General features: G+C 62.5%; 98 protein-coding genes, 6 tRNA genes, 1 pseudogene and 1 riboswitch (2 of these 106 cut by a window edge). Of the genes and pseudogenes, 33 read left to right on the top strand and 72 right to left on the bottom strand.

What is annotated here, in order from left to right:
- The 3 genes from E0E00_RS09360 to E0E00_RS09370 form a co-directional block, all read right to left on the bottom strand.
- Positions 1-602 carry the 5' end (the start) of a substrate-binding domain-containing protein gene (locus tag E0E00_RS09360; protein ID WP_207302708.1) on the bottom strand. It extends 694 nt beyond the left edge of the window, so the window shows 602 of its 1,296 coding nt (coding positions 1-602); it begins with the start codon at positions 600-602; its stop codon lies beyond the left edge, outside the window.
- Positions 603-1,052: 450 nt separating this feature from the next.
- On the bottom strand, positions 1,053-1,322 hold the full coding sequence (locus E0E00_RS09365; RefSeq protein WP_130812259.1) for a DUF2087 domain-containing protein: 270 nt from the start codon (positions 1,320-1,322) through the stop codon (positions 1,053-1,055).
- A 207-nt stretch (positions 1,323-1,529) separates the two neighbouring features.
- Positions 1,530-4,217, bottom strand: a complete 2,688-nt coding sequence (locus tag E0E00_RS09370) for a valine--tRNA ligase (RefSeq protein WP_130812260.1) — start codon at positions 4,215-4,217, stop codon at positions 1,530-1,532.
- A gap of 153 nt (positions 4,218-4,370) precedes the next feature.
- On the opposite strand from E0E00_RS09370, the gene E0E00_RS09375 reads away from it, so the two are divergent.
- The 3 genes from E0E00_RS09375 (at position 4,371) to E0E00_RS09385 (ending at position 7,121) form a co-directional block, all read left to right on the top strand.
- Positions 4,371-5,138: a ThiF family adenylyltransferase gene (locus E0E00_RS09375; RefSeq protein WP_130812261.1), complete on the top strand. Its 768-nt coding sequence runs from the start codon at positions 4,371-4,373 to the stop codon at positions 5,136-5,138.
- Positions 5,135-5,896: a TatD family hydrolase gene (locus E0E00_RS09380; protein ID WP_130812262.1), complete on the top strand. Its 762-nt coding sequence runs from the start codon at positions 5,135-5,137 to the stop codon at positions 5,894-5,896. Before E0E00_RS09375 ends, E0E00_RS09380 begins: the two co-directional genes overlap by 4 nt.
- A gap of 100 nt (positions 5,897-5,996) precedes the next feature.
- Positions 5,997-7,121, top strand: a complete 1,125-nt coding sequence (locus tag E0E00_RS09385) for a glycosyltransferase family 8 protein (protein ID WP_242622217.1) — start codon at positions 5,997-5,999, stop codon at positions 7,119-7,121.
- Positions 7,122-7,648: 527 nt separating this feature from the next.
- On the opposite strand, the gene clpX is transcribed toward E0E00_RS09385, so the two are convergent.
- The 7 genes from clpX to gdhA form a co-directional block, all read right to left on the bottom strand.
- Entirely contained in the window at positions 7,649-8,974 is a 1,326-nt protein-coding gene (gene clpX / locus E0E00_RS09390; RefSeq protein WP_130812263.1) for an ATP-dependent Clp protease ATP-binding subunit ClpX, read from the bottom strand.
- A 3-nt stretch (positions 8,975-8,977) separates the two neighbouring features.
- Positions 8,978-9,598 carry an ATP-dependent Clp protease proteolytic subunit gene (locus tag E0E00_RS09395; protein WP_130812264.1) on the bottom strand — a complete coding sequence of 207 codons (621 nt, stop codon included), beginning with the start codon at positions 9,596-9,598 and terminating at the stop codon, positions 8,978-8,980.
- Between the two features lie 115 nt (positions 9,599-9,713).
- A complete protein-coding gene (gene tig, locus E0E00_RS09400; RefSeq protein WP_130812265.1) occupies positions 9,714-11,063 on the bottom strand; it encodes a trigger factor in 1,350 nt (449 codons plus the stop codon).
- A 67-nt stretch (positions 11,064-11,130) separates the two neighbouring features.
- Positions 11,131-11,217: transfer RNA gene (locus tag E0E00_RS09405), tRNA-Leu, on the bottom strand.
- A 283-nt stretch (positions 11,218-11,500) separates the two neighbouring features.
- Complete coding sequence (gene carB / locus E0E00_RS09410) at positions 11,501-14,710, bottom strand: carbamoyl-phosphate synthase large subunit (protein WP_130812266.1); 3,210 nt, start codon at positions 14,708-14,710, stop codon at positions 11,501-11,503.
- Entirely contained in the window at positions 14,711-15,964 is a 1,254-nt protein-coding gene (gene carA, locus E0E00_RS09415) for a glutamine-hydrolyzing carbamoyl-phosphate synthase small subunit (protein WP_130812267.1), read from the bottom strand.
- A 459-nt stretch (positions 15,965-16,423) separates the two neighbouring features.
- The gene (gene gdhA / locus E0E00_RS09420) at positions 16,424-17,755 is read right to left on the bottom strand and encodes an NADP-specific glutamate dehydrogenase (protein ID WP_130812268.1); all 1,332 of its coding nucleotides are present in this window, start codon (positions 17,753-17,755) and stop codon (positions 16,424-16,426) included.
- A 233-nt stretch (positions 17,756-17,988) separates the two neighbouring features.
- On the opposite strand from gdhA, the gene E0E00_RS09425 reads away from it, so the two are divergent.
- Positions 17,989-18,065, top strand: a tRNA-Pro gene (locus tag E0E00_RS09425).
- 87 nt (positions 18,066-18,152) lie between these two features.
- On the opposite strand, the gene hcp is transcribed toward E0E00_RS09425, so the two are convergent.
- Positions 18,153-19,745 carry a hydroxylamine reductase gene (gene hcp / locus E0E00_RS09430; protein WP_207302709.1) on the bottom strand — a complete coding sequence of 531 codons (1,593 nt, stop codon included), beginning with the start codon at positions 19,743-19,745 and terminating at the stop codon, positions 18,153-18,155.
- A 103-nt stretch (positions 19,746-19,848) separates the two neighbouring features.
- Between hcp and E0E00_RS09435 the strand changes: the two genes are divergently transcribed.
- The gene (locus tag E0E00_RS09435) at positions 19,849-20,529 is read left to right on the top strand and encodes a Crp/Fnr family transcriptional regulator (RefSeq protein ID WP_242622218.1); all 681 of its coding nucleotides are present in this window, start codon (positions 19,849-19,851) and stop codon (positions 20,527-20,529) included.
- 25 nt (positions 20,530-20,554) lie between these two features.
- Here E0E00_RS09435 and E0E00_RS09440 read toward each other — a convergent pair whose 3' ends face one another.
- On the bottom strand, positions 20,555-21,151 hold the full coding sequence (locus E0E00_RS09440) for a uracil-DNA glycosylase family protein (protein ID WP_130812270.1): 597 nt from the start codon (positions 21,149-21,151) through the stop codon (positions 20,555-20,557).
- Positions 21,152-21,330: 179 nt separating this feature from the next.
- Here E0E00_RS09440 and E0E00_RS09445 point away from each other — a divergent pair.
- Both E0E00_RS09445 and E0E00_RS09450 read left to right on the top strand, forming a co-directional pair.
- Positions 21,331-21,406, top strand: a tRNA-Gly gene (locus E0E00_RS09445).
- Between the two features lie 183 nt (positions 21,407-21,589).
- Positions 21,590-22,519: a diacylglycerol kinase family protein gene (locus tag E0E00_RS09450; RefSeq protein WP_130812271.1), complete on the top strand. Its 930-nt coding sequence runs from the start codon at positions 21,590-21,592 to the stop codon at positions 22,517-22,519.
- 110 nt (positions 22,520-22,629) lie between these two features.
- On the opposite strand, the gene ptsP is transcribed toward E0E00_RS09450, so the two are convergent.
- Both ptsP and E0E00_RS09460 read right to left on the bottom strand, forming a co-directional pair.
- Positions 22,630-24,333 (bottom strand): phosphoenolpyruvate--protein phosphotransferase, encoded by a 1,704-nt coding sequence (ptsP, locus tag E0E00_RS09455; RefSeq protein WP_130812272.1) that lies wholly within the window; start codon positions 24,331-24,333, stop codon positions 22,630-22,632.
- Between the two features lie 92 nt (positions 24,334-24,425).
- Positions 24,426-25,463, bottom strand: coding sequence for a 1-phosphofructokinase family hexose kinase (locus E0E00_RS09460; protein WP_130812273.1), 1,038 nt, complete (start codon positions 25,461-25,463; stop codon positions 24,426-24,428).
- A 330-nt stretch (positions 25,464-25,793) separates the two neighbouring features.
- On the opposite strand from E0E00_RS09460, the gene E0E00_RS15400 reads away from it, so the two are divergent.
- Positions 25,794-26,174 (top strand): helix-turn-helix domain-containing protein, encoded by a 381-nt coding sequence (locus tag E0E00_RS15400; protein WP_165443641.1) that lies wholly within the window; start codon positions 25,794-25,796, stop codon positions 26,172-26,174.
- A gap of 83 nt (positions 26,175-26,257) precedes the next feature.
- Here E0E00_RS15400 and E0E00_RS14405 read toward each other — a convergent pair whose 3' ends face one another.
- On the bottom strand, positions 26,258-26,425 hold the full coding sequence (locus E0E00_RS14405) for an ATP-binding protein (RefSeq protein WP_165443642.1): 168 nt from the start codon (positions 26,423-26,425) through the stop codon (positions 26,258-26,260).
- 250 nt (positions 26,426-26,675) lie between these two features.
- On the opposite strand from E0E00_RS14405, the pseudogene E0E00_RS15405 reads away from it, so the two are divergent.
- From E0E00_RS15405 to E0E00_RS09480, 4 genes and pseudogenes are all read left to right on the top strand, one after another.
- Positions 26,676-27,350 (top strand): annotated as a pseudogene (locus tag E0E00_RS15405) (transposase); the annotation flags it as partial.
- Positions 27,351-27,620: 270 nt separating this feature from the next.
- Positions 27,621-28,859, top strand: coding sequence for an IS21 family transposase (locus E0E00_RS15035; RefSeq protein ID WP_242622220.1), 1,239 nt, complete (start codon positions 27,621-27,623; stop codon positions 28,857-28,859).
- Positions 28,856-29,656, top strand: a complete 801-nt coding sequence (istB, locus tag E0E00_RS09475) for an IS21-like element helper ATPase IstB (RefSeq protein WP_242622221.1) — start codon at positions 28,856-28,858, stop codon at positions 29,654-29,656. Before E0E00_RS15035 ends, istB begins: the two co-directional genes overlap by 4 nt.
- Before the next feature lie 91 nt (positions 29,657-29,747).
- Positions 29,748-30,317, top strand: coding sequence for a transposase (locus E0E00_RS09480; RefSeq protein ID WP_130812276.1), 570 nt, complete (start codon positions 29,748-29,750; stop codon positions 30,315-30,317).
- A gap of 83 nt (positions 30,318-30,400) precedes the next feature.
- Here the strand turns inward: E0E00_RS09480 and E0E00_RS09485 are convergent, their stop codons facing one another.
- Positions 30,401-30,754 (bottom strand): hypothetical protein, encoded by a 354-nt coding sequence (locus E0E00_RS09485; protein ID WP_130812277.1) that lies wholly within the window; start codon positions 30,752-30,754, stop codon positions 30,401-30,403.
- 278 nt (positions 30,755-31,032) lie between these two features.
- Entirely contained in the window at positions 31,033-31,239 is a 207-nt protein-coding gene (locus E0E00_RS09490; RefSeq protein ID WP_130812278.1) for a hypothetical protein, read from the bottom strand.
- Positions 31,240-31,320: 81 nt separating this feature from the next.
- Between E0E00_RS09490 and E0E00_RS09495 the strand changes: the two genes are divergently transcribed.
- Together E0E00_RS09495 and E0E00_RS09500 are read left to right on the top strand one after the other, a co-directional pair.
- Entirely contained in the window at positions 31,321-31,554 is a 234-nt protein-coding gene (locus E0E00_RS09495) for an antitoxin (RefSeq protein ID WP_130812279.1), read from the top strand.
- Positions 31,538-31,810, top strand: a complete 273-nt coding sequence (locus tag E0E00_RS09500; protein ID WP_130812661.1) for a type II toxin-antitoxin system RelE/ParE family toxin — start codon at positions 31,538-31,540, stop codon at positions 31,808-31,810. The genes E0E00_RS09495 and E0E00_RS09500 overlap by 17 nt, the downstream gene beginning before the upstream one ends.
- 465 nt (positions 31,811-32,275) lie before the next feature.
- Here E0E00_RS09500 and E0E00_RS09505 read toward each other — a convergent pair.
- From E0E00_RS09505 to E0E00_RS09525, 5 genes are all read right to left on the bottom strand, one after another.
- Positions 32,276-32,351: transfer RNA gene (locus tag E0E00_RS09505), tRNA-Lys, on the bottom strand.
- A 16-nt stretch (positions 32,352-32,367) separates the two neighbouring features.
- Positions 32,368-32,443: transfer RNA gene (locus E0E00_RS09510), tRNA-His, on the bottom strand.
- A 172-nt stretch (positions 32,444-32,615) separates the two neighbouring features.
- On the bottom strand, positions 32,616-33,458 hold the full coding sequence (locus E0E00_RS09515; RefSeq protein WP_130812280.1) for an amino acid ABC transporter ATP-binding protein: 843 nt from the start codon (positions 33,456-33,458) through the stop codon (positions 32,616-32,618).
- Positions 33,451-34,104 carry an amino acid ABC transporter permease gene (locus E0E00_RS09520; RefSeq protein WP_130812281.1) on the bottom strand — a complete coding sequence of 218 codons (654 nt, stop codon included), beginning with the start codon at positions 34,102-34,104 and terminating at the stop codon, positions 33,451-33,453. The genes E0E00_RS09515 and E0E00_RS09520 overlap by 8 nt, the downstream gene beginning before the upstream one ends.
- Positions 34,105-34,156: 52 nt before the next feature.
- Complete coding sequence (locus tag E0E00_RS09525; RefSeq protein WP_130812282.1) at positions 34,157-35,032, bottom strand: transporter substrate-binding domain-containing protein; 876 nt, start codon at positions 35,030-35,032, stop codon at positions 34,157-34,159.
- 479 nt (positions 35,033-35,511) lie between these two features.
- Between E0E00_RS09525 and E0E00_RS09530 the strand changes: the two genes are divergently transcribed.
- On the top strand, positions 35,512-36,141 hold the full coding sequence (locus tag E0E00_RS09530) for an NUDIX hydrolase (protein WP_242622222.1): 630 nt from the start codon (positions 35,512-35,514) through the stop codon (positions 36,139-36,141).
- Between the two features lie 55 nt (positions 36,142-36,196).
- Here the strand turns inward: E0E00_RS09530 and E0E00_RS09535 are convergent.
- The 5 genes from E0E00_RS09535 to E0E00_RS09555 all read right to left on the bottom strand — a co-directional run bounded on the left by E0E00_RS09535 (position 36,197) and on the right by E0E00_RS09555 (position 41,347).
- Positions 36,197-36,273 (bottom strand) — tRNA-Arg (locus tag E0E00_RS09535).
- A gap of 45 nt (positions 36,274-36,318) precedes the next feature.
- Positions 36,319-37,791 (bottom strand): alpha/beta fold hydrolase, encoded by a 1,473-nt coding sequence (locus E0E00_RS09540; protein ID WP_130812284.1) that lies wholly within the window; start codon positions 37,789-37,791, stop codon positions 36,319-36,321.
- A 14-nt stretch (positions 37,792-37,805) separates the two neighbouring features.
- On the bottom strand, positions 37,806-38,819 hold the full coding sequence (locus tag E0E00_RS09545; protein WP_130812285.1) for an aspartate-semialdehyde dehydrogenase: 1,014 nt from the start codon (positions 38,817-38,819) through the stop codon (positions 37,806-37,808).
- A gap of 48 nt (positions 38,820-38,867) precedes the next feature.
- On the bottom strand, positions 38,868-40,205 hold the full coding sequence (locus tag E0E00_RS09550; protein ID WP_130812286.1) for an aspartate kinase: 1,338 nt from the start codon (positions 40,203-40,205) through the stop codon (positions 38,868-38,870).
- 11 nt (positions 40,206-40,216) lie between these two features.
- Positions 40,217-41,347 (bottom strand): homoserine dehydrogenase, encoded by a 1,131-nt coding sequence (locus E0E00_RS09555; RefSeq protein WP_130812287.1) that lies wholly within the window; start codon positions 41,345-41,347, stop codon positions 40,217-40,219.
- Positions 41,348-41,467: 120 nt separating this feature from the next.
- Between E0E00_RS09555 and thrC the strand changes: the two genes are divergently transcribed.
- Positions 41,468-42,952, top strand: a complete 1,485-nt coding sequence (thrC, locus tag E0E00_RS09560; RefSeq protein ID WP_130812288.1) for a threonine synthase — start codon at positions 41,468-41,470, stop codon at positions 42,950-42,952.
- A 26-nt stretch (positions 42,953-42,978) separates the two neighbouring features.
- On the top strand, positions 42,979-43,869 hold the full coding sequence (gene thrB / locus E0E00_RS09565) for a homoserine kinase (RefSeq protein ID WP_165443644.1): 891 nt from the start codon (positions 42,979-42,981) through the stop codon (positions 43,867-43,869).
- A 40-nt stretch (positions 43,870-43,909) separates the two neighbouring features.
- On the opposite strand, the gene E0E00_RS09570 is transcribed toward thrB, so the two are convergent.
- The 7 genes from E0E00_RS09570 to E0E00_RS15050 form a co-directional block, all read right to left on the bottom strand.
- Complete coding sequence (locus E0E00_RS09570) at positions 43,910-44,125, bottom strand: ATP-binding protein (protein WP_165443645.1); 216 nt, start codon at positions 44,123-44,125, stop codon at positions 43,910-43,912.
- The gene (locus E0E00_RS14410) at positions 44,115-44,261 is read right to left on the bottom strand and encodes a hypothetical protein (RefSeq protein WP_165443646.1); all 147 of its coding nucleotides are present in this window, start codon (positions 44,259-44,261) and stop codon (positions 44,115-44,117) included. Before E0E00_RS14410 ends, E0E00_RS09570 begins: the two co-directional genes overlap by 11 nt.
- A 22-nt stretch (positions 44,262-44,283) precedes the next feature.
- Entirely contained in the window at positions 44,284-44,466 is a 183-nt protein-coding gene (locus E0E00_RS09575; protein WP_130812291.1) for a hypothetical protein, read from the bottom strand.
- A 245-nt stretch (positions 44,467-44,711) separates the two neighbouring features.
- Positions 44,712-44,876, bottom strand: coding sequence for a winged helix-turn-helix domain-containing protein (locus E0E00_RS09580; RefSeq protein WP_242622223.1), 165 nt, complete (start codon positions 44,874-44,876; stop codon positions 44,712-44,714).
- Complete coding sequence (locus tag E0E00_RS15040; protein ID WP_242622224.1) at positions 44,824-45,099, bottom strand: hypothetical protein; 276 nt, start codon at positions 45,097-45,099, stop codon at positions 44,824-44,826. The genes E0E00_RS09580 and E0E00_RS15040 overlap by 53 nt, the downstream gene beginning before the upstream one ends.
- A 58-nt stretch (positions 45,100-45,157) precedes the next feature.
- Positions 45,158-45,442 carry an ABC transporter permease subunit gene (locus tag E0E00_RS15045; protein ID WP_371683392.1) on the bottom strand — a complete coding sequence of 95 codons (285 nt, stop codon included), beginning with the start codon at positions 45,440-45,442 and terminating at the stop codon, positions 45,158-45,160.
- A 603-nt stretch (positions 45,443-46,045) separates the two neighbouring features.
- Positions 46,046-46,243, bottom strand: a complete 198-nt coding sequence (locus E0E00_RS15050; protein WP_242622226.1) for a hypothetical protein — start codon at positions 46,241-46,243, stop codon at positions 46,046-46,048.
- 318 nt (positions 46,244-46,561) lie between these two features.
- Between E0E00_RS15050 and E0E00_RS09595 the strand changes: the two genes are divergently transcribed.
- The 6 genes from E0E00_RS09595 to E0E00_RS14415 all read left to right on the top strand — a co-directional run bounded on the left by E0E00_RS09595 (position 46,562) and on the right by E0E00_RS14415 (position 54,327).
- On the top strand, positions 46,562-47,044 hold the full coding sequence (locus E0E00_RS09595; protein ID WP_242622227.1) for a MarR family winged helix-turn-helix transcriptional regulator: 483 nt from the start codon (positions 46,562-46,564) through the stop codon (positions 47,042-47,044).
- A 26-nt stretch (positions 47,045-47,070) separates the two neighbouring features.
- On the top strand, positions 47,071-48,915 hold the full coding sequence (locus E0E00_RS09600) for an ABC transporter ATP-binding protein (protein WP_207302742.1): 1,845 nt from the start codon (positions 47,071-47,073) through the stop codon (positions 48,913-48,915).
- Entirely contained in the window at positions 48,908-50,866 is a 1,959-nt protein-coding gene (locus E0E00_RS09605) for an ABC transporter ATP-binding protein (protein ID WP_130812292.1), read from the top strand. Before E0E00_RS09600 ends, E0E00_RS09605 begins: the two co-directional genes overlap by 8 nt.
- A gap of 197 nt (positions 50,867-51,063) precedes the next feature.
- Positions 51,064-52,251, top strand: a complete 1,188-nt coding sequence (locus tag E0E00_RS09610; protein WP_130812293.1) for a sugar MFS transporter — start codon at positions 51,064-51,066, stop codon at positions 52,249-52,251.
- Between the two features lie 10 nt (positions 52,252-52,261).
- Entirely contained in the window at positions 52,262-53,104 is an 843-nt protein-coding gene (locus E0E00_RS09615) for a histidinol-phosphatase HisJ family protein (RefSeq protein WP_130812294.1), read from the top strand.
- A 59-nt stretch (positions 53,105-53,163) separates the two neighbouring features.
- Positions 53,164-54,327 (top strand): GNAT family N-acetyltransferase, encoded by a 1,164-nt coding sequence (locus tag E0E00_RS14415; protein WP_165443647.1) that lies wholly within the window; start codon positions 53,164-53,166, stop codon positions 54,325-54,327.
- A 2-nt stretch (positions 54,328-54,329) separates the two neighbouring features.
- On the opposite strand, the gene E0E00_RS09625 is transcribed toward E0E00_RS14415, so the two are convergent.
- The 3 genes from E0E00_RS09625 to E0E00_RS09635 form a co-directional block, all read right to left on the bottom strand.
- Positions 54,330-56,087, bottom strand: coding sequence for an AarF/ABC1/UbiB kinase family protein (locus E0E00_RS09625; protein ID WP_242622228.1), 1,758 nt, complete (start codon positions 56,085-56,087; stop codon positions 54,330-54,332).
- A gap of 5 nt (positions 56,088-56,092) precedes the next feature.
- Positions 56,093-56,446 carry a phasin family protein gene (locus E0E00_RS09630; protein ID WP_130812295.1) on the bottom strand — a complete coding sequence of 118 codons (354 nt, stop codon included), beginning with the start codon at positions 56,444-56,446 and terminating at the stop codon, positions 56,093-56,095.
- 134 nt (positions 56,447-56,580) lie between these two features.
- Positions 56,581-57,276, bottom strand: coding sequence for an HAD family hydrolase (locus tag E0E00_RS09635; RefSeq protein WP_130812296.1), 696 nt, complete (start codon positions 57,274-57,276; stop codon positions 56,581-56,583).
- A gap of 150 nt (positions 57,277-57,426) precedes the next feature.
- Here E0E00_RS09635 and E0E00_RS09640 point away from each other — a divergent pair, with 150 nt between their 5' ends.
- The gene (locus tag E0E00_RS09640) at positions 57,427-58,692 is read left to right on the top strand and encodes a DUF1015 domain-containing protein (protein ID WP_130812297.1); all 1,266 of its coding nucleotides are present in this window, start codon (positions 57,427-57,429) and stop codon (positions 58,690-58,692) included.
- A 118-nt stretch (positions 58,693-58,810) separates the two neighbouring features.
- On the top strand, positions 58,811-61,150 hold the full coding sequence (locus E0E00_RS09645) for a type IV pilus biogenesis/stability protein PilW (protein ID WP_165443648.1): 2,340 nt from the start codon (positions 58,811-58,813) through the stop codon (positions 61,148-61,150).
- A 96-nt stretch (positions 61,151-61,246) separates the two neighbouring features.
- On the opposite strand, the gene E0E00_RS09650 is transcribed toward E0E00_RS09645, so the two are convergent.
- On the bottom strand, positions 61,247-63,172 hold the full coding sequence (locus tag E0E00_RS09650) for an N-acetylmuramoyl-L-alanine amidase (protein ID WP_165443649.1): 1,926 nt from the start codon (positions 63,170-63,172) through the stop codon (positions 61,247-61,249).
- 95 nt (positions 63,173-63,267) lie between these two features.
- Between E0E00_RS09650 and E0E00_RS09655 the strand changes: the two genes are divergently transcribed.
- From E0E00_RS09655 to E0E00_RS09670, 4 genes are all read left to right on the top strand, one after another.
- Positions 63,268-63,954 carry an HAD family phosphatase gene (locus E0E00_RS09655; RefSeq protein ID WP_130812300.1) on the top strand — a complete coding sequence of 229 codons (687 nt, stop codon included), beginning with the start codon at positions 63,268-63,270 and terminating at the stop codon, positions 63,952-63,954.
- Positions 63,955-64,136: 182 nt separating this feature from the next.
- Positions 64,137-64,340, top strand: coding sequence for a cold-shock protein (locus E0E00_RS09660; RefSeq protein ID WP_130812301.1), 204 nt, complete (start codon positions 64,137-64,139; stop codon positions 64,338-64,340).
- 165 nt (positions 64,341-64,505) lie between these two features.
- On the top strand, positions 64,506-65,186 hold the full coding sequence (locus E0E00_RS09665; protein ID WP_130812302.1) for a glycosyltransferase family 2 protein: 681 nt from the start codon (positions 64,506-64,508) through the stop codon (positions 65,184-65,186).
- 8 nt (positions 65,187-65,194) lie between these two features.
- Positions 65,195-65,551, top strand: coding sequence for a DUF2304 domain-containing protein (locus E0E00_RS09670; protein ID WP_130812303.1), 357 nt, complete (start codon positions 65,195-65,197; stop codon positions 65,549-65,551).
- 21 nt (positions 65,552-65,572) lie between these two features.
- On the opposite strand, the gene E0E00_RS09675 is transcribed toward E0E00_RS09670, so the two are convergent.
- Genes E0E00_RS09675 through E0E00_RS09690 form a run of 4 tightly spaced genes read right to left on the bottom strand, consistent with a single transcriptional unit; the run spans position 65,573 to position 69,691 of the window.
- A complete protein-coding gene (locus tag E0E00_RS09675) occupies positions 65,573-66,442 on the bottom strand; it encodes a phosphorylcholine transferase LicD (RefSeq protein ID WP_130812304.1) in 870 nt (289 codons plus the stop codon).
- On the bottom strand, positions 66,442-67,725 hold the full coding sequence (locus E0E00_RS09680; RefSeq protein WP_130812305.1) for a lipopolysaccharide biosynthesis protein: 1,284 nt from the start codon (positions 67,723-67,725) through the stop codon (positions 66,442-66,444). The genes E0E00_RS09675 and E0E00_RS09680 overlap by 1 nt, the downstream gene beginning before the upstream one ends.
- A gap of 55 nt (positions 67,726-67,780) precedes the next feature.
- Positions 67,781-68,797, bottom strand: a complete 1,017-nt coding sequence (locus tag E0E00_RS09685) for a glycosyltransferase (protein ID WP_130812306.1) — start codon at positions 68,795-68,797, stop codon at positions 67,781-67,783.
- 24 nt (positions 68,798-68,821) lie between these two features.
- Positions 68,822-69,691 carry a glycosyltransferase family 2 protein gene (locus E0E00_RS09690; RefSeq protein ID WP_130812307.1) on the bottom strand — a complete coding sequence of 290 codons (870 nt, stop codon included), beginning with the start codon at positions 69,689-69,691 and terminating at the stop codon, positions 68,822-68,824.
- A gap of 248 nt (positions 69,692-69,939) precedes the next feature.
- Here E0E00_RS09690 and E0E00_RS09695 point away from each other — a divergent pair, with 248 nt between their 5' ends.
- Positions 69,940-70,734: a phosphorylcholine transferase LicD gene (locus E0E00_RS09695; RefSeq protein WP_165443650.1), complete on the top strand. Its 795-nt coding sequence runs from the start codon at positions 69,940-69,942 to the stop codon at positions 70,732-70,734.
- On the opposite strand, the gene E0E00_RS09700 is transcribed toward E0E00_RS09695, so the two are convergent.
- The 21 genes from E0E00_RS09700 to E0E00_RS09800 form a co-directional block, all read right to left on the bottom strand.
- Entirely contained in the window at positions 70,731-71,876 is a 1,146-nt protein-coding gene (locus E0E00_RS09700) for a glycosyltransferase family 4 protein (RefSeq protein ID WP_130812309.1), read from the bottom strand. The genes E0E00_RS09695 and E0E00_RS09700 overlap by 4 nt on opposite strands.
- A gap of 9 nt (positions 71,877-71,885) precedes the next feature.
- The gene (locus E0E00_RS09705; protein WP_130812310.1) at positions 71,886-72,773 is read right to left on the bottom strand and encodes a sugar phosphate nucleotidyltransferase; all 888 of its coding nucleotides are present in this window, start codon (positions 72,771-72,773) and stop codon (positions 71,886-71,888) included.
- Positions 72,774-72,804: 31 nt separating this feature from the next.
- Positions 72,805-74,403 carry an ABC transporter permease subunit gene (locus E0E00_RS09710; RefSeq protein ID WP_207302710.1) on the bottom strand — a complete coding sequence of 533 codons (1,599 nt, stop codon included), beginning with the start codon at positions 74,401-74,403 and terminating at the stop codon, positions 72,805-72,807.
- Between the two features lie 9 nt (positions 74,404-74,412).
- Positions 74,413-75,210 carry an ABC transporter ATP-binding protein gene (locus E0E00_RS09715; protein ID WP_130812311.1) on the bottom strand — a complete coding sequence of 266 codons (798 nt, stop codon included), beginning with the start codon at positions 75,208-75,210 and terminating at the stop codon, positions 74,413-74,415.
- 5 nt (positions 75,211-75,215) lie between these two features.
- Positions 75,216-76,247, bottom strand: coding sequence for an extracellular solute-binding protein (locus E0E00_RS09720; RefSeq protein ID WP_130812312.1), 1,032 nt, complete (start codon positions 76,245-76,247; stop codon positions 75,216-75,218).
- A 149-nt stretch (positions 76,248-76,396) separates the two neighbouring features.
- Positions 76,397-78,196, bottom strand: a complete 1,800-nt coding sequence (locus tag E0E00_RS09725) for a phosphotransferase (protein ID WP_130812313.1) — start codon at positions 78,194-78,196, stop codon at positions 76,397-76,399.
- A gap of 127 nt (positions 78,197-78,323) precedes the next feature.
- Positions 78,324-78,737 carry a hypothetical protein gene (locus E0E00_RS09730; RefSeq protein WP_130812314.1) on the bottom strand — a complete coding sequence of 138 codons (414 nt, stop codon included), beginning with the start codon at positions 78,735-78,737 and terminating at the stop codon, positions 78,324-78,326.
- Positions 78,738-78,852: 115 nt separating this feature from the next.
- Positions 78,853-79,920 carry a Holliday junction branch migration DNA helicase RuvB gene (gene ruvB, locus E0E00_RS09735; protein ID WP_130812315.1) on the bottom strand — a complete coding sequence of 356 codons (1,068 nt, stop codon included), beginning with the start codon at positions 79,918-79,920 and terminating at the stop codon, positions 78,853-78,855.
- Entirely contained in the window at positions 79,917-80,549 is a 633-nt protein-coding gene (gene ruvA / locus E0E00_RS09740; RefSeq protein ID WP_130812316.1) for a Holliday junction branch migration protein RuvA, read from the bottom strand. The genes ruvB and ruvA overlap by 4 nt, the downstream gene beginning before the upstream one ends.
- Positions 80,546-81,199, bottom strand: a complete 654-nt coding sequence (ruvC, locus tag E0E00_RS09745; RefSeq protein ID WP_130812317.1) for a crossover junction endodeoxyribonuclease RuvC — start codon at positions 81,197-81,199, stop codon at positions 80,546-80,548. The genes ruvA and ruvC overlap by 4 nt, the downstream gene beginning before the upstream one ends.
- 83 nt (positions 81,200-81,282) lie before the next feature.
- Positions 81,283-83,208, bottom strand: a complete 1,926-nt coding sequence (locus tag E0E00_RS09750) for a nitrilase-related carbon-nitrogen hydrolase (RefSeq protein WP_130812318.1) — start codon at positions 83,206-83,208, stop codon at positions 81,283-81,285.
- A 143-nt stretch (positions 83,209-83,351) separates the two neighbouring features.
- Positions 83,352-83,732, bottom strand: coding sequence for a desulfoferrodoxin family protein (locus E0E00_RS09755; RefSeq protein WP_130812319.1), 381 nt, complete (start codon positions 83,730-83,732; stop codon positions 83,352-83,354).
- 216 nt (positions 83,733-83,948) lie between these two features.
- Positions 83,949-87,848, bottom strand: coding sequence for a DNA polymerase III subunit alpha (gene dnaE / locus E0E00_RS09760; RefSeq protein ID WP_130812320.1), 3,900 nt, complete (start codon positions 87,846-87,848; stop codon positions 83,949-83,951).
- Positions 87,849-88,017: 169 nt separating this feature from the next.
- Positions 88,018-91,521, bottom strand: a complete 3,504-nt coding sequence (locus E0E00_RS09765) for an exodeoxyribonuclease V subunit beta (RefSeq protein ID WP_130812321.1) — start codon at positions 91,519-91,521, stop codon at positions 88,018-88,020.
- Positions 91,521-94,808 (bottom strand): PD-(D/E)XK nuclease family protein, encoded by a 3,288-nt coding sequence (locus E0E00_RS09770; protein WP_130812322.1) that lies wholly within the window; start codon positions 94,806-94,808, stop codon positions 91,521-91,523. Before E0E00_RS09770 ends, E0E00_RS09765 begins: the two co-directional genes overlap by 1 nt.
- Positions 94,809-94,810: 2 nt before the next feature.
- Positions 94,811-95,173 (bottom strand): YerC/YecD family TrpR-related protein, encoded by a 363-nt coding sequence (locus E0E00_RS09775; RefSeq protein ID WP_130812323.1) that lies wholly within the window; start codon positions 95,171-95,173, stop codon positions 94,811-94,813.
- Positions 95,174-95,334: 161 nt separating this feature from the next.
- Entirely contained in the window at positions 95,335-96,603 is a 1,269-nt protein-coding gene (locus E0E00_RS09780; RefSeq protein WP_130812324.1) for an Mbeg1-like protein, read from the bottom strand.
- A 211-nt stretch (positions 96,604-96,814) separates the two neighbouring features.
- The gene (gene fucO / locus E0E00_RS09785) at positions 96,815-97,978 is read right to left on the bottom strand and encodes a lactaldehyde reductase (protein WP_130812325.1); all 1,164 of its coding nucleotides are present in this window, start codon (positions 97,976-97,978) and stop codon (positions 96,815-96,817) included.
- Positions 97,979-98,119: 141 nt separating this feature from the next.
- Positions 98,120-99,010 carry a class C sortase gene (locus tag E0E00_RS09790; RefSeq protein ID WP_130812326.1) on the bottom strand — a complete coding sequence of 297 codons (891 nt, stop codon included), beginning with the start codon at positions 99,008-99,010 and terminating at the stop codon, positions 98,120-98,122.
- Between the two features lie 97 nt (positions 99,011-99,107).
- Positions 99,108-100,592 (bottom strand): isopeptide-forming domain-containing fimbrial protein, encoded by a 1,485-nt coding sequence (locus E0E00_RS09795; protein ID WP_207302711.1) that lies wholly within the window; start codon positions 100,590-100,592, stop codon positions 99,108-99,110.
- A gap of 130 nt (positions 100,593-100,722) precedes the next feature.
- Positions 100,723-104,328: a Spy0128 family protein gene (locus tag E0E00_RS09800; protein WP_165443651.1), complete on the bottom strand. Its 3,606-nt coding sequence runs from the start codon at positions 104,326-104,328 to the stop codon at positions 100,723-100,725.
- Between the two features lie 230 nt (positions 104,329-104,558).
- Positions 104,559-104,632: riboswitch (cyclic di-GMP riboswitch) on the bottom strand.
- A gap of 250 nt (positions 104,633-104,882) precedes the next feature.
- Here E0E00_RS09800 and thpR point away from each other — a divergent pair.
- Positions 104,883-105,527 carry an RNA 2',3'-cyclic phosphodiesterase gene (gene thpR / locus E0E00_RS09805; protein ID WP_130812329.1) on the top strand — a complete coding sequence of 215 codons (645 nt, stop codon included), beginning with the start codon at positions 104,883-104,885 and terminating at the stop codon, positions 105,525-105,527.
- Between the two features lie 238 nt (positions 105,528-105,765).
- On the top strand, positions 105,766-106,389 hold the full coding sequence (locus tag E0E00_RS09810; RefSeq protein WP_130812330.1) for a transposase: 624 nt from the start codon (positions 105,766-105,768) through the stop codon (positions 106,387-106,389).
- Positions 106,390-106,605: 216 nt separating this feature from the next.
- On the opposite strand, the gene E0E00_RS14420 is transcribed toward E0E00_RS09810, so the two are convergent.
- The 5 genes from E0E00_RS14420 to E0E00_RS09835 all read right to left on the bottom strand — a co-directional run bounded on the left by E0E00_RS14420 (position 106,606) and on the right by E0E00_RS09835 (position 111,327).
- Entirely contained in the window at positions 106,606-107,298 is a 693-nt protein-coding gene (locus E0E00_RS14420) for a metallopeptidase TldD-related protein (protein ID WP_165443652.1), read from the bottom strand.
- A gap of 494 nt (positions 107,299-107,792) precedes the next feature.
- On the bottom strand, positions 107,793-108,974 hold the full coding sequence (locus E0E00_RS09820) for a metallopeptidase TldD-related protein (protein ID WP_165443653.1): 1,182 nt from the start codon (positions 108,972-108,974) through the stop codon (positions 107,793-107,795).
- A gap of 28 nt (positions 108,975-109,002) precedes the next feature.
- Complete coding sequence (locus E0E00_RS09825; RefSeq protein ID WP_130812333.1) at positions 109,003-109,677, bottom strand: hypothetical protein; 675 nt, start codon at positions 109,675-109,677, stop codon at positions 109,003-109,005.
- Complete coding sequence (locus tag E0E00_RS09830; RefSeq protein WP_130812334.1) at positions 109,670-110,392, bottom strand: ATP-binding cassette domain-containing protein; 723 nt, start codon at positions 110,390-110,392, stop codon at positions 109,670-109,672. Before E0E00_RS09830 ends, E0E00_RS09825 begins: the two co-directional genes overlap by 8 nt.
- On the bottom strand, positions 110,389-111,327 hold the full coding sequence (locus tag E0E00_RS09835) for a radical SAM/SPASM domain-containing protein (RefSeq protein ID WP_371683402.1): 939 nt from the start codon (positions 111,325-111,327) through the stop codon (positions 110,389-110,391). Before E0E00_RS09835 ends, E0E00_RS09830 begins: the two co-directional genes overlap by 4 nt.
- A gap of 18 nt (positions 111,328-111,345) precedes the next feature.
- Between E0E00_RS09835 and E0E00_RS15055 the strand changes: the two genes are divergently transcribed.
- Positions 111,346-111,654: a hypothetical protein gene (locus E0E00_RS15055; protein ID WP_242622230.1), complete on the top strand. Its 309-nt coding sequence runs from the start codon at positions 111,346-111,348 to the stop codon at positions 111,652-111,654.
- A 1,000-nt stretch (positions 111,655-112,654) separates the two neighbouring features.
- Here the strand turns inward: E0E00_RS15055 and dapD are convergent.
- The 4 genes in view from dapD to E0E00_RS09855 are tightly spaced (at most 54 nt apart) and all read right to left on the bottom strand, a layout consistent with a single transcriptional unit that may run on beyond the window.
- A complete protein-coding gene (dapD, locus tag E0E00_RS09840; protein ID WP_130812336.1) occupies positions 112,655-113,356 on the bottom strand; it encodes a 2,3,4,5-tetrahydropyridine-2,6-dicarboxylate N-acetyltransferase in 702 nt (233 codons plus the stop codon).
- A 54-nt stretch (positions 113,357-113,410) separates the two neighbouring features.
- A complete protein-coding gene (gene dapB / locus E0E00_RS09845) occupies positions 113,411-114,133 on the bottom strand; it encodes a 4-hydroxy-tetrahydrodipicolinate reductase (protein ID WP_130812337.1) in 723 nt (240 codons plus the stop codon).
- On the bottom strand, positions 114,126-115,016 hold the full coding sequence (dapA, locus tag E0E00_RS09850) for a 4-hydroxy-tetrahydrodipicolinate synthase (RefSeq protein WP_207302712.1): 891 nt from the start codon (positions 115,014-115,016) through the stop codon (positions 114,126-114,128). Before dapA ends, dapB begins: the two co-directional genes overlap by 8 nt.
- Positions 115,017-115,070: 54 nt before the next feature.
- On the bottom strand, positions 115,071-115,343 hold the 3' end of the coding sequence (locus tag E0E00_RS09855; RefSeq protein ID WP_207302713.1) for a diaminopimelate decarboxylase. The gene runs 1,017 nt beyond the window's last position; 273 of the gene's 1,290 nt are visible here — the last part of the coding sequence; its start codon lies beyond the right edge, outside the window — the gene reads right to left on this strand; its stop codon occupies positions 115,071-115,073.

The raw sequence follows: 115,343 nt of genomic DNA on the forward strand, positions 1-115,343 counted from the left end.
GCGGCATCCCACGTGGCGCCTGCGGAGTTCTTCATCTCCTGGGAGGCAAGCTCGCGTACGATATAGGCCTTGCCGCCAACCTCAAGCTTGCCGTCCTGGACGAGCGAGGAGGAACCGTCGGTGTTGGTGCCGATGGGGTCGGAGACAGCCTTGCCGTCCTTCTCGACGGCGGTGCCAAGCGTGCTGCGAACGCCGCGAGTACGGGCGATGGAGTCGTTGTGACCCACGTCACCGATGGCAAGGACGTAGCCGATGACGCCGTCGCCATTGCGGTCGAGAGATGCGATGTTCTTCTCGATGTAGTCCTTGACCATCTTACCTTGGGCCTCGCCGCCCTGGTTGGCATCGAAGCCGACGTAGTAGGTCTTGTCGTTGAAGTTAAGGGCAGCGGTGTCGAGTTCGCCGGTCGAGCTGTTGGACGGCTGGCGGTTAAACCACACCAGCGGCTTGTCCTTGTTGGCCACGGTGCCAGAGGAAGCGCCGGAGGAGGAGCCGGTGCTGCTGCTGGAGCCGCCACCGCAGCCCGCGAGCACGCCGACGTTGGCAAGGCCCATTGCGCCAAGGCCACAGACCTCCAGAAACCTACGACGAGACATTTCCATGGGTTTTCTCCCTTTCCCCACGGTTCGCGCCCCGTTGCACGAACCTTGTTTATAAGTACGTTAATACCTCTTTGAGCTGTGGTTGTTAACGTTCTCATTTGTTCGACCAATGGTTGCGTACGTGGGGCGGACGGCTGTCTCTGAGGTCCTCTGAGGCCGTTTTTGTGCACAGGGCAGGGTTCTGCACTTCCGCCTGAAACGACAGCGACTGTGCGGCCCGCACGTTCTTCTGGACCCACGCAATCGTCGCATCGCAAAAAGCTTTCCTGCAGAAATGTCGAGAACGCCGTCACTTGTGCGGCCCGCGCGATCGTATGGAGTCACACAGTGGTTCGAAGCCACACTACCGACGCGCCGAACTCCCGAATGGCTGCCGCCCTGCAAAGTCTGTAGCCGCTTTTGACACTAAAAGACAGTAATGCCTTAGAGGCTGCTTCGCGTTTCACCAACTTAGCCTCTTGATAGGTGATAGAAGTCACCAGCAGCCGTTCGCTTCATTAGGCCATGATCGATTAACTCTCGCCTTAGATAGGCATAGTCGCTATAAAACTCAAGCAATATCGAATTGACTTCCTCCTCTGTGTAGGAGGTGTTCTCATCAAACTTCGCAGCAAAATAGAGCCTCATGGCCTCCCGGTCCTTCTCCCTCCGTGGTATTGTGGTTAACCTTCCATCGACCATAAACCGATCTGTAAAGCTCTTGATTCTGTCTCTCTCCACGCGATCCTCCTAGGTCCAACTCATTAGTCATGACGCGGATGGGACAACGCTGAACGTATTGACTGGCATTAACAAGCAAGAACTTACTAAGCCTGTCCCTTTTATCGTTATTATACGCATTGGTTTACAACGTCAGAGAGGAAAGGCCCGTGGCAGCAGAGCCGTCACGGGCCTGAGAGACGCCATTCGCTGAGAAAATCGTCTTCCCTACGCGAGGTCGGCAATCTGTGAGCGGAGCTGCTCGATTGCCTGCTCGAGCTCTTCGGCGCGGTCTCGCTTCTTCTGGATGACCTCGGGGGCAGCCTTGGCGACGAAGCCCTCGTTAGAGAGGGTCCTTCTCGTGCCATCAAGCTCCTTCTGGGCACGCGCGAGTTCCTTCTCCAGGCGCTTGCCCTCGGCCGCGAGGTCGACCAGCCCACCGAGCACCACGAAGATCTCGAGCGAGCCGTCGGCCACGGAGACCGAGCCCGCGGGCTTCACCTGCTGGGCACCAAGCGCCAACTGGTCGACGTGACCCACACTGCTGATGAAGTCGCGCTGGGCCTCCAGGACGGCCACGTCCTCTGGCGCAGCACGCACGCACACGTCGAGCTCTGCCTTGGGCGACAGGCGATAGCGGGCACGCGTGGAACGCACGGCCGAGACCACGCGGCGCGCAAGCTCGAAGTCATGCTCGGCCTTGTCATTCACAAAGGTGGCGAGGTCAGAGGGCTCGGGCCAGGCGGCGGTCATGAGGAACCGGGCGGAGTGGTCGTCCAGGCCGCTTGCGGGCAGCGCGTCCCAGATGCTCTCGGTGACAAAGGGCATCACGGGGTGCAGCAGGCGCATCGAGACATCCAACACATAGACGAGGTTGCGCTGCACATGCAGGCGCTCCTTGGGCGCACCATGGAGCAGGCGACCCTTGCAGAGTTCGATGTACCAGTCGCAGACCTCGCCCCAGAAGAACGACTGCAAGCCGCGGGCATAGTCCCCAAACTCGTAGCCCTCAAGCTGACGCGTGGCAGCATCCACGGTACGAGCGAGACGCGAAAGCATCCAGGCGTCCTCTGCCGTCTCGGCCATAGGCGCGCCGGGCGTGTAGCCGTCAAGGTTCATCTGGACGAAGCGGCTGGCGTTCCAGATCTTAGTAACGAAGGAGCGGGCCTGCTCGGTGCGCGGGCTGTCGATGAGCTCGTGTGTCTTCTTGTCGAGGTTGGCATCGAACTTGACGTCCTGGTTGGTCGTGATGAGGGTGAGCAGGTTGTAGCGCATGGCGTCGGCGCCATACTTGTCCATGAGCGCCATCGGGTCCACGCCGTTGCCCTTGGACTTGGACATGCGGCTGCCATCCTTGGCAAGGATGGTGGCGTAGATGTACACGTCGCGGAACGGCACCTCGTGCGTAAAGTAGAGCGAGCTCATGATCATGCGAGCAACCCAGAGGGCGATGATGTCACGAGCGGTCACGAGGACCTTCGTGGGATGGTGCCCCTCCATCTCCTCGGGGTGGTCGGGCCAGCCCTGTGTTGCAAAGGTCCATAGCTGGCTTGAGAACCAGGTGTCAAGCACGTCCGGATCCTGGCGCACGTGATGTCCGCCGCACTTGGGGCATACGTCGGTATCCTCCATGAGGGCGTCCTCCCAGCCGCAGTCCTCGCAGTAGAACACGGGGATGCGGTGGCCCCACCAGAGCTGGCGGCTGATGCACCAGTCCTTGAGGTTCTCCATCCAAGTGAGGTAGGTCTGGGTCCAGCGTTCGGGATAGAACTTGACCTCACCGTCCTTGATGACCTTGGTTGCCGGCCCCTTGAGCTTGTCGACGGCAACAAACCACTGCTCGGAGAGCCAGGGCTCAAGTGCGGTGCCGCAGCGGTAGCAGTGCATGACGGAGTGCTCGAGGACCTCCACGTGGTCGAGAAGGCCGTGCTCGTCGAACCACGCCACGATGGCCTCGCGTGCCTCGTCGCGGTCCATGCCGGAGAACTCGCCGTAGCCGTCCACGATATGGGCGTGCTCGTCAAGGATGTTGATCTGCTCGAGGTTGTGCGTCTCGCCCATGGCAAAGTCGTTGGGGTCGTGCGCGGGCGTGACCTTCACGAAGCCGGTACCAAAGTTCTTGTCGATATGCCAGTCGGAGAAGATTGGAATCTCCCTGTTCACGATGGGAAGCATCACGGTCTTGCCCACGAGCTTGGCCTTCTCCGGGTCCTCCGGCGAGACGGCCACGCCGGTGTCTCCCAGCATGGTCTCGGGTCGCGTGGTGGCCACGGTGATGTACTCAATGCCGTCAACGGGCTCGGTGAGCGGGTAGCGCAGGAACCAGAGATGGCCCTTCTCGTCCTGGTACTCGGCCTCGTCGTCCGAGATGGCGGTGTCGCACACGGGGCACCAGTTGACGATGCGCTTGCCGCGGTAGATGAGACCGTCGTGGTACCAGTCGCAGAACACCTTGCGAACAGCACGGCTGAACTCGGGGCTCATCGTGAACTTCTCGTCGTCGAAGTCGATGGAGCAGCCCATGCGCTTAATCTGCGAGACGATCGTGCCACCATACTCGTGGGTCCAGTCCCAGCAGGCGTCGAGGAACTTCTCGCGCCCCATCTTGAGGCGAGACTTGCCCTCGCCCTTGAGCTTCTTGTCCACCTTGGTCTGCGTGGCGATACCGGCGTGGTCGGTGCCCAGGATCCAACGGGTGGAACGGCCACGCATGCGCATGTAGCGGATGAAGGTGTCCTGGATGGAGTCATCCATGGCGTGGCCCATGTGCAGGATGCCCGTCACGTTTGGCGGCGGGATGACAACGGTGCAGTCCCCTACGCCCTTGCTGCGACGGTAGCAGCCAGCGTCAACCCACTTCTGGATGAGCTGGGGCTCGGCCTCTTGCGGACTGTAGGTCTTGGGCATCTCTTCCACGATATGGTCCTCTCGAACACAGCCATGCGGTGCGCTTGTGGCATCTAGATTGCAGTTTTCCAGCTTAGCACAGGCGTATTGGGCTAACCCCACGCGTTCGGCTATCATCAAAGCGTTGATGCAGGAGCACGCAGAAGGGCCACGGAGAAGCACATGGCAGGCACCCCTGAGACGCCCACGTCCAGACTCGAACTGATCATGGGCACAGACGCCGTGAGAAAGCTTGCAGACGCGCGCGTGGCGGTGCTCGGCCTCGGCGGCGTGGGGTCTAGCTGCGCCGAGGCACTCGCCCGAGGTGGTGTGGGCTCGCTTGTGCTGGTGGACCGAGACGTTGTGGAGCCAAGCAACATCAACCGCCAGGCCGTGGCATACACAAGCACCGTCGGGCAGAGAAAAACCGACGTGATGGCCCGCATCGTGACAGACATCAACCCCGGGGCAAAGGTTGTGCCCATTCACGTGTTTCTCACGCGAGACAACATCGGAGGCATCTTGGACGGCCTTGACCCACGCCCAGATTTTGTGGTGGACGCAATCGACAACGTGACGGCAAAGCTCGTGGTGGCGCGTTGGTGCCAGGACAGCGGCATGCCCCTGGTCTCCAGCATGGGTGGCGCGAACAAGCTCCACGCGGAACTCTTGCGCTTTGCCGACATCTCGAAGACGCATGGATGTCCCTTGGCCCGCATCATCCGCAAGGAGTGCCGCAAACGGGGCATCCGCAAGCTGCGCGTGCTGTACTCCCCCGAGGAGCCGGTGCGCCCACAGGCGCCCGAGGGTGCAAGCGGCAAGTCGGCAACGCTGGGGACCATGTCGTACCTCCCACCCATCATGGGCCAGATGCTCGCTGGCGACGTGATCTTGACCCTCACGGGACTCGGTGGCAGGGATGTTGGCCTCGGGGCGGATGGCGCACGATGAGGCTTTTCGATGCGCACGTGCACCTGGACTTCTACGCAAACGCGCCGCAGATGGCAGTCCAGACGAGCGAGCTTGGGCTGTCGCTTCTCGCGTGTACCGTAACGCCGGAAGGCTATCGCCAAGCCGCGCGGGAGCTGGCTGGCGCGCCAAACGTGTCTCTCGCAGGCGGTGCTCACCCCTGGTGGGTGGCAGACGGGCGCGTTGGCGAGAAGGACGTTGACGCACTGGTCGCCATGATGCCTGGGCTGCGCTTTATTGGTGAGGTGGGATTGGACTTCTCGCCTGCGCACGTAGGAGAGAGAGGCAACGAGGCGCAGGTTGATGCCTTCGAGCGTATCATGCGTGCCTGCGTCGAAACCAGCGATCCCATGCACCCCAAGGTGGTCTCGATCCACTCGGTGCGGGCGGCGGGCGCGGTCCTCGACGTGCTGGGGCGAACTGGGGCCGACAAGAGCTGCCATTGCATCTTCCACTGGTTCTCGGGCAGGCCCGAGGAGCTGTGGCGTGCAGCACGCATGGGTTGCTTCTTCTCGTTTGGCGAGAGGTCCCTTGCCACAAGGCGCGGGCGCGAGTACGTGCGCGAGGTTCCGGGGGAGCTCCTGCTCACCGAGACCGACCTCCCCGAAGGCGAGGGGGTCCTCGGACATGCCGGCGATATCGCTTCATCGCTCGAGCGTGCCGTCCACAAGGCCTCCGTGGTACGCGGCGAGGATGTTGGGCCGCTCGTTCTCTCCAACGTCGAAGCGCTCATCGGGTGAGGGTGAGACAAGGGGACTGTCCCCCTGTCTCACATCATGGTAGAGTCATACAGGCCGTTTGAGACGCGGACACGGTCATCCTACAGGGAGCAGCCAGGCAATGAACTCACAGAGCAGAACCCCTGCCACACAGCAGACACAGACGGGCACCTTGCTGGCCACCTCATCTCGCGAGTTGCCGCTCAGCCTCGATGACGTTGTTCTCGTCTTCGCCTGCAACGACCTCTTTGTCCCCTACCTTTCCGTAGCGCTCCAGTCCATCCTGGTGAACTCCTCCCCCGAGCGCCACTACGACATTGTTGTGCTCACACGCGACATCACGCCAAAGAGCATGATTACGCTCACGCAGCAGGCTTCCAAGTATCACGTTGGCCTGGGTTTTCTGGACGTGGACGCCGCTCTGGGCGACATCAGGCTGCCGCACCACGGACACTTTAGGCCCGAGACCTACTTCCGTCTCCTTGCCCCGACGCTTCTCGACAACGTGGGCAAGGCAATCTATCTGGACTCTGACATCGTGGTGTGCGGTGACGTGGCCGAGCTCTTCGACACCGACGTCACCGGCTACCTGCTGGCAGCCACACGCGACGCTGACACCATCGGGCAGATTGACGGCTACGACCCCACGGTCTACTCGTACCTTAAAGACCGGCTCGGCATGGCAGAGCCACACGACTATTTCCAGGCCGGCGTGCTTCTCATGAACCTGGAGCAGTTCCGTCAGACCATCACGGCGGAAGAACTGCTCGACATTGCCACGGAGCGCACGTGGCGCTGGCTTGACCAGGATGTTCTCAACAAGGTGGTCAACGGACATTACCGCCGTGTGCACATGAAGTGGAACTACCTTGTGGACTGGCAGTACATGCGCCGCACGCACATCGTGGCGCAGGCGCCCTCCGACATCCAGGAGGAGTACGACGAGGCCAGGCGCGATTATCGCATTGTGCACTATGCGGGCCCTGACAACAGGCCGTGGCTCTACCCTGACTCTGACCTGGCTGGTCTTTTCTGGCAGTATGCAGCAGGCTCGCCCTACCTTGAGTACCTGCGCGACCAGCTCGAGATGTCCCGCAAGACCGTCGACGGTTTGGCTCGCCGCGCCAAGGCCGTGGCCATCTACCGCGGCATCATGCGCGTGTTTGACTACACCTGCCCCGCAGGGACCGTTCGTCGTTGCAAGTTCATCGAGTGCTACGAGAAGCTCGGCGGCTCGGTGGGCTAGAGCGAGCGCAAGTCACCATTCCTGATTGCCCTAGGCTGGATTGCCCCTAGTGGCACCTTCGCGCCGCTGAAAAGTGAACACGATTTCAATCTGCTAGCCCTTCTCTCCGCGTTTTACCAGGAAGCTGGTACGTACCAGTTGAATTCGTGTTCACTTTTGGCTGCGCGAGAGCCTGCTGGGACGAGAAGTAGCTGTTGTGCGTACGCAGAAGAGAGAATTTATGCCAGCAAGCGCCTGCAAAAAGCCCAGCCGGGCAAATTGCCACTGTTGTGCGTACGCAGAAGGGGAAGGTTCTGCCAAGGCCTCGACGTTTTCCCAGATGGGAGAGAAGCCCGTGTCAACAGGCGGGCCTCGTGCGTACGCAGAGCACATGCTTTCTGCCAGCTAGAGCCCGCAGGGAGGCCATTCGGGCAGACGGTCCCCCTTGTGCGTACGCACAAGCCGCAAGATACGCCAGGCGGGGCCGGCACTGCGTCCGACCCCGTCCGCAAAGCACCCTAGCGTGCGAGAAGCTCGCGAGCACCGTCCTAGCTCGCGCGATGCTTGGGCAGCAGAGGCTCCTGCCGCACGACCTCGGGCTTCTCGGCACCACCCACACATTCCTTGGTGACGATGACCTTGGTGATGTCGAGGTCGCTGGGCAGGTCAAACATCGTAGACTGCAGCGTGGACTCGCAAATCGCACGCAGGCCACGAGCGCCCGTTCCGCGAACGATGGCCTGGCGAGCAATCTCGTTCAGCGCATCCGGCATGAAATCAAGCTCGACGCCCTCGATTTCGAAGAGGCGTTTATACTGCTTGACCAACGCGTTCTTTGGCCTGGTGAGAATGTCCACCAGGTCTGCCTCCTTGAGCTCCCTCGTGGAGGTAATTACCGGGATGCGGCCAATGAACTCGGGAATCATGCCAAACTTGTGCAGGTCCTGGGGCATGACCTGCTCCATAAGTTCGTCCTCGCCCTGGTCGACGTTCTTGCCAAGCTCGGCATTGAAGCCAATGCCCTTCTTGCCAATGCGATCGGCCACAACCTTGTCGAGACCCACAAATGCACCACCGCAGATGAATAGGATATTGGTGGTGTCGATGTGAATGAGCTCCTGCTGGGGGTGCTTGCGGCCACCCTGCGGTGGCACGCTCGCCTCGGTGCCCTCAAGAATCTTGAGGAGCGCCTGCTGCACACCCTCGCCAGAAACGTCGCGCGTGATGGAGAGGTTCTCGGCCTTGCGCGCAATCTTGTCGATCTCGTCGATGTAGACAATGCCAAGCTCTGCCCGGGAGACGTCACCGTCAGCTGCGGAGATGAGTTTGAGCAGGATGTTCTCGACGTCCTCGCCCACGTAGCCTGCCTCGGTGAGGGTAGTTGCGTCGGCAATGGCAAAGGGAACCTCAAGGAAGCGTGCCAGCGTCTGGGCGAGAAGGGTCTTGCCCGTACCAGTGGGGCCGAGAAGCAGGATGTTGCTCTTTGCTATCTCGACCTCCTCCTTACCCTCGGGAACCTCGTCGTTGCCCGAGAGGATGCGGCGGTAGTGGTTATACACGGCAACGCTCATCGCGCGCTTGGCCGACTCCTGGCCAATCACGTACTGGGAGAGTTCGTCGTAAATCTCGTGCGGCGTGGGCAGCTCCTTGAGCGGAAGCGGAGACTCCTCGGCCTCGTCTTCCTCGTGTGCAGCAGTGCCATCGGCCTCCTCGATCATCTGCGAGCAGGCGCGGACGCACTCGTCGCAGATGTAGACCCCTCCCGGCCCCTGGATGAGCTTGCTCACCTGGCTGCGGCTCTTGCCGCAGAACGAGCAGCGCATCTCGCTGTTGTCGTACGGCCGTCCATTTTCGTTGTCGCGGTCCTGAGCCATGCGTTACTCCTGCTTACCCTGGTCGTTACGGTTGGTGATGACCTTGTCGACAAGGCCGTATTCCTGCGCTTCGCTCGCGCGCATGTAGTTATCGCGCTCGGTGTCGGCATTGATGCGCTCAATGGGCTGGCCTGTGGCCTCGGCGAGTATCTCATTCAGGTGCTGGCGAATCCGCTTGGTCTCATCGGCCACGATCTGGATGTCTGTCTGCTGGCCCTGGACACCAGAGCTGGGCTGGTGGATGAGGATCATCGAGTTGGGCAGCGCGAGGCGCTTGCCCTTGGTGCCGCTGGCGAGAATGGCCGCGCCCATGGATGCAGCCATGCCCACGCAGATGGTGGAGACGTCGGGCTTGATGAAGTTCATCGTATCGATGATGCCCAGGCCAGCGTAGACGTCTCCGCCGGGGGAATCGACGTAGAGCGAGATGTCCTTGTCGGGATCCTGGCTCTCAAGGTGGAGAAGCTGGGCAATCACGAGGTTTGCCGAGTCACGCGTAACCTCCTCGCCGAGAAAGACGATGCGGTCGTTGAGCAGACGAGAGTAGATATCGTAGCTGCGCTCGCCACGCGGCGTCTGCTCCACGACATAAGGAATGAGCGGGATGTTCGTTGGGTTGTGCATGATGTGCTCCCTTCAGGAGAAATTGCGTACCGTTCCAATGTGCCCCGAACGGCTTGCGCCATCCGGGGCACGACGTCAGTTCACAGGGCCTGCACCATTAGTTCTGGCAGAGGGGCTACTCGGCGTCCTCGGACTTCTCGCCCTCAGGCTCCTTTGCAGCCTCGGCAGCCTCGTCCACGACAGTCACCTGGGCGTTCTCGACCAGCCAGTCGAGGGCCTTGGTACGCTTGATGGAGTCGCGGATGGCGGGCAGACGACCCTCGGAGCGCCACTGGTCGATGGCCTTGTCAACGTCGGGGACGTTGGCCTTCTCGAACTCGTTGCGGACGTCCTCCTCGGTGACCTCGAGGCCAAGCTGGCGGGCGACGGCGTCAAGCGCCAGGGACTGACGGGCGCGCTCCTCGGCCTGGTCGTGAAGGTCGGCGATGAAGGCATCGGGCGTGATGCCGCGAGCATTGAGATACATGTCGAGCGAGATGCCGGAACGTTGCATCTGCCCGAGAACCTCCTGGCCAAGCTCGTTGAAGACCTCATCCTGGTAGTCGGCAGGAACCTCGTCGAGCTGCAGGCGCTTGCCCACGGCCTCGACTACGCGGTCCTCCTTGAGGTTGGGGAGGTTGACCTTCTTGTCCTCGGCGATCTCGTCGCGCACAGCGCTCTTGAACTCGTCGACGGTGTCGTAACCAAAACCCTTCTTGGCAAACTCGTCATCAAGCTCAGGCATGGTGGGACGCTGAATGCCCTTCACCGTAACCTTAGCCTTGTAGGAGTGCTCGTGGGCGTCCTCGCCCTCCCCATGCTTGACGGTCCAGGCAAGGTCAACCACGTCGCCGACCTTGGCGCCGAGCAGGGCTTCCTTGACCTCTTTGGGGGTCTCTCCGTCAACGAGCGAGAGCGTCTGGCCCTCGCCGGCGAGCTTCTCGGCACCCTCGACGCTCTCGATGTCAGCCTTCACGACATCGCCGTCCTGGGCACCCTCGCCCTCAGGGACGTCCTCGTAGGAGGTGTGATAGCCCAGATAGCGCTTGATCTGGGCGTCGACCTCGGCGTCGGTTACCTCCTCGGGAGGCATGTTGATCTGCGGGGCGTCATAGGAGTCGAGCTCGGCATCGGGGCGAACGCCAATGGCGACGTCGATAACGTAGTCCTGGCCCTCCGCGGCGAGGTCCGCGTCCTTGGCGAACTCCGGGCGACCGACGGGGACGACGTTGAGTTCCTCGAGCATGAGGGGCTCGGCGTCGTTCAAGAGGTCGTTAGTGGCTTGGGCGAGCACCGAATCCTTGCCCAGGATGCCGTCAATCACCGGACGTGGAGCGCGGCCGCGACGGAACCCCTGGAAGTTGTACTTGCGCGCAAAGTCCTTGTAGGTCTTGGCAACAGCCGCGTTGACGTCTGCGGCGGGAATGGTGAGCTTTGCGGCAACCTTGTTGTCCTTGGGCTCCTCAGCGGTGACGGTGATCTTCAACGTTCCTCCAGTGTCTCGTCCTCGGTGGGCGGATGCCCACCGTGGTTTCCTGCGCATGCGGCTCATGTGGTGCGGGCGAAAGGACTCGAACCTTCACGGGGTCTCCCCCACTGGAACCTAAATCCAGCGCGTCTACCAGTTCCGCCACGCCCGCATAGTCACACATAGCCTTGCCATAATAGCAAATGCACAGGTCTTGGCCTAGGAAACGAGAAAGAAATCGGTACGCGCACACGAGACCCGTACCCGGGCGGGCAGACGACAGAATACCATGCGGATTTTGGCCGCAACCCCTCTCGCCCCGACATCATTCGACGAATGTGTTGCCAACTGTCACACAAACGTCACCGAATGTGTGATGCGCACAGGTCGTCACACATTCGACGACGTTTGTGTTGCGAACCGGCGGTTCACGGCCAGCCCCCGGGCCCACTCCCCTACAGATCTTGCAGCGCGAAAACGTCAAGCGGGCCCTTGCGCAGTGCGGCGATGGCCTGAATGAGCGCCGTGGCTCCAGACATGGTCGTTGCCATATCCACGCCACGGTTCACGGCCTCGCTTCTGATCTTGGCGCCATCGCCGCGGGAGCTTCCCCCGCGGGGCGTGTTGATGAGAAACGCGATCTCCCCCGCCACCATCATATCGAGCACGTTAGGGCTGCCCTCGCTGATAGGTCGCACGACCTCGCACGGGATGCCCGCCGCGCGCAGCGTCTTTGCCGTACCGCGCGTGGCCACCAGACCGTAGCCAAGATTGCTCAGCGACAGTGCAACCGGTGCAATGGAGCGTTTGTCTCGATCGCACACGGAGACAAAGACCTTGCCGGACATGGGAATCTCGTAGTCGATTGCCTCACGCGTCTTGGCGTACGCCTTGGGGAAGGTGATGTCGATGCCCATGACCTCGCCGGTCGACTTCATCTCGGGTCCCAGGTGAACGTCGGCGCCCGGGAAGCGGCTCCAGGGCATGACGGCCTCCTTCACCGCATAGTGGCTCGGCGTCCGGTCTTCGGGTGGAAGCCCGAGCTGGGCGATGGTCTCGCCAGACATGATGCGAGCGGCGCAGCGGGCAAGCGACACGCCCGTTGCCTTGGACGAGAAGGGCACTGTGCGGCTGGCACGCGGGTTGAGCTCGATCACGAAGACCTGCTCGTCTCGCACAGCGTACTGGATGTTGAGCAGACCATGGATGTCCACCGCGAGCGCAAGCTTCCGGGTAATCTCTCGCACGCGGCTCACGATAGCGTCTGAGAGCGAGAAGGGCGGCCAACAGCACGCGGAGTCACCCGAGTGGATGCCGCACTCCTCGATGTGCTCGAGAACCGACCCCACGTAGCACTCGGTGCCATCGCAGAGGGCGTCAACGTCCAGCTCGATGGCGTCTTCCAAGAAGGAGTCAAGGTAGACGGGGTGGTCCGGCGAGACGTGCGTGGCCTCTTCCATGTAGGTCCTGAGGTCGTCGTGGTCGTAGACGATGGCCATGCCACGCCCGCCAAGCACATAGCTCGGACGCACGAGCAGCGGATAGCCAATGCGGCGCGCAACCGCCGTTGCGTCTTCCATGGTCTCGGCCGTCGAGGAGGGCGGGTAGGCAATCTCCAGGCGGTCGAGCAGGCTTGCGAAGCGATCGCGGTCCTCGGCCAGGTCGATGGCCTCTGGCTGGGTGCCCATGATGGGCACGCCCGCCGCCTTGAGGCGGCCAGCCAGGTTGATGGGGGTCTGGCCACCAAGCGTCACGATGACGCCCACGGGCCTCTCGACCTCGATGACGTTCATGACGTCCTCGAATGTGAGGGGCTCGAAGTAGAGACGGTCGGACGTGTCATAGTCGGTCGAGACCGTCTCGGGGTTGCAGTTCACCATGACCGTCTCGTAGCCCTTGGCCTCAAGTGCGTAAGCCGCGTGGACGCAGCAGTAGTCAAACTCGATGCCCTGTCCAATGCGGTTGGGGCCCGCCGAGAGGATCACCACACGGGGCTTCTCGGCCTCGGTGTGCTCGGTGGCGCCGCCGTCCTCGTAGGTGAAGTAGTGGTAGCTGGTGCGAGCGGCGAACTCGCCGGCACAGGTGTCGACAGTCTTCACAAGCGGATGCACACCCACAACCTCGCGCACGGCACGCACGACCTCCTCGCTCGCTCCCGTGAGGAAGGCGAGCTGAAGGTCTGAGAACCCAAGTTCCTTGGCCGCAAGCATGTGGTTGTGGTCCAGGCCAATAATCCCCAGTTCGGATATGGTCTTCTCGGCCGAGACAATATCGTTGATGCGGTTCAGGAACCAGAGGTCGATGCGTGTGAGCTCGAAGACGCGGTCCACTCCCCAGCCACGACGCAGCGCCTCGGCAACGTAGAGGATGCGCTGTGGGGTCGGCGTGGCAACGCGCTCCTCGAAGGCATCCTCGTCAAAGGAGCCATTGCCATCGGCACCCAGGCCGGCATGTCCCTGCTCGAGCGAGCGCATGGCCTTCTGGAGTGCCTCTTCGAAGGTCGACCCGATGGCCATGACCTCGCCCACGGCCTTCATGCGCGTGGTGAGGGTCGAGTCCGCACCCTTGAACTTCTCGAAGGCAAAGCGCGGGATCTTGACTACGCAGTAGTCAATCGAGGGCTCGAAGCAAGCAGGCGTTGCCTGTGTGATGTCGTTCGTAATCTCGTCCAGGGTATAGCCCACGGCGAGAAGCGCCGCCTCCTTGGCTATGGGGAAGCCAGTGGCCTTTGAGGCCAAGGCTGACGAGCGGCTCACGCGGGGGTTCATCTCGATCACGATAACGCGGCCGTCATTAGGGTTCACGGCAAACTGCACGTTGGAGCCTCCACAAGCGACGCCCACGCGCTCGAGAACGGCAAGCGAGTAGTCGCGCAGGCGCTGCATCTCGAAGTCGTTGAGCGTCTGGCAAGGGGCCACCGTGATGGAGTCGCCGGTGTGCACTCCCATGGGGTCGAGGTTCTCGATGGAGCACACCACGATGCCGTTGCCAGCGGAATCGCGCATGACCTCCATCTCGATCTCTTTCCAGCCCTCAAGGCTCTGCTCGATGAGGACCTCGGAGTTGGCCGAGAGCGCAAGTCCCTCTCGGGCAATGTGCACCAGGTCATCGTGGGTGTATGCCATGCCACCACCAGCGCCGCCCAGCGTGTAGGCGGGCCTGATCACCACGGGGTAGCCAATGTCCTCGGCCGCCCGCTCGCACTCCTCGAGCGTATGCGCAGTCTCGGAGCGCGCAACCCCGAGGCCAATGTCACGCATGGCTTCGGCAAAGAGCTCGCGGTCCTCGCCGGTCTGGATGGACTTGATGTCGCAGCCGATGACCTCGACGCCGTACTTGTCGAGCACGCCCTGCTCAGCCAGCGCAACGGCGCAGTTGAGGCCCGTCTGGCCACCCATGTTGGGAAGAAGCGCGTCGGGGTGTTCCCTGGCGATGACCTTTGCCACCGAGGCGGCGGTGATGGGCTCAACGTAGGTGCGATCTGCGGTCTCGGGATCCGTCATGATCGTGGCGGGGTTCGAGTTTACGAGCACGACCTCGTAGCCCTCATCACGCAGCGCCTTGCAGGCCTGGGTGCCTGAGTAGTCAAACTCGCAGGCCTGACCAATGACAATGGGGCCAGAGCCAATGATGAGGATCTTCTTGATGTCGGTGCGCTTGGGCATCTAGAAGCGCCTCCCCTCGCGGATGTCGATGGCAAGGTAGTCCTCGCGCCCATCCATGAGGCGCGAGAAGGAATCGAACATGTACGCCGAGTCGTTGGGGCCGGGCTTGGCCTCGGGGTGGTATTGCATCGAGAAGGCCGGCAGGTCGAGGAACTGGATGCCCTCGGGCGTACCGTCATTGAGGTTCACGTGCGTGAGGCGAATGCGGCCGTAGCGCTCGTTCATGGCGACGGGGGCAACATGCATGTGACTCCATGTGAGGAGGCTCTCGGGATGCTCGGCGAGTCCGCCGGAGAGCTCGGGGACAAGCGGGCCAAAGGTCGAGAAGACCGGCCCGTAGTTGTGGTTCTGCGCCGTGATCTCGACCTTGCCGGTGAGGAGGTTCATCACGGGTTCGTTGCCGCCGTGGTGCCCGTAGGGAAGCTTCTCGACGCGGGCCCCCGTGGCCAGGGTAATCATCTGGTTGCCCAGGCAGATACCAAAGACGGGGAGCTTGCCGAGAATGGCGTGGACGGTCTCGGGCACAAGCGGTGCGGTGTCGGGGTCTCCGGGGCCATTGGAGAAGAAGACGCCATCGGGCTCCATGGCCAGGATCCTCTCGGCAGGGGTGTCCCAAGGGACAACCGCGACTTCGATGCCCACCTCGGCCATGCGACGGACGATGCCGGCCTTCTCGCCGCAGTCGACGGCCACCACGCGGTGGCAGGCCTCGTCCGCAGCCCTTACGAGGTATGGCTCGTCGCAGGAGACGTCGGCAACGTAGTTGTGCTCGGAGATGCGCGGGGATTCGCGGACGCGGCGGACGAGGCTTGCGGGGTCAAGGTCTGTGGTCGAGATGGCCGCACGCATGGCGCCGCCCTCGCGGATGGCCAGCGTGACGGCACGTGTGTCCACGCCTTCGATGCCCACGATGCCACGGGAGGCGAGAAAGTCCGGCAAGCTTACGACGCTTTGCCAGTTGCTCGGCGTGTAGCAGGCGTCATGGCACACAAGGCCCTTGAGGTGCAGCCTGTCTGCCTGCATGTCCTTCTCGTTCACGCCGTAGTTGCCCAGCTGGGGATAGGTGAAGGTGACAATCTGGCCCGCATAGGACGGGTCGCTCACAATCTCCTGGTAGCCCACCATGGATGTATTGAACACGATCTCGCCGAAGGTCTCGCCCTCCGCGCCAACACTTCGGCCCTCGAGGGCTGTCCCGTCCTCAAGGGCCAGGAGGGCCTCCCGATGCCTGCCGCCGTCGACCAAGAGGTTCACAGCTACACCGCCTTTCCGCGTGCAGCACAGCCGACATGCGCCGAAAAAAGGAGCCGCGCGCAGGGTGCGCGTGCTCCCGAGAGGCTGAGCCGGTATCTGCGCTATGGACGCCTTCTCGGTATCTCGTACCGCTCGTTAAAGGTCCTAGCAAGTATACGGGGCATGCATGTTTCGGGAATTGGAATCAACAAGTCTGCAACAATCCCCGGCGGTCTGCCACAATTATGAATATGTGTATGGTATCCAAACAGTGTGTCTGGAACCCAGTGGATGTGGACGAGCTGGAGACACAGGGTGAGCACTGCACGTAGATTCCGAACGTATAGCCGGGCTTAAGCGTTCGAAAAAAGCTAACCGTCGAAAAGCCACGAGACAAGGGCTCCGAGCGGAAATCGCACCCAAGCAAAACGGCCCTCCAGCGCATAGCGCGGGAGGGCCGCAAGCCGAGAAGGCCGCAGGCTAGCACACGCCCTGGGCCATCATCGCGTCGGCGACCTTGAGGAAGCCCGCGATGTTGGCTCCAAAGACGAGGTTGCCCTCGTGGCCGTACTCCTTGGCAGCAGAGCTGGCCGCGCGGTAAATGTCGCTCATGATGCCCTGGAGCTTGCCGTCAACCTCATCGAACGTCCAGCTGAGGTGCTCGTGGTTCTGGCTCATCTCGAGGCCAGAAACCGCGACGCCACCGGCGTTCGCAGCCTTGCCAGGTGCGAAGGACACGCCGTTGCCCAGGAAGTAGTCTGTCGCATCGCGCGTGGTAGGCATGTTGGCACCCTCCACGACGTAGCGAACGCCGTTGGCAACGAGCTTCTTGGCGTCGTCGAGGCCGAGCTCGTTCTGCGTGGCGCAGGGCATGGCCACGTCACCCTTCTCGCCCCAGGGACGCTCGCCCGCGTGATACACAGCGTTGGGACGCACGGCAGCGTATTCGCTCACACGGCCACGGCGTGCCTGCTTGACTTCGACCAACGTGTCAAAGTCGATGCCATCGGGGTCGTATACGTAACCGTTGGAGTCGGACACCGTGACTACCTTGGCGCCAAGGGACTCCGCCTTCTGGATGGCGTACTGGGCCACGTTGCCCGCACCGGAGACCAGCACGGTCTTACCTGCAAGCCGATCGTTCTTGTCAGCCAGCATGTGCGTAAGGAAGTACACGGCACCGTAGCCCGTGGCCTCAGTGCGCGCCAGCGAGCCGCCGTAGGAGAGGCCCTTGCCCGTGAGCACGCCGCTCCACTGGTTGCGGATGCGCTTGTACTGGCCAAAGAGGTAGCCGATCTCGCGCGCGCCCGTGCCGATGTCGCCGGCGGGGACGTCGGTGTCGGGACCGATGTGGCGGCAGAGCTCGGTCATGAAGCTCTGGCAGAACGCCATGACCTCGCGGTCGGACTTGCCCTTGGGGTCAAAGTCGGAGCCACCCTTGCCACCGCCCATGGGCAGCGTGGTGAGGGAGTTCTTGAAGACCTGCTCGAAGCCCAGGAACTTGAGGATCGAGAGGTTTACGGATGGGTGCAGGCGCAGGCCACCCTTGTAGGGACCGATGGCAGAGTTGAACTCGACGCGGTAGCCGCGGTTCACCTGCACCTTGCCCTCGTCATCCACCCAAGGCACGCGGAACATCACGACGCGCTCGGGCTCAACAAGACGCTCGAGAAGGGCAGCGCGCTCATACTCGGGATGCGCATCAAGCGCGGGCTGGAGGGTGGTCAGGACCTCCTTTGCAGCCTGGATGAACTCTGGCTGGTCGGAGTAGCGCTCCTCAAGCTCTGCGATGACTCTTTCGGAATACGTCATGTAAACCCCTATTCCTTGATCCTCTGGACCCAATCCAATGGCACGGGATTCCCCGAACACGCCTAACTTCCAACATCATAGGGTTAGGAGAGAAATGAGCACGAGCGATTTCACGCTCGAATCGCGATGGAAATGTATGGGAAACCTAACGCCGTCCATAAAGCCCACAGAGCCGCCTCAGACGGCAGGAGACGTTGAAGCGGCAGCAGAACTACCCTATACTGCATTACGTTCGGGGCGTAGCGCAGCTTGGTAGCGCATCTGCTTTGGGAGCAGAGGGTCGCTGGTTCGAATCCAGTCGCCCCGACCATGGGAAGCCAAGGGGCCAGGCAGAAGACTTCGCCTGGCCCCTCTCGTATGTCTCGTCCCTATGCCCTCGTCCTCACCAAGAAGCTCCCTAGCCGAGAAGAGCGGCGAGGTCCTCTTCGGGCGTGGCGATGGGCGCAATGCCATACTCGCGCACCAGGATGTCGAGGACGGCAGGGCTCACGAAGGCAGGGAGCGTCGGCCCAAGCTTGATGTTCTTGATGCCAAGGTAGAGAAGGGCGAGCAGGTCTGCCACGGCCTTCTGCTCGTACCAGGAAAGCACAATGGACAGCGGAAGATCGTTGACTCCGCACCCAAAGGCATCCGCAAGCGCAAGGGCGATCTCGACGGCGCTGTACGCGTCATTGCACTGGCCGATGTCGAGAAGCCTGGGGATGCCGTTGATGTCGCCGAGGTCAAGGTCGTTGAAGCGGTACTTGCCGCAGGCAAGGGTGAGGATGACCGTGTCCTTGGGAGCCTGCTTGACGAGATTGGTATAGTAGTTGCGGCCTGGCTTGGCGCCGTCGCAGCCGCCAACGAGGATGAAGTGCTTGATGTCGCCGACCTTGACGGCGTCAATGACCTTGTCGGCAACCGAGAGCACCGCCGCGCGCGCGAAACCGGTCACGACCTTGGTGCCGCCGTTGATGCCCGTGAGCTGCACGTCCTCGTCGTAGCCGCCAAGCTCCTTCGCCTTCTTGATGACTGGCGTGAAGTCCTTCGTCCCATCGGGAGCTGCGGGGATGTGCACGAGCTCGGGATAGGAGACGACCTCGGTCGTGAAGACGCGGTCCGCATAGCTGGGGCGGGGCGGCATGAGGCAGTTCGTGGTGAACACGAAGGCCGCCGGCACGTTGGCGAACTCCTTCTGCTGGTTCTGCCATGCCGTGCCGAAGTTGCCCTTGAGCTGCGGATAGCGCTTGAGCTCGGGATACGCGTTGGCAGGCAGCATCTCGCCGTGCGTGTAGACGTTGACGCCCGTGCCCTCGGTCTGCTCGAGGAGCAGCTTGAGGTCATGAAGGTCGTGGCCGGAGATGACGATGAAGGGGCCCTTCTTGATCTTGAGGGAGACCTCGGTGGGCTCGGGCATGCCATAGGCGCCGGTGTTGGCTGCGTCAAGCAGGCCCATCATATCGTGGCTGAGCTTTCCAACCTGCATGGACACGCCGAGAAGCGCCTTGAGGTCGCTCTCGGTAGCAAGGGTGGCGAGGCAGTCGACAAAGGCCTGCTGCGCCTCGTCGCTCACAGACCCAAGCATGCGGGCGTGGTATGCATAGGCAGCGGCCCCACGAAGCCCGAAGAGGGTGAGCGACTTCAGCGAGCGCACGTCCTCGTCGTCCGTCCAGACGCGGCCGAGGAGCAGGTCCTGGGCGGCCTCGATGCCGGCTGCCGCGGCAATGCGCTCCTTCTCGGCGCGCACGTCCTGCGTGATTGCGTCGACGGTGTCCTTGGAGAAGTTGACGTTGGTGACGCAGGTGAAGAGTCCGCTGACCATGAGCTTGTCGGCCAGCTGGCTGCGGGTTCCGGCCAGCTTGCAGGTGCAGGCGAGCCCCACAAGCGCGCCCGTAAGCTCATCTTGGGCAAGCGCGACATCAAAGGGCTTGCCGCACACGCCAGCCTTGCCGGTGCATGCCGTGCACGCCGCGGTCTGCTCGCACTGGAAGCAGAACATCTTCTCGTCCATGTGTTTTCCTCTCTCCTTTGGCAGTTCGTTGAGTATCAGTGTGCGAGTCTCCCGGAAAGTGGTATGTTGTGGTCACAACAGTTCCAAACAAATGGGGTGCGACATGCGCGGAGTAGATCCCGAGTTCCTGTGCAAGACGAACCTCTTCCAAGGCGTCACGCCCGAAGAGGCCACCGAGATGCTTGGGTGCCTTGCGGCGTGTCAGAAGTCCTATGCCAAGGGCGACCTCATATGGGTTGAGGGAAGCCCCGTCGCAAGCGTGGGCATCATCCTCGAAGGCGGCGTGCGCGTCGAGGGTGCCGACGTATGGGGCAATGCAAGCGTGATGGGGAGCTTCTCCGCAGGCGAACTCTTTGGCGAGGCGTTTGCCGCCCTCCCGGAAGAGCCGCTGCTCACGAATGTGGTGGCAACAACGTCGCCGACGCGAGTGCTCTTTATTGACGTGGCGCACATCACGCACAGCTGCCCGAGGGCCTGCCCCTACCACGCACAGGTGGCCGAGAACCTCCTGGCGTCTGTGGCTCGAAAGAACGTGCTCCTTGCGCGCAGGATTCGCGACGCTGCCCCAAAGTCGATAAAGGGCAAGCTCCTCGCCTACCTCTCGACGCAATCGAAGCTCGCGGGATCGCACGAGTTCGACATCCCCTTCACACGGCAGCAGCTGGCCGACTACCTGGGCGTAGACCGTTGCGCGCTCTGCTCGGTAATTGGCGAGCTCGAGCGAGAGGGAAAGCTCACAGCCAGCCGCCGGCATTTCTTGCTTCCTGATGTGACCGGAAGATAGTGGCCCTGGCAGCCCAGGGTTACCCCTATTTGCGCAATGCGGCGGCAACCTCGTTGCGGAGACGTGGGAGAACGTCCGTCTCAAACCAAGGGTTCCTGCTCATCCAGAGCCGGTTCCTAGGCGACGGGTGGACAAGCGGGAAAAATCGCGGCAGGTAGTCTGCGCAGTCGTGGACCACGTCCGTGAGCTTTGCCGAAGACGGAAGCTGCAGGTAGCGTCGCGTGGCATAGGACCCAACCAGCACGGTGAGCCTCACTTGGGGCATCATGGCGAGAAGGGCGGGATGCCACTTCTCGGCAAAGCCTTGGCGAGGCGGGAGGTCACCGGACTTACCCTTGCCGGGATAGTAGAAGTCCATGGGGAGAAGCGCCACGGCGGAGGGGTCGTAGAAGGTTGCTCGGTCGATTCCCAGCCATTCGCGCAGGCGATCCCCGCTCTTGTCGTTCCACGGCATGCGCGTCTCCTGGGCGACCCTGCCGGGAGCCTGGCCAATGATCACCAGACGGGATGTGGACGACGCCGTATAGAGCGGGTCAATGCCGCGTTGCGTGTAGTCCCGGTTCTGCTCGTCTGCTCGAATTGCCTGGTAAATCTCATCGAAGCCCGTATACGCATCTGCCATGGGAGAGCCTCCTGCCAACGTTTCCTAAGCATACTGTGCCACAGGTGGAGACGCATAGGTGTTGCAGACACAACGAATACAGAGGCAGGCATCGGGCGGAGAGGGGGCGTCGGGGCATTGCGGGTGATGCGACCCCGGCATTGCAGCCGTAAAACTTGTTGTATACTCTCCATTGCTTCGCGGCGGTAGTTCAATTGGTAGAGCGTCAGCCTTCCAAGCTGATTGTTGCGGGTTCGAGTCCCGTCCGCCGCTCCATGAGACTACAGGTCACGGGCTTGGTACCGTGGCCTTTTTTTCGGTTGGCTCTCGGTTATGGGGCCTGTTTGGAACCCTTTTTGGAACTTCAATTCGCACGGGGCACCAGACAAGGTCCAAGCCAACCCGAGGCGATCCTCATACCGTACAATGGGGCGGCAGCAACAATAAGGGAGGTTTCGCGTGGGTACGTCTCCGCTCGGCCGCACGCTCGTTATCGCCAACCCCACCGCCAACCGCGGCCAGGGCGCAGAAGGCGCTGCGTTTGTCCAGCGCTTCCTTGATGCATATCGAGATGCCACAACCTCCCACGAGCTCATTCTCACAAAGTCAGCGAGAGACGCGCAGAATCTCGCCCGGGAGGCGAAAGGCTTCGACACGGTTCTCGCCCTCGGCGGAGACGGCGTCATCCACGAAGTCGCAAACGGACTCATGGAGCGTGACGCCGACGACCGTCCGCAGCTTGGCATCATTCCCATGGGTTCCGGCAACGACTACGCGCGTACCCTTGGAATGGAGATAAACGACCCCTCCCGCGCCGTTGCCCAGATCGTCCGCGGCCACGTCACGCCGCTCGAGGTCGGGCGCGTGAACGGCGTGTACTTCACGGAGACGCTCTCCTTTGGGATGGACGCGGCCATCGCACTGGATACCATGCGCCGGCGTGCCGAGGAGACAACCTCCCAGCATGGCGAGGGGCTTTTCATCACATCGGGCATCCGCATCTTCTCCGAGGGATCCAATGGCTGGACCTGCCGCGCTCGTTTTGACGAGAATCCCGAGGTAACGCTTCCGACCATAATCTTCGCCGTGCAGGTGGGGCCAACCTATGGCGGCGGCTTTGCCGTCTGCCCCGCGGCAGACCCCACAGATGGCCTTCTCGACGTGTGCTACAACGTCAAGATTCCAAGCCGACCATGGCTGCTCGCGCTGCTCGGCCTTGCCCGGTTTGGCAGCCACACAAACTCGAGCTGCGTGAACCTGCTTCGCTTCTCTCACGCAACGATGGACTTCGAGACCCAGCCCCCATGCCAGGTGGACGGAGAGGAGCTCTGTGGGATGCACTTCGAGGTAGACGTTGTTCCCAAGGCGCTGCGGGTCATCGTCCCATAGTCCCATAGCGTAGCAGCGCGCGGCCACAAGAAGAGCCTCCGACGCAGCCCAACGCCACATCGGAGGCTCAATTTGGCTCTTGCCGAAAACCGGGAGAACCGGCACTCCCCCTACTTTGCGGCGACCTGGAGCATAGCCTTGACCTCGGTCGCGGTCTTGAGGGCCATGACCTTCTCGGCCAAGGCGTCGGCCTCCTCCTTGGTCCAGAGGGAGAGGATCCTCCTGGTGCGCAGGATCGACGGCGCGGAGACGGAGTATTCGTCCAGGCCGAAGGACACGAGGATGGGGATGAGAAGCGGGTCTGCCGCAGCCTCGCCGCACATGCCAACCATGATGCCGGCCTTGTTGCCCTCGGAGATGATGCGCTTGAGCGAACGGAGGACTGCCGGCTGGTAGACCTGATAAAGGTAACCAACGCGGTCGTTGCCGCGGTCGGCGCACATGGTGTAGCCGATAAGGTCGTTGGTGCCAATGGAGAAGAAGTCGCACTCGGCGGCAAGGTCGTCGGCGATGAGCGAGGCGGCAGGCGTCTCGATCATGGTGCCGACCTGGATGTCCTTGTTGTAGGCCACGCCGCGCTCGTCAAGGTCGCGCTTGCACTCCTCAATGAGGGCCTTTGCCTGGCGGACCTCGTCGATGGTCGTGACGAGCGGAAGCATGATCTTGATGTCACCGAACGCGGACGCGCGCAGCAAAGCCGTAAGCTGGACCTTGTACTGGTCGGGGTTGTTCAGGCAGTAGCGCACCGCGCGGAAGCCCATGAAGGGGTTTTCCTCCTTCTGCAGGTGCAGGTAGGGGATCTCCTTGTCGCCGCCCACATCAAGCGTACGGATGATGACCGGCTTGTCCTTCATGCGGAGGGCGACCTTCTGGTATGCGGAGAACTGCTCGTCCTCGCTAGGGAGCTCCTTGGCGTCCATGAACAGGAACTCGGAGCGGAAGAGGCCGACGCCCTCGGCATCGTGCTCGAGGGCAGCGTTGGCGTCATCGGGATTGCCGATGTTGGCGACAAGGAGCTTCCCATCACCATCACCGGTCACGGTCTCACGCCCACGGTACGCCTCAAGGGCGGCTCGCTCCTCGGCGTACGCCTTGGCCTTGGAGCGGTAGTGCTCGAGGTCGTGGTTGGACGGCTGGCAGATGACCTTGCCATTGGTGCCGTCGACGACGACCATGTCGCCGGTCTTGATGCTGACCGTGGCATCCGCAACGGAGAGGACCGCGGGAATCTCGAGAGCACGGGCTATGATGGCAGAGTGGGAGGTGCGGCCACCGGTCTCGGTAACGATGCCCGCGACGTTCTCCTTGTCGATGTCGGCAGTCATGGATGGCGTGAGCTCGCGCACCACGACAATGGAGTTCTCCGGCAGGGTGGAGAGGTCGACGACCTCCTTGCCGAGAAGGTCGGCGAGAAGGCCGGTCTTAACATCAGCCACGTCGGAGGCGCGCTCACGGAAGAGCTCGTCGTCCATGTTGGCGTACATGGTGTAGAACGTGCCATAGGCCTCGCTTACAGCCTGCTCGGCGCACATGCCGGAATCGATGGAGCCAGTGACCATCTCACGGATGCCCTCGTCCTCGGCGAACTCAATGTGGGCGCCCATGATGGCAGCGGCGTCCTCACCCACCGTCTTCTTCATGCGCTCGATCTGGGCATTGGTCTGCTGGACGAATTTCTCGACGGCAGCGCCATAGCGGGCCTTCTCAGCCTCCGGATCCTCCGGTACGTGCGGCGTGAACGAGAGGTCCGGCTCAACAGCGACGCGAGCAACGCCTATGCCGACACCATCAGATGCATTTACTCCCTCATACATTGCAATCCCCCTTAACAGGCCGCAACACGGCCATCTCCCGGAATGCCAGGCGCCCTGCGGGGGCGCCGAAGAGCCGAACACAGTCTAGCGTGTCATTCGTCATCGGAAGAGTCCTTCGTGTCATCGCTCCCATCGGCGGCGAGATCCTGGGCCTCGACGCGTGCCCTTTCGATTTTGATGTCATCGGCGATGCTTGCCGGCATTTCGCGACCCATCTTCTTGTAGAGGGCGGTAACGACGCGGTCGATGGTCGAGCGCTTGGCAATGCCCTTGCTCGCCGCAGTAGCAGTACCGCATGCCGAAGCGTAGATGAGGGCGTTCTCGTAGTCCATGCCACGGGTAGCCTTGGCAAGGAAGCCAGCAACCATGGAGTCGCCAGCGCCGGTGGCGTTTACCAGGCGCACGCGCGCCGTGGGCACCATATGCTCGGTCCCATACTCGTCGAGCAGCAGCGAGCCACTGCCGCCACAGGAGATGATGACGTTACGGGCACCGCCGTCCTGAAGCTTCTTGGCGTAGGGCAGACAGTCCTCGGGGGTCTCGGGCATGGGATCTGCCTTGAAGATGCGGCCGACCTCGTGGTTGTTGGGCTTGATGAGGAAGGGGTGGGCCTTGATTGACTCCATGAGAAGCTGGCCAGGGGCATCGACCACAAACTGGATGCCACGGCCGGCGAGCTTGGCCATGATGACGTTATACATGTCCTCAGGCAGCGAGTTGGGAATGGACCCGGTGAGGACGAGGGTGTCCCCTGTCTGGAGGACGTCCATGCGATCGAGAAGCTCGTCAACCTTCTTTTTGGGGATCTTGGGGCCCATGCCGTTAACCATGGTCATAACGATGCCGTTGAGCTTGACGTTAATGCGGGTATAGCCGCGGTCGAGCTTAACGAAGTTGCTTGCGATGCCGGCATCCTGTAGCTCGTTGATGAGATAGTCGCCAGTGAAGCCAGCGACAATGCCCATGGCAACGTTCACCACGTTGAGCTCGTTGAGCAGGGTGGAGATGTTGATGCCGTTGCCTCCGCAGTAGAGCTCCTCGTTCGAGGACCGGTTGGTGTAACCCATGTCCAGTGTAAGAGGGTGCATGACGTAGTCGAGCGCGGGGTTCAGGGTCATCGTGTAGATCAACGGAAGCTCCTTCCAGCAGGTTACCTCGGCTAGGTACAGTATGCCGCAATCGGACGGCGAGGGAGGTGAAATCGTTCTCACCCCGCCAAACCCATGCAGCGCCTGCGCCGGTGCAGCGTACATCCAAAGTGTACCGTATCGAGACCCTACACCCACCTACAAAACGAGGTCATGACGAACGGCTTTCGCAGTTTGGTGGGAGGCGTAGATTCCCAACTTCATCGAAACGAACCGGACGGACTCCCGGACCCAGCGCAACGTGTGGCGCTGGGTCCGGGAACCATCCTCCCCGGTGGCCGGAGACGCCGGCCCGAGACCGAGGAGGTGGACATGCCGAAGAAGAATGGCGGGAAGAGGGGGAAGGCGGGCGGGAGGGCCTACGCGAGGCTCGCGCGCCACGAGAGGAGCACGATCGAGCTGATGCTCGACAGGGGGGCGAGCCGCCGGGCGATAGCCGCGGAGCTCGGGAGGGCGCCCTCCACCGTGTCGAACGAGGCCGCCGCGCATCGGTTCGTGGTGGCGCCCAAGGCCGAGGGCCGGGGAGCCCGCGCCCGAGGAGCTCGGCGACGCCTGCGAGCGGCCGCGGGCGTGGCCCCGGTGCCGCAACGGCTGCAGGCGCAGGAGAGGCCACGGCTGCGGCAGGGCGCGAGCCCGCCGAGAGCAGGCGGGGCGTCGACGAGGGCGAGGCCGGCTGATAAAGTCAATATATAAATCGACGATTCCGCTACCGTTTCGTCGTCACCTCGGCAACCGCATAGTCGACGTTCGCGCTACCGCACTTTCGTCACCTTCGACTACCCATCCCTCCCCTTGTCGGCGGGCAGGTCCTTGGGCCTGTGCGACCTCCCGGCGACCTTTATCAGGGCGCAATGGTGGCAGGCCCTGTCCGCGATGGCACTGGCCGTCACGTCGTCGCCGGACACGTCCGCCCAGCCCCCGGTGCCGACGCTGCTCGTGGCCATCGTCGAGCGCTACCCGTGCCGCGTGGACGCCAGCCGGAGCATGGGGTCGGCGCCCTGCCCGTCGACGTCGAGATGGCCCAGCTCGCCGATGGCGAGCGGCTTGGGGTGCGCGTGGTGCCTCGGCGTGTCCATCAAGGGCGGCGCGATAGTGGTGGGGGTGAGGCCCCACGGGAGGGAGCGGCTCCGGTGCCCGGTCTGCGGGCGCAGGTGCGAGTGCCACGACCACGAGCCGGCGAGGCGCTGGAGGGCGATGGGCCTGGCGAGGAGCGTGTGCCACCTCGAGTACCGGCCCGCGAGGGCGAGGTGCCCCGAGCACGGCGTGCTCGTCGAGCGCGTGCCGTGGGCCAGGCGCGGGTCGCGCTTCACGCGCGACCTCGAGGACTGGGTCGCCTGCCTCGCGGTGAGGTGCTGCACGTCGGCGGTGTCGAGGATCGCCCGCGTCGAGTGGCACAGCGTCGGCGGCATCTGCGGGCGCGTCCACGGCGAGATCGAGGCCGCGCGCGGCTCGGGCCGCTTCGACGGCCTGCAGCGCACAGGCATCGACGAGACGAGCCACAAGAGGGGCCACAGGTACCTCGCCGTCGTGGTCGGCCACGACCGCGGGTGCCTGGCCTGGGCCCACGAGGGATGCGGGAAGGAGGTGCCGTCGCCCTTCCTCGACGGGCTCACCCGCAAGCAGAGGTGGGGCACCGAGGTGGTCACGGCCGACGGCGCGAGGCGGATGAGGGAGCCGGTCAAGAGGCGGTGCCCCAACGCGAGGCGGGTCATGGGCCCCTTCCACGTCGTGCAGCGGACGAGCGGCGCCCTCGACGAGGCGAGGCGCGAGGGGTGGCAGGCGGCGAAGGCGGGGGCCCGGGCCGTCGTCCCGAGGACGGGGCGGAGGGGCAGGCCCCGCAAGAACGAGGTGGCGCCGGAGGTCGCCGCCGGGCTCGCGGCGGGGGCCGCCCCGATAAGGGGCAGTAGGTACGCCCTGGTGAAGAACCCAGGGACCCCACGGGCCCGCAGTGGGAGAAGCTCGCCGAGCCCAGGAGGGCCTGATAGCGCTAGCTTAGGTTTCACCAGATTGACCAACACGCGCCCCAATCCGACCAGCGCGGATGCGCCAGCCAAACCAGCGTGGTTTCACCACCTTTACCAACTAGGCTCAGCCCCGAACCGACGACGGAGAGGGGTGGGGGCCTTGGAGAGGAACCTCATGGCTGGGCTGAACGCGGACAGGGAGTGCGGCGTCAAGCCGAACTTCTCGGAGGTCGCTAGGAGGTACGGCGCGGACGGGCACACCGTCTCGAAGTACTGGAACGGGGGCGGGCCCTCGCCGGACGACGGCAGGCACGGGCGGCAAAGCGGGTTCGACCGCTGCCGCGACGAGATCGAGGAGAAGGCGGCGCTGCCGGGAGCCACGGCCAAGGGCACCCACGAGCTGCTGCTCGAGCGTCACGCGGGCGACGAGCCGCCGGTCCCGGGCCACAACGCCTTCACGAGCCACCTGAGGGGGCGCGGCATAGCCGTCGGGCGCGGCGGCGCGCCGGACGCGCACCCCAGGTTCGGGACGGCGCCCGGCGAGCAGCCGCAGTCCGACTGGAAGGAGGGCGTCACCATGCGCGACCGCTCCGGCCGCGGGTACCGCTTCGACGCGTACGCCTCGACGCTCGGATGGTCCCGGATGCACCACTTCGTGCGGTCCCCGACCAGGGCCAGGGACGACCTGCTGGCCTGCATGGCGGACGACATCCGCTGGCTGGGCGGCGTGCCGCGGCAGCGGCTCGCGGACAACGTGCCGGCCGTCGCGACGCTCGGCGGCGACGGGAGGCGCTCGCGGGACGGGCGCGTCGCCGCCTTCGCGCGCGAGGCCGGCCTCGGGCTCGCGCTCTGCCGGCCCAGGACGCCGCAGACCAAGGGCAGGGACGAGGGCGCGAGCCGCCTCCTGTCGCGCCTCGGGGCCTGCGAGGGCGACTTCGAGGGCTGGGAGGGGCTCGACCGCGCGATGGCGCGCGTGCGCGCGAGGAGCAACGAGGAGCCGAACCGCACGACCGGCCTGCCGCCGGAGCCGCTCTTCCGGAGGGAGAGGGGGGCCCTGGGGCCCATGCCCCGCGAGTCGGTGCCCTCGGCGCTGGTGGGCGGCGTGCCGTGGCAGGTGGTGCCCGCCACCATGCTCGTCAGGTGCGCCGGGCGCGAGTTCCCGGTGCCGAGGGGGTGCATGGGGCGCCGCGTGAGGCTGCTGCTCGAGCCGGGCGGGCGCCTCAGGGCCTACGACGGCGGGGGGCTCGTGGCGGCGCACGACGCCGCCGCCCCGGGAGGGCCGGTAGCCTACCGCGAGGGCGACTGCGCCGAGGCGGTGGCGGACGAGCGCTGGGGCGGCGACGCGGACATAGAGGCGCAGGCCAGGCGCAACCTCGAGCTGCTGGGCGGGCCCGGAGGGGGCGAGGGGTCGTGACCGGCCCGGAGGGCAGCGTGCCGGAGCGCATGCGCGGCAACCTGGGGGAGCTCGGCCTCGACGCGATGGCCTCCTCCGCCCCGGAGTACTCGAGGCTGGTCGCGACGGGCGCGAAGCCGTTCCCCGAGGCCCTGCTCGAGATGACCGGCGCGCAGGTCGCCGCCGTGAGGGAGCGCGACCTGGACAGGAGAGTCGAGAAGGCGAGCCTCCCCCACGTGAAGGCTCTCAGGGACTTCGACCTCTCGTTCCAGCCGTCGGTCCCCAGGGGTGTGGTCGAGGACCTCGCGACGCTGGGGCTCCTCGACCGCCACGAGAACGTCGTGCTCGTCGGCAGCCCCGGCGTGGGCAAGACCCACATCGCCGTGGCGCTGGGGGTCGAGGCGATCCGCGCCCGCAAGCCCACCTACTTCACCGACTGCCGGCGCCTCGTCTCGGACCTCGCGCACGCCGCGGGCAAGGGCCAGCTGGAGAGGCGGCTGCGCCTCTACGCCCACCCGTCGCTGCCTATCGTCGACGAGGTGGGCTGCCTGGACGTGGACAAGCAGGGCGCGGACCTGCTGTTCCAGCTGACCTCGAGGAGGTACGAGAGGAGGTCGGCCATCGTGACGGCCAACGTGGGGATGGGGTCGTGGGCGAAGGTCTTCGGGGACCCGGTCGTGGCGTCGGCGATAGCGGACAGGCTCTGCCGCCACTGCCACCTGGTACGCATGACGGGGAGGTCCTACAGGACCAAGGACCTCGCGCCGCAGGACAGGGCCTCGCCGGCAGTGGTCGCCGATTCCGGCGCCCCGCGGTGACGGGACTGGCGAATGTGCGTTGGTGCGGATGGGGGCGGTTCGCTGTCTAGTCTGGTGAAATCTATCTTGACTTCAACAGGCCGGCGGGCGGCTGTTCCGGGCGTGGGACCTCAGGGAGGACCCGAGGGCGGTCTTCCGCGCGGGCTCGGCCGAAGAGGCGGAGCCGCTGCTCGCGGCATGGCTGCACCGGGCCGCGTGCTGCAGGATCGGGCCGGTGGTCGAGGTCGAGAAGAAGGTCAGGCGCAGGCACGCCGACGTGATCGCGGCCGTCGGGCTGGGCATCGGCAACGGGCGCGTCGAGAGCATCAACAACGAGATCAAGGTCACCGTGCGGATGGGCTACGGCTTCAGGAACACGGACAACCTGGTGGCCCTCCTCATGCTGCGGTGCTCTGACGAGCAGCCCGCGCTCCCGTGGGAGGACCGGGGAGAGGAGGAGAGGAGGGGGACGAGAGGAAGAGGAGGGACAGGGAGCGCGACAGGAAGAGGAGGGGGGAGAAGGCCAACAAGGCGACGGCGGCCCAGCCGACCCCCAAGCCACGAGAACTACCGAAGGCTCATAAAACAGCAGCAGTGGCAAACGCGCATGTCCATCCGTCAGCTGATAAGTCTCCCGTTGTCGTGCGACGATAGGAGTGGAACAGGACAGCACCCCTTGTGACCATCATCCAGGCACCCGTGCCCCCGAGGAGGACGCCGACTACAATCCCGACGAAGAAGTTCTCCACCATTTGGCCCCGTCCCTCATGACGCCACAATCGCACCGTTGTAGTAGACGATGGATACTGTTATCACCACGGCACCGATAATCAGGGATGCTCCCCCAAGGACAACGGGGAGCATCCCTCTCGCCCATCCGGGAAGGGATCGTGTCTTGGCCAGGAGGGGCAGAGAGAGCAGGATGATGCCAACCCCCAACATGACCGCTCCCAGGCCGCTCCAGCGGGCGAGTACTGCCAGATCCTGCGGCTGGACGTTCGACCTGTGATAGCTGTGGAGCGGCGTCGCATCGCCGGAGGCAACCATGTAGATGCCTGTCCCCCCAACCAACACCCCGACGGCGACGCATATCAGGAAGCTAAGCGACGCATTAATCATGTGGATATGCACCTCTCTCGCAATCCAAGCTTATGCGACCTGGCTTGCCATGGGCCCTGCAACCTCGACAAAAATGTCCAACTGAACCACGGCGGCAACCTCTGCCCCGAGTACATATGCATAGCCCGCCACTACGCTCTCCGAGTAAAACCATGCGCCCTGCGGCGTAATTGAGTTAGGATTCATGCGACTTGCATTTGGACTGACATAATCACTTTGCATGCTGACTCATCCCTTTCATTTACACCGTATAAATTGAGCTAAGGTGATATATCTGACTAATCAATAATCAATTTTAGCAGGCTGGGATCATTTAAGTCACCACCCTCAAGCAGGTCAACGTAAATATCCTTTCCCATGTTGATATCCGCGATTTTCTCAGACATGAGCTCCATGTCGGCAATTGATGTCATCCTCGAACAAAGAGCCCAAACGACCCTACTCGACCAGACAGCATTTAGTCCCTCACGCCAATACTCTGCCAAGGGATGCTTCCTGACATTTCCAACAACTCCATGGAATGTGTTAACACGTAAAACACGCAAACAATGCTCTGGAGGTGCGACATGACCACGACAACCGCGCTCAGGCTGCCCGAGGACCTCGCGAAGAGGTACGACCGCCTGGCGAAGGAGACGGGCAGGACCAAGACCTACTACATGACTGAGGCACTGGCGGACTCCATAGACCAGCTCGAGTACGAGTACGGGATCCTCAAGCAGGTCGAGGACTTCCGCGCCGGCAGGCTGAAGACCTACAGCCTCGACGAGGTCGGTGAGATGCTTGGCCTGGACGATTAGGGTCTCGGAGAAGGCCGTCCAGGACCTTCGCAAGCTCGACAGGCAGGTCGCGAGACGGATACGGGGCGAGCTGGCAGAGGTCGCCGGCCTGGAGGACCCGAGGAGCCGGGGGAAGGCGCTCGTAGGGAACCTCGCCGGCCTCTGGCGATACCGTGTCGGGGACTACCGCGTGATCTGCGACATTGAGGACGAGATCCTCGTCGTCCTCGTCGTCGTTGGGGTGGCCCACAGGAGCGAGGCCTACAGGCGTAGGTGACACCCACCTGGCTTCCCCGAGCCGCGATCGAGGCCTTCAGGGCAAGGGTGCTCGCCTCGGGCAGGTGATGCTGGGCCCTTGCGTAGTCGCGCTCCCACCCGCCCAGGCTTTGAGGAGTTCCCTCACTACCGCAGAGGCGGACGTGTACTCGGGCATGCCCGCAAGGCGCACGCCGAGCTCTACGTGGAGGTCGCACGGGACGGCCACGGACATGCGGACCCTGTCCCTGGCTGACGGTGCACGGCGTGGGTGCTCGCTTGGCGGGCTCGGATTCTCGACCCATCCTCGCAGGAGGGATACGATCACGTCCGACATGCTCCTAGACCATATCAAAAGTTGTGCTGGGTCACGCTGCGTTCGCCAATTCCCCGCTCCATTTCGTGTGCGCGGACCAGTACACGTGTTCCAACCTGTGTGCGCCACGAAAAAAGCCCAGGGCAATCGGTACCCTGGGCTGCGGATTCGTGGTGGGTCGTGAGGGGGTCGAACCCTCGACCTTGGGATTAAGAGTCCCCTGCTCTACCAACTGAGCTAACGACCCATATTCGGCTTTCAGATGGGGTGGGTGAAGGGGTTCGAACCCTCGACCTACGGAGCCACGGTCCGTCGCTCTTCCAACTGAGCTACACCCACCATTTGGCCCACCTCGTAAAGTGCTCGTTTATTATGACAAAGAATCAGAGAGATGCAAGCGCTTTCTTGAAGAACTTTTCCGAGAATCACATTCCGATGGCACCGAAACCGTAAAATACCAGTTTATGCGTCGTGGTTCGTCTTGACACAGGACCCTTCATAAAAGTAGCTTCTAGTCCTCCGCCGTGGCCAAGAACTCCTGCACGCGGGCATCGGAGGGGTTCTCCATAACCTCGTCGGCTGGCCCTTCCTCCACGATGCGCCCATCGAGCAGGAACGCCACGCGGTCCGACACGTCCCGCGCGAAGCCCATCTCGTGGGTCACGATGCCCACGGCCATGCCATCATCCGCAAGCTCGCGGATGATGCGCCGCATGTCCGCAGTAAGGCGCGGGTCAAGTGCGGAGGTCGCTTCGTCGAAATAGAGGACCTTGGGGTGCATGGCAAGTGCCCGCGCGATCGCCACGCGCTGCTGCTGGCCGCCGGAAAGCTGGTTGGGGACCTTCTCGGCATGCTCTGCCAGACCCAAGCGGTCAAGGATCTGTTTTGCCTCGGCCTCAACCCTGGCAGGGTCTCTCCCCTGCACCGCGATGGGAGCATCGCAGACGTTGCGCATGACGGTAAAGTGCGGGAAGAGGTTGTAGTTCTGGAATACGATGCCAAACTGCATGCGCGCCTTGGCGCTGGCCTCTTTGGAGTAGATGGCGTGTCCGCTCTCGTCTTGCTCGGTCACGCGGAGGCTGCCGTAGTAGAGCTCGCCCGCGTCAAAGGTGTCGAGCAATGTGAGACACCGCAGGAGCGTCGACTTTCCGGCACCAGAGGGACCAATGACCGAGACAACCTCGCCACGCGCAATGGAGAGCGAGACGCCATGGAGCACCCCTCGCCCAGCAAAGGACTTGCGCGCGCCCTTCACGTAGACGGCGGGGAGGCCAAGGATCTGCGAGACGGACGCGTCGGGCACGGGTATCTGGTGGCGAGACGCGCGGGCGCCGTGCTTCTCGGCGTTAGTCATGGTAGTAGTCCAGCTTCTTCTCGATGCGCCTCATGATGCATTCGATGACGAGGCAGGTAGCCCAATAGATGAGTGCGGCCGCGGCGAAGGCGACCATGGTGCGCTGGCTCGTGACGATGGCTCGCGCCTGCGTGAACATCTCGAGGACGCCAAGCGAGAAGGCAAGCGAGGTGTCCTTGACCAGCGTGACCACCTCGTTGCCCATGGCGGGAAGCACACGCTTGACCACCTGCGGCAGCACGATGCGCTGGAAGGTCTGACTGCTTGAGTAGCCAAGGACCTCGGCAGCCTCGTACTGGCCCTGCGGGATGGACTGGATGCCAGAGCGGTAGATCTCGGCGAAGTAGGCCGCGTAGTTGATGACAAAGGAGATGAGCACCGCAATCATGGGGAAGTTCGCGTCGGTCTTGAGGCCAAAGACGTAGTACGGCATGAAGGAGACGGCGAACATCTGCAGCATGAGGGGCGTTCCGCGCAGGACGGAAATGAAGAGCTGCATGAGCAGGGACAGCGGCCTGAACTTGGAGAGGCGCCCGAGGGCCACCAGCATGCCCAGGGGAATAGACCCCACGAGCGTAACCGCAAATATGATCATCGATATGCGATACCCCGAGAAGAGCATCTCCAACATCGTCGAAAAGTCCACCTTACCAGCTCCCTTACCGCTCCATCGTCTGCGCCATCGCCATGTGGTTGGCCTATGCCTTGGGTAGGCACCACAGGTCGTAGGAGACGCCCTGGTCGACATACTTGTCACAGAGCTCCTTGACGGCACCCTCGGAGTCGAGCGCCTGGAGGTCTGCCTCGACGGTCCTTGCGAGCCGCTCGCCCTCGTCGGTCTTGGCAAAGCCCACGCCAAAGTGCTCGGAGTTGAGGTTCTCGCCTAGGATGCGGAAGTCGGCAGTCTTGTCGCCAATGTTGAAGACGGCGACGGGATAATCGATGGCGATGGCGTCTACCTGGCCGCTCTCGAGCATCATGAACGCGGTGTTGTAGTTGTCAATGGTCTGGAGGTTACCAAAGCTCTTGCCGAGCTCCTCCTGCGAGCCGCCCTCGGAAAGAACGTCGAGCGCGGCGGAATCCGCCTGCGTAATCACATTCTTGCCGGCAAGGTCGGAGAGCTTTTGAACGTCAGAAGATGCGGGAACAACGATGACCTGACGGTTCTCCATGTAGGGGTCGGTAAAGGCGTAGCCTTCCTCACGACCCTCGATTGTGAAGCCGTTCCAGATGCAGGTAATCTGGCCGGAGTTGAGGAGGGTGTCCTTGGCGTCCCAGGAGATTGGGGTGGCCACGAGCGTCCAGCCCTCGCGGTCGCAGACAGCCTGGGCAAGGTCGATGTCAAAGCCCGTGTAGGAGCCATCGTCACCCACGTAGCCGTATGGGGGGAAGTCCTGGTCGAAGCCAAGGACGAACTTGCCATCGAAGGTGGAAGAGGTGTCAGAGGACGAGGTCGTGCTGGTGGTAGAGGTGGACCCACCTGTAGCGGAGCCACAGGCAGCAAGCCCTAAGGCTCCGGTGAGTCCTAGGGCTGCCGTGATGAACTGGCGACGGTTGAGCGTGGCGTTTGACATGGTTGCTCCCATCCAAGGATTTCCTGCGTGTCTGTTTGCTGAAGCCCCGCCTGCATGCTGGGCCCATCGGCCGTGGCACTTTAGCGCGATGGAGTACAGGATAGCGGCGACATGGCCTTCGTTCAACACTTTCGGTTCGCATGCATTTTTTGCTTAACAATTCCTGCGTAGGCTGGAACCGTAGGCAGACAGGGCTATGGCATGTTTTGACGGTTGGTGGCAGTTTCGGGAAAAGTCTTTATATATCTTGGTAAGAGTCGCAAATCCGTGACCTGGGGTTTAACAAACATCAAACCAGTTGCTACTCGATGGGTCCCCGAAAAACTGCCACCAACCGTAAATTTGTGCCACCAGTCGAAAGGATTCTGCCCCCCAGTGGGGTTCGCGCGGCGCCCAGGGTTTCGGAAAAGCACACACCGGCAAGCAGAAAGCAGCTATCGTAGGGAAGGGTCACGCCACAGCCAATCCAGGAGGAACAAGTGGACACCATCGCCCAGACTTTTGCCAGCGGAGACTCCAGTCTTGACGAAGTCCGCAAAGCACTCGCCCTCGACCCCTCTCTCGTGGAGCGCGTGACGACCAACGAGCACATCTGGCAAGGTAGGATCTTCTCGGTAAGCCACCTTGAAGTGGAGCTTGCCGACGGTTCCCATGCCTGGCGCGAGGTTGTCCACCATCATGGTGGCGCTGGAGTTGTAGCCATACGCGACGGGCGGGTGTGCCTGGTCCGTCAGTACCGGGTGGTCCTTGGGCGCGTCACGCTGGAGATTCCAGCAGGCAAGCTCGAGCACGACGAGCGCGGCGAGGACTGCGCCGCACGCGAGCTTGCCGAGGAGACAGGGCTTTCTGCCGAGAAGCTCGTGCACCTGGCAACGGTATTGGGCTCCCCCGGCTTCACAGACGAGCACACCGAGGTCTTCTTTGCGCAAGGTCTGTCTCAGGGCGCGGCAAAGCCTGACGAGGGTGAGGTCGTACGCGTTGCGTGGCTACCCATGGAAGATGTCATGCGCGCGATTTCGGAAGGCCTCATACAGGACGGGAAGACGGTTGCCGGGGTACTCGCTGCCAGAGAGCGGCTTGAGGATTTGCAGCCACCCTTACAGCCGTAGGCCCCAATATACGAGCCAGGCCACGGCCGAAGTAGCCGTGGCCTGGGGTTTTGTCTGGTGCTCCCTGGGGGATTCGAACCCTCGACATTCGGATTAGAAGTCCGCTACTCTATCCAGCTGAGTTAAGGGAGCATGGCCTCATGGCTTTGTCATTCTAGCGCAAAAACCGCCTCTCCCCTACCTCACATCCTTGAGGTCTCCACGGTTGTACGCCTCGTCGTAGAGGCGCTTGAACACCACGCTGCCATGCAGGCCGTCGTGCTCGAACTCGTTGGTCACCCAAGCGTGGCTCGCGCCCACGCGCGAAAGCGTGTCCAGCTGAAGCTCCGAGTCGACATAGGCATCGTCGAAGTAGACAGCCGCATAGAGCGGTACCTCGTTTCTCGCCAACTGCTCCTGGTCGTAGAGGCGCCCAAAGGCAGTGTCAGCCATGAGAACGTCCATCGCAGCCGCAAACGGCTTGAGCGAGGGATCTTCCTCGAACATCCAGGGAAACACTGCCTCCGCAAAGAGCATGAGGGGACGCGCGTCCTCGGAGAACTCCGGACGGCCTGACGCCTCGCGTGCCGCCGCCCACATGATGGGGGCATCGAGCGTGGCATCTGCGTAGATGAGCTCCTGGAGCGTCCAGTACAGCGGCGTCATATACGAGGAGGTCATTGACTGGACCTGATCGACAAAACCACCAAACAGACGCACGCGGGAAGCGTCTCCCCCAGCGGCGGCAAGAGCGTCGTCGCAGGAGCCATCGCCATCCGCAAAGGCGAGGTCGAAAAGGGCGTGCAGGCGTTCGGGAGCGGATTTCATGCCCAGGCCGCCGCCCACAAGCTGGAGACGCCTCACCGAGAGCGGGGAACCGTCCGGAAGGGTCACGTCGCCGGCCGCAAGGCGGTCGGCGACAAGGGCAACGCGCCTCTCGTCCTCTGGATAACGTTCGTAGTAGGAACGCGTCTTGGCAGCCATCCGCGGGAAGGTGTGTGCATAGACCTCAGAAGCACTCGCCGGCACATGCGGGATGCCACCGCAGGTAAAGCTTGCCGCAACCCCAGCCGGAAAGGCGGAGAGGTTGGCAAGCGTGAGAAACCCGCCATAGCTCTGGCCCAGCGTTACCCACCGTTGGCCCTCGAACTCCGCAAGACGCAGGTACTCGAAGTCACGGATGATCGAGTCTGCGAGGAAGCGCTTGAGGTAGTCGGCCTGCCGACGGGCAGGGTCTGCCCCCTGCGCCGCAGCCTCGGCACCCACCGAAGCGATACGCGCGCCATCCATACGCGTAGAGCGGCCACACCCGCGCTGGTCGGGGAGGACCACGCGAAAGTGCCGAAGCGCCTCCTCAACCCACCCGTCGCTCTGGGGCGAAAGCGGACGCGGGCACGCGCCGCCCGGACCACCTTGGAGAAACACAATGAGAGGCAGGTCACGTCCCACGTTCTCTGGTGAGCAGAGTACGCGATAGAAAAGTTTGATGCTCTTGCCGACAAACGCAGGGTCGGGCTTCTCGGCAGACCCCTCAAGGGCGAGCGCCGATGGCTCGTCGTGAGCGTCGCCGGCAAGCGCAGCCGGACTCGTGCCACGCCAATCGAGCGGAACCTCGACGGAATGGTCCTCCGCGTATATGCCGGGGAGATAGTAGCTGGAAAGCAGCGCCATGCGACTCCCCCCGCCTAGAGCAGATGCTCTGCGATCTGGACGGCATTGGTGGCGGCACCCTTGCGAATCTGGTCGCCGCAGCACCAGAAGGTGAGGGAGTTCACGCCATCGGGTGCCGAGAGGTCGCGACGGATGCGGCCCACAAAGACGAGGTCCTGATCGGAGGTCTCAAGCGGCATGGGGTAGCGCAGGTTGGCGGGGTCGTCGACAACCTTGACACCGGGAGCGACGGCAAGGGCCTCGCGTGCCTCGTCGGGCGAGATGGGACGGTCGAACTCCGCCGTGATGGACTCGGAGTGCGAGCGCATGACCGGCACGCGCACGCAGGTGCAGCTCACGCGAACCTCGGGCAGGTGCATGATCTTCCTGCCCTCGTTCTGCATCTTCCACTCCTCGGAGGTGTAGCCCTCGCCCTTGAAAGACCCAATATGCGGGATGAGATTGGCCGCAAGCTGGTAGGCAAAGGGGTTGGTGTCCCCCACCTCGCCTCCATTGGCCACGACGCTCATCTCGCGCTGGAGCTCCCTCAGGCCGGGCATGCCCGCGCCAGAGGCTGCCTGGTAGGTGGAAACGATCAGACGGCGCAGGCCGGCCAGCTTGTGGAGCGGCCAAGTGGGCACAAGCCCAATGATCGTGGCGCAGTTGGGGTTGGCGATGATGTTGCGCGGGTGGTTGGCGATGTCTTCCGCGTTGATCTCGGGGACGACCAGCGGCACATCGGGGTCGAGGCGGAAGGCGTGCGAGTTGTCCACGCACACCGCGCCTCGCCTGGCGGCCTCGGGGAGCAGTGCCTTTGCAATCGCATCCCCCGCCGCACCCAGAACGATGTCGACGCCCTCGAAGGCCTCGGGCACGGCCTCGGCCACGGGAACGTCCTCGCCGTGGAAGGCGATGGTCTTGCCCACCGAACGCGCGCTCGCGAGGGGCACGAGCCTGCCCACGGGGAAGCCCCTCTCCTCGAGGCACTGGATCATCTGCGTGCCAACGACGCCGGTGGCGCCGAGAATGGCAACGGTCTTGTCTGCCATGGTGTGGCTCCTCTCTGTGCGTGCCCGTACGGGCGGCTGCCTGGCTTGCTAGGCCTTCTCGGCCGAAACCATCTCGTTGCGAACAAAGCGCTCGTAGATGACCTTGATTGCACGCTCGAAGTCGGCGTTGTCAACGCCCACGATGATCGAGATCTCCTCCGAGCTCTGGGTAATCATGCGAATGTTGATGCCGGCGTCACCAAGCGCACCGAAGATCTTTCCCGAGGTGCCCGAGCGCTTGGACATGTTGCGACCAACCACCGAGATGAGCGCCAGCTTGTCGACCATCACGATGTCATCGGGCTTGATCTCGCGGCGGACGTCATTGATGATCGAGTAGATCTTGTCCTTGACGTCGGCGGCGGCAACTACCACGCCAAACGAGTCAACACCTGTGGGAATGTGCTCGATGGAGACGCCGTAGCGCTCGAAGATGGAGAGCGCACGAGAGACGACGCCCACCTCGTTGGACATGTGGGCCTTCTTGACGTGCACCGCCATGAAGTCCTTGCGACCCGCGATGCCGGTGATCAGGTGCTCGTCCGCTCCGGCCTCGGCCGTCTCGCGGATGGTCGTTCCCGCATCCTGGGGCCGGTTGGTATTCATGATCTTGATGGGGATGTTGACCTCGCGCACCGGGAAGATGGCTTCCTCCTGCAGGACGGAGGCCCCCATGTAGGAGAGCTCGCGCATCTCGTCGAAGGTGATGCGGCGGATGGAGCGGGGGTTCTCGACGATCTTGGGGTTAGCGGAGAGGAAGCCCGAGACGTCCGTCCAGTTCTCGTAGACGTCCGCATCGAGGCAGCGCGCCGCAATGGCACCCGTGATGTCACCGCCGCCACGCTGGAAGAGCTTAATGGCACCGTCGACCGTGGCCCCGTAGAAGCCGGGCAGGACAAAGGCGCCGTTTCTGTGCGCAAAGTCCCTGAGACGCGCTGCCGTGCGCTCCATGTCCACGTTGCCGTCGTGGTGAAACACGATGACGTCGGCTGCATCGACAAAGGGAAGCCCCAGGTATTCGGCCATGATGTTCGCGGTGAACCACTCACCGCGCGAGACCACGTACTCCGGCGAGTGCTTCTTGATGTTGGCGGCAAAGGTCTCGAACTTCTCGGCAACGGGCCACTTGACGCCAAGCTCGTCCGCGATGTCCACGAAGCGCTGCTCTATGTCGGCGAGAAGCGACGTGCAGTCCACGTGATACTCGATGTGGGCGTTCACGAGAAGCAGCAGGTCGGTGATCTTGTTGTCGCCCGAGAAGCGCTTGCCCACGGCCGAGACGACCACAAAGCGGCGGTCGGGATCCGACTCAACGATGGCCTTGACCTTACGGAACTGGTCAGCGGTAGCGACGCTGGAGCCCCCGAACTTGCAGATCTTGATCATGTGATCCTCTCCTAGCTGTTCTGGGGCACAGCCGCCATGAACGTGGTTGGGTCAGACTTCAAAGCATCGTCGAGCAGGACGCGCGCCTGGGTGGCGGTAAGGTCGTTCACGACGACGGCACCGGGCTCGTAGAAGGTGGAGCCGGGAATGGTCGCCTCGGTGCGATACACATAGGGCCCATGCAGCATGGCAGGGTCGTATGCGAGGTCGTAAGAGAAGTCGTAGACGGGCCTCCTACCGGCCACGCAGTCGAGAATGTCCTGGACGATGGCATTGCCTGTGGGGAGGCTTCCCGCACCTTGCCCGTAGAACTTGAGCTCGCCAATGGAGGACGCGTCAAGCGTCACCAGATTGAAGTTGGTAGGCACGTTTGCCTCGAGCGTGGACGTGCTTACGGCAACGGGCTCGACCGAGACGGCATAGCGTCCATCGGCCTGGACGCCCCGCCCGATGAGCTTGACCGTGAGGCCGCGGCTGCCAAAGAGGCTGAGGTCATATTTGGTGAGGTTCCTGATGCCGGAGACCGGGAGGTCCTGCGTGCAGGCCACATCAAAGGCCACAGATGCCGAGATGATGGTCTTGTTGCGCACGTCGATGCCATCGATGTCGGCGGTGGGGTCCCTCTCGGCAAAGCCAAGCTCCTGGGCCTTGCTCAGAACCTCTGCGAAGTCTGCCCCATCCTTCAGCATGGAGTAGACGATGTAGTTGGTGGTTCCGTTCATGATGCCCGAGAAGGACCGGACCTCCTCGATGCGACGGACCTTCTCGATACTCGCGATCCAGGGGATGCCGCCGCCCACAGAGGCCTCGATGAGAAGGCCCACGCCGGCCTTGGAGGCAGCTGCGGCAAACTCTGCAAAATGGGCCGCGACAACGGCCTTGTTCGAGGTCACGACGTGCTTGCCCGCGCTAAGCGCCTGGAGGATGAATGTGTGGGCGGGCTCTATGCCGCCCATGCACTCCACCACAAGCTCGATGGATGGGTCATCCGCGATGTCCTGGTAGTTGGAGGTCATGCGTGGGTCGGTGAGACGGTCGGGCAGTTCGAGGATGCGGGCAACCTGGACCTCGGGCACGCGCTCCTCGATAATCTGCGCAACGCCACGGCCAACGGTGCCGTACCCCAGGATGGCTATCTTCATCGGCTTCCAATCTCTTTCAAGTGTGTGTCGTCGTGTGTCCCGCGCCGCACGACCATGCACGGCACCAGCTATGATACGTGCTGGACACGATGCAGGGCCAAACGACACAAGGAGCCGACCGTGGAAACGTTCTACCACAGCACCCGTTCGCGCGGGGAATTGGTAACAAGCAAGCAAGCAATTCTCGCCGGACTTGCGCCAGATGGGGGCCTCTACGTCTCTGATGCACTTGGTTCGGAGAAGCTCGACCTTACCGAGGTGTGTGCCAGCAACTTCACCCAAACGGCACAGCGCGTGCTGGGAGTGCTCCTGCCCGACTACACGGCAGAAGAGCTTGCCTCCTGCGTGAGCGCCGCCTATGGGCCCCAATGGGACACCACGGCAGTGTGCCCCGTCACGCCGCTTGGCCCAGATTGGCTCCTCGAGCTCTTCCATGGCCCCACCTGCGCCTTCAAGGACGTTGCGCTGCAGATGCTGCCGCAGCTCATGGGTGTTGCGCGCGCGGGCGACGGCCATGACGTGATGATTGTGACCGCTACTTCTGGCGACACCGGCAAGGCGGCGCTCGATGGCTTCTCGGGCGTGCCCCATACCGGGGTCTGCGTCTTCTACCCCTGGGGCAAGGTCTCGGACATTCAGCGCCTCCAGATGGTCACGCAGGTTGGCGGAAACGTTGCCGTCTGCGCCATCCGCGGCAACTTCGATGACGCACAGTCCGAGGTCAAGCGCATCTTCTCCGACCATGGGCTCGCAGAGCGCCTTTCCGCACGCAACGTGGTTCTCTCAAGCGCCAACTCAATTAACGTGGGGCGCTTTGCTCCGCAGGTGACCTACTACTTTGACTCCTATGCCCAGCTGGTGCGCACTGGTGCCATTGCGCAGGGTGACGAGGTCACCTACGTGGTCCCGACGGGCAACTTTGGCGACGTCCTCGCAGGATACTACGCGAAGCGCATGGGCCTGCCCGTGCGCAAGCTGGTCGTGGCCTCAAACGCCAACGATGTTCTCACCGATTTTCTGACCACGGGCACCTACGACCTCAGGCGTCCGTTTGTGAAGACCATCTCGCCTTCGATGGACATCCTCGTCTCTTCGAACCTCGAGCGCCTCCTCTACTTCGCCTCTGATGGCGATGTCGAGCTTGTCTCGTCCCTCATGGAGGGCCTTGCCGAGAAGGGCGCCTACACCGTACCGCCGGCGCTTCTCGCCAACATCCAGCAGGCCTTTGGCTGCGGGCGCGCAGACGACGAGATGGCACGCGAGGCCATCAGCGCTACCTGGGAGGCCTGCCACAAGCTTATCGACCCGCACACCGCCGTCGCGAAGCACGTTATGGACGCGCTGCCCAAGGACGGCTCGGCACGGGTGTGCCTCTCCACGGCAAGTCCGTACAAGTTCCCAGCAGACGTCCTAGGCGCACTTGGCGTGGACGCCTCGGGCATGAACGGCTTTGCCAGCATGGACTCGCTTGAGCACATCACCGGCACCGTGGCACCCACGCAGCTCTCCAGCCTGCGCGATGCCGAGAGCCTTCACGACGACGTTTGCGACCGAGACAAGCTGGGTGCATTCGTGGAGTCCGCGTGTGCGAGGATCTTCCTGTGAGCGCCGCCGAGAAGGGTCGGCCTGCCATGGGTGGAACCGTACATGTGAGCGTACCCGCTACGTCTGCCAACCTGGGCGTGGGCTTCGACGTCTTGGGGCTTGCGCTGGACTATGCCGCAGAGTTTGCCTTCGTGCCGGCCGAGACGCTGAAGATCGATGGGTGCGCCCCAGAGCTTACCGGCGAGGACAACCTGGTGTGGACTTCCTACCTGCGCGCGTGCAAGGAGTTTGGCCTTAGGGCGCAGCCGCTTCACATCACGGAGTCTTGCACCATCCCGCCTGCCGGCGGGCTTGGGTCAAGCTCCACCTGCGTGGTGGCAGGCATCGCCGCGGCACAGGCCCTTGCCGACCTGCCGCTCGACCGTGAGCGCACGCTTTCTCTCGCCACCGTCATCGAGGGCCACCCTGACAACGTTGCCCCTGCCGTGATGGGCGGGCTTGTGAGCTCTTACGTCGAGGGCCACTCGACCGTCACGACACGCTGGGTGGTAGCCGACAACCTGCGCTTTGTTTGCATGGCTCCCCCCTACCGCGTCCTCACGCGCGATGCTCGCCGTGCGCTTCCCGCCATGGTGCCCACGGGCACCGTCTCGTGGCAGGTGGGGCGTTGCCTCGCGATGGTGAGCGCCATGGCAAAGGGCGATGCCGATGCCATTCGCGCATGCTGCCATGACAGAATCCACGAGCCGTACCGCGCCCCCCTCATCCCCGATTACCAGATGCTGCACGACGTTGCGCATAAGAACGGGGCGTGCACGTTTCTCATCTCGGGCTCGGGCGCAACGATGCTGGCAATTGCCGACGGCGATGAGCGCGCCGCAAACGTTGCGCGCGCGGTGAGCGAGGCCATGCCGAAGCTCTGGGTGCGCATTCTGCGCGCGAGCGAGCACGGGATGACGGTGCGCGCCACGCAGTAGCGATGAGGCGAGGGGGCTGTCCCCTCGCCTCCCCCTTGTCTCACACTCGGTAGAAGCGCTCGAATGCCTTGGGCTGGGCCTCCTCGGGAATACCTATGCCCGTATCAGAAACCCACACGCAGGGGTGCCCGTCCTGGGGCAGAACCCACGCATGGACACTGCCGCCGCGACGATTGTACCGAATGGCGTTCGAGACGAGGCTCCCCACCATCTCGTCAAGCAGGCGCGTATTTCCCTGCAAGGCACTACGCGTCATCGTAGATGCGACTCGCAAGGTCGGGGATGTCCTCTGACCGCACCATTCCATCTCGGATAAGCTCCGAAGCGTCGGAGATGGCGAAGATGGGCGTCTTGGGCTCGTGCGTCACGTTGGCCGTAAACTCGCGACACATGTCGTCGGTGCCCTATACAGGCTCACGTAACCCAGCGCCCGGAGTCGCGGTCAGACTCGCCATCGCCCGTCTGGAACGCCGAGGCTGTCTCCGGGCGACCCGCGTGATTCTCAAGCGTGGCGGCGTCGACGTCAGAGTCGAAGAACACCGTGCCATCGGGCGCCACGAGTGTGGCTCTCACCCCGCCAAAGTCAACCGACTCCAAAAGGGCTATCTCGCCCGCGGTCCCACCCCCCGTCGTCGATGGCAGTGGCAGGCGTTGCACACTCACACTCCAGCATGGCGCATGGCCTTGGCATCCCCGAGAACGGACGCCTGGTAAAACAAGGAGAGCGTGGGCAGCAGCACGGCGACGACGGAGCATGAGGTTGCAAACGAGATGGAGACGCTCCGTCTCAGCGACCGAGGCGAACGAGCGACACCCTTGGATCTCTCGCCCACGCGCGTCGCCTACCTACGCATGCGATAGCCGACGCCGCGGACGGTCTCGATGAGGCCGGAAGAATCCCCAAACTTGGCGCGAATCTGCTGCACGTGCATGTCCGCTGTGCGCGAACCATCGTCAAAGCCCCAGCCCCAGCCGCGCTGGAGCAGGGCCCCGCGCGAGAAGCCCACGCCGGGACTCCCATGAGAAACTCGAGCAAGTCGAACTCACACATGGTAGGCGAGCGCGGCCGCCGTTGATAGTTGCCTCGCGACAGTCGGGCCAGAGCGTGAGGCTCTCCACGATGAGCGCCTTGCCGGGCACGAGTGCGAGGATGTTGAGGAGCAACACGCAGACGATAAGCACGGCGGCCGTGCCCCACACGATCCCGTCGTTGCCTGGGGTGGGCTCCATCTTGAGCTTCCGGATGTGGACGGCAAGCGTCTCCGCCGGCCTGAAGATGTTCCAGGGGCTATGCGGGGCCCGAGAGACTCGTGCTCGCAAAGCTGATGTTCGCGGCAGCGGAGCCAGAGGTGAAGATCAGTGCGGCCGCCTCGCCAAAGACACGTCCGGCAGAGATGACGACGCCGGTCACGATGGCAGGCATGGCTGCGAGAAGCAGCACGTGGCACGTGGTCTCCCAGCATGTGCAACCAGGGGCATAGGAACCCCCACGATGCTGCTGGGGGGCGGAGGGGAAGTCGTCGATGGGGGGTGTTGTGACCGTTGGCAAAATCCATGAAGGCCAGCGTGACAACGGTCAAGGCCACAAGGGCAGCGCAGGCACCAGCGAGGGTGAGTCCCACTCCTCCAAGCTCTTCTTTCTCATGAGGCGTTTAGCCATGGGTTGCCTTTCTACCCAGCAAGGGGCATCCACACAATGCGCGGATGCCCCAAGGAGGTTGACGTGTTACCAGGCGTTCGCAATGGTGCCGGAAACGTCCTTCTTGGCCTTCATCTTGGTAGGGGGATGAAGCCCTGCTCCTCTACGAGGCTGCCCCGGACCTCGTCGGCATTCTTCTCGTACATGTGCTCATGCGTCCAGACCTTGAATGTGCCGTCGCAGACGCTGTCCGCCGCAGGATTGGCACCGTCGACCTTGAGGGCCTTGAACTTCGAATCGTCGAAGCAGGAGAAGCGAGGGGTCTTATCGACAACGGTACCCGAGGAGTCGGTGACCTAACCAGTGAAGATGCCCCTGAGCTGGTCGGTGGTGAGGCTGTCAACATCGACCTTCGAGTTCACGATTGGGCCCATGCCAACGACGCACACCTGGTTGTCCGTGAGGGCCTTGGCATCGGGCGACGGTCACGTCGGGGTTGGCGTCCATGAACTTCTTGGCTGCCGCCTCGATCAGCGGCTAGAACGAGGCAGCGCCAGAGCAGTTCACAGTACCGGAGAGGCTTGCGGCAGCCGAGCTTGTAGAGCCGCTGGAACCATCGGAGGAGCTGGTCGGACTCCCTGACCCACCGCACCCCACAAGGCCAAGACCGGCAATTGCCGCAACGGTGCCACCGGCAAGCGTGAGGAACGAACGACGAGAGAGACTATCTGCCATGCTTCCCCTTCCAGAGGGTGTGACCATGCCGCCAACGCCTGGCGGTCGGTCTTGTCGATTTGCATCGTATGGCCCCTTGGGCATCGTTCGGGCCTCGTCAAGAAGTCCTTACCAGCGCCTGACTACCCCTTACATTTGCATTACATGCGTTGGCGCAATTGTAAGTTGACGGCTTTTTCGCAGGTAGACACCGTGTTTTTGTAAGGTGACCCTTTGGTGGAGTCGATGTGAGAAGAATCGTTAAGTACCTTGACATTAAATCGCAAGGTACTTAATCTTTTTTTGACCAATTGGACTACATGGATTGGAAGTACCTGTTTGGAAATACGACAGAACGCTCGGTGCCGACGGCCATATTGTGCCGACGCCACGACTGAGAGCCGAATCCTCAAGGACCTTGGCTACTTTGGCCATTTTCTCCACCTTCACGCGGGGGGCCGCAGCGGCAAGCAGCACATGCTCGTGCGCCTTCTGCAGAGCGGGGACTCCGTCACCCAAAGAGAGCTCCAAGAGACAACCCCCATTAGCTCGGCGGCGGTCTCTGAGGTACTCGCCAAGCTGGAGTCGGAAGGCTATATCACACGTACGCGCTCTACCACCGACAAACGCCAGCTCGATGTGACGCTCACGGAAGCGGGGCGCGAAGAGGCCAAAGAATGCGCCAAGAGGCGTGCCGAATTTGAGGCAGACGCGCTTTCGGTCTTGGACGAGGATGAGAAGAGGCTCCTTCTGGGCATGCTCGACCGTCTCGCAGGGCATTGGGAAGAAATCGAGGAACGGGAGGGGGCGATGCAGCAGTGAGCATCTCAAAGAAGATACAGGCAACGATGGTCGAAGGAGCAGACGGCTCCCTTCCGGACTACTCACTCAAGGAGATAGTCTCCACGCTCTCAACGTCATTGCGCGAGTACAAGAACCTCTCGATTGCAACGCCTTTCCTCGTGACAGGCGAGGCACTCGTCGAGTGCACCATCCCGTTCGTGACGGCGCAGCTCATAGATCAGCTTGATGCTGGAGCTGGGATGCAGGTCATCTGGGGATACGCCGCGGTGCTTGTCTGCCTGGCGCTCATCTCGCTTGCGTTTGGCACCTCGGCAGGCATCACGTGTTCGATAGCCTCGACAGGCCTCTCGAAGAACCTTCGACATGACCTGTTCCACAAGATTCAGGGCTTCTCGTTTTCCAACATCGACCGCTTCTCTACGAGTTCCCTCGTGACGCGCCTTACGACCGACGTCACAAACGTGCAGAACGCCTACATGTCCCTCATCCGTACCGCCATCCGCTGTCCGCTCTTGGCACTCTTCTCCATCATCATGGCCTTTGTGTCGGGCGGACCCATGGCCGTTGTCTATGTGCTTGTCGCCTTTGGGCTGGGCTGGGGGATCTTCAAGATCGCCGTCACGGTGATGCCGATTTTCCGCCGAATCTTTAGGAAGTATGACCGCCTGAACGACTCCGTCGAGGAGAACGTGAGCGGCATCCGCGTAGTGAAGTCCTATGTGCGAGAAGACTACGAGAAGGAGAAGTTCAACGAGGCCTCGGGCACCATCTACCACGACTTCGTGCACGTAGAGCGCATTCTCGCCTGGAACCAGCCCCTCATGACGCTTGCCATCGACGTCATCTACACCTTCGTTATCTACTTCGGCTCGCAGGCCATTGTCTCGAGCCAGGGCCAGCTCATGGGCGTAGGCCAGCTCTCCGCACTCATCACCTATGGCTTCTCGATGCTCATGAGCCTCATGATGTTCTCGATGGTCTTCGTGATGGTCACGATGGCAGAGGAGAGTTCGCGGCGAATCTGCCAGGTGCTCCGCGAGGAGCCAGACCTCAGGAACCCCGAGAACCCCGTCATGGAGGTGCCTGACGGCTCCATCGACTTTGACCATGTGAGCTTTGAGTACTCCCGCAAGGCCGACCGCATGGCACTCGATGACATCGACCTGCACATCAAGAGCGGCGAGGTCATCGGCGTGATTGGCGGCACGGGCTCCTCGAAGTCCACGCTTGTCCAGCTCATCTGCCGCCTCTACGACGCAACGGAGGGGACGGTGAGCGTGGGCGGCCACGACGTGCGCGAGTATGACCTTGACACGCTGCGCAACCAGGTGGCCATGGTGCTCCAGAGAAACGTGCTCTTCTCGGGCACCATCAAGGACAACCTGCGCTGGGGAAACCCCAACGCCACCGACGAGCAGATGCTCGAGGCGTGCAAGCTTGCGCAGGCTGACGAGTTCATCCAGCAGTTCCCGGATAAGTACGACACCTATATCGAGCAAGGCGGCACCAACGTCTCGGGAGGACAGAAGCAGCGTCTGTGCATCGCTCGCGCACTGCTCGAGGAGCCCAAGGTCCTCATCCTCGACGACTCCACAAGCGCCGTGGACACCAAGACCGACCGCCTCATTCGCGAGGGCTTCAGGAGCTTTATCCCAGAGACCACCAAGATCATCATCGCGCAGCGCACCAGCTCGGTGGAGGACGCAGACCGCATCGTGGTCATGCGTGACGGCCACATCGACGCCGTCGGCACCCATGACGAGCTCCTGCGCACGAACGATATCTATCGCGAGACGTACACCACCCAGAACAAGCAGTCCCACGACCAGGCCATGGAGGCAATCTCCAGGAGTGCCGTCGAGGCTGGAAAGGAGGCTGACCATGAGTAGCGAGAAGGAAGGCCCCGTGGCTCAGACAGCCGCTGTACCCGTCGGCGAGCCGGCACGCGGTCATGGCGCAAGTCGCCCCGGAGAAACGTTTGGGCGCATTATCGCCCTTGTGTTCTCCTATTATCCCGTTCACGCGACCGCACAAGTGATCTGCATTGTCGTTGCGGCAATTCTCGCAAGCGTGCCCTCGATCTTCATGCAGCGGGCCATTGCCGTGGTGCAGCAGCTCATGGCGACCGGTGACTGGGCAACGGCACAGCCACAGATTCTGCGCATCACGCTCACCCTGATCGCCTGCTACCTCGTTGCGCTTGGTGCCAACATCGCCCAGACGCAGCTTGGGGCAATCATCTGCCAGGGCACCCTCATGAAGGTCCGAGACCAGATGTTCGACCACATGGAGGACCTGCCCATCAGCTACTTTGACACGCACAAGCACGGCGACATCATGTCCCACTACACCAACGACGTCGACACGCTGAGACAGCTCGTGGGGCAGTCCCTGCCCAACCTCCTCACCATGGCCGTGGCCATGATTTCGGTGCTCTCCATCATGCTGTGGTACTCGCTGCCGCTGACCATCGTCGTACTGGTCATGGTGGGCATCATGGGCATTCTCACGCGTGTCTTGGGCGGACGCTCTGCCCACTACTTCCTCGCCCAGCAGCGAGCCCTTGCCGCCGAGGAGGGCTTTGCCGAGGAGGCCATGAACGGCCAGAAGGTCATCAAGGTCTTCACCCACGAGCGCGCAACCGAGGAAGGCTTTGATGCCGTGAACGACCAGATGTTCGAGGCCTCCAAGAAGGCGAACATCTACAGCAACACGCTTGGCCCCATCCTCATGAACATGGGCAACCTCTCTTACGCCGTCGTGGCGGTCGCCGGCTGCATCATGCTCACATCTGGCATCGCCAACCCGTCCATCGCGGGGATGGCCCTTTCCATCGACATCGTGGTGCCGTTCTTGAACCTCACGAAGCGTTTCGCCGGCTCCATAGGTCAGGTCTCCCAGCAGATCAACTTCGTGGTCATGGGCCTTGCCGGTGCCGAGCGCATCTTCTCGCTTGTCGACGAGGAACCCGAGGGGAACGACGGCTACGTCACGCTGGTAAACGTCACTCGCACGTCCGCTGGCACGATTGCGGAGTGCGACAAGCGCACGGACAGCTGGGCTTGGAGGCATCCTCACCATGACGGTACCGTAACCTACACGCCGCTTGCGGGAGACATGCGCCTCTTTGACGTCGACTTTGGCTACACGCCAGACCACACGGTGCTGCACGGCATCTCGCTCTACGCCAAGCCCGGCCAGAAGGTTGCCTTTGTGGGTGCCACCGGTGCCGGCAAGACCACAATCACCAACCTTCTCAACCGCTTCTACGACATCGCCGACGGCAAGATCCGCTACGACGGCATCAACATCAACAAGATCAGGAAGGCCGACCTGCGCCGTTCGCTGGGAATGGTTCTCCAGGACACGAACCTCTTCACTGGCACCGTCATGGACAACATCCGCTACGGACGCCTTGACGCCACGGACGAGGAGTGCGAGGACGCGGCACGCCTTGCCGGCGCGGACAACTTCATCCGTCGCCTGCCGGAGGGCTACAGCACGATGCTCACCGACAATGCCGCGCAGCTCTCGCAGGGCCAAAGGCAGCTCCTCTCCATCGCTCGCGCGGCCGTGGCCGACCCGCCCGTCATGATCCTGGACGAGGCGACCTCCTCCATCGACACCCGCACCGAGCAGATCGTGCAACGCGGCATGGACGCTCTCATGCATGGGCGCACCACCTTCGTGATTGCCCACAGGCTCTCGACCGTCCGCAATTCCGACGTGATCATCGTGCTCGACCACGGTCGCATCATCGAGCGCGGCACGCACGACGAGCTCATCGCCAAGCACGGGACGTACTATCAGCTCTATACGGGTGCGTTCGAGTTGGAGTAGCGCGAACGCTGTGTGATCCGCACGCCGCAGCGACTGTGCGGACCCCTGCGACTGCGAGGCCCGCACAGTCGTTTGTGCGGGCCTCACGACTAACGGGCATGCAGCGCATGTTTTGGGGCGTGCAGACGGGTAGCATTTCACTTCACATTACACAGCGGCAGGCGGCCCGCCTGCGTGCAATACCGAACGGGAGGCCCATGTCCGCAGCACTTCTCGCCATTATCTACCTTGCCTTTGTGAGCCTTGGGCTCCCCGATGGCCTTCTGGGTGCGGCGTGGCCCACCATGCATGTGGGCGTGGACGCCGCAGTCTCGTGGGCAGGCATCGTCTCGACCGTCATCTGCCTGGGAACCATCGTCTCGAGCCTCCTCACCAACCGCCTGGTACGGCGTATGGGAACTGGCGTCCTCACGGCCTCCTCGGTCGCCCTCACTGCCGCAGCGCTCTTTGGCTTCTCCACCGCCACCGAGTTCTGGCAGCTTGTCTTGTGGGCCATCCCCTACGGTCTGGGTGCGGGAGCGGTCGACGCGGCACTCAACGCATTCGTGGCCACGCACTACGAGGCAAGGCACATGAACTGGCTCCACTGCTGCTGGGGCATAGGAGCAGCCGGGGGGCCGCTGCTCATGGCTGCGCAGATATCGCATGGCGCGGGATGGCAGGTCGGATACCAGGCGGTGGGGCTCATCCAGGTGGGACTTGTTGTCGCCCTCGTGCTGAGCCTTCGCCTGTGGGGAGCAAGGGTCGCAGGCAGCAAGGGTGGCGAGACGGACGCCGGTCGGCGGGCAGTCTCACGGTCCCGGATGATCGCGCTGCCAGGCGTCCCCCAGGCGCTTGTCGGCTTCTTTTGCTACTGCGCACTTGAGGCATCGTGCGGTCTTTGGGCGCCAACCTTTCTGGTGCTGGGGCATGGCCTCGACACAGGCGTGGCGGCGCTTCTCGGGTCGCTCTTCTACGCGGGAATCACGTGCGGACGCTTTGTCTCGGGCGTGCTCACGCTGCGCCTGACGGGAACGCAGCTCTTGCGGCTTGGGGAGGCGGTCATCGCCTCTGGGGTGGCAACGCTGCTGCTTGCGCCATGTGAAGCCGCACTTGCCGTGGGGTTGGTGCTTCTTGGCGTGGGCTGCGCCCCCATCTACCCGCAGATGATACAGCTCACACCTACCCGCTTTGGGACGGACAACGCACAGGCGCTCATGGGACTCCAGATGGCCTGTGCCTATGTTGGCTCCATGGCCATGCCGCCCCTTGTGGGCATGGCCGTCGAGAACGCCTCACCCCTGCTCCTGCCACCCGTCGCCGCCGTGCTCCTTGCCGTCATGACCGTCTGCCTTGGCATCTGCGACAAGCGGACAGCCGCCACCCACCCGTCCAGCGCCATGTAAGGAGGCCCTGATGCTTGCCGACTGCCATGTCCACTCCGCCTACTCTGACGACTCAACCTATCCCATGGAGCAGGTGGTGGTGGACGCCATCCGACTGAACCTCGACGAGCTCTGCTTCACGGAGCACGTCGACTACGGCGTGAAGCCAGACTGGGACCAGCCAAAGGGGGCCCGCTTTGAGGACGGGCACCCCGTAACCAACTGCCCATACCCGGCGTACTTTGCAGAGCTCTCCCGGATGCGCGAGGAGTACGGCAGCCAGATTCGCATTGCGTCAGGTCTTGAGCTCGGCGTTCAGACCCACACTATTCCTGCCTACGAGCATCTGCTTCGTGAGTACGGTAGCCAGATGGACTTCGCGTTACTCTCCATACACCAGGTTGGTGACAAGGAGTTCTGGAGCGGCGACTTCCAGCATGGCCGCACGCAGGGGGAATTCACGGGAGCATACTACGAGGAGCTGCTCCGCGTGGTCTGTGCCTTCGAGGGCTACAGCGTCCTTGCCCACATGGACCTCATCCGCCGCTACGACCCAACACCGGAAGGTCCGCTGTCCTTCTCGGCCACGCGGGATGTGGTGGCTGCCATCCTAGAGAAAGCCATCTCCGGCGGGCACGGCATCGAAGTCAATACGTCCGGCTGGCGCTACGGGCTTGCAGGGCCCCAGCCCACGGACGACATGCTTCGCCTCTACCGCGACCTCGGGGGCACCGTAATCACGCTGGGCTCGGACTCGCACCGCCCGGAGCACCTTGGCGCCTACCTCCGCCTTGGGAAGGACCGCCTCCGCTCGCTGGGGTTCGACAGCCTCTGCACCTTCGAGCACTGGGAGCCACGCTTCCACAGGCTCTAGGAACCAAGGACTCCCCAATTGCGCTATGGTGTGTCAGTCAAGATAACGTCAGGAGACACATGCGCGAGACTATGCCGAAAAGGACCCCCATCCTACGGACGGGCAGACTTTGCCTACGCCCTTGGCGCGAGAAGGACGCCCCTGCGCTCTTCCGCTACGCCAGCGACCCCGAGGTGGGACCGCGGGCAGGTTGGGCACCCCACATGACGATCGAGGAGAGTGAGACCGTCCTGTGCGACCTTCTCATGCTGCCGGACACCTGGGCAATCACGCTCAGGGACCGCAGGGGTGCCCTTGCCGACGAGCCCATTGGGGCCATCGCCCTCATGCATGCCGGGAACAGCGGCAGAGAGGGCCTCCCAACAGACGAGGCCGAGATTGGCTACTGGATCGCGCGCCCCTGGTGGGGCCATGGCTACATGACAGAGGCGGTGCGAGAAGTGCTTCGCCATGCCTTCCTGGTCGAGGGCCTCTCTGCGGTACGCGCCGCCTACTACGAGGGCAACGAGGAAAGCAGGCGGGTGCAGGAGAAGGCGGGTCTACGCCCGCACCATAGCAACCCGCATGCCGTTGACCGGGTCGGTATAGCACACGAGGAGCACGTGCAGCGCATCACGCGTCAGGAGTGGGAGACCTCGCTGACCGCGGACCCCACCGACGGAAAGATCATCGCCCACCAGCAGGTTGAGGCCACCCACATCATCGATACCTTGCCGCTCGTCTCGCTCGTACGCTCCGGCGGGCAGACCGGCGCAGACCGTGGCGGCCTCGATGCCGCACGGGAGCTGGGAGTGTCCATCTGTGGCTGGTGCCCGCCCGGCGGCCTGGCGGAAGACCTTCCCGAGCCGCCGGGCCTTCTCGCCCTATACCCAGAGCTGCACGAGGGCGCCGCAGAAGGTTATGTCGAGCGCACGGCGTGGAACGTGCGCGACAGCCACGCCACGCTCATCGTCTCCCCTGGTGGCCTCGAGCCCAAAAGCGGCACCGAGATGACCGCCATCTTCGCCGAGCGCTTTGGCCGACCGGTGCTGGTCCTCGAGGGGCACGATGCCGAGAGGGACGCACAGGAGGCGCTCTTGTGGCTCTCCTCGCTTGAGGCGCGTGGCACCACGCTCAACGTGGCAGGCCCGCGCGAGTCAAAGATGCCCGGCGTCTATCAGCTTACGCGTGACATCGTCACGGCAGTTCTGCACAAGGCGTCAGGGTCTACGGCAAGGCATTAGCGTCAACGATGTCGGTCGTCCTTGATGATGCTCCTCGCAACCCACACGCCCAGCACGAAGGCAACGAGATAGCCCACAAACCCAATCACGGGAATGCCGAAGATGACTGGCTGGATGCGAGCGTAGTAGACCACAGACGAGCCGATGAAGAGGCCTGCCACAATAACGCTCATCGTGAGGCGGTTGGCAATGTGGGCAATATCGTTGATGGGGTCCTCGGTCCCCGCAACATCAAGGTTGAACCGCAGCTGACCACGCGTGAGCATCTTCATGGCAAGGTCCGCCTGGGAGGCCGCACCGAGAAGCCCGTGCGCCGCTCGCATGCTCTCGCGTGCAAAGCCCTTGGCCTCATGCTTGAGCATGTCCTCAGGTGTGGTATGCGCCTTGATGTGAGCCGTGATGATCTCGATGATCGAGACGCCAGGCAAGAACTCGTCGACCACGCCCTCGAGCGTGACAAGGGCACGGGCCAGCATGGTAACCGTGCCAGGAAGCTCGATGCCGTTTTTTCTCGCCATCGAGATGAGCGAGTTCACAAACGCGCCAACGTTGAGGTCCGAGAGATCTGCCTCGCCGTAGTCCGCAATGATCATGTCGAGGTCATCGAGCAGGTGGGCATGGTCGACCACAGACGTATCTGATATCGAGAAGCGCAGGAGGCCGTCGGCAAGTCTCGCGGAGTCCCTGAGAGCGACAGCCTTGACCATATCCGACATGGCCCTGCGGTCGTGCGAGGAGAGCCTTCCCATGATGCCCAAGTCAATGTAGACGATCTGCCCACCGCGAACGATGAGGTTGCCCGGATGCGGGTCCGCATGGAAGAAGCCGTCGTCGATCATCTGGCGCGTGTAGTTGTCGACGAGCTTGGTGCCCATCTCCTCGAGGTCGTAGCCGGCAGCCACGAGCCTTGCGGTCTTGTCGATGGGAATGCCCTCGATGTAGTCCATGACCACGACGTGCCTGGCACAGAGCTCGGGATAGGGCTTGGGACAGTCCACAAACCTGCAGTCCGCGTTGTTGCGCCGAAACTCCTCGAGGTTCCTCGCCTCCACCAGGAAGTCCGTCTCGTCACGAAAGGACTGCCACAGCTCGTCCACTACCGACTGCATGTCGAGAAACTGGCTTCCCGACATGAAGCGATTCATGAAGCCCACAAGCGAGCGCATGATGGCGATGTCTTGCGCCATCGTCTCCTGGACGTGGGGCCGCTGCACCTTGATGGCGACCATCTCGCCCGTGACGAGACGGGCCTTGTGCACCTGCGCCACGGAGGCAGAGCCCAGGGGAACATCGTCAATTGCGTCAAAGATGTCCTCAATGGGGGTCTCGTACTCGTCACGCAAGGCCTGAAGCACCGTCTCGCGGTCCATGGGCTCCACGTCAGAGCGGAGCTTGGTGAGTTCCCGGCAGAAGCTCTCGGGCAGGATCTCGGAGCGCATCGAGAGGATCTGGCCTGCCTTCACAAAGGTTGGGCCCAGCTCCTCGAGCAGGTGCCGCAGGCTCTTGGGGGTGAGGCCGTGAAAGATGTCATAGCGACGGACAATCGAGAGAATCTCGCGCACGCGTCTCATCCGAGAGCTACGCGATGACACGTACCCATCTGATGTCTTGCTACGGCCGCCGAAGATGCCGATGGTCTGCGAGTCGTCGTCCTCGAAGCCCCCCTCGCTCACGCTCTTGTACCACGCGTCAAGGAGCTCGTCACTGCTACGTGGCGAGCTCCCTGTTGCAGCATCACTTTTGTCGTGAACCTCAGGCACAGGTTCTACTCCTTGGCGTCACCATCATCGACCGGAGCATCCTCGACGGAATCCGGCTCAACAACATCTGCGTCAAGGTCGGAGGCCATGGAAGCGACCTTCTTGGCGAAGTCCGCGCGCTCCTCGGGAGTCATTGACTTCATCCTGGCACGCAGGGCAGCGTCAGAGGTGTCGCCAACGACCTCCCTGGCCTTACGGGTGAGCTCCTCGTTGATGGCCTTGCCCTGGGCAACCGTAAGCTCGCCCTTCTTCACAAAGCCATCGATGACTTCCTGGGACTTCTCGGCGGTGGTGGCAACTGCGCCCACGCTTGCCAGGAAGACCTTGCGGAAACCGTCTGCGATATCGAAGTCTGCCATGATGTCTCCCTTCAGAAGCGGGACGGCCGTCCCGCGGCGGTGATGCTTTCTGTTCTACCCCACCTGAGCCGATGGGTTGCGCTGAGAAGCCAAAATTCGGCATATGCCCAAGAGACGTACGGTCGAAGGCCCGGCTAGCCCAGGAGAACGCGCGCGAGGTCGTCAACTGTCTCGGCAACGGCCACGGCGCCGGCCTCCCAGAGCTCCTCCACATCACAGGTGCGCGCATAGTGGACCCCCGCGCAGGGCATGCCCACCTCGGCTGCCGCGTCAACGTCGTAGAACCTGTCGCCCACCATCACTGCATCCTCTGGCCCCAGGCCGATACGCTCCATAACGCGACCAATGGTCTTTGGCTTGGTGTCATCGCCGTCGTCGAGCTTTCCCAGGAAGACATCGAAGTGGGGTGCGAGACCGGACTCGCGCATACCGCGCTCGAGCAGGCTTGCACGCTTTGACGAGGCAACGGCAAGGACCTTGCCGGCAGCGCGGAGGGAGTCCGCGAGCTCGATGGTGCCAGGGATCGCCGGGAACGCCTCGGGGCCAAGCGTGCTGTATATGGCGCGGTACTCCTCGGTGACCTGCGCCGCTTCTGTCTCGGAGAGCCCGTAAACCATGCTAAAGGCCTCGGGAAAGGGAGGGCCCACTATGCGCCTGAGGTCACCCATGTCGGCGTCAGAGAGGCCATGGTTGCGCAGGACTGTGCGCGCCGTGGTGGTGATGCCCTGTATGGTATTCGAGAGCGTGCCGTCAAAGTCAAAGACCACAAGCCTGCGGCCGCTCACGTCCATCCCTCGCGGGAACGAGGCCCGCGCCCTACCAAATGCCATCGTTGTTCTCTCCTGCCTGCAAGTGCCACGCCTGTCACATATGAGTTTCTAATCGTCTACGGTACCCGAAGCCGGGGTGCTTGCGCGCTAGAATCTGCTCGTAGGGGCTTTCGCGCCCCATTCGTATCAAGACTGCAACAAAGGAGCGACATGCACGCAGAGCCGTTCGTGTGCTACAGGCCACGGCCCGAGAGAGCCCAGGACTTCGCGTCACTGCCCTATGACGTATTCACCAAAGAGGAGGCCCGCGAGGCCGTGGCGAGAAGGCCGCGCTCCTTCCTCGCAATCGACCGCCCTGAGACCGCGTTCGATCCCTCGCACGACATGCACGCCCCTGACGTCTACGAGAAGGCCGCGAGCCTTCTTGCCGACCGCGTGGGCGACGGCAGCCTTGTCCGTGACGGGGATCCCTGCTACTACCTGTACCGCTTGAGCGGAGACGGCCATGAACAAACAGGCATCGTCGCAGCCTTCTCGATTGACGACTACGAGTCGGGCGTCATCCGTCGTCACGAGTTCACGCGACCAGTGGACGAGAAGGACCGCGCGGACCACATCGCCGCGACCGGTTGCCAGACCGGCCCTGTACTTCTCGCCTACCGCGACGACCCCACGCTCTCGACCATTGTCAGCGCCGGCACGACGGCAACTCCACTCTACGACTTCACCGATGCCGAAGGATGGCGCGAGACCGTGTGGCGCGTGAGCAGGCCCGCCGCCGTTGACGCCCTGCGCACGATGCTCGAGCTTGTCCCGCGCTCCTACATCGCCGACGGCCACCACCGAGCCGCAGCGGCAGCACGCGTGCGCAAGACACTCCGCGAGGCGCACGGCGACACGATGGGCGCGCCGGGCACCGAACCCTGCGACCGCCTCCTGGCGGTGCTCTTCCCCAAAAGCCAGCTCATGACCCTCCCCTACGACCGCGTGGTAGCAGGCACCGCCGGACTTGCGCCCGATGCCCTTCTCGCAGAGCTTGCCGACAGGGGCTTTGCGGTTGGCGGGCCCACGGACAAGCCCATACGTCCGACTGAGGCCCTCCGCTTTGGGCTCTACCTTGGCGGCTCCTGGCGCGAGCTCGCCTGGGAGGGGGGCGTCCCCCAGGCGGCCGTGAACAGGCTCGATGTCTCGATCCTCCAAGACCAGGTGCTTGGCCCCATTCTGGGCATAACCGACCCTGGCCGCGATCCCCGCATCCGCTTTGTGGGAGGGCACGTCGATGCAGGCGCCCTCGAGCCGCTCGCAGGCGAGAACGGCCTCGCGTTTGCCCTCAGGGCGACGCCAGTGGGTGACATGATGGCCGTGGCAGACGAGGGGGGCATCATGCCCCCCAAGTCAACCTGGTTTGAGCCCAAGCTGAGAAGCGGCCTCTTCATTAGGCCCATCCGTACGGGTGCAGAGAGGCCCTTGGAGTAGGCACCAACCCCGAGCAGTGTTGGCTCAATTGTACTTGTCTTGTGGGTGGTATTTCTGCGCCTTGGGTATAAGGTGGATTCAGAATGCAAACCAAGGCATGCCGGCAGGGAGGTGCTGCATGGAGGAAACAGGCAACGAGCGTTGGCCGCACTGGGCACACGACTTCACGCAAGCCCTGTCGCACGCCCTTGGGAGGCAGCCCGGGCCCATGGCGTCCCCGGGTGGGGACGCACCCGGGGACGCCATGGGGCCTCGGCTTGGCGCGCGCTTTGCCGCAGCCGTCGATGCGGCCCGCGCGCGCGTCACGTCGACCCTCGACATCGACGTGCTCTCCCAGAGGCTCGTGGTTTCGGACGACCCCCTCTCTGACCTGGGGCTCATCGTCGCAGACATACGGTCTCGCCAGCGTGATGACAAAGATGAGGCAACGGGACCGATCATCGTGCCCTCCTCTGCAAGCGATGGCACGCTGCCACCGTCCAACCTTGAGGTTTTTCTCGCGGACACCCTGGACGATGCAGGCCTTCTCGTCGCTGACGTCGCCATGCCGTCTGTTGGTGTGGTTCGCCCACCCACATCCCACCTCTTCTATCTGCGTGTCAACGATGCTGAGCTGGGCTACGGGGCCAAGCTCAAAGTGCTGCGCATCGAAGCGGCACTCAACGCCGTGCTTCTTGCCTCGGCGTTCTTCGATAATGCAGACGACGTGCCCATGAGCGAGCTCGTGAGATTCAGGCAGCGCGTCGCAGCGTCAGTGACCTCTCAGATTCCCACCATCGCGGACGGATTGCCCACACGCGGGGAAGAGCGACCAGACGGCGAGTGGGCTGTTCGCAAGGGCATTTCTACGGGCATCGAGCACTCCCAGGTGCCTTATCGCCTCCAGGCTCATTTCCGTGCGAATGTCGCCGATGGCGAAGTGGCTATTATGGTGGACCTCACACCCCCATCGGTCATGCCCGCTCACGTGTGGATTGACGGCATGGGGGTAGTTCCAGCGACATCCGAGATGCGTCGCCGTGCCGCCACGGACTACAATCTGCGCGTGGGGATACTGCTTGCTGCCTGCGCGTTTAGGTGCAGCCCTCAGATACAGAGGGTGTGGGTTGCCGGCACCACCGACACCCCGCAGTCACATGACTGCTATTTCTCCGTGCGCTTCGACCGCGAGGGCTTCTCGCAGATTCCCCTCACGGGAGGCTTCGATCCTGTGGAGACATATCGCAACTTCAATGCCGCGCTCGCCGAGAAAGACGGCCAGCTCTCCCCCGTGAGGCAGGACTTCTCGCTGGAAGACGAGCGATTCTGTCCAGTACGCCGCTACGAGACCGTCGAACTCTCTTCGCGCATCCTCCCCGACCCCTTTGCAAAGGCGCTGGGGGCGACCCACGTACGCCAGCTCGGCATTGTCGAGGAGAGCAAGAGGGTCGAGGTCGCGTCCCAGATTGGACGCCGCATCACTGCGTCCACCCAGGAAAACGTGCGTGCAATCATGGAACTTGCAGGCAGCAGCGATGACCCCACCGTGCAGGAGGCAGCACGGCGCTGCATGAGCAAGCTCATCGACGGGACGCTCCCCGAGGATGACCCTCAGAGGATTCAGGATGAGTTTATTAGCGGCGACGAGCTTTCCGTTGCCATCAAAGAGGCAAAGGACCGCCTAGCACAGAAGGATGCGACTGGCGCTCTCTCCAGCGTCCTCGGAGCGCTCGAGCCCCTTGAGCAGAGCCACACATACGAAGACACGCCAACCGTTGAGTGGCGCGCATTTGGAAGCTACGTCGACCGTGTCCTCTACAACCGCCTCCTCTGGGACGGCTCCCGCGAGACGAGACTCGTCCCAGATGCCTATCTCGAGGCACAGCTTATCGCCTCAGTGGCAGCGCTAGCCAAGGGAAATGCGCCCATGGCAACCCAGCGGGCACGGCGCGCTGTTGAGGTGGCACCGCTGAGCACCCACGCAAGGCTGCGGCTTGCCCAGTGCCTTGATGCCGAGGGACGCACCGACGATGCAATGGTCGAGATTGGCCTTCTCTTGGAGCTTGCCCATGATCCCGAAGGCGTTGGGCTTGGTTACTTCCGCATGGCAGGCTATGAGTGGAACCGTCATGACACACGCGCGGCGCGGGCCTGCTACCAGCGCGCAATATCGTTCATGCCTGGTGTGGCATCCCAGATGGCATCGCAGCTCTCAACCATCGTCTTGCAGATTCAAGGCGCAACCACTACGGGCGAACCTCTGACCGAGGAGCAGGTCCGCGCCGCGCTTGCGGCACGAGACATTGCGATCGCTCCCACTGAGCAGGTTATCGACAGCCTGTTCGAGGCCATGCAAGCGGCCCTCGACGCCGAAATCTTCCCTGTGGCGAGAGAGTTCATGATAATCCTTGGGCTCATGACGCACGATGACGTGTATTACGGGATGCTTCGCTCAATCGAGGGCGAACCGGATCGCTAGTCACTGGTCAGTCGATGCGCAAGAAAAGGGCCGGCTTCGCATGGGTCCCCATCTCGTGTGCGAAGCCGGCCTCTAGTGTTGCGCCAAGTCCCTTGCCTACAGGTTGTTGAGGATTGACTTTATCTTGGTGGCATATGCCGGATCGGCCGCCCATGTGCCGCTCAGGCCTTCGACCGTCTCCGACCTGCCAAGGAGCCACTTGCCATAGCGTGGGTCGTATATCGTCGAGGAGAGCGGCTCCTCTCCCGCATAGGCACGGAGGTGCTGCGCCTGGGCGAGGAACCCGATGTAGACGGCATCGGAGCCGTACGAGCTGAAGTCCGCACCGGAATTGCCGCTGCCCGTGGCGCCAAGTCCGCAGAAGTTGCACTGCTCGATCTTGACATCTCCGCCAAACTTGAGGTAGCCGGTCTCGACCATGGCCTGCGCATAGACGACCTCCGGGCGGACGCCCTCGGCGACCGCGGCATCCCAGAGCCGGTCGACGAACTCCTCGACCGTCGAGGCGCCGTATGCGGCGTACACGCTGGAGGGGAACTCGGCGTTGCGCGTCTTGAGCCCGGCCTTGAGGTCGCTCACGAGCTGCGACTTCTCAGCCTGGGGATCGCCGAGAATCAGCGTGGGCTGAGCGGTCTCCGCCACCTCGACGGTGGCGGACCTGGTCTCCCTCGTGCCGTCGGCGCTCACGACGTCCACGTAGAGCGTGTAGGCGCCTGCCTTCGCGGGCGTGAAGGAGCCCGTGGCCTCGGCGGTGTCGGAGCCGGTCGAGAGGACGGTGGAGCCCCACTCGCCCTCGGCCCAGGAGCCCTCGTAGGACCAGACGTAGTTGTACGTGAGGCCGGAGGTCGAACCGGCGACGTCGGCCGAGAAAGTTACGGCAGCGCCTGCGACAGGCGTATCGGTGGTGACCTTGACACCCCTGTAGCTGTATCCGCTCTTCACGTTGACGGTCACCATGCGCGTAATCTTTGACGTCCCGTTGGAGCACACGTCAATGAACAGCCAATACGTGCCCGGCTCCGTTGGCGTGAACGTGCCCGAGGCAGAAGAGGTCATCGAACCCGTATCCTTGACGGTCGAGCCCCACGAGGACCAGTCGGGCTTTGCCCACACGTAGTTGTAGGTGAGGTCCTCGCCAACGCCCATGACCTTGGGCGAGTAGGTCACGGTCTCGCCGACGTAGGCCTCCGCGGTCGAGACGTTGATCCCCGAGACGCTCCACCAGGTGTCCGAGCCGTAGAACTGGTCGTAGATGGCCGCGCCATCGGCCCTGCCGAAGCTCGTGAGATAGCTGTCGTTCGAGAGCTTTGCCGCATCGGACGTGCCGTCGATGAAGCCGTGCTCGATGATGACGCCGAGGATGCCAGCCTTTCTCGCATAGCGGGTGATGCCGTAGTAGTCTGCGACGGAGCCGTCATCGTAGAACGAGGTGTCCCAGTTCCTCGTGATGGTTCCCGCGCCATGGATGGAAAGCCCGCTTGACTTGAGCCCCGAGAGAACGAGAGCGGAGAGCGACTGTCCCGCGTAGTACAGGTCCTGGTTGTAGCTCGAGGAGTTGGTGGACTCTACCTCGGCTCCCCTGCCGCCACCTGCGTTGATGTGGATGGAGACGATGGCACAGCAGCTGTTCTCGACGGCACGTTCCACGCGATCATACACGGAGACATACTCGTACTGGCCACGCGTGAGGTAGACCGTGACGCCTTTGGACTCGAGGTAGTCCTTGCAGGCCTGGGCGATCTTCCAGGTGAGGTCGGACTCCTTCATGCCGTTTGCTGTGGCGCCGGGATCCCACCCGCTGTGGCCGGGGTCGATGGCGATGGGCCTCCCCGTTTGCTTTGCCACCGAGAGCGCCTGGGAGATGTTCGAGTACGTAGAGAGCGAGCCATCTGGGCTTGCGGTGGTGTAGGCGGTCGTAGCCGCCCGGGCGGTGGACGGAACGAGGACGAGGGCAAACACCACGCCCAGGACGAGCGACACACCACTGAGGAGGCGAATAAACCGCTGCTTCGTTTTAGCCATGATTCTCCAACGACGAGCTACATGTAAGCAGCATTTTGACATAGAATCAGCTTCAATGCCTGAAAGCTTCCAGCAGAATCAGCGAAAAGACGTTCATGAGACAAATGCGCGACGCGAACCCCCTTTGGCCACCGAGCTTCTCGGCGGCCATCTTTGATTTTGACGACACCCTCGCCCTGACCCACGATCTCTGGAGGCAGGTCGACATTGCCTTCCTTGCGTCACGAGGGGTTCGCTACACACCTGACGTGGGGCGCATACTTACCACGCTTGGCTTTGTGGGCGGTGCACGCTGGTGCATCGAACGCTATGGCTTGAAGGACAGCGTTGAGGAGATCTGCGAAGAGTGGACCTCCATGGGCCGCGCCCTCTACGCAACACGAGTGCACCTGAGGCCGGGCGCCGAGGAATACCTCGCAGCCCTCAGGAACGCTGGCGTGCCCATAGCCCTCGCCACCACGAATGACCCCGAGGTGCTCGCAGCCATGCGGGCAAACGTAGACGCCTACAGCCTCTTCGATGCCGTGGTCTGCGCCGGGGAGGTTGGGTGCGGCAAAGACCGGCCCGACATCTACCTCGAGGCGGCCCAGCGCATCTCGGCACAGCCACAAGACTGCATGGTCTTTGAGGACCTCCTCCAAGGCGTCTGCTCCGCAAGGCACGCAGGGATGCACACCTGCGCCGTCCTCAGCGACAACCCCCTCCAAAACGAGCGCGAAGTCGCAAAGGCTGCCGACTGTGCTATTTCAAGCTGGCGCGATGCCCTTGGGGACGGGAAATAGCCATCACGTCTTTGTGGGCGAGGCCATATGGGCCTGGAAGCGACATTTGGGAACCACTTGGGGATTTATGGGCCCTCGGCATAACCATTGAGGTAATATAGCACTTGTGGCTTCTGCGGCCACAAGGTATCGCGCGAGAGCGCAGCTTTTTGTCCTGCGGGACAAAGAAAGAAAGGCACGACATGGCAAAGGGTACTGTTAAGTGGTTCAACCCCGACAAGGGCTATGGCTTCATCTCTCGTGAGGATGGTGACGACCTGTTCGTCCACTACTCCGAGATCCAGATGGACGGCTTCAAAACGCTGGACGAGGGCCAGGCTGTCGAGTTCGATATCACCACCGGCCAGAATGGCAAGCTCCAGGCTTCCAACGTCCACAAGATCTAGTCCATAGTCCACGACATACCCCGTGGGGACTTGTGGGACTTGGCTCCCCCGCCTTGTGCGGGGGAGTTTTTTATGAGCAGAGCTGCGGCTAGCCCGATGCGATGTCGAGCTGCTATACCATGGGACAGCGCGCATAGTTTGACAGGACGAGAGGAAAGGCGACCCGTGAGAGTTCTCGCCATCGTGCCCGCCTACAACGAAGAGGAATGCCTCGCGAACACCGTGCAGGAGCTTATCACGACCTGCCCAGATGTCGACTACCTCGTCGTCAACGATGGCTCGAGCGATGCAACGCCGCGCATCTGCGACGAGCTCGCCTTGAGCCACATCGATCTGCCCGTGAACTGTGGGCTCACGTCTGCAGTGAAAGCTGGCATGAAGTACGCCATGCGCCATGGCTACGACGCGGCCGTGCAGATAGACTCTGATGGCCAGCACATGCCCGAGTACATTTCCCTTATGGCCAAGACCATGAGGGACGAGGGCGCCGACATCGTCATTGCCTCGCGCAACCTTGCTGGAGGGGGCGCCGAGGGAGCCCGTGGTGCGGGTGCCAGGCTCATCGCCGCTTTCATCCGTCAGACAACAGGCACGACTATCACCGACCCAACGTCTGGGATGCGCATGTACAACCGTGCGATGATCGAGAGGCTTGCCCGTGGCTTTGATCTGGCTCCCGAGCCAGATACCGTTGCGCTTCTCATCCGCAGGGGGGCCAAGGTCGTGGAGGTCCCTACCAAGATGCGCGAGCGCCAGGGCGGCACGAGCTATCTCCACTTCATGTCATCTATCTCCTATATGGCACGCACGTGCCTTTCCATCCTTCTCTTCCAGTGGTTTAGGTAGGACCCGCCATGTCCCCTGTGCTTCGCATCGTTCTTATTGTTGGAGCCCTTCTTGCGCTCACCATTGTCATACGCAAGGTGAAGAGGTCCAAGATCCGCATTGCCGACTGTGTCTACTGGGTATGCGCCGTCGTGCTCCTGCTGATCCTGGCAATCTTCCCCCGCATTGCGTATTTCTTCTCGGACCTCCTGGGCTTCCTCTCGCCCAGCAACTTCGTGTTTCTCGTGGTCATTGCACTTATGCTGCTCAAGCTCTTCAACCTTGCCTGCGATGTCTCGCGTCTCACCGACAAGGTCGAGCAGCTCTCGCAGGAGCTCGCGCTCCACAAGAAGGAGTGCGAGGACAGCCACACGAGCAAGGCGTAGCTTTGCACTGGATGCCTCGCCCTACTCCACCATCACGTTAGCGCCATCCCCAAAGTCAAGCACGCACGGAAGGTGCGTGTAGCGCTTCTCCTGGGGTGGAAGCTCTAGGTAGTTGCCATAAAGCGTGCTCAAGTAGGTATCGCAGTCGTGCGGCGCCCTGAGGGTCATTCCGTCAAAGGCAATGTCTCTCGTGGGAAAGAGCACCGATGTGTCATGCACGCCATCAAGGGGATAGGTGGCGTTAAACCAGCGCTCCGATGGGGCCGTAGGCCGAGCGGCCTTGAGAAGCTGATCCGAAAGCCCCTGGGGCTTCCACGCATGCGCAATGGTGTGGTGGAGAAGCGCGCAAGCCGTGACCTTGAGATTGCGCATCGGAGTGTCCGAGGGGATCTTTGGGTGGGCGATGCCGTGGAGGTAGCTCATGCGTTGGAGCCTGAGGCATGCCGCCTTTCGGGCGCGCGAGCGCGCAGAATCCGACTCGTCGCGGAAGTACGGAAACACATCTAGAAAGATGGCCTGATTACAACCCGCCTCATATGAGACCTCGTCAATAAAGCGCGTGCCGTCGAGAAAGACCTTGGCCCACAGCGACGTGAGGCCCGGGGTGTTCTCGCACGTGGCAAGGGAGTAGCCCTTGGGCAATGCCTTGGGTGCCAGTTCAAGAAAGCGCAGGTAGTCTTCGAGCGGCATGCCAATGTCGGCGTCATCGTCCCAAGGAATAAAGCCTCCGTGACGCACTGCCCCCAGGCAGGTGCCGGAGTCGATGAAGTAGTCAAGGCCATTCTCGCGGCAGAGCTCATCCACAACATGCAGGATGTCTCGCTCTGCCTCCTGAAGACGCCCAAGGGCGCCATCGGGGTACGCTCGTGCAGCCTCGTCTTCCTTGCCCATCAGTCCTCCTCGTCCCTTGCGGCGGCGTCTTGCTCAGAGGGCGCACCGACCTCTTCACCATGGTCGAGCCTCTTGCAGTCCCGCACGAAGAAGAGCGCAAGCGAGAGGACCGCCATGAGGTAGGAGCCAACGCCCACCCAGCTCACGCCATTCATGCCAAAGAGGTCCACAACGGGGATGGTGGCCAGTAGCGAGACGACCGTGGCGACAACGTTGCCAAGGAAGCTTGCCTTGTAGTCTCGAAGCGAGAGGAGCAGGTCATTCATGAACCAGGCAAAGGCAGTCACAAAGGTGCAGAGCACGGCCGGACCCAAAAGGTAGCTGTACTCGACGATCTCCTTGCCGTAGAGCAGGCCCAAGACCCACTCACCAAAGATGAGGATAAGCACCGAGAAGACGATCGTGATGCCAACAATGCCTTGGATTGTTCGCTTGAAGAGCTTCATGGCAGATGCCTTGTCATCCTTGAAGCGCTGGGCAAACTCGCCCATGAGTGGGCTGTAGATGTAGGAGGCGCCCATCTGGACGATGGCTGCGGGGGATGCCACCGACGAGTAGATGCCCAGTGCCGCCGTGCTCACGCTCGCCGCAAGGTACTGCTTGGGCACGGTGAGGACCGCACTCGAGCACACCTGGGCGATGACAAGCGGGAGGAGCGTCGCCAGCGTGCGGGTGGCAGAGCGCAGATCGACAACGGGCTTCACAGACTCAAAGCCCGAGGCCCGGGGCATGTCATAGGCAAAGCAGATGGCGAGCGTGGCGGCGGCCATGGAGACGCAGGCAAGCTCGAGGGAGTCGGTAAGCCACAGCACTGCTGAGAAGAGCACAAGGTTGGAGGCGCCCTGCATCATATAGGAGCGCCCTATGTAGTCCATGCGAAGGTGCCGCTGGTCTATGGCATGCAGGCCTTCGATGAAGTTAGCCGCGAGCGATGCGACAAGGTAGGCGACAATCGCTGGCACGGCATCGAACGAGCACGTGAGAAGCGCATAGACAATGCCCGCCACAAAGGCAAGGGCGCTCGTGAGGAGGCGCAGCCCAACGTACTCGCCGGAGCTGTGCTCGCCATGGACGTCCGTCACCTGTACCGTACGCAGGCGAAAGTCCGCGAACGGCGACACGAGGTTCGAGACGGACATGGCGAGCGAGAGGGCGCCCGCCGCATCAAAGCCGTGCGAGAGGCGCACAACGGCGATGGTGATGAGGTAGTTGCACCCCAGCCTGACAATGGACCCGGCGGAGTTCCAAGCGATGTTCTTCTTAAGCGAGAGACCTTGTGGCACGTACTCCTCCAATCGGGGATTCGATCCGCATGGCTTAGGGACGCGTGGGCACGCGCTATGACTGGTGTCCGCGCGCTACCTCCTGACTCAGCCGGAAGGCAATGCCGAGAAGCCGGGCCGTTCCCCAGAACCCCAGGATGCGATAGGCAAGCGCAGCCCTGGCCACAGATGGATCCTCATGGGCGGCAAGAAGCGAGGGTGCATGGGCACACATCTCGAGAGAGACCTTGTCGTCTCGCCGGCACTCGCCAATCGATGACGTCTGGCCCATCCAGACGATGAAGGGGTAGGCAAGGTATGCCCTTATCGCTCGCGCCTCCACGCCCGCAAGTCCAAGCTCGTCGATGGTGGCAATGTGTTTGCCCACAATGCGCGCGAGGTCGTCGGTCATCGCCCTTGTCACGGGTTTGGAAGTCTGGGCATAGCCGTGGCCCTTGCGGTAGCAGTAGTACGGGTCATCGAGCCAGCCCACGCTCTGCGCATGCTCGAAGACACTCGCAGACCAGTCGGTGTCCTCGTTGCGCATGCCTTCGGGAAAAGCGATCCCGGCATCACGCACCAGCGAGGTGCGCACGACCTTGTTCCACACGGCCCTCGATACGACGCCATGAGAGATGATCGAGAGCATGGCTTCGCCCTTGCCGAGACTCGCGACCTCGCCTGCGAGATGGGTCTCACGCGGAGGCACGATGGTGCCGGTAGGGTCATCGTACATGCAGTTGTCATGCATGAGGACGTCTACGAGGCGGTCGCTGAGGCATGCCGCCACGCGTGCGAGGCACCCATCATCGCGCAGGAAGTCGTCATTGTCGCAGAAGGTGAGGTAGTCGCCCGTGGCGCGTGCGACTCCCTCATTTCTCGCGGACGATGTGCCGCCATTCTTTTTGTGGATGGCAATGACACGAGGGTCGTGCGCGGCAAGCTCGTCGCAGAGGGCCCCGGAGTCATCTGTGGAACCGTCATCGACGAGCAGAACCTCTATGTCGCGAAACGTCTGCCTCGTGATGCTTCCCACGCATTCGCGGAGATACTCGTGGGAGTTGTAGACGGGAATGACTATCGAAATCCTCATTGCCTCACACCGATTCTCTTGTGCCTAGCGGAAGACGGTCACGGTCGCAAGCTTTGCTGGCAGGTAGCACAGCACGGCCAAGGGCACGTTGGGTGCCTCCAGAACGCCTCCCCTGTGACGGGCGAGCATGCATCCGACAAGATAAAGCGTGGTCTCGCGGCAGGCGTCATAGGGGTTCGTAGCCCGTCTCGCACTGTCGCGCTTGTGGCGCATGTAACCGATGGGGTTTTTCTTGGTGTTTGCGACAAAGTTCTTTGTATAGCCATCAGGGAGGTAATGGCAGATGGTAAGCACGTGGTCGTATGTGAGCATGTCGTAGTCATCGTCTATGGCGAAGAAGGCCATGGACTCGGCAACGAACTTCTCCCCAGGGGCCACCTCGTACGGATGCTGACGCACGACCTCCGTGCGATGAATGAGTGACGTGTCTCCCTTGAAGCGATACTTATGGAGAAGGTCCCACATCTTGGTGCGGTCCACACCAGCCGGCATATGCGTTCCGAGCGGGGTGTTCCCGTCTGTCCCACGCAAGGCCACAACGCCTGCAAGGGTTGAGTCTTTTCTCGCCTTGTCCCACACGCGGACGATCTGCTCGATGGCAGTGGGAACAAGGTGGTCGTCTGAGTCCACCACGAAGAACAGCTCGTCTTGGCAACGTTGCATGCCAACGTTGGTGGCACGCTGCTTGCCGCCATTCTCCTGGTAGACATAGGTGATTGGCACCCTGCCCTCCGATTGCCACTCGCGCACCAACTGTGCCGTATCATCCGTCGAGCCGTCGTCCACCACAAGCCAGGAGAAGTCGCGGCAGGTCTGGGCCACAAGGCTCTCGTAGAGCTTGGGCAGTATGTAGGCACGGTTGTAGGTCGGCGTGAAGACGCAGACAGTTGCCATGGGGTGGCTCCGGTTGTGGTCATGCGGGGCCCTGCAGGGCCAGCGCCGCGTGCGGACGTTATTCCATCCCAGTAATTCTCGCACGCCAGGTGAAGCAGACCGCCGTGGTGCCGGTCCCAAGGGAAAAGACCCCAAAAAGAACGGACTGACGCACCAGGGGTCATAAAGAGTCGGTACAATCTCTCGAGTGCACGAATTACAGGTTCATGTCAGAAATCTTATGTGGAACTTACATATGGAGGCAACGGATGGGCAAGACGATTGGCTTGCAGGATATGAAGTCGATAGAGCTGGACATCACACGCGAGATTTACGCCGTGTGCCATGCCGAGGGGCTGAAGTGCCTCCTGTATGCAGGCACGCTCCTAGGTGCAGTGCGTCACCACGGATTTATCCCCTGGGACGACGATGTGGACCTGCTCATGCCGCGAGAAGACTACGAGCGCTTCCCGGAGGTCTTTGCAAGGCGCACCACAAAGCCGTACCTGCGTGTGACCTGGTATCGCGACCGCTCATCCATCTATCCCTTCATCAAGGTGGTGGACACCCGGACTGAGGTCATTGAGCACTATCTGGACGAGAGCCACTGCCGTACGGGCGTGTGGGTCGACCTCTTCCCCCTCGACAGCCTCGGTCCATCCGACGAACCCTTCGAGAGGTGCCTCAAGCTGCGGCGCAAGTACGACTATCTCGTGGCGAACGTGAACGAGGGGGCCTCTGCCGCAAGCCGTTTGGGCAAGCGCGTCCTGAAGGCAGTCATGCCCAAGGAGGATATCTACGCCATCGCCAGGCAGATGGATGACATTGCACGCGAGGCCCACCAAGAGGGGTCGTCTGATCTGGGGCAGGTCGTCTGGAGCTTTGGGCCCAGCGAACGTATGCCTCAATCCATGCTCGAGACTTCAACCTACGACTTTGAGGACGAGAGGTTCGAGGGGCCGGCCAGCTACGACTACTGCCTCTCGCGCTGGTACGGCGACTACATGACCCCACCTCCCGAGGGGGAGCGCAAGCCCCACTACGTGGATGCCCGGTGGCTCTAGCGCTCCGCCTGCTCGAAGGCGGCCTCTAGGGCCTTGACCGTTGCCGGCCATGAGAGGTCGTGCTCGACGTGCGCGCGAAGGGCACGGGAGCTCTCCTGCGTCCATGTGTCGCGGATGGCGCGAATGCCCTCTGCCATGGTCGCGGGTTCGCGATCGCGCGTGATGACACCGAACGTATGGCCCGTATGGCACAAGGTCTCACGTGCACCACCAACATCCGGCACCACACAGGGCACACCCCAGGCGCCTGCCTCGAGAAGTGAGGTGCAGAACCCCTCGGAGCGCGTGGGGAGGCAGAAGACGTCCGACTGCGCGAGAAGGGCCGAGAGGTCTGCGTGTCCCAGGCTTCCCACAAGACGAGCGCCAGACGGAAGGTCGCGCTCGAGCTGGCCTCGAAGCGTCCCCTCGCCTGCCAGGACCGCAACGTAGCCATCGCCCAGCTGGCACACGGCCTCCATGAGTCGTTCGGGACCCTTCTCGGGCGCAAGCCTGCCCACGAAGGCAACGAGCGTCCCTCCCTCGGGGATTGCGAGCTCCGCCCGGAAATCCCTTCCCGAAGACTTGCCACGGAACGCCGCCGCATCGATAGCGTTGGGAATGACCAGCGACGTCTCAACGCCAAAGGTCGAGAGCCATGAAGCGCTCTTCTCGCTGATGCCGGCAAACGTAGCCCCCAGACTCACGTCACGGGCGGTCATATGGCGTTCCCAAGCATGGACGGCAGCATCAAGTACCACGCCACGGCCAAAGGTGAGCCATGCGGAACCGTGGTCGAGGAGGACCGCAGGCACGTTGAGGTCGCGCGCGAAGCGAAGGCCTGTGACGGACGTGCCATAGAAACGCGTGTTCACAAGGATGCGGTCCACGCCCAAGCTGGAAATGGCAGAGAGGAGCGCACGCTCACGAGACCCGTAGCGCAAGAGCGGAAGCCTTCCTCCCATGAGTTGGATGCTGGGGAGCCGTACCACACGCACGCCATCCGCCTGGGTCTCGACCTCGGGCGCATCATCGCGTGCGGACGTTGCCACGCAGACCCCATTCCCACCCAAGACGAGCTGGTGGGCGAGGTTTGCGGTAAACGTCTCCACACCTCCCACGTGTGGGAGGTATTGGGCCGAGAAGATGGCGTAGGTATGCGACATGCACCCAGCCTAGCAGTCGTAGGCTGGGTCTATCGCCTCAAGCTCGCGAAATGAGTCAATCTCGGTGACATCCGAGAGGGAGCACTCGCGAGCGTAGACCTTGTACCTGTCTGCAAAGTAGGCAAGCGGCGCCTCGTCCCAGAAGCGCTCCTTGCCACCGGGCATCTCAAACGTCGCAGGGATGTCCTCGGCAAGCTTTGCCCCGTCCTCGGGCGTCCAGTACGAGACGCCGACCATCTGCCAGACGCCGCCCTCACCGCCAATGCCCATGTGCCTGATGACCCCGTTTTTGACGTTGAAGCACCAGTCGTCCGAGCGCTCCATGGGAATGCCCAGGTAGTTCGAGCGATCCTGGTAGCGAGTGATGAGGTTAGGGTTTCTCAGGAGAAGGTCGGACTCGAACACGTACGCACTCTGGAGCAGGTCCTTTGCCGCAACCATGCTCGAGATGTTGTTCGTCTCGTTGTAGAGGGGGTTGTCGATGAACTTGATGGTGGGGTACTTGTAGAGGAGCTGGTCGAACTGCTCGCCCAGATAGCCTCGGACAACGTAGACCTCGGTGATGCCAGCGGCATAAACGGCATCGAGAATCGTATCGATGATGCGCCTTCCACCCACGCGTACCAGTGGCTTAGGCGTGTTGAGCGTAATGGGGACCATGCGGGAGCCAAACCCCGCAGCAATGAGCACTGCCCTCCTTACCCGAAAGAGCTCCAAGGCCTCAAGGCCCTCGTCGGTTACATGCCTATCCGCTACCAAACCAAGGTTCGCGAGGGCAGAGACTGCCTCGTTCACGCTTCCCACCGATATCCCGGTCTGCGCCGCAATCGCACGCTGGGTAAGCGGTGCCGGAGCGGTCGCAATGGTGGAGAGGACGAGGAACTCCCTGTGCGTCATGGTTAAACTACCTCCGTATGTGAGGAGAGCGTTAGGCGGTCGTTAGCTTAGCATGCCGATGACGCCTTAGGGAGGTCACTACGAGCTTCTCAATGACATTCGTGACGAGAATGAGGACCGAGACGAACGCAGAGCATTCCACGAGGCGCTGTGCGTCGAGGTCGGTCACCAGAAGGGCGAGCGGCATATCAAGCGTTGTCGCAAGAAACGAGACGGCCGAGATGGTTACCATGCAGTTGACAAAGAAGAACGAGAACATCTCGGCAATGGTATCCGCTGTCGCTGGGACAAGGACGTCCAGGACGATGCGCATGCGCCCCACGCCCATGGTCTGGCCAACCGCTTCTAAGTTCTTGTTTACCTTGGAGAGAGAGTGATAGGCCATGAGGTAGGGCGAGGCAATGAAGTGCACCAGGTTCACCAGAATGAGAATGGCGAAAGTCCCGTAGATAAAAGAGCCACTAAACGCCAGGGCAAAGGAGAGGCCCAGAACAATGCCGGGAACCGCGAGCGTGGTTACCGACGCCAGATGCAAGAGGCACGCAGACATGCCCCCAACGCGCGCCGTGATATAGGCCACGAGGTAGGCAAGAACCGTCCCCAAGATGGACACCATAAGGGCAATATAGAGGGAGTTCACCCAGTACGAGCCTGCGCCCATGGTAAACGCGCGCCCCACGTTGGCAAGGGTGGGAGCAAGGTCAAGCGGATACTTCGTCACGAACGCGACCATGCAGAAGGTCGCGATGGGAGCAAGCAGGACAAGCGTCACGAAGGCAGCGGCAGCATAGCCAAGGGCATCTCTTGCCACGCTTGGCTTGATGTCAAACCCGCGTGAGACATAGCGTGCGCTGGCGCGATCCCTTGCGAGCACATCGACGAGAAAGTCGATGACGGCAGGGATGAGCAGCACGAAGCCTATGGCCGCACCGGTGTCAAAGTCGAGAAGCCCCACAGCGTTCTGGTACATGAGCACAGGCAACGTCATGACCTTCCCGCCCACCATAAGGGGCACACCATAGTCTGTGATTACGAGGGCGAAGGTCGCAAACACGGCAGAGACGAGCGGCTTTCTCAAGAACGGCATCGTAATATGGGCAAACTGGCTGCCCCTGGGGATGCCTAGGACATCTGCGGCTTGGTAGGGCGTGGCATCCTCGTAGCGCATCACGTCATAGAGCATGAGGAAGGCAGGCGGGAACGAGTAGAGAAACGAGCCCATCACGATGCCTGGATATCCGTAGATGGACCACGAGCCCTGCAGGAGGTTCGTGAGTATGCCGTTCGACCCCAAGAGATACACGAGGCTCATGCCATGGGCCAGCGACGGAACGAGCATGGGCACCGTGAGAAGTACCGCAAAGACGCCCTTCCCACGGATGGCCGTCCTGCAGAGCACCCACGACATGAGCAGCGCGACCAGCACCGAGATAACCGTGGTGACGCCTGCGACCACAAGAGAGTTCATGCAGGCGGTCGCAAAGGCCGGGGTCGCGAAGACCTCCCGAACCTCCGGGTCGGCGAGACGCGAGAACATCCTCACCAGCGGCAGCACCACCGCAAGGAGGAAGAAGAGCAGAAGCGCGACCTCGAGAGTTCGCATGCCACGCGAGCGCGTCTGGCAAGCCACGGCGACCTCCTACTCCAGCGGCGAGGCGAACCTCGCGAGCGAGTCGTACTTTGCCTTGAGGTTTGCCACCACGAAGTCGCGGACGTACTGGTCGGCAGGGTCCTCAATGATGCTCAGAGGCTCATCAAGCTGGTGGATTGACCCCTCCCCCATCACCATGACGCGGTCGGCAAGCGCAAATGCCTCCTCCTGGTCATGCGTGATGAAGACCATCGTGGTGCCATAGTCGCGCTGGATGACCTTGAGCTGCGCGCGCAGCGCCAGACGCGCATCGGCATCGAGGCCGCTCGTGGGCTCGTCGAGGAGGATGACCTCGGGGTTTAAGGCAAGCGTGCGCGCGATGGACACGCGCTGCATCTGTCCGCCGGAAAGGCCTGCCACTGACTTGCCGGCGTATTCCGCCATGCCCAGGCTTCCCAGCGCATCGAGCGCAATCTTGGTGCTTTGTGCCCGCCGCACGGGGTCGAAGCGAAGGGCGTACTCGACGTTGCCCAAAGCGGTCATGTTCTCGAAGAGCGCATAGTCCTGAAAGACGATTCCCATGTGACGCTTGCTTGGCGCAGCATTCGTGATGTCTTCACCGTCAAGAAGCACGCGACCAGCATCGGGATGCTCGAGACCAATGAGAATGCGCAGGATGGTTGACTTGCCGCAGCCCGAGGGGCCAAGGATCGAGAGGAACTCGCCCGCACGCACGTCAAAGCTCACCCCGTGGAGCACCTCTCGGCCGCCGAACGACTTTGCGATGCCCTGTGCGGAGAGCTTTGGCGAAGTGTGCCCTCCCTGGCTTGTGGTCTGGTATGCCATGGCTATCAGTGGCTCCATCTCTCGAGCAGACGCATCTTATCGTCGACGTCGGTGATACCGGTCATATCGGCATAGGTGATGTCTTTGGGATAGTTGGGAATCTCTGGTGTCACGCCCACCAGGACCTGGTCGGGAACGTAGGTCTCGTTGTCAAGGCGCACGCCCTCGGTGCAGAGCCATCCGAAGACGTCATGGACTGCCTGACGGCTACCCCTGCCCTGGACGATTCCCGAACCGTACACGTCCCAGGGAGAGCCCTCCGCAAAGAAGTGGACCGAGAGGGGCGCACCCTCGTTTATCTCAGAGACCGCATGGTAGGTCATGCCTAGGCCCACGCCCGCCTCCCCCTGCACCAGGGCATTCACGGGACCGGACCCCGAGGACGTGAACTGGTAGACGTTCTCGGCAAGCGCATCGAAGTAGTCGAAGGCCGCGTCCTCTCCCCAGGCATTCACGAGGCTCTTCAAGAAGTTGTAGCCCGTGCCCGAGGTCCTGGGATTGGGCATCGAGACAACGCCTGCATACGCGGGGTCGAGAAGGTCCTGGTAAGAGGTGGGAGCAGGAATCCCGCGCTCTGCAAGGACATCGTCATTCGCTGCGATGCAGGCGCTCTCGCGCGAGAAGGGGAAGTAGCGGTCCTCCGGGTCACGAAGGTCCTCGCAGAAGATCGACTCGTCGAAGTCTGACAGGACCTCGAGGCTATCGGACACCTGGTTAATGTAGCCGCCCTCAAGGTCCATCACGATGTCCGCCTCTGAGGAGGAGCCCTCCATGCGAAGGCGTGCAGCACAGTTGCCCGTCGTAATGTAGTGCATGCGGATATCGTAGTTGGGAAATGCCTTTCGAAGGGCAGCCATCTGGGTCTCGTTGCGGATTCCCTCGCCACAGGAGTAGATGACCACCGAGTTGTCAGTCGTTCCTCCCGCCCCCGCGACGGCACCAAGCCCCAGACAGGCAGCAGCGCCACCAGCCAGAGCAAAGAAGCCTCTCCGAGAGACGCCTGGCAAGGCGTTGTCGTCGTGCAAGAGTCGCGCCATGCTGTCACCACCATGCGATTGTCATGAACACACCAACTGCGAGTAGGTAAACTATTATGTTCATAATACACGCATGGATAGTAACTATGAACGTCATATGCAAAAACTGGACAGGCAGTGAGCGTTGAGCCACCCGGGAGCGCAGCCACCTACGATGCCTCGCACCCCTCGCTCTCATACCAGCCAAGCACGCGGTCTACGTTGTCCTGCGCATAGTGGTAGTAGACGAGAAGCCATTCGCCCACGTTGTCGCCCTCGGCTTCTTTCTCGAGAGACCACACGTACCAGCACCAGCCCGCAAAGACCACGTAGCTCCAGAAGTGACGTCGCTCTCGCGCCGTAGGCGTGCGGCCAAAGTAGCCACGCAGCGCCTCCTCCGCTTCGGCATCGGAGAGCTCGCAGCACACCGCAAACGTGCCAAAGTCGCTCGCTTCATCTGACATGCCAGCGTACTCCCAGTCGATGAGACTGTACTCGCCCCGTTCGTCGATGAGGAAGTTGAGGTAGAAGAAATCGTTGTGTGAGACGCATCGAGGGAAGCCGTCCTTCTCGGCGAGGTCCCGGAGGCGAAGCACCTTGTCCTTGAGGTCACTGTAGCCTGGAATCTCGATGGGCCCGCGCTCTGCAAGGAGTCGCTCGTACTCCAGCCCCTCTCCCACGAAGTCGAAGCTTCTGTTGAGCGTGGCACCGCTCTCGTGGAGCCTGCGGCACATCTGCATGGCACGCCTGAGCTGCGCTGGATCATGGGGGTCAAGCGCACGCGCATTGGGAACAAAGCGAGAGATCTTCCATCCCTGGCGCTGGTCCTCGTGGATGAAGGTGTTGTCCAGTCCGAGGTCGCGCGCAAGACGGAGCCCCGCCTCCTCGGCAGCACGGTCGACCATCTTCTCGGTCCCCAGGCCAGGGTGGCGGTACACGTACTCCCGCTCCTTGGGGCCCTCACCCACCGAGAAGTGGCACGAAAGGTTGGTGAGGCCCTGCTTGAGCGGATAGAAGCCATGGATCTGAGACTTCTCGCAACCCAGCACCGAGACGATGTTGTCGAAGATCCCTGAGTCCACGTTCTGGATGAACGCAGGGTCGAAGCCGCTCACCTGGTCGAGGGTATCGAACTCGTGGATGCCGGAGCCAGGATAGCGGTGCGCAACCATCCGCAGCTCATCCGTATGGGCGCGAAAGACTTCCTCCCAAAGCGCATCGACCATCTCGGGCCTGCGCACGGCGTCATCCAGCAGGGGGACAAACCCTGTGGAGAACGCCCTGTCGAAGTATGCATGTCCAAGCATTGCCCAAGCGTCAGAGCCGCCCACGGTCACATCAGTGATGCGCCCTGCCGGGCCTGTCGTTACGCACCACTCGTCAGTCGCGCCACTCACGTATTGCGTGGCATAGTAGGCCTCATAGACGTAGTGCTCAAAGGGATTCTTTTCAAAGTAGTCATCCGACGAGCACACGTAGGTGTTGTCGAGTCGGTCGCGCACGAGCCAGAGGGTGTAGTTGTTGTTCCTCGTGGCGTACTGCGGGTTAACCTTGATGCGCACGCCAAACTTGCTTGCAAGGTAGAAGAAATACTCCTTCTTATAGCCAACCACAACGGTGATATCAGTGACACCTGCCTCCTGAAGTTGACGGATCTGGCGCTCTATGAGAACCTCGCCGCGAACGCGCAGGAGCCCTTTAGGCCTCTCGTAGGAGATGGGAGCAAAACGAGAGGAGAGGCCCGCGGCCATGATGATGGCGTTGCCCACCTCGTAGGGTCTCAGTGCCTTGAGACCATCGATGGTGAGGAGGCCGCCCTCGACAAGCCCCGCCTCCTCGGCAGCACGCAGAATCGAGTTTACGGTTCCCAGGGAGAGCCCCGAGGCGGCGCTCAACTGACGCTGCGTCATGCGGGCGTCAGACTGCGCGAGAGCGACAAAGACCTTGAACATACTTCTCGAGAGCGCCATGGGACCTCCGACATACCCAAGCTTTTATTAAGCTTCAGTATGCCAAAGGTAAGATGAATGTTCAATCGATGTCATGCCGCTGAGAGAAGTCGAACATCTCAACGGCAAACAGCCTTCAGAATGATGGCTACTCGTCCTTCTCCGCAGTCCCAAAAAGCTCTACGTCGAGGTCGGAAAGCTCCGCCGGAGGCGTTGCGAGGTCGCAGTCGAAGCTCTCTGCAACGGCTTGAGCCTGCAGGTGTCGAAGACCAGCAAGGTCATTGTTGCCATTGGCCCCGTACACGCGGGAAAGGCGATCGAGCGCATAGCAGACGTACACCGCCAGTGAGTCACCCATACCTGAAAGAAGAAGCATCGTGACGAGAGAGTCTGGCGAGAGGGCCATAGTGGTCTGCACGTCGAGATCGATGAGATCGGCCACCTGCTGCTCCACTGCCTGGCAGGACGCCGCGTCACCCTTTTCAACGGCAAGCCTGAGCGCTCTGGTGACTGCCTTGACAAACTGCAAGATGATCTCTGTGATGTAGTCCCTCTCAAGCATGGTGGTGCTCCTCCCCGCGCTCGCTGTCGCGAACATGATACCCGCGCCGCACACAGGGACACGGCTCGAAAGAGAAACTGCGTCAACACCGTGGGAACTGCACCACTGCCCCACACTAGCGCTGAGGGGGCAGGGGCGCACCGAGGTGCTCAAACGCAGCAGGGGTTGCCTGGCGACCCTGCGGGGTGCGCACGATGAGGCCCCGCTGCAGAAGATAGGGCTCGTAGACGTCCTCGAGGGTAGATGGGTCTTCGCCCACCGCTGAGGCGATGGTCGTAAGTCCGACAGGGCGACCCCTAAACGTGCTCGTGAGCGCGGTGAGAATCTTCTTGTCCATCCAATCGAGGCCCATCTCGTCGATCTCGAAGAACGAGAGCGCCTCGGCAGCGACCTCCCACGTGATGACGCCACCAGCCCTTACCTGGGCATAGTCGCGCACGCGCTTGAGCAGGCGGTTGGCAAGGCGAGGCGTGCCACGCGAGCGCGAGGCAATCTCGGCGGCGCCCTGGTCATCGATATCCACCCCAAGGATGGCGGCCGAGCGCCGCACGATGCGCTCGAGCTCGTCGACGGTGTAGTAGTCCAGCCGATACGAGATGCCAAAGCGGTCACGTAGGGGACCGGTGAGAAGACCCGTGCGCGTGGTTGCGCCGACGAGCGTGAAGTGGGGCACATCAAGGCGTATCGAGCGGGCCGCTGGACCCTTGCCTATCACGATATCGAGGAAGAAGTCCTCCATGGCTGGATAGAGTACCTCCTCGACCTGGTGGTTGAGGCGGTGAATCTCATCCACGAAGAGGACATCACCCTCCTCGAGGTTGGTGAGAATGGCGGCAAGGTCTCCCGTACGCGCAATAGCCGGCCCCGAGGTGGTGCGCAGGCGGGCTCCCATCTCGTTGGCGACGACATTTGCGAGCGTAGTCTTGCCAAGCCCCGGAGGGCCCGAGAAGAGCACGTGGTCGAGTGTCTCATGACGGTTCTTGGCAGCGGCGATAAGCACACGGAGATTGTCGCGGACCCGCTCCTGTCCGCAGTACTCGTCGAGCGTTGTGGGGCGAAGGCTCCGATCGACATCAAGGTCGTCGACCGTGAGCTCGCCCGTCACCGGACGTGGGCCACCATGGGTGTTGCCTTTGCCAGCAACGCCACCAAAGAGATCTTCCTCTTGTGCCTCCCACGTCACAGGCTGCCTCCAAGCCTCTTGAGCGCAAACTGAATGGCCCTCTCGACCGTCACGGCACCCGCATCCTCATGCCCATCCAGCGCGAGCTGTGCCTCCTGTGCCGAGAAGCCCATGGAGAGAAGCGCCGCGGTTGCCTCCTCTGAGGCAGATGCGGCCGTATCCGGGACCCTGGGCTGCCGCGGCGAGGGCTCGCTCATGCCCACCAGGCCGCGAAGCGTGGCGTCCTTGGCAAAGACGTCCTGCAGCTCGACGAGGAGGCGCTGCGCCTTCTTGCGACCGACCCCCGGGACCTGCGCCATGCGCTCCTCGTCTTGCAGGGTGACGATGGTCGCAAGCGTTGCCGGAGAAAACGTGGAGAGGACTGCCAAGGCGAGCTTTGGCCCCACGCCGGAGACGGCCACGAGCCTGTCAAACACCGCGCGCTCCTCGCGTGTGGCAAAGCCGTAGAGCTCGACCGAGTTCTCCTTGACGAGCATGCGTGTGAGCACGGTGACACCGGCCTCTCCCACCGTCGGCAGCGATGCCGCGGTTGTTGCAGAGGTGCCAAGCTCATAGCCAACGCCGCCCACATCGATAACCACATGGGTGGGAAGCACCTCGACAAGGGTGCCCGTGAGCTGCACAATCATTGGGTGTTCCTCCTACTCTGTCTCACATGTCCGATTGGCGACCCCTCGCCGCGGGCTCCCGCAAGGCGGGCCGCCGTGGCTGCTGCCGTGACGCTGCGGGCCCTGACGGCGTCAAGTGCCTCCTGGGCCTTCTCCTGCTCAAAGACCTGCACCGTAGCGCCCTCGCGCGTAAGCCGCTGCGTACGCGCGAGGTTAGCGTGGCAGATGGCTGCAGCAAGGGCATCCGCGCAGTGGTCTGGGCGGGGGTCGTGGTCAAGGGCCAGGACATTTCTCACCATGAAGATGACCTGCCGCTTGTCGGCAGAGCCAGTGCCTACGACCGCCTGCTTGATCTGCATGGGAGTGTACTCGCCAAGTTCCAAACCGGCCTCTGCCGCAGCCACCAGCGCAGCGCCGCGGGCATGCGCCGTTGCAAGCGCGGAGCGCGAGTTCTCGCCAAAGAAGATCTTCTCGATGGCAAGCTGGCTTGGGGCATAGGCCTGGATTGCTTGGGAGATGCCCTCGTGGATCTTGCCCAGGCGACGGTCGATGGACTCCGATGAGGAGGTTGAGATGCAGCCGTAGGCGCGTGTCCTGCACACGGGGCCGCGCGTCTCGACCACACCCCAGCCCGTGTTGGCAAGGCCAGGATCGATTCCCAGGATGATCACGCGAGGCACCTCCTCCTGCGTATGGCGGTTGTTAGAACGTTCGTTCTATTCTAGCATACCATGCGCATGCGGAGGAGACGAGCCTAGTTCTCCGAGAAGGGACTCCACATTGAGCCGTCTGCTGGCATCCCGCCTGGTCCGGGCCGACCTCCCTGGCCATGCCTTCCACCACGGGCTTCCGACTGGTCGGCGGCAAGCCCACCCGTGAGCGAGAGGTCCCGCAGGAGATTGAGGACCTCACGCATATCACGCTCGCGATCCCGGGGCACGGCGGGGGCAGCGCTTCCCCCCTCACGAGCGTCGGGCTCAGCATCCGGAACCGCCGGTACGCCCACAGCCTCCTGCACGGCCTGCGCAATTGCCTGGTCCAGGTCATCCCCCAGGGAGATGGTGCCACCGATGCCCTCGCCCGTGCGCTCCGCCCTGGTTCGAGCGTGATCGCGCCACACCATGCCAAGCGGCCACGGGACGTCCTCCAGCGTGCGAGACGATGCGACGATCACGGGTCCACAAGCCATGCGTGCTGGCTCGCACGAGGCAAGGCGGTCGAGAATGGCCGCAACCACCTGGGGATGTCCGCCGTCCTCGGCAATGTCGGAGAGGGGGCGGCCCCACTCAAGGCTGCTCGCGAGCACGTAGTCGACAAAGTCGAGACGAGACTCAGGCGTAGGCCCGCATCCCTCTATGCCGGGGATGGATGGGACCTCAAAAGCGTGGCGAGCAGTGCGCGAGACGACCGGTGAGATGGTGTTTCTCATGTGCACAAGCTCGAGCACGGCATAGCGGTAGATGTCGCCCAAGGGCGCAAGCCCCGCAGGCATGAGGGAGCCGGGCGCAACCTCAAGCGCGAGCGCCGTCTTGTCGAGGTTCGAGAGGGGCATGGCGCCCTCCTCACGCGCCAGCGCGACAAGATGCGCCTGCGCAAGGTCTTGCGCAAGGGCCCGGTCGGGCGAGAGGGCAGCCATCGGAAGCTCTCGGACAGGTAGCCTGAGGTTCTCGACAAGCTCGCGCGCAGATGCATCGAGCCCGTCGCTGGAGCCGGTCACGAGCAGTGCGTGGACGTTGGTGGGGCCAAGGGCATCGGTGGCCAGAGTCGCCACGGCGCAGGAGTCAAGCGTGCCATCCACCAGCACGGCTGCCTGGGTAAAGCCCATCTGCGAGAGGGACTCGGAAAGCCCCTGCGCAAGCGCGTTCCAGGCGATGAGCGGGCGGTCGTAGACCTCAGGGTTAAGCGGATGCTCCAAGGGCTCATCGAGGCCTGGGTCAACATCTGCGATAAGCAAGTCCTCCTCGAAGGAAGGCGACTGCGCAGCAAGCTCGCCCAAGGGCGTGAGGACAAAGCTCGATCCGGTAAACACCTGCATGCCGTAGGTTCCGAGCGACCCTACGCCCACAATCCAGGCGCCAGTTGCCGCGGCGTCATCCATGAAGCGACCCTCGGCCACCGAGGCGCCCATGGCAGACGACGGGTCATCCATGGCAAACCCATAGCCGTCGAGGTAGAGCACCACATCGACGTCAAAGTCATAGTCGTCGAAGTCGTTGAGGTCATCAAAGGAGAAGGCAAGCCCAAAGTGGACACCACCCAGCTCGAAGACGGGGAGGTCTGGCTGGGGCCCGTCTACATCCTCCTGGGCATCATCTGAGTGCTGCCCCGCCCGGAGCACCGCAGACGAGCGTAGAAGCGCCGAGAGTTTGAGCGGCGTAAGCTCGCCGTCGTGCACGAGGATGGCCTCGGGGGCAGGGGCTCCATCGGCATCTGAGAGGACCGGCACGATGCAGGGGCACGGAGCCTCCTCGGAAATCTTAACCAGGGCCTCTGCAAGGTCGAGCAGAAGCCCCTCCTGGCTGGGTGGATCAATGGGCCAGGTGCCCAGGAGGGCTGCCGCCGGAAACACCACAAGCTGCGCTCCTTCGCCCGCAGCTCGCTTCGCAAGCTCAACCATGCGCTCTGCTGTACGCTCGAGCTCGCCTGCCGTGGTCCTCATCTGGGCAACCGCGATTTTCATGCTTAAGCCTTCCCCCTGCCTGACAAACCTGCTGTTGATTGTATCCCGCTCTGCTCGCTCATAGCGCACAGAGATAAGCGTGCCGCCCCGGCGCTGCCAAGGCGGCACGACAAGCCTTGCCGATTGAAGGTTACGTATGAGCCCTAGAGTTCGGCCTTCCAAAGGCCATGGAGGTTGCAGTACGCATAAACGGTAGCCTTCTTGCTCTCACCGAGGTGGAAACGAGCCTCGGGTGCATCGCCCGGCTTGAGGTAGCGGATGACGACCTTGTCATCATCGGCGAAGATCAGCCACTCGATGTAGTGCTCCTCGGTCATGGGGTGCTCGACGGAGCCAATGCGTACAACGAGGCGGTCGCCCTCGACGGTCAGGGCGGGAACGTGCTTCTCAACAGCCGCGTCGGTGGTGTTGGCGACGAGCTCCTCCATGGGCTCGCCGCAGCACACGGGCGTGGGGCCGCCATCGACAACCTTAACGACGATATTGCCACAGTGCTTGCAGCGATAGATCTTGACGTCCGCCATATGGCATCCTCTCCTAGTCTTGACGTCTTGCAAAGTCGACGCCAGTGTATGCGACCGCATTAGGGGCCGCTGCTGCTTGTATTCTCTCCAATCGCATGGCAATCCATGCATGCGTTAAATGTTATTTTTAAACCTACATATTAGACACGCACAACATGGAGCGGGCATGCCCCGAGGGCCCAAGGTGCGTCTGCGGCCAAAGGCTGGAGGCTGCCGTTACGCCACCTTCACGTGGCCCGATCTGCCGACAAGGTCGATGATCTCGGTCATGAGGACCATGTTGTGCGCGTCGATGCGTGTGGGAAGCTCCATGCGCATGACATCACCCGACGCACTCTTCACGCGCAGCTCAACGCGATCGAGACCAGGATAGCGCCCGAGGATCTCGCCGAGGTTGTCCATGCGACCGCGCGTGAGAAGGTTGGCCGGCATGTTTATCTCGAGGACCTTGGGTCGGTTGGTCTTGTCGTTAAGCTCGAGCGGCTCGATGGAAGAGCAGATCAGCTGGTCTCCGCGGTCGCCACGCTCCAGGCGCCCCGTAACCTTGATAAAGATGTCACCGGTTCTCTCGCCGGTCTCGGGGTCAACCTCACCGGCAAGTGTGGCAGCACACTCCTTGTAGGCCTTGGGGAATACCACCAGCGTGGTCTCGGCCTCCATGTCCTCAAGGGTGACGATGGCCATGGCGTCGCCCTTCTTGGTGGTCTTTTTCTGGACTGACGTGGCCATGCCGGCAAGGTGGATGGGCTTGTCCTCGGAAACCTTGAAGCGCTCTATGGTGGCACCGGTCTCAGGGTCGGTGTACTCCTCGGAGACCGAGAGGTCTGCGATGGTGTAGTCGCGTGCCTTGGCCAGCGCGTACGCGTACGGACGCAACGGGTGGTCAGAGACGTAGATGCCCAAGACGTCATGCTCCTGCGCAAGCTTGATGTGACGGTCCCATTCCACGCCATCGGGTGCGGGAACCTCGTCCTGGAAGCCCAAGCCCGCTATGTCGCCAAACATGTCGAACATCGAGAACTGCCCCACCGCACGCTCCTTCTGGCGACGAGCCGCAGCGTCGATGATGTTCTCGGGGTTGTTCTTGTCGACGAAGTGCATGAGCTGCATGCGGGTGTATCCCGTGGAGTCGAAGGCACCCGCCTTGATGAGGGACTCGACCACGCGTCGGTTAGCCTGGGAGCCGTCCACGCGCTCGCAGAAGTCGTGGAGGTTCTTGAAGGGGCCATGGGCATCACGCTCGGCCATGACGCACTCGCCCACGCCTTCGCCCACGCCACGGATGCCAGCGAAGCCAAAGCGGACGCCTTCCGCGGTTGCCGTGAAGTCCTTGCCGGACTCGTTGATGTCGGGCGGCAGGATCTGGATGCCCTCGCGACGGCAGCTCGTGACGTAGTGCACGATCTTGTCGGTCTTGCCCATGTAGGAGGTGAGGACCGACGCCATGTACTCGCGCGGGAAGTAGGCCTTCAACCAGGCGGTCTGCATGACTAGGATGGCATAGCCGGCGGAGTGCGACTTGTTGAAGGCATAGGAGGCAAACTCGAGGACATTCTCCCAGATTTCCTGCGCCACCTCGCGCTTGTAGCCGTTGGCCTCGGCGCCGTTCATCCAGTGGTCGTAGATCGTCTCGTCCGCGCCGTTGCCCTCCCAGTGGAAGACTTGGTCGGTGAGCATCTTGATCTTTTTCTTGGCCACCGGCTTGCGCATGCGCGAGTCAGACTCGCCGGCCGTGAACCCCGACATCTTCATCGAGATCTGCATGACCTGCTCCTGGTAGACCATGGTGCCGTAGGTCTCCTCCAGGATGGGTTTCAGACGTTCGTCGTAGTACGAGATCCTCTCCTGGCCATGCATGCGCTTGATGTAGCTGTCGACCATGCCGGCACCCAGAGGGCCCGGGCGGTAGAGGGCGATAAGGGCGACGATCTGCTTGTATGCGTCGGGCTGCATGTTCTTGATCGTGGCGGTCATGCCCGCAGACTCGACCTGAAAGACGCCTGCCGTGTGTCCCTTGCCCAAAAGCTCGTAGATCTTGGGGTCGGAGAAGTCGACCTTGTCCACGTCGATGTCGACGCAGGTAGCCCCTGGCTTGATGCAGGCACGAACCGCAGGCGGCATGCGGTCGATGTCTGCGGCGTTGGGGTATGAGTGACGAATGTTGGCAAGTGCCTTGTTGATGACCGTGAGCGTGCGCAGGCCGAGAAAGTCCATCTTGAGCAGGCCCATGTCCGCGACGGAGTGGCCCTCGTACTGAGTGATGGTGACGTTGCCCTTAGTGTCGAGCTTGGTGGGAACGTGGTCGGTTACGGGTGTAGGCGCGATGAGCGTGGCGCAGGCGTGCACGCCCTCGCCACGCATGAAGCCCTCGATGGAGAGGGCGGCGTCGATGATGCGGCGGGCGTCGGAATCCTTGTTGTAGGCGTCCTCGAAGTCGGGCGAGTACTGGTCGGGCTTCCTCTCGTTCTTGTGAAGGGCGTTGGCAAGCTGGAGCTTTGGGTCGTTCGAGAGCATCTTCGAGAGCTGCTGGCCCTTGTAGACGGGAAAGCCCAGGACTCGGTTGGCATCGTTGATGGCCTGCTTGGCCTTGATGGTCGAGTAGGTGATGACCTTGCAGACGTGGTCCTCGCCGTAGACGTCGCGCACGTGCTGCAGAACGTCCTGCAGGTGCTCATCGTCGAAGTCCATATCGATATCGGGCATCTCGGAGCGCTGGGTCGAGAGGAACCTCTCGAACATGAGGCCGTTTTCGAGCGGGTCGAAGTTCGTGATGTTCATGGCATACGCAACGATGGCGCCGGCCGCCGAACCGCGACCCGGGCCCACGCCGATGCCATTGTCCTTGGCCCACTGGACGTAGTCCTGCACGATGAGGAAGTAGTTCGCGAAGCCCTTCTCGGTGATGACCTTGTACTCGTGCTCGAAGCGGTCACGCACGTTCCAACCGCCAATCGTGAGGTCACGCCAGTTATCGCCGTAGCGCTTGGCGAGGCCCTTCTCGCACTCCTCGCGGAAGCGCTCGTCTGCGGTCTCCCCCGGGCGAAGGCCAGGGTACTCGGGCAGGTACATGTGGGTCCAGTCAAGCTCGTAGTTGCACTTGTCGGCGATCTCGAGCGTGGTGTCGCAGGCCTCGGGGCACCAGGAGAAGAGTGCGCGCATCTCCTCCTCGGACTTCATGTAGAACTCAAGGCTCTCCATGCGCATGCGGTTGGGGTCATCGAGCGTTGTGGCCTTGCCAATGCACGAGAGGATGTCCTGCGTAGACGCGTCCTCGCGCGTGAGGTAGTGAAAGTCGTTGGTGGCGACCACCTTGACGCCCATCTCGTGTGCCATCTTGACCAGGTATTCGTCGAGCTTGCGATCGTTCCAGCCGTTGCGGAAGGTAAGGTCGTGGTCCTGGATCTCGATGTAGAAGTCATCGCCAAAGATGTCGTGGAAGGTCTCGGCCCACCTGCGCGCGCCGTCAAAGTCGCCATCGATGACACACTGGGGAATGATGCCCTGCACGCAGGCGCTCTGGCAGATGAGACCCTCGTGGTACTCCTTGAGCATGCTGAGCGTGGTGCGCGGACGGTAGTACATCATCTCGTGGCCTGCAGCCTTGGACATGCACTTCACGAGGTTGTGGTAGCCCGTCTCGTTCTTGGCGAGAAGGATGAGGTGGTAGCGACGCTGCTTGGTGCCGCGCTCGATGCAGTCATCGGTGATGAAGTAGGCCTCGCAGCCAAAGATGGGCTTCACCTTGAGGCGCGGGCGGTTTGCCTGGACCGCGGCTAGGTCATGGCCAGATGACTCCCACACCGCAACGTCGCTTGCCCACTGGTCATGGACGCGGTCGAAGTAGCCTGCCTCGTCTGCGTCAGGATCTGGCTCCTCAAGCCCCCAACCCTTCCCGAAGCACTCGACGTCGTGGCGCCACTGCTTCATGTTGGCTTGGACGTCGTTGTACTTGCGGCACTCCAGGTCGAGGTTGGGGATGCCAAACATGTAGCCATGGTCTGTGAGGGCAACGGCAGGCATCCCCTCGTCGACGGCACGCTTGACCATGCTAGGGATGGGCGTTGCTCCATCGAGAATCGAGAAGTCCGAGTGGTTGTGTAGGTGAACGAATGCCATGTGTTCTCCATGCTGGCGACGCGTAGCTGTTGGGCAAAGCATAGCAGAACCCCCGTGTGGAAGGCCTTGGCCTATACCCCATCTGACCTGTAGCTATGACGTTCCTGCAGGTAGAAATGAAGCAGAGGCTCCACACGCTGTTCGGTTTGGCGGCTCGCGCCTTGGTGCGCTACCCCATGCGTGGGGGATACCCTTCGTCGAACTCGTAGGACACGACCACGGGCTCGCCGGGCACGTCGGGACGCTCGAGCTCCACGCACGCAAAGCGACAGCTCACCGACGAGAAGCCGAGCCCCATGAGGACGTACGCGTAGAAGTTGGCCTGCATCTCGTGGCGCTGGGAGAGGGCCTGCGCGCCCAGCCCGCGGTCGCCCGTCTTGTAGTCCACGAGAAATGCATGGTCAGAGCCGGGGTCTGTGGCGAGAAGGTCGATGGCGCCCTCGACGTAGCCTCCGTAGGCGGAGTCCACGCGCCTGAAGAAGGGAACCTCCGCACGCACGAGCGCATGCGAGAGTGCCTCCTGGCGCACATCCGAGCCCCACCAGCGCGCAAGGGCCTCGTCGAGCCGGGCGGAAGCCCTCTCAGAAAGGTGCCAGAGGCGCTTTGCAGCCGCAATGCGCCCAGGTTCTGGGAAACGGCCGGTCTCGACCATTGCCTGGGCAAGCCCGTGGAAGGCGGAGCCCAGTCCCGTGGCCTTGTCGGCATCCCCCACCACGGGAGCGCCCTCCCGCTCTGCCTCGCGTTTGGGGCGCGTGGGAAGGGCGGAGGTGCCCGTGGTGGCGGGCCCCTCACCATCGTGCGCAACCATACGTGTAGCAGAGAAGTCCCCCGGCAGCTGCTCGTGTACGCTCGAGTAGCTAAAGACACCCGCACGCGGACGCCACATGCCTGTGGCGGGAGCCGCGGGGTCCGGATCCGGCAAGACAAGCGAGAAGCCCGGGGGCTCCGGCGCCTCGACGGTGGCACCTATGACTGTGACCTCGTCCGTGGTCGCAAGCGTGCCGTCAAAGAAGCTGCCGGCCGAGTCGAGCGTGGCGCCTTTCCCCGAGCCCGTCTCGCAGGGCTCGAGCGAGACGCAGCGAAGACGTCCAGGCTCGCTGCCACCGTACTCGAAGGGGCTCTCGCCCGGGGCTGGGGTCGCCGTCCCCAGAATCGCCTCGAGGGCGCCTGCGGCGAGTTCCGGGGAGGGGCCGCTCGAGGACAGCTTCACGCCCACGCCCAAGACCACCGCCTCGCGCGCACGGGTGAGCGCCACGTAGAGCAGGCGGGTCTTCTCGGCAGCCTCTTGCTCTACGCTTTTCTCAGAAAGCGAGAGGAGCCACTCCGCCATGCTGTGGGGGTTCTCACCGGCAGTGAGGTCCTTGGGCACTTTGAGCCCCTTGGGCTTCACGACAACGCCGCGTCGGCGCTCGTCCACGCATCCCGTGACCACAGGGCCCGAGGAGCCGGGACCCCTCCAGCACTCCGCGATGGCCACGACGGGAAACTCGAGGCCCTTGGATGCGTGTACGGTCATGATCTGCACCTGGTTGGACGTGCCACCGGCAAGCGATGCCGGGGGTACCTTGGAGGCCTTGAGCCAGATGTCGAACTCGGTGGCGGCACGCGCCGGACCAAGGCCCAGGTCCTGCGTAAGCTCGCGGATGTAGCGCACCGCGGCAAGGACGTTTGCCTCCTGGGCAAGGCCGTCTGTGCCAGCAGCCTCCAGGCGGCGCAGCCACCCGGACTCCCGCACCACCTGCAGGCAGACGTCTACCACGGGGTGCTTGCGCAGCGCCAGCCGGGCACGGGCGAGAACATCGTGCGCCGCCTTGAGCCTGGGAGATGGCTCGGCCCCGCCATAGAGATCCAAGGTCTGGATTCCCCGGTCTATGGCTCGCTTGGCGGGAGCGTCGACCATGTCTTGCCTGCGCGTTCCCAGCTGCACGAAGTCGTTGGCGTCAAGCTCGAACATGGGCGAGGCGAGGAGCGGGAAGAGGCCGGACTGGGTGTCATGGGGGTTGGCCAGGGTATGGAGCAGCGCGGCCATGACCTTGGCCTCGTCGGTTTTCGTGAAGGTCGAGCCCCCTGTGACCACGCACTCAAGCCCATGCGAGCGAAGGGCATCGATATAGAGCCCTGCATTGCCAGTTGCGCCAAGGAGCAGTGCCATGTCTGACGGGCTCTGGCCCGCCGCCGCATAGGCAGCGAGACGATCGGCTATCTGGGCTGCGCACGTTGCGGAGGCAAGCGCCGACACACCCCATTTGGCAAGCGTCACCTCGACGTCCACGCGCGGCAGGGGGCGGGCGCGGTAGCCGTCCGCGCGCGTGGGATTGGGCTCCAGATGCATGAAGCCATTGACCACACCGCTGGGGCCACCGCACACGGCATCCACGAACGAGAGGACGTCTGCGTGGCTGCGGTAGTTGACGTCCAGGCGCACGTGGTCTTCCTGCGGGACCTCCACGCCACGCGCGCGGAACACTCCCACGTCTGCGCCACGGAAGCGATAGATGCTCTGCTGGGCGTCGCCCACCGTGGCGAGGTGGCTCGCACCGTCACCAGAAAGAAGCGTGATGAGCTCAAGCTGCCTGGCATCGGTGTCCTGTGACTCGTCGACCATCACGAGCCTGAAGCGCCCACGATAGTCGGAGGCCACAACGGGGTTGTCGCGCACGGCATGCAAGGCCAGAGAGATGAGATCGTCGTTGTCGAGGACCGACTTCTCGCGCTTGAGCCCAAGGGCGCGATCGTCTACCCGACGCGCCAGGTCGATAAGGGCATCCGCCAGCGGCGCATTGCCCGCAAGCGCAACCTCGAGCCTTGCCTCCCCCAGGGCACGGCGCGCCTCGAGGGCAAACTCCCTCATCCCCTTTGCCCGCACGTCAGGGACCTTTACGCCTCCGAGCGCAGTCTGGGCCGCTTCCGGGGTGCGCTCGCCCGGAGGGGCCGAGAGGAACGCGTCGAGCGACCCCAGGCTCCCCATGGCCGTATCCCGTGCCGTGCGCGAGATGCCGGGCTGCGCGCCTATCGTGCCGATGGCCTCCCTCAATCGCAAGATCGAGCCCTCGACGTCCGGCTCTCCCACGGAGAGAAGCGAGTCGAAGCCATCCGGGGCGGAGTGGGCAGCCCCAACCACGTCCGAGACCATGGCCACCATGCCGTAGGGCCTGGACCCGCTGAGAGTACCGTAGCCGTATTCCTCGAACGCGCGCCCGAGCACCGGACTGGCACGGTCGTGGCTTGCCGATCCCACGACCTCCTCCGTTGCCTGCTCGACAAGGGCCAGCGCCTCGTTGGTGCCTGCGACCTTGAACGATGGGTCTATCCCCAAGTCAAGCGCATGGCGCCTCAGGATGCGCGAACACATCCCATGGATGGTGCTGATCCACGCCGAGTCCACCATGAGGGCCTGCTCGCGCATGCCCGCCTGGCGCAGCGTCGAGCGGACGCGCTCCTTGATCTCACGTGCGGCAGCGTCGGTGAAGGTGATGACCAAAACCTGGTCGAGGCTGTCTGCAAAGGGGCCGCCATCCTTGCCGGAGCCGGGCGAGAGGGCCCATGCTATCCTGCGCGTGAGGGTGAAGGTTTTGCCGGAGCCGGCTCCCGCCTCGACAAAGACGGGGCGATCGAGCGTCGAGACGATCTGGAGCTGCCGCTCGTTCAGGGTTGAGAGGTCTATGCCTGCCATTAGGAGAGCCTCCTCTCGCAGTTCAACACCGGGCAGTAGGAGCATGCGGCGGCATCAAGCGGGTCTGCCTCGACGTCTCCGTCGAGGAGCTGCGCGACCTTCTCGGCAATCGCCGCCTCGGTGGCGTCGAGAAATGCTTCCATGCCGTACTCGTCCTCGATGCCGTAGGAATTGCTGCTGCCAACCGCATAGGCATCAAGGGAGTCCCTTCTCAGGGGGGCATGGCTTCCCAGCACGCGGTCGAGCGAGTCGTCGAGGATGGCCCCGCCCACGGCATGGCTTCCGCGGGTTCCCAAATACACCGCCGCCCTCACCTTGAGCTCCGGGTGCATGTGGCGCACTACCTGACCGTAGATGAGTGACTGTACGCGGCGCGGAAGCCCGTAGGGGGCCACGCGCTGCTCGTCCGTCCCACCGCTGGGTGCATCCCCCACATGCACGGGGGTTACGCCGTATTCCCTGGCAAAGCCGCTGGGGGCCTTGTGCTTGTAGTCGATGACCACCGCCTGCTGGTGGGCGTCGATGTCCACGCGGTCGATGGTGCCGCAGATCCAGGCGCCCGCATACTCCACCGGCTCGTCCTGCGTGCCAAAGTCCCACTCGAAGAAGCGCGGCTCATAGCCCACAAAGAGGCCCGCCTCGTAGTCGAGCGCGCTCGTAAGGTCGCGCCGCAACTGCGCAAGCTGTCCTTCGTCTGCGGAGGTGTGCGGAACGAATGCCTGGTAGCGACTGCGCTTGCCCTGTCGTAGGCTCTGGTGGTGCAGGTGCTCCTCAAGCTCGGCGAGAAGCACCTCGTGCGCATGGGCAAGACCCTCTGGATCGCCCTCGAGCACGCGGGATCCGGGCAGCATGACCCAGGGGTCGAGATGCTCCCCCTCGGCTACGCCCACGCGCTCGCGCGCCTCGGCAAGAAGCCGCAAGTGGGTGACCTCGAGCACGCGGTGCGCAAAGGTACCCATCTCCATGGGGCCAAAGCCGGCATCGGAGTCCTGCAGGTGCAGGCGCCGCAGGCTGAACCACTTGTAGGGGCACTCGAGATACGATTCGATCTGCGAGGCCGAGAGGAGCGGCTTTCCCTCGACAAGATCGGCCCTGCCTGTGGGCGGGACTACCACGAGTGCAGCGTTGGCGCCGGAGATGATGCCAGCGGGAGAGGGATTGCTGGTGCCGGCAGCGGCCATGCCGAGCCCTCCCGTGCTCAGGTTGGCGTCTGCCTGGTTCTCACCCAGCGAGCGCACCACAAGGCCCTTGTCCTTCCCGGTGCCATCTCCCCCATAGCATGAGAGGAGCTCGGTGAGCATGACGGCTGGATAACAGGTACTGCCCGCGGCGTCAACGCCACAGCGCTCCACTACTACACGCTCGCGGGGCACGCGCAGCATGCGCCAGAAGGTCGAGCGCTCGCGGGCCGCAGGGTCTCTTTGGGGCTCGATGCTCAGGCGCACGAGAAGTGCCGAGAGAACATCGTCTCCGGTGCCGATGGGCCACTCGGTGGAAGTCATGGAGCACGAGATGAGCGCGTCTGCCGAGAGGGGCACCAATCCGGCGGCACGAGCGCGGTCGCATATCCTGCATCGGCAGGCGCCGTCTCTTGTCCAAGCGCCCGGACGCACGACGACACTCGTCTGGGACATGGCCTGCTCGCAGAGCTCTACCAGCTTGGAGAGGGAAACGTGATCTGGCACGTTGGGATCTGCCGTAACCCCCAGCTCCTTGAGCGTGCCCGCGATTGCCAAGACCCCCTCCAGAATGGCGATGGCTCGGGCGTCCGCCAGACGGTTGTGCTCTGGGGCGATGGGGGCAAGCTCGAGGCCGGCCTCATCGGGGACAAGGTCTGCCGGGACGGACTCGCCGGCCTGCAGGTAGGGCGCAAGAAGCCTTGATGCCGCAGAGCCCATGCGCCCGCGCAGGAGGAGCTCACGCGTGGCCGCGGCCACGGGTGCGCTCGTGGCCCTGGGGTTTTGGAGCGCGGCAAGGACGTCTGCGGGGGTGAGCAGGCGGTCCCCCCGCCATGCCCTGTCGAGGGAGAGGGCGCGCTCGGTGGGTACGTGTGCGATGTCCTGTCGCAGGAAGTCCACAAGGCTGCGCGGGGGCCACCAGGCCATGTCACCCAGGATGACAAGCTCGCCCTCCGGGGTGTCCTTGGGCGCGGGCCACGATGCCGCAAGCTCGGAGAGCTGGGCCACGGACTGGGCAAACTCGAGGAAGGCCCTGCCTGCCTCGAGCTGATCCATGCGGGAGCTCAGCTCTGCCTCGCAGGCTATGCCACGCGCGAAGAGTTTGGGAGAAAGCTCGCGCCACGCGCGCTCGACGTCCGCAGCGACGATGACCACCTCGTGCGCGCCGGCCTGGGCAAGCTCGACCACGCGAGACGCGACGAGCTCCGCCTCGGCGAGGGGGCCGGCAGGCGCGAGGACCTCCACCGCACCGGTAGGTTCAACGTCAGAGTCGGTGCCAAAGACCGAACGAACCACCTGCTGGAGCTCTGGGACCCTTCTCGCATGAGCCTCAGGGGCAACGCGTTGCGACCCCTCATGGGCAACCTCGACATCACGCGCAATGACGCCCCGTTCGACCAGCGCGACGGTCTCCTGCTGCCCAGCCAGCGCCGCATCGTTTCCCGACTGCGCCACGATGGCAAGCTCACCCGCGCAGGCAAGGTCAACCAGGAGCTCGCGCACGGCACGCGACTCCTGGCCCAGGCCCGCCGCCACAACGCAGCCCGGCCTAGCCACGCCACGTGCCATGGCATCGACGACCTGCGACATTGCCTCGGACTGCTCGATGTAGCCCGCCTCGTGGATGACGCGTGCGTAGTCCCCGGCAAGCGCCATAACGCCAACCTCGGCATCGGTGAGGCCGACCGCATGGCAGGCAAGTTCGTCCGGCTCTCCCGCAGAATCAATTGGGAGCCAGGGCAACGCGTCGCGTACAAGGGCCGAGAGGAGATTGACCGTTCCGGCGTTCAGGGCGACACCCCTGCGACGGCCCTCTGGTGCCTGGGAAATTGCCTGCTGGACGGCAATGGTTCTGGTGAGGGCCTCGACCACATGGGTCCCGTTGCCCCATACCTCCCAGCGCTCCTTGGTCCATGCGGCAGGAGTGGTCACGGTCACGCCAAGGGAGAGTGTCGGGTATGAGGAGAGCTCCTTTTGTGCCACGAGCTGATCTGCGAAGCTCGGGACAAGAAGGGTTGCCGCGCCACGAGCGGCAAGCCCCTCCTCCAGACGCGCGCGGACCTCCGCGCTTGCCAGGAACTCCTCTACTGTAGTCGCGATGTGCAGCATCCCTAGTCCTGTCTCCCCTGCGTGTCAGCGCCTTCTGCCTTCTCGGCTCTCTCCCGAGCCGCGCCGTTGCCTGTGCCGTCGAGCCGCTCAAGAACAAGCCGGTAGCCTCCCCGCTCGCCCCTTAGGCATTTGGATACGCGGCTCACCGTGGTGGATGACGCTCCCGTAGCACTTGAGACGTCGACATAGGACCTGCCGGAGCGTAGGAGCGTGGCCACCTCCAGACGCTGCGCAAGGTCACACAGCTCGCGCGGGCTCAGGAGGTCTTCGAGAAAGGCGCGGGCCTCCTCCGGCGTCCTGACAAGGCACACAGCCTCACAGAGGCGTTGCGGCTCCTCGGCGTCAAATGCGTTGTCCCACGTCATCTACGACCTCCCGCACCGATGTTTGCCAACCTACAGCGTCACATGCGTGGGAACCACTTTAGCGCATCAAAGTGCCACGGGGACGCATGGGCTGACGAGCATCTGTCACGTGGAGTATGCAAGGGAGGCGCGACACAAATTGGGCCATCAGCGAGAGGGGGCTAGCTCTTCCCGACACCACCCGTGGGGTAATCTGGCGATGGCTTGTCGGGAGGCACAGCGTCGACGGACTCTCCCCCGCCTCCCTCGCCCGCGGGCTTCCCGCCAGAAAGCCTGTGCTGCGGAAGAATGGCGCCCACGGCGCTCAGGGCAGCTCGTGTGGCATTGGCAACTGACGCGACCGCAGCGTCCCACGTCTCTCCGGCGGCAACCTGGACCAGCTCGCCGATGAGCTCCTTCGTGCGCGGGTCTGCATCTCTCAATGCCGCCAGTACGCGCTGGGCCCCCGCGGGGTTGCCCACGACCTCGTCAAAGGTGGTTGCTCCCCCGGCCTCGAAGGCGTCGAAGACCTGCCGCGTGAAGAGCTCGCGGTCGGCGAGATTGGCCCCGCGCATCCACTTGTCGAAGATGGCGTTCACCACTTTGCACTGGGGAAGCAGGTCGTCTGCTTCGTCCATGCGGTCCGCATGGACCTGCCAGGTTGTGGGGTCATGCTGAAGAGCGCCATCGCCGGTGCTGCGCACGACGGTCTTGGGTTCCGAGGGGTCGTCGAAGAGCATGCCCACCACGCTGTAGGCAGGGACGATGCGCACGCTGCGGCCACCATACACGTCATGGCAACTCAGAGGCACCACCTCTGGCGCCATGAGCGGACCATCGTTGGAGTAGACGCACTCGATAACGTGACGCAGCTCGTCGGGCAGAAGCACTGCCGAGAAGCCCGCGAGGTTGCCGCCCTTGGAGTGGCCGCCCACCATGAGCCTTACGCCCTCGGCATCGGCCTTGCGCGCTTGCCTCAGCAGGTACTCGGCAGCCAGCCGCTGTGCCTCCGTGACCTCGAAGCTCAGCATGAAGTCCTCGCGCCAGCCAACGAGCGAGTTGTCGGTCCCCCTAAAGGAAACGAAGCGCCGCTTGCCCGGAAGCTCCACCGTGAGCGCGGCAAACTGCAGGTCGCGGTCATGGTCGAAGACGTCCGCGTAGTCGCGGGCGAGCGCCTGCCCAAAGCGCGCGGAAGTCCCCAGAAGCCGCAGATAGCGCTCGTCAATCTTCGCAAGCGACCGCACGTAGGGCGAGACGTCGCCGCCTGCACGGTCGAGCAGCGCATCGCACGCGTACGAGACGGTCACCGGTCCCTCCCCCTCGCCGGGGACGATTCCCTTGAAGTCGACGTACGAGAGGATCGAGAGGACCAGGCCGTCACATACGTTGAACGGTCGCTCCGCAAGCGTGATGTCACCACGTAGGTCGAGGTAGTCGTGTATGTTCGCCATGGGAGTTCCCTTCGCGTGAGACAGAGCGGCAGGCCGAGGGGATGAAACGGGCAGCCTGCGAGCCTATGGCTGACAGAAAACTGCGACTCAGTTACGGCTCGGCAGAGATTCCAGGAGGCTCGCTCCCAAGGCCAAGGGCCGAGGGCTCCGAGGAAAAAGAGCCCGGCCGAAGGCATCCTCGGCCGGGCCAGGAAGGACGCATTGCAACCAGCTACTCCATGACCTTGCGGAACAGGGCCTTGATCGTCTCGTGGTCTGCGGGCTTGGGCGTGCCGGGGAAGCAGGCGTCAGCCGCAGCGTCATCTGCAAGCTGGTCGAGGTCTGCCTCGACGAGGCCCTTGCAGGTCTTGGGGATGCCAACGTCCTCGCCGAGCCTTGCGACAGCGGCCACAACGTTCTTGTTCACGACATCGATGGGATCGGTGTCCCAACCGGCGACGTCCATCACGCGGCCGATCTGGCGGTAGCGCTCACCGCAGGTGTCGGCGTTGTATTCCATGCACACGGGTAGAAGCATGGCACACGCAACGCCGTGCGGGGCGTCGTAGTGCGCGGAGAGCGTGTGCGCCATGGAGTGGACGATGCCGAGGCCAACGTTGGAGAAGCCCATGCCGGCGATGTACTGGCCAAGCGCCATCTCCTCACGGCCCTTGCCCGGCTCCCTGGACTTTGCCTCGGACACGGCCTCACGCAGGCTGTGCGAGATGATGCGGATGGCCTCGAGGTGGAACATGTCGGAGAGCTCCCAGGCACCCTTGGTGGTGTAGCCCTCGATGGCGTGGGTGAGGGCGTCCATGCCGGTAGCGGCAGTGAGGCCGGCGGGCATCGAAGCCATCATGTCCGGGTCGACAACGGCGACCTCGGGGATGTCATTGGTGTCGACGCACACGAACTTGCGGACCCTCTCGGCATCGGTGATCACGTAGTTGATCGTGACCTCAGCTGCAGTACCCGCCGTAGTGGGCACGGCAATGGTGAAGGTGGCATGGTTCTTCGTGTCGGCCATCCCCTCGAGCGAGCGCACGTCGGCGAACTCCGGGTTCTCGTGGATGACGCCGATGGCCTTGGCAGTGTCCATGGACGAGCCGCCGCCGATGGCGATGATGCAGTCTGCACCGGAGTCAGCCATGGCCGCCACGCCATCCTTGACGTTTTGGATGGTGGGGTTGGGCTTGATCTCGGAGTAGACCTCGTAGGGGAAGCCGGCTTTGTCGAGAAGGTCGGTCACCTTGGCAGTGACGCCAAACTTCACGAGGTCAGGGTCGGAGCACACGAAGGCCTTGGTAAGGCCGCGGCGAGAAAGCTCACCGGGAATCTCCTTGATGGCACCAGAACCGTGATACGAGATGGTGTTGAGGACGAAGCGATTGACCATAAACCCTTCCTTCCCGTTGGGTGCCGACGACTCCCCTGCCGCCGTACACATGACTGAGGGCATTCTACCCGGAGCGGGACATCTTGGACTTGAGCGGGCTCCGGCGTAGGGATCCAGCACATCCAAGCACGGGGATGGGCCCTAATCCTGCTTGCGGGCATGCCGCGGCACGTAGGAAGGTGCGCACCCCCTCCTGCGTGTGACAATCCAGCGCAGGGCGAGAAGGCCCGCACCTATGCCAAGGCCAAGAAGCGACAGCACGACGATGGGGGCGCCTTCGTCGGCAGGGCTGAGAAGGGGGACGTCGTTCGCCTGGCCCTGCATGTCGAGCCACTCCTGCGGCACGTCGCAGCGCTCGGCATGCACGAGGAGCCTGTGCGTGTTCACGCCGTAGGGAGTGCAGGTGACGAGCGTCACGAGGTCCTTGCCCTCTTGTGTGACAAGGCTCTGCGTCTCGTTGGGAAGCACAACCTCGGTTCCGGTCACGCGGTAGGCGTGGTCCTCCCCTAGGACGCGGATGATGAACCAGTCTCCCTCCCTGAGCTTGTCTATGTCACCCAGAATCTTGGCGGAGGGAAGGCCGGTGTGGCCCGCAAGGATGCAGTGCGTCGAAGCGCCACCGATCGGCAGCGAGGTGGTCGGTAGATGCCCTACGCCACGGAGGAGCTGGTCGTCCGAGACCCCATGGTAGATGGGGAGGTTCACCCCGATGGAAGGAATGATGAGCTGACCCATCACCCCGTCGCCCGCAAGGTTAAGGACCTTCGCGTACTCCTCGTCGGAAGGTGTCGCGTTGTTGGGGTCGAAGGGGTCCGACACGGCCACGCGTCCCTCGAGCTGACGCTGGTTGAAATCTCTGGCGGTCTCCCACTCTGCGGAGAGGTCCTGCTCGGAGACCGTGGCGACGACATCCTGCTGACGCTCGCCGACCGCCTCCTGTTCCCTGCGGGCGAGGTAGTCGCTCGCATAGGGGTAGAGGATTGCCGCGATGCCGGCAATGGCGAGCAGCGCGGCAATGACGAGAGCCCGCACGTTGCGTCGGGCCCCCGTGGAAGGGCCGGAGGAGGCAGGTGCCCCCTCCGGCCCTCTCGATCCATGTCCGATACGGTGGAACAAGATGTGCGGCTGCCTACTTGGAGCGCTTCAGGCCGCGCGAGGCAACCACGCATGCGGCCCCGACAAGCGCGAGGCCACCGACGGTGATTGCGACGGTGCCCGCCTCGCCGGTCACAGGCAGCATGGGCTGGTCGGGGTCTACGACGTTACTCGTGCTGACCAGGTAGTTGTTCTCCGTGATGTCGGTTGTGGCGGGGTTGTCCGCCTTAGCGGTGTCCTTGTCGACGGTGAACTTGACATCCTGTGCCTTCTGCTTGCCCGCGGGAACCGTGGTCTCCTTGGCCACGTAGGAGCCGGAGCCAAGGTCCTCGAAGTAGACGTAGGCCTTGCCGTTCACAATCTTGGAAGTGGATGTGATGGCATTGCCGTTCTCGTCCTTGATTTCGTTGCCGGCCTCGTCGTACAGGGTGAAGGCCGCACCCTCGAGGGCGTTCTGGTCCTTGTCGGTCTTGGGGAACACGTAGCCGTAGGTTTGGACCTTGGTCTTGTCGTCGGGCGTGACGGTGGAGCTGTCATAGGGGTTGGGGTTGAAGGTGACCCTCGCCGTGTTGCCGGTCACGTCATTCTCGTCGTGCGAGAAGGCCGCAGAGGTGAGCTTGGCGTTATATGTGATCTCGACAGAGGCACCAGGGTGTGCCAGGACAAAGTCCTTGGCGAAGTCAAAGGTGTAGCCAGTCGTCGCCTGCATTGTGGTTGCGGCCTTGAAGGCGCTTGCGTCCACGGCTGCGCCGTTCTCCCATACCACAGTGCCCCCGACCTTCACCGTGATGGAACCGGTGTCGATCTCCAGGCCGGCGGAAGGCGTGTCGCTGACGGTGAACGTGGCGTCCTTGGAGTCTGCCGGGTAGTTGGGGACGTTGGTGGTCACCTTGAAGGGCACCATCTGGCCCACCGTGTACGCGTCGGTCTTCTCCTCGTACCTCTCTCCCACGCCCTTCTTGACGGTGACTGGCTCGTTCTTGATCTCCTGGTCCGAGAGCGTCTTGGCCTTGTACGTGCCATCGGTGCCGGCAACGGGGCTGGCGTCGATCGTCGTAGGCTGGAAGACCTTCGTCTTGCCGCTCGTGGACGTGACGACGACCACCCAGTAGCCCGAGTCGAGGGTAAGCGAAGCCTTGCCGTCTTCGCCAGCGTTACCAGTCACCGGACCGGCAACGCCGTGCGCCCCATCGTTTACGAAGGCCTTCGAGTAGGCGTCGCCTGCAGCCTTCTGTGCATCGGCCGTCGTGAGCGCGCCAAGCTCGTCGATGGTGTCATAGTCGGCAGGCAACCCGGTAGCCGGCGTGTACTTGAGCACGTTGTTGCTGTCGATATAAGCGTCGAACACCTGGTATGCAGTGACCGTGTCGCCCTTCTCCAGCCCAGTCACGTTGATCGTGGCATCATCGACATCCGTGATGCCCGTTCCGGTGGTCTTCGCGAAGGCGACCGCCGGGCTCAGCGAGGCAATGAGCGCCGCAGCGCTGAAGAATGCCCCCAAGCTCCTTCTGTAACTCATGCTTCCTCCTTTGTCCTTTGCCCCGCAGGGCATTTCAAGGCCTAACGCTGTACTGCAAAATCCAAGCTCGGACGTACCGGGCGGATTTCCTTGAATGAGGCGAGCCTGCAACCGATGGCGATACACGGCCCTACGGGAGCCGGGAGAGGCCGGCCTTCACGACTGCGGCAGCTATCGCGCTGATTCCCGCCAGGAAGAGCGGGAGGGTTCCCATGCCCCCCGTCTGGGGCAGGCTGTCGACCACCTTCACATCCGTGACGGTGATGGAGAACTGGCCGCCAACGCTGCCGATCGTGGTCTTGGCACCGGAAAGGCTCGTGAACTCGGCCGTACCGTCACCGTTGATCTTGAGGGTCATGGCTCCCTTGGGCAGCTGGTAGCCAGCCGGGGCCTGCACCTCCCTTATGGTGTAGGTGTTGGGCGCGAGCTTCTTCGGGACGAGGATGCGTCCGGACTCGTCTGTCTCCAGCTCGACCACCTCGCTCGCAGCTGAGCCGTCCTTGGCGATGTAGCGGGGGGAGTCGCCGTCCATGAAGCTGACGGTGAACCTTGCGCCTGAGAGGGCACCTTCCTCGGTCTTGCCATCTGCCGAGACGCCCCTCTTGACGAGTGAGAAGCCGTAGCTTGGCGTGTTGGAGATGGTGAAGCCCTCGGCCATGGAGCCCGTGACATCGGAGGAGTAGCCGACGACAGGCTCCTCGACGACGGAGTAGGCGATTTCCAGGCCTGCGTCGTTTCGCTTGGGGAGGTTCTTCCACACGACGGTGAGCGCGTCGCCCGTCGCTCCTGCGGCAATGGTCCTGTCCTGGCCCTCCACCTTCACAGGTGTGCTGCCATCGACGGACTGCATGAGATGGAAGGTGATCTCTGGGTGTAGCGATGCATCCGCGTCGCCATCGTTCCACACCTTCGTCGCCTGGACCTGCACGACCGAACGGTTGGTTATCGTGGGGATGTCCACGGCGACGGCCACCTCATGGCTGGTGGAGGTTATATCGGACGTCGCCTCCGCAAAGGGTGTTGCCTCGGACGAGAGCGTGGTCACCGTGGTCGCCTGCGTCCCGAAGCTTCCGCTGGTACCGCTGCCGTGCGAAGGCTCTGCCACCGTGAACGACCCGAGAACGGTGTAGTTCCAGCTCTCCGAGGTGCGAATCGTGAAGTCATGGGACTCGCTTGTGGTGTCCCACCACTCGACGGAGCCAAAGTCCACCACGCCGTTTGTCACCACAGCGGTCGCTCGCTGCCACCCCACGTTGTCTGAGGGAGACAGGGCGAGTCTCTGACCGTTGTACTGCATTCCCACGTTCACGGTCACGTGAAGGAAATACCTGTCGTAGACCACATGAGTGAGCGTATAGCTCCCCGAGACATCGCCTGCGGTATGGGTTTCCTTAGAGACGGTCACGCGCACCTCGGCACTCTTGCCGCCAACCGAGACGGTATAGGCATAGGTGCCGGCATCGACGGACGAGAAGTCGACCGTCCCAAAGCTGACGTTTCCGTCTGCCCCCACCTGCGCCGATGTCTTCTGCGGCACGGGCGCGCCAGCCGCAGCCGTGACGGTGGCTGTGCCGCCAAGCCCTTCCACCTGCGCAGAGAGGATGCCGGAAAGCGTGCCATCGCCCTGGGAGAACTTCGGTGTGATGGAGGTTTCGTGCAGTCCCGAAGTCACTTCGAGTACGGCTATGTGGCTTCCAGCACTCACGCGGTACGTATAGGTCCCAGGCGCGGCTGCGGAGAAGTCAACTTTGCCGAAATTCGCCGTGCCGTCCGCACCAATCTCTGCGCTCTCTCTTTCGGGCATGGGAGCGCCCTCGGTCACAGCCGTGATGGTCGCGTCGCCCGTGATGCCCGAGGCCTTAGCCACGAGGTCACCGGCGTCATATGCCGCCGAAAGCGTCCCCTGGTCATAGCTCGTCGTTATGGTGATGGGGTCACCCACGGCCTCCGAGTCGTAGGTGGCCGTCACGATGACGCTTGCCTGCTCGGAGGTGTATACGATGCCGTCCTTGGTATAGGTCCCGTCGCCGTTGGCCTCGGCCCCGTCCGGGACCTGCTCGGAGATGGTGTAGGTGCGCGTGATGGTGCCGTCCTGGTAGCCAAAGTCCGATGGGACGAAGCCGGGAACCGAGAAGTGAGCGATGCCATCCGGTCCGTTCGTAGCCACGCCAACCTGGTTGCCGTCCGAGTCCCTGAGCACGAATGTGAACTGGCCATCCTGCAGGGAGTCTCCGACGAGCGCCTTCTTCACCTGGAGGTCGACGTTGTTGCCGCTCTCATAGGAGTTCGTGAACTGGGGGTGGTAGCTCTCGCCGCTTCCCTCCTCCGCGGAGAAGCCGCCATCCGTGTACCAGGTCTTCTGAATGCCGTAGCTGCCATCGCTGGACTGGACGACCGAGGCCTTGAGGTAGTGGACGTGTCCGTCGTACACGACGCCGTCCTTGGTGTAGGTTCCGTCCCCGTTGTCCGTGGCACCGTCTGGCACCACCTCGCGTACGCTGTAGAGGTAGGTCTTGCCGGCATTCTGGGCCCCAAGCTGCATGGCGCCAAAGCTGACGCTCCCGTCCTCGGCACAGCCCACGGTCGCTGAGGTGTAGTCGGAGCCCGTCTCATCGGCGGCGACACGGTGCTTCGGGATGCCGATCGGCATGATAGGCGCCGCATCGCCGTCATAGTAGCCACGAAGCTCATACTGGAACTGCCCCTGGCGAAGGCTGACCTTGGAGCCACCGGACGTGAGCGTCTTCTGGGCAGAGATGGAGCCGCCGCCGACCAGGTTGTACTTGATCTTCATGTTGGAGAGCTGGTTTCCGCGCTCCAGGTAGAAGAAGTTCATCGAGTGCTTGGAGTAGTCTGCGAAGGTGTCCCCGCTCCATTCCACCGAGCCCTCGCGCCCCGCTGCCCGGAAGAGCTCCCTCAGGGTGTACGTGCCCGTGCTCCCGCTTGTCCCCACGTCGCTGATCTTGACCTCGCCCGTGCTGAAGTCGATGTCGAGCGTCGACACGCCGTGGATGCCGCCGAGGTCTCCCACGAGTACGCCGTCGATGTAGACCCACACGTCATCATCGCCCGAGAACTCGAACTTCATGGGTGCCAGAGATCCGTCGGCCCTCTCGACGACGCCGCCGTAGGGCTGCGTGAAGGGAGTGGTCATGGTGACGCCGAAGTAGTGGTTGTGGAAGTTGCCAGGCCGCCAGTTCACCATGTGGCTCGTGCTGTGGTACTGCGGGGCAATCGTCGTGTCGAAGGGATAGAAGCCGTAATAGGTGCTCTCGTCTCTGCCGTCGAGGTCGTGGCTCGCGTCTGCCGGCAGCGTGGAGACCGTGAACCGTTTGGAGCCCTTGTCGAACATTGCCCAGTTGTCGGCGCTGTTGTAGAAATAGTAGCCGTCAGCGTCCTGCTGGAAGAGGTGGGTGGCGCCTGTGTAGGATGCCTTGCCGTCCTGCGATACATTCGGGTTGAAGAGATATGCAAGGGATTCCCCGCCATTGGCGGATGAAAGCACGGGGTACCCGTCTGCGCCTAGGGTGTCCTGGACGATACCCTGGGTGACGATGCGTCCGTTTGGGTAGTAGTTCGGGTCCCCTGCGGTGGCACCGACATCACCGTTATAACGGTGAAACTTGAGCCTGTGGCCAGCATTGATGCCGCGGTCTGCGGGACTCTGTCCCCAGATGGTCTCCCACCTGCTGTCGTCTTCGTCCTGGGAGGAAACCCAGTAGTCAAAGACGTTCATGGTGGAGCCGATTGGGTTAGAGACTGTCTGAAGCGTCTCCGCCCTCGCGATGACGGGACACGCAAGCACTAGCCCGAGGAGAAGAGCAGCTAGGACGCCCCCCCCCCCGAATGATTTTGCGCAGAGCATAGCCGCGGCAAGGCAAGCCTGCAAAGCGTCTGATAGCCGTCCGGTCCATCCAGTTTCCGCCTTTCAGAGGAAAACGAAGCCACGTGTGGAAGCTCTGCGTGGAAAGCAGCTGGCTGTCTGCTAGGGCCCTATAGCTTTGCGCCACCGCCTTTCGACGGCTTTGCTTTTTTCGCTTCGGTCCTTCATATTGTTTTCAGACATAGTACCTATCCGTATTGCGTTCTGCAAGACCCTTTTTTTCGATATCTGTCCGACTTTTCCGCATATCGCGGGCCCATCCATCAAGCGGTAGCCCAGGGGAGCATAAATGAAGATTCGCAGAGCTCTCGGCCTCACACATGAGTCTCACTTCATGCAGCGTACATACGAGGAAGGCTCCATGAGGATAGTCACATCGAATGAAATAGCACAATCTTAGAGACCCCATGGAATACGGCTCTCCCCTAAGGCTTCCTCGCGCAACCCAGGCACCCAAGCGGCTCTTCGTTGCGCTGCGCTTCTCAGCAGACGAGCGGGCAATGCTTGCGCAGACGCGTGACGGCGTACTTGCTAGGCTTCGCGCCGGACGTCCCACCCCCACCGAGAACATCCACCTGACGCTGGCATTCCTTGGGATGCTTGACACTTCGGGCAAACAGCGCGCCAAAGAGGCACTTGGCGTCGCGGCAGATGCATGCGGTCCCGTGAGCCTCTCGCTTGGGCCGCTTGGCGTCTTCGAGCACCGGAGTGGAGGCATTGTGTGGCGCAGCGTCTCTCGTGAGGTGGGGCTTCTCCGTCTGCAGCGGATACTCATGCGCGAGCTTTCCCGGTTGGAATTGCCCGTGGGCGAGAAACCCTTCGTGCCGCACGTGACCCTGGTGCGCGGGGCGCATCCGGCGCGAAACGAAAGATACGGCATTACTCCTGACCTGCAGCGCGTTTGCGATGAACTCTCTTCTGGGCTGCCCCCTCTTGAGACGCGCCACACAGGGGTCGCACTCATGTGGAGCCACCACCCCGAGGGCGGCAAGCTCACCTACACGCCGATTCTCACTATGCCGCTCCGCGGCGGCGAAGCGGCCGAGGCATAGCCGCGAAATCCGAACGGTTAAAGGCAGCTAACCGGCGATTTATTACGGAGCCATCATCTATTCGTGATTCCTCGACGCTTAAGCGTAGGCAAACGTCCGGAATTGGTCGTGTGCCGAAAGATGGTGTCACGGGCCGCTTCGAGATGGAAGCGGCCATTGCCTAGAATCACATTTTGCGGAATGCAGGATTCGAGAGAAAGGCAACGGCCGCCATGGACACTCTACAGGAAAGGAAGCGATGCAGAACCTGCCGTTCAGAGGCAACGGCGCGATCGACCACCTGAACGAGATGATGAGGCGCGAGCTCGAGCACATGACCAACCAGATCATGGACTGTCAGGCCGACGCCCTGGCCTACCTGGACTTTCCCCACGGGCACCATGTCCGGCTGCGCACCAACAACGTCCAAGAGCGCGCCAACGAGAAGACAAAGCGCAGGGCGAAGGCCGGCGGCGTGTTCCCGTCGGCCGAGTCGATGATGTGCCTCGTGGGCTCGGTGCCGATGGACGTTAACGAGGAGCGGCTGGAGATGGGCTTCATCGACGCATCCTCCCTCAAGGGCATCTGCAGGGCGGAGCACGATCTCGGCCCGGTGTCCGACAACGTGATCGAGAAGGTGAGGACCTACGTCACGGCCGCCATCGAGGAGAGGCTTGGGAGGGCTGCGCGATGCTGGTGTAGAATGCAACCGGTTCCAGGCGATGCTCCGTTCGCTCGGACAGGTCTAAGCCCGCATCTCCCAAACGGAGTCGTGACACCAACAATCGGCACACTGCCCTATCACAATGCCAGGAGGATGCATCCGCACCGGGATGCAGGCCTCCAGCCGAGTTCAAGCGCGAGAGCGCATGAGGACGCCTAAGCAATGGTCCAATTTGGTTTGACCACTTCACCTCCTGCACCATACGCGGTCCAAGATTCCCGCCGCAGTCCCAAGCCACAACTCAGAGGCCATCAAACACACGAGTTATTCCACATGCAGCATTTTCCTGTGCGGCAGGCCCAGACATTCAAGAAAGCCGGCCAACAGCCGTGGTTGGCCTGCCCAAAACCACGAAGGCTCTCCATGGGCTTCCAGTCAGAAGGGGCGCTGGTCTGTCTCAAAGATCCCAACGCCACAGGCAAATGGCCATGCATGATGACCAGTCGGACGCACGTCCTCGAGCAGGCGGAGAATGTCGAGTGTGCCTCGGCAGCAAAACCGCTGGGAGCCCTGCCTGCACTCAAGGAGCGCCTGCATGGAAAGGTCTTGGTACTCGGCGCTGAGGGGCTTGATGTAGAGGATCTCGCATGGCGTATCGCGTAGGACAGCCCTTGGTCGGTCAATGACAAGCTCAACCCTTTGCTTCTCAAACTGCAGCCGCCCGTCTTGCCCAATCTCTCCCCCGCCAGCAGTTGGAAGGGACAGCTGATAGCTCCTTTGCAGCGGCAGAATGTAGGCGCACAAGATTCCGCAATCTACCAGAGGCACGTCCTCCATGAGCAAGCCCTCGTCATCCACATCTCCCAACGATGAGGAGCGCCTTATGATGCTGACATCATGCCCGAGGACCTGCTCTCCCAGGGAGCCATACCCAAGGGGTTCGTTGGACTCGATGGCACCCTCGCAAAAGGCCCCCCGCACAAACGCGCATACCGAGCCCCATGCCGTGTCAGAAAAAAGCAGCTGGCCGCGTGGCCTGCCCGCAGGAGGGGCCTCTCTTCCCAGGTCACGCGCCAAACGACTCGCGCTCTCCCCCATGTCCGAGGTGACCTCACAGCTTGCGTACATGGGAGGGTCTGCACAAAAGCATGAGGCCCGAATGAGACGCGCGCTTCTGTCAAGCTCTGTCATCGTCTTACTTCCACGCATCTCCCTGATGCGAGTCCGCCTGAACCAAAGCTCGATGGCACAATTTGTCTCGAGGCCATGCCGTGAGGCCAACATCGTTTGTAGGCGCGCGGCAAGCTCAAAGGAATCCTGCCTCGAGCCAGCACTCGCACACTTCACCTCGGATGCCTCATCGTGTCTCGCGACATGAACGCCACGCTTGTCGGCGAGTGGACGTAGCTGCTGGATGGCAGGTACCGTCCATCCAGTCAGGTCGAGCTCAAAAGGCGCCTCCTCTCGCGCCCACTGACGAACCCAGACGCTGTTTTCCGTCACGGCAAGACAGGATTCACGCGAGAGCGTGCCTCCACGCCTTGTAATCCCCTCGGCACTGATGCAGCACTCATAGTCAAGCGTTGTGGCGACCCGGCGCTCAAACTCAGCCGTACCGCTACTCATTCGTGATCGTCCTTCCTCAACATGTAGGCTGTGCCAGAGATGCGCAGAGGCTTGAGCACGACGCTCGGGGCACGATAGCCAACCCTCACGGTCTGCCCGCCCTTGAAGCAGTCCGCGAAAAATGCCCGCTCGTCATCTCCCATGTAGGGAATGCGTTCCAGCGCGTCGATAACGTTGCCTGTCACAACTGCATGCGGCAGCAGGGCGACGCGAACCCCTTCCTGCACAATTGCGCCAGAGCCCTGTATCCAAAAGTTCATGGAGCCAGGCATAACCGACCCATTAAGAAACTTCTCCATACGAAAATAACGAACGGGCAGACTGGGACGCTCGATGTGCGTGGAGGAGCTGACCAGGCTCATGCGCATCCTTGGCAGCAGCGGGTAGAGGATGGACTCCGCGCGCGCAAACCCCGAAAGCCCGCCTTCACCGCTAAATCGCTGAGTGTCCATCGTATTGCAGAGTTTGCCGTCTGCAACGAGAGTAATGGGCACTATCTTTGTCCCCTCGTCGTCGAACTTGTTCAGGCCACACACGCGCTCGTAGTCCCTGACGTCATCCCTGAAGATGATCTTCGGATCGAATGACGCGTGCGACAGCCGGGCTTTTACCAGTTCATAGGTGTCGCGCTCAATCATATGGCCGATTATCTCATGGAAGAACGCGCCAGCGGCCCTTGGCTCCAGCAGGACCGTGAGAGCCTCATCGAGCTGTTCGAATGCGGCAGACCTTCTCACTAGCGTAGCCATGGAGAGCTGTGACCCAACGACGGTACTCGTGAAATCACGGATGTCCTCCATCAAAGTTTCAGGTAATCCCTCGGAGAGGGGCACTTCCTCAACAAAGCAGTTGCCCGACTCCGTTCGAACGACTATCTTGAATGAGTTATAGAAGCGCACATCCTCACAGGCCGAAAAGCGCACAAGCTCATGGTGCTCCTCGTAGTGGACAATGAGCTGCATCCTCAGGCGTCGCAGCCTTGCCGCGCATCCACAAAAGAACTCCTCCAGCGCTGTGCGACTGTCCAGCAGGCTGCCAAGGACATCCGATGCCGCATGACATGCGCAGACCCGCTCGTTGAATCGGTAGCCACCATCATTCTGGAAGCCCACACCCACGGAGCCGGTACTCAGGAACGTAAGACGCCCACGAATAAAGGACAGCGTATTGACTTCCACCCGCCTCAGAGTCCTGTGTACTCCACGCCTACAGGTCATGGACGTTCCCCTTGTAGAGGTGCCCGTAGCGGAAGAGGCACAACACGTAGGAGACGGCCCCCACCGCAGTGCAGGCGGCCACAAAGCGCGGAAGCGCCGTAAGCGGGTCAAAGAGGAAGGCGAACAGGAGGCTCACGCCCACACCCACGCCCGCCCAGACCGGACTCCTGTCCAGGTACCCACGCTGCCACCACAGGTTCACGGCCATGCCCACCCCCATGAGCAGGAAGAGCATGGAGCACACCACCACAGCGAGGGTTCCCGCGCCTATCGCGGTGCCCTGGAGGGCTCCGACGGTCAGGAAGAACCCCACGGTAACAGGGCAGAAGGCCAGCAAGGAGACGAGCGTAGGCACGACGGCCTTGGAGAGGAAGTACGCACCTGGCCTGACCCCGCCTAGCATGACGTTGACCAGCGTGCCATCGCGCTTGTCCTCCGACAGGGAGACGGAGTAGTACTCCACGAAGCCTGTCGTCCCCGCAATCGCCATGGCCGTGATGCGCGCGTACTCGTCCCCGAGGACGTGGGCGGTCAGCCCGAACGGCGCGACAAACGCCAGCGCCACGAACCCGACCACACAGACCAGCAACCAGAACAGCGAGGACGTTCGCGTCCTGACGAGACAGAGATCCTTCCACACGAGCGCCCGGACGACCCTACGCATCAGAACCGCCCCCCATACCCTCTGTGTGCCGCAGGTAAGATGCCCTCAGATCCCCTTCGCTCAGGGACCTCGGGTCATGCTCGTCGGCGACCACCCGACCGCCCTGCAGCACGACCAGTCGGTCGGCGACCTCGCGGGCGAACGAGAGGTCGTGCGTCACCACGACGGCGCTCGCGCCGTGCTCGCGCCTCAGCTTCAGCTCTCGTACCAGCAGCTCCCAGGTCATGGGGTCGATGGAGTTGGTCGGCTCATCGAGCATCACGAGCGTGGGACCGAAGGCGAGGCCCGAGACGAGGTTGGCCCTCATTAGGAGGCCCGACGAAAGCGCCTTGAGGGGAACACCAAGCTGGCCCTCCAGCCCAAAACGGCACACGAGACCGTCCTCGACGGGGGCACCCAAAAGCAGCGAACGGAACCTTAGATTCTGCCTGAGCGTGAGTTCTCCGTTGAAGCCGAAGTCACCCGAGAGCAGGAAGATGCGGCTGTGGGATCCGACAACCCGCTTGTTGATGACGACCCCGCCGGACGCCGGCCTCAGCAGCCCATAGACCAGCCGCAGGAGCGTTGACTTGCCCGCCCCGTTGTGCCCGAGCAGGCAGGTGACCTCGCCCGCCCCAAGCGAGAGCGAGAAGCCGGAGAAGACCTCGACCCTGGGTTTCCTATACGCGAAGGAGAGGTCCTTGATGTCGATAACGGTATCGGGATCCTCGCTCATGCGACCACATCCAAAAGTCGTTGTATGCGTTTCTCCTGCATCTCAAACCATAGGCAATTGGAAGTGGAATCCCTGTTTGTCAAGGCCGCCGCGATATATCCTCGGCAGGCAGAGAAGTTCGAGCACTGTCCGCATGTTGCTTCGCAGGGGGTCGACACGCCTTTCATAAGTGTGTTTGTCTTGCGCACTACTGCCATCAGGGGCTCGTCAATCACGTTGCCCAGCTTGCACATGAGCATGGGGCACGGACGGGCGTTGAAGTCTGGGTCTATGACCATCATTTTGATACCTGTACCACAGGCATGGTCGATGGTCGACAAGTCATGCGTTTCAAGGGCCTCTATCCTAAAGTCGTCTGTATCAAACTTGCTCTTAAGTCTCTCGATGAGCGGGCGCATGCTGCCCTCGCTCCATGAGGTACCAAGGTGCGAGGAAGTCGCCCTTCCCTCTTGCAATAACACTCCGAATCTAAGGACGGAAACACGTCGCGCTCTCATGCTTTCACAAAGAGAAGCAATCTCCGCTTCAGTTTGTGAGATGAGGGTCGTAGCCACGCTTACCTTCACGCCCTTGCATATAGCCAAATCTATAAAGGCCAGCGCCCTAGTAAACGCATCTTTGCGACCTCTTATCTTGTTGTGATAACCCTCAAATCCATCAATGCTTACCTGCACCAGATCCATAGGGCCTGACAGAGCAGAAAGGACGCGTGTTGCAACGGCATCAGAAGCATACCCACTAGTCGCTATGGATACCTGCGTGTACTTTTGTTCAAGATGCTCAATCAGCTCGACAAGATACGGATAACCCAATGGCTCCCCACCCGTAAGTTGTATGCCCTGAACACCGATAACGTCCACGATCTCGTCAACCAGGGAGACAGCAGAGCGATAATCCATCATCGGCCCGTCTGCAGCATCAAGATAACAGTGCATGCAGCGCAATGGGCAACTGTGCGTAAGCTCGAGAATAAAACTGTTAGGCGTATATACCTCACTTGTGCCAAGCACGGGAATACAAACGTCACGCTCCCATCGCCGTCGTTCGAACCCAACAACGCCAAGGCTCACAAGCTTGCCAATGAATTCACAACAAAGCCACTTGAGATCTTCATGGGAGGTAGAATACCTGCACGCAAGTTCATCAAGAATCTCACGCTGTGTGTGAGCGCCATCCAGCCATTTGACAATCTCAAGCGCCGAACTGTTGATTACAAGAGGGACTCGACGAGCTGGGAGATCAACAAACAGAATGCTGTATGAAGATTGCCGCTTAATGAGAGCGGCAACCTTGAAAACAGAAAAATCGCTCAATGATTGAGGCACGATTGTGTTAGCCAAGCACTACAGTAAGGGCTGAACAAAGCCCATAGATGACGGGTCCTGCCCCCATCCCTCCAATGATGGTAGCCGCTACAGCTGGATAGAGTGCGCAACCACCAAGCCCATCTGCAAATTCCTCTGACCCAAACGCAATTGTAGGTGCTTCCATTTCTTGCCTAGCAGTCTTTTCCATTTCACGCGCATCCACAACAAACCCCCTCCTTTGAACGCATCCCATACCAGTCCAAGGAGCTGAAAAGAATATACACCCATGCTCTTATATAATTTTGCGCTCGGGTACTGCAGGCGGATGATTTGTTCCGGTAGACGAATCATCAGACAGGTCGTGAGGCAGGATGGGTCTTCGGCTGGCCGTATCAGGGCGCAACATGGGGCAGAGCATCAGAACCATGCCGTGAGGGCCTCGCCCACTCAAAGGAAGAGCGTCAGTAGGGCCTCTTCCTGACGAGCATGCCGGAGAGCAGCCTGCCTCCGGAACACAGCATCCCTGCCATCCGAACGAGCACCGCTTCGAACGGCATGCGATGCGGGCGATGGTGTCGAAGCTCTCCGAAGCGAAGGTCCGCGTAAGGAGGAGGAAGATCCACCAATGCCTTCCCGAAAGGGCTCGATTCCGTCATCCAGTCTGCCAGAGGCGCCGCTAGGGGCTTCGGGAACACTGCCTACTTCAGGACCATCATCTTCCTCAGGCTCGGGAAGCCAGGCTTCTCGGTCCAAAGTCTGCTGGCATGCGCTACCCACTAGAAACGCCAAAGAGCCAGAAACTGCCGGATAAGTGCAGCTAACCGACCACGAAAGACCTAAACGGCGAGAAATCACGAGAGAGACCTGCGGGATGCACCTTGCAGTGCCAAATTGACGCCGGAAGGCCGATTGCCGCACCCCACGCCTGGCGCAAAAATGCGCCGTCGCGCTAAAGCTACAGCGTGCGCAGCGCGTCTACCAACGCAGTCTTGGCCTCGGTCTTCTCGTCCTTCATCTTGATCACGCGCGCGGGGCACCCAGCGACAACGGCCCCCGCCGGCACGTCCTCAGTCACCACGGCACCCGCCGCGACCACGGCACCCTTGCCCACGCGGCACCCCTCGATCACCACGGAGTTGGCACCGAGAAGCACGTCATCCTCTATCACGACGGGCGTTGCGCTCGCAGGCTCAACGACACCGGCAAGCACGCAGCCGGCACCCACGTGGCAGCGCGCGCCAACCATCGCGCGCCCACCCAGTACCGCCCCCATGTCGATCATCGTGCCCGGACCGACGACCGCGCCAATGTTGACGATCGCACCCATCATGACCACGGCATTGTCGCCAATCTCCACCTGGTCGCGGATAATGGCGCCAGGCTCGATGCGAGCGTTCACCCCGCGCACGTCAAGCAAGGGTACGCCGGAGTTGCGCCGGTCGTTCTCGACGACGACGTCGAGAACGTCGTCGCCTGCCGCCTCGAGGGCGGGCCCCACCTCGGACCAATCGCCAAAGACGACGAGGTCACCCGTTCCAAAGACGTGAGAGTTGGGCCCAAAGTCCACACTCGCCCCGGGGACAAGCTTGACGTATGCCTTGACCGGCGTCTTCTTTGGTGCGCCTGCAATGAAGTCGATGATTTCCTGGGCGTCCATGGGGTCCCCTCTCGTAGTCGCCTTGCTGCGCGTTGCTCAGCCTATCCCAACCAACTATCCAAACATGAGCGTGTCGAAGTCGTAGAAGCCGGCCTCGCGTGCACGCAGGCGCCTTGCCGCGGCAATGGCGCCGTTCACGAAGATCTGGCGGCTCGTCGCGCGGTGCGTGAGCACGACCTCCTCGTCATCGCCGAGGAAGAGCACCTCGTGCGTCCCGGCCACAGTGCCGCCGCGCAGGCTGTGCATGCCGATCTCGCTGGCGGGTCGCGGCCCCACGATGCCCTCGCGCCCGTGAGCCACGGACTTCTCGCCTGCGGGGTCCACAGCCTGGAGCAGCATCCTTGCCGTGCCCGAGGGGGCGTCGACCTTGCGGTTGTGGTGGCACTCTACAATCTCCACGTCCCAGCCGGGAAGCGATGCCGCCGCCTCGCCCGCAAGGTGACGTAGCGCCGCCACGCCGAGCGAGTAGTTGCCGCTCCAGATGACGGGCGCTGCCTCCCCCAAAGCCCGCAGGCGCGAGAGGTCGTCTTCCGTAAGGCCCGTCGTCCCCGAGACCAGGGCGGCATGCGTGCGCCGCACGTAGGCCTCCACATGGGAAAGGGAGGCGGGTGCCGAGAAGTCAATCACGAGGTCTGCCGCCGGCGCGTCCGAGTCCAGCTCGGAGATGTTATCCACGTCGTAGCCATCCGCAAGCGAGAGCTCCGCGTCCGCCTCGACAGCCGCGCAAATCAAAGACCCCATGCGCCCTCTGGCACCAACCACAACTACGCTAGCCAAGCAGACCAGCCCCCCTCATGGCAGCCTCGAGGCGAGCATCCGCCTCGGGCGAGAGCTGCCAGAGCGGCAGGCGCACCGTAGGCCCGGTGAGCCCCATCTTGGCAAGCGCCGCCTTCACGGGGATGGGGTTGACCTCGCCAAAGAGCGCATGGATCAGGTCGAGGTTCTCGAGCTGGACCTTGAGCGCGCCGGCAGTGTCGCCAGAGAGCCACCTTGCGCACATGTCATGCACCGCATGTGGGGCGACGTCTGCCCACACCGAGACAACGCCCACGCCACCCAGGGAGAGAATCGGCACCACCATGTCATCGTTGCCGCTCATCATGCGGAAGTCGTCCGTGAGGTAGCGCGCCACCATCGTCGCATAGGAAATGCTTCCCGAGGCCTCCTTGATGCCCCACGCGTTGGGGTGCGTGGCCAGGCGCGCGACGTTCCCCTCCGAGATGGAGCAGCCCGTGCGACCGGGGATGTTATAGAGCAGGCAGGGCACGTCGACCTGGTCGAGGACCGTCGTGAAGTGGCGGTAGATGCCCTCCTCGTTGGACTTGTTGTAGTACGGCGTGATGAGGAGCAGGCCGTCAGCACCAAGCTTCTCGAGGCCCTTTGCCTTGCGCAGCGACTCGGCCGTGGAGTTGGAGCCGGCGCCACCGATGACGGGCACGCGACCCGCCACGCGGGCGATGACCGTGCTCGCGACTTCGAGGTCCTCCTCGTCAGTCATCGTCGACAACTCGCCTGTGGTCCCCAGGACCAGGATGCCGTCGGTCCCGTTCTCCAGGTGGAAGTCGACCAGGCGCTCCAACGACCCGAAGTCGATGGAGCCGTCCTCCAGAAACGGCGTGACCAGCGCTACGACAGAACCGGTAAGTCCCTGCATGTCCATTGTGCGTCCCCTCTCGTACCTGCGCCGCCAGGCGCCCTGCGCGTAAAAGAACCGTTAGTCTTCCAGGTGGGCCAGTGCCGAGAAGCGCGAACCCGGGAAGTCGAGTGTCGCAAAATAGTCTGCCGGCGTCTCGGCCCGCCGGATGAGATCGAACGAGCCGTCCTCGCGCAAGAGCAGCTCCGCCGAGCGAAGCGTGCCGTTGTAGTTGTAGCCCATCGAGTGCCCGTGGGCGCCGGCATCATGAATGAAGAGCAGGTCGCCGATTGTGACCTCGGGCAACATGCGGCCCTTGGCAAACTGGTCTGAGTTCTCGCAAAGCCTGCCTAC

The sequence above is a fragment of the Olsenella sp. Marseille-P4559 genome (assembly GCF_900605015.1).
In the GTDB taxonomy this organism is placed as follows: Bacteria; Actinomycetota; Coriobacteriia; order Coriobacteriales; family Atopobiaceae; genus Tractidigestivibacter.

Coding starts and splice junctions, on each gene's coding strand:
- E0E00_RS09375 (WP_130812261.1), top strand. CDS start 4,371: ATGGCAGGCACCCCTGAGACGCCCACGTCCAGACTCGAACTGATCATG.
- E0E00_RS09380 (WP_130812262.1), top strand. CDS start 5,135: ATGAGGCTTTTCGATGCGCACGTGCACCTGGACTTCTACGCAAACGCG.
- E0E00_RS09385 (WP_242622217.1), top strand. CDS start 5,997: ATGAACTCACAGAGCAGAACCCCTGCCACACAGCAGACACAGACGGGC.
- clpX (WP_130812263.1), bottom strand. CDS start 8,974: ATGGCTCAGGACCGCGACAACGAAAATGGACGGCCGTACGACAACAGC.
- E0E00_RS09395 (WP_130812264.1), bottom strand. CDS start 9,598: ATGCACAACCCAACGAACATCCCGCTCATTCCTTATGTCGTGGAGCAG.
- carB (WP_130812266.1), bottom strand. CDS start 14,710: ATGCCCAAGCGCACCGACATCAAGAAGATCCTCATCATTGGCTCTGGC.
- gdhA (WP_130812268.1), bottom strand. CDS start 17,755: ATGACGTATTCCGAAAGAGTCATCGCAGAGCTTGAGGAGCGCTACTCC.
- hcp (WP_207302709.1), bottom strand. CDS start 19,745: ATGGACGAGAAGATGTTCTGCTTCCAGTGCGAGCAGACCGCGGCGTGC.
- E0E00_RS09435 (WP_242622218.1), top strand. CDS start 19,849: ATGCGCGGAGTAGATCCCGAGTTCCTGTGCAAGACGAACCTCTTCCAA.
- E0E00_RS09440 (WP_130812270.1), bottom strand. CDS start 21,151: ATGGCAGATGCGTATACGGGCTTCGATGAGATTTACCAGGCAATTCGA.
- ptsP (WP_130812272.1), bottom strand. CDS start 24,333: ATGTATGAGGGAGTAAATGCATCTGATGGTGTCGGCATAGGCGTTGCT.
- E0E00_RS15400 (WP_165443641.1), top strand. CDS start 25,794: ATGCCGAAGAAGAATGGCGGGAAGAGGGGGAAGGCGGGCGGGAGGGCC.
- E0E00_RS14405 (WP_165443642.1), bottom strand. CDS start 26,425: ATGGCCACGAGCAGCGTCGGCACCGGGGGCTGGGCGGACGTGTCCGGC.
- E0E00_RS15035 (WP_242622220.1), top strand. CDS start 27,621: ATGGCTGGGCTGAACGCGGACAGGGAGTGCGGCGTCAAGCCGAACTTC.
- E0E00_RS09485 (WP_130812277.1), bottom strand. CDS start 30,754: ATGATTAATGCGTCGCTTAGCTTCCTGATATGCGTCGCCGTCGGGGTG.
- E0E00_RS09495 (WP_130812279.1), top strand. CDS start 31,321: ATGACCACGACAACCGCGCTCAGGCTGCCCGAGGACCTCGCGAAGAGG.
- E0E00_RS09515 (WP_130812280.1), bottom strand. CDS start 33,458: ATGACTAACGCCGAGAAGCACGGCGCCCGCGCGTCTCGCCACCAGATA.
- E0E00_RS09525 (WP_130812282.1), bottom strand. CDS start 35,032: ATGTCAAACGCCACGCTCAACCGTCGCCAGTTCATCACGGCAGCCCTA.
- E0E00_RS09540 (WP_130812284.1), bottom strand. CDS start 37,791: ATGGCGCTGCTTTCCAGCTACTATCTCCCCGGCATATACGCGGAGGAC.
- E0E00_RS09545 (WP_130812285.1), bottom strand. CDS start 38,819: ATGGCAGACAAGACCGTTGCCATTCTCGGCGCCACCGGCGTCGTTGGC.
- E0E00_RS09550 (WP_130812286.1), bottom strand. CDS start 40,205: ATGATCAAGATCTGCAAGTTCGGGGGCTCCAGCGTCGCTACCGCTGAC.
- E0E00_RS09555 (WP_130812287.1), bottom strand. CDS start 41,347: ATGAAGATAGCCATCCTGGGGTACGGCACCGTTGGCCGTGGCGTTGCG.
- thrB (WP_165443644.1), top strand. CDS start 42,979: ATGGGTGGAACCGTACATGTGAGCGTACCCGCTACGTCTGCCAACCTG.
- E0E00_RS09570 (WP_165443645.1), bottom strand. CDS start 44,125: ATGACGCGTAGTGCCTTGCAGGGAAATACGCGCCTGCTTGACGAGATG.
- E0E00_RS14410 (WP_165443646.1), bottom strand. CDS start 44,261: ATGTGTCGCGAGTTTACGGCCAACGTGACGCACGAGCCCAAGACGCCC.
- E0E00_RS15040 (WP_242622224.1), bottom strand. CDS start 45,099: ATGGAGCCCACCCCAGGCAACGACGGGATCGTGTGGGGCACGGCCGCC.
- E0E00_RS15050 (WP_242622226.1), bottom strand. CDS start 46,243: ATGGCAGATAGTCTCTCTCGTCGTTCGTTCCTCACGCTTGCCGGTGGC.
- E0E00_RS09600 (WP_207302742.1), top strand. CDS start 47,071: ATGGTCGAAGGAGCAGACGGCTCCCTTCCGGACTACTCACTCAAGGAG.
- E0E00_RS09605 (WP_130812292.1), top strand. CDS start 48,908: ATGAGTAGCGAGAAGGAAGGCCCCGTGGCTCAGACAGCCGCTGTACCC.
- E0E00_RS09610 (WP_130812293.1), top strand. CDS start 51,064: ATGTCCGCAGCACTTCTCGCCATTATCTACCTTGCCTTTGTGAGCCTT.
- E0E00_RS09615 (WP_130812294.1), top strand. CDS start 52,262: ATGCTTGCCGACTGCCATGTCCACTCCGCCTACTCTGACGACTCAACC.
- E0E00_RS14415 (WP_165443647.1), top strand. CDS start 53,164: ATGCGCGAGACTATGCCGAAAAGGACCCCCATCCTACGGACGGGCAGA.
- E0E00_RS09630 (WP_130812295.1), bottom strand. CDS start 56,446: ATGGCAGACTTCGATATCGCAGACGGTTTCCGCAAGGTCTTCCTGGCA.
- E0E00_RS09635 (WP_130812296.1), bottom strand. CDS start 57,276: ATGGCATTTGGTAGGGCGCGGGCCTCGTTCCCGCGAGGGATGGACGTG.
- E0E00_RS09640 (WP_130812297.1), top strand. CDS start 57,427: ATGCACGCAGAGCCGTTCGTGTGCTACAGGCCACGGCCCGAGAGAGCC.
- E0E00_RS09645 (WP_165443648.1), top strand. CDS start 58,811: ATGGAGGAAACAGGCAACGAGCGTTGGCCGCACTGGGCACACGACTTC.
- E0E00_RS09650 (WP_165443649.1), bottom strand. CDS start 63,172: ATGGCTAAAACGAAGCAGCGGTTTATTCGCCTCCTCAGTGGTGTGTCG.
- E0E00_RS09655 (WP_130812300.1), top strand. CDS start 63,268: ATGAGACAAATGCGCGACGCGAACCCCCTTTGGCCACCGAGCTTCTCG.
- E0E00_RS09660 (WP_130812301.1), top strand. CDS start 64,137: ATGGCAAAGGGTACTGTTAAGTGGTTCAACCCCGACAAGGGCTATGGC.
- E0E00_RS09670 (WP_130812303.1), top strand. CDS start 65,195: ATGTCCCCTGTGCTTCGCATCGTTCTTATTGTTGGAGCCCTTCTTGCG.
- E0E00_RS09675 (WP_130812304.1), bottom strand. CDS start 66,442: ATGGGCAAGGAAGACGAGGCTGCACGAGCGTACCCCGATGGCGCCCTT.
- E0E00_RS09685 (WP_130812306.1), bottom strand. CDS start 68,797: ATGAGGATTTCGATAGTCATTCCCGTCTACAACTCCCACGAGTATCTC.
- E0E00_RS09690 (WP_130812307.1), bottom strand. CDS start 69,691: ATGGCAACTGTCTGCGTCTTCACGCCGACCTACAACCGTGCCTACATA.
- E0E00_RS09695 (WP_165443650.1), top strand. CDS start 69,940: ATGGGCAAGACGATTGGCTTGCAGGATATGAAGTCGATAGAGCTGGAC.
- E0E00_RS09700 (WP_130812309.1), bottom strand. CDS start 71,876: ATGTCGCATACCTACGCCATCTTCTCGGCCCAATACCTCCCACACGTG.
- E0E00_RS09705 (WP_130812310.1), bottom strand. CDS start 72,773: ATGACGCACAGGGAGTTCCTCGTCCTCTCCACCATTGCGACCGCTCCG.
- E0E00_RS09715 (WP_130812311.1), bottom strand. CDS start 75,210: ATGGCATACCAGACCACAAGCCAGGGAGGGCACACTTCGCCAAAGCTC.
- E0E00_RS09720 (WP_130812312.1), bottom strand. CDS start 76,247: ATGGCGCGACTCTTGCACGACGACAACGCCTTGCCAGGCGTCTCTCGG.
- E0E00_RS09725 (WP_130812313.1), bottom strand. CDS start 78,196: ATGGCGCTCTCGAGAAGTATGTTCAAGGTCTTTGTCGCTCTCGCGCAG.
- E0E00_RS09730 (WP_130812314.1), bottom strand. CDS start 78,737: ATGCTTGAGAGGGACTACATCACAGAGATCATCTTGCAGTTTGTCAAG.
- ruvA (WP_130812316.1), bottom strand. CDS start 80,549: ATGATTGTGCAGCTCACGGGCACCCTTGTCGAGGTGCTTCCCACCCAT.
- E0E00_RS09750 (WP_130812318.1), bottom strand. CDS start 83,208: ATGAAAATCGCGGTTGCCCAGATGAGGACCACGGCAGGCGAGCTCGAG.
- E0E00_RS09755 (WP_130812319.1), bottom strand. CDS start 83,732: ATGGCGGACGTCAAGATCTATCGCTGCAAGCACTGTGGCAATATCGTC.
- dnaE (WP_130812320.1), bottom strand. CDS start 87,848: ATGGCATTCGTTCACCTACACAACCACTCGGACTTCTCGATTCTCGAT.
- E0E00_RS09765 (WP_130812321.1), bottom strand. CDS start 91,521: ATGGCAGGCATAGACCTCTCAACCCTGAACGAGCGGCAGCTCCAGATC.
- E0E00_RS09770 (WP_130812322.1), bottom strand. CDS start 94,808: ATGCTGCACATCGCGACTACAGTAGAGGAGTTCCTGGCAAGCGCGGAG.
- E0E00_RS09775 (WP_130812323.1), bottom strand. CDS start 95,173: ATGACGTGGGACAACGCATTTGACGCCGAGGAGCCGCAACGCCTCTGT.
- E0E00_RS09780 (WP_130812324.1), bottom strand. CDS start 96,603: ATGGCGAACATACACGACTACCTCGACCTACGTGGTGACATCACGCTT.
- fucO (WP_130812325.1), bottom strand. CDS start 97,978: ATGGTCAATCGCTTCGTCCTCAACACCATCTCGTATCACGGTTCTGGT.
- E0E00_RS09795 (WP_207302711.1), bottom strand. CDS start 100,592: ATGAGTTACAGAAGGAGCTTGGGGGCATTCTTCAGCGCTGCGGCGCTC.
- E0E00_RS09800 (WP_165443651.1), bottom strand. CDS start 104,328: ATGAACGTCTTTGACTACTGGGTTTCCTCCCAGGACGAAGACGACAGC.
- thpR (WP_130812329.1), top strand. CDS start 104,883: ATGGAATACGGCTCTCCCCTAAGGCTTCCTCGCGCAACCCAGGCACCC.
- E0E00_RS09810 (WP_130812330.1), top strand. CDS start 105,766: ATGCAGAACCTGCCGTTCAGAGGCAACGGCGCGATCGACCACCTGAAC.
- E0E00_RS14420 (WP_165443652.1), bottom strand. CDS start 107,298: ATGTACGCAAGCTGTGAGGTCACCTCGGACATGGGGGAGAGCGCGAGT.
- E0E00_RS09825 (WP_130812333.1), bottom strand. CDS start 109,677: ATGCGTAGGGTCGTCCGGGCGCTCGTGTGGAAGGATCTCTGTCTCGTC.
- E0E00_RS09830 (WP_130812334.1), bottom strand. CDS start 110,392: ATGAGCGAGGATCCCGATACCGTTATCGACATCAAGGACCTCTCCTTC.
- E0E00_RS09835 (WP_371683402.1), bottom strand. CDS start 111,327: ATGCACTGTTATCTTGATGCTGCAGACGGGCCGATGATGGATTATCGC.
- dapD (WP_130812336.1), bottom strand. CDS start 113,356: ATGGACGCCCAGGAAATCATCGACTTCATTGCAGGCGCACCAAAGAAG.
- dapA (WP_207302712.1), bottom strand. CDS start 115,016: ATGGACATGCAGGGACTTACCGGTTCTGTCGTAGCGCTGGTCACGCCG.